The organism is Streptomyces sp. B5E4 (genome assembly GCF_039871555.1).
Lineage (GTDB): Bacteria > Actinomycetota > Actinomycetes > Streptomycetales > Streptomycetaceae > Streptomyces.
In genome coordinates this window covers 114,545-210,491 of sequence record NZ_JBDPMI010000013.1, presented here as the reverse complement: position 1 = coordinate 210,491, position 95,947 = coordinate 114,545, and the positions used below count along the sequence as shown (strand labels likewise).

Below are 95,947 nucleotides of genomic sequence, written 5' to 3'. Positions count from 1 at the left end.
CTCGACCTTCGCCGGCACCAGCTCCAGGCCCAACCGGGCAGCCAGGTCCCTCGCCCGCAGCCCCTGGCCGCCGCTGCCGGCCTCCAGCACGGCCAGCAGCCTGCGGTACTCAGGAGCAAGCACCTCACCCGTCACACCCTCGCGCCACTGGGGGACCACCGCACCGGCCACGGGCTCCTTCACCTCAACCGGAACCCGGGCCGGCCCGACCGGCTCCTGCAGCACAGCACCCGCAGCCAGGACCTCGGCCAGCTCCGCGAGCGCGACGACCCGCCGGCCCAGCACAGCCTCCGCCTCCACCAGCTCGACCCGAACCCGGTCCGCCTCGGCACGCAGCTCCTCCACCCGCACCCGCGCAGCCGACTCCCGAGCCTCCAACAACCCCATCACCGACGGCACCCGCATACCTCCCCGACGAAACAACACGACGTGCCGTCCCTGCCGCAGAACCACCGACATCATGCCTGAACAGCGAAACCGCAACGATCACATTCGGAAAGACAACGGCTTCTTAGAGGGGTGCGTGCGTGCTGAATGACGGGTGGCCGATACCTGCATGCCGATCGCCGAGGTCCTGCTGCTCGCCGCCGACGGACACGGCGAACTCCTCGACCAGGCCAACCGCTTGGCCATCGCCACCTGCGTCGAAACCCGGCGCAGTGGCATGATCCGCAGCGAGATCGCCGCACACTCCCTGCGCAGCCGGATCCTGCTCCGCCAGGGCAACACCGCCGCCGCCCAGGAGCAGGCAAGCCAGGCCGTACGCATCCTTGACGAGGTTGGGGACATGCCCGCCCTGCGCACCGAACAGATCCTGTACCACTCTGCCGTGGTACGGACCGCCGGAGGCGCACCGGAAGAAGCACACGCACTCCTGGCCCGGGCCCGGCACGAAGTCGCCCGCAAGGCCGACCTGATCACCGATGACTCGCTGCGCGACCGCTTCCTCACCCACGTCCCCCTCAACACTGCCATCCGCGAGGGCGAAGGGATCGACCAGTGACCGGGGTGGACAGCCTCCGAAGGTGCATGGCAGCGGGTGGCAGACTGGGGCCGTCATGCTGACGATCACCAAGGAGTTCCACTTCTCGGCCAGCCACGTCCTGGACCGGCTGCCGAGCTGGCACCCCTGCGCCCGCATGCACGGCCACAACTACATCGTTGTGCTGGAGCTGTCCGCCCATCGTGAGGACCTCACCGAGGCGGGGTTCGTCCGTGATTACCGTGAACTCGATGCCTTCAAGAAATGGATGGACGATAACCTCGACCACCGTCACCTCAATGAGGCGATGGGGGGGGGGTGTTCACCGTCGGCAGAGAATCTGGCCGCGTGGATCTTCGACCTCTGGATCGAGCGATTCCCTGAACTGAAGGCGGTCAGGGTATCCGAGACGCCCAAGACCTGGGCCGAATACCGGCCAGAGCGGTGAAATGAAGAACGGGGTTTCTACGCACAGTCCTGCGTCCCGGGCCGCCGCGGGACGACTCTGACTTGGTCGGCGTCGATCCGCAATGGCTCCCGGGTCGGGTGGTTCCACAACACTACTTGACCGTCGGAAACACCAAACGAGATGTACGGTTCTTCGGGTCGCAGGGTTTCCCCCTCCTCAGTCAGTTTGCCTGCCGGAACGGTGGGCACAACACATTCCCATTCGGGGCTGATGCCGAAATAGGGAGGCGGTTCGGTACCCCGAGCGGCGGCCTTTTTCAACCTGTCGGCTGCTGCTTCCGGTGATTTCAGTGTCGTCGATGCGGCCGAGGTCAGGGCCGATACGAGAATGAGAGTGGCGAACACGCCGGCTGCCACGCTGCGAGGGCGGATGAGATGGAAGTACCGCAGGATGCCCCAGCCGGCGGCGATGAACAGGATGGCTCCGAAGGACAGCCAGAGAAGCTTCACGGCAGCGGCAAGCTGCCAGATGCTACTGACGGCCGTCTCGGTCGGAGTCAGACCGAGTTCGTCGGCGTAGACGTCGTGCAGCAACCGGTCGGTGAGCGGCAGCGCGGCCACCACCAGGGTGGCGATCACAGGCAGCACGCTGGCGATCAGCACCTGCCACTTCCATCGGCGTCCGAGGAGCACAAGACCGACTGTGGAGTAGGCAATGACGGCCATCACGACCGCCTGCATGGTCGTTATGCCAGTGATCCATCCTGGTATGCCCAGCGCGATGACCACCGCGCCCGCGGTCATCGCCAGAGAGACCGTCGCTGATCGGAGCCAGGTGCTTGCCGTCGGCAGTGTGAATGCGTTCCACCAGGCCACACACGTGCAGGCAAGGGCTGCAAGCCAACAGACAGCGGCCCCCACAGGGGCAGCCCTCAGTGCGAGGTCTACCAGGATGATCACGGCGAACCATGACCCCAGGATGCGGGCCAGCGCTCGGTTGAGTGCCCTTTCTCCGTGCTGCACGGTCCCCGGACGTCCTCGGCCGTCCAATGGCCGAACATCGATGTCGTGGCGTGCGGCCATACCCCGGGCGAGTTCAAGGGCAGCGGTCTTGCTGCCGTGGACCCTCAGTCGTACGTCGAAGAACCCCATCCGCATCGCCATACCGGAGAGGACCTTGCGCAGCCACCAGATGGGTTGGGACCAGGCGTGTGCATGCGGAGGGGGAATGGCCCAATCCCGGAAATCTGTCGTGTGTGCCTGCCATTCGGGCAGCATCGCCCGGTCGGCTTCCTCATGCCGGAACACCCGATCGTAGATGATGGTCTGTGATGCCTTGGCCAGGTGGGCGATAGCCCAGGATGCTTCGCGGTCCGCACGCCACTGCGAACCCGTGACCGGTACGTCGACCCATAGAAACCGTGAGTCCACAGAATCGGCGCCCAGGGCACGTTGGGCTGTTCGGCGTTCTCTCGGTGTCGGCGCTTGGTAGGCCCACCCCCGGTCATTGAGTTGCTGTTCGGCCTTCGCCCACTTGCCTGGACCGCCCTGGATCTCCACCAGGACGGACCGAACACGGTCGGGAACCACCGGGGTCATCGCCAGCCTTTCTCTTGAACCATGCGAATGCGGATTTCCGTCACAACGATGGCTGACAAGCGAACCCCAACTCATCGGCGCGGACTGCCTCGACGACCGTCGTAACTGCCTCCGCCGTGCCGGTGGTGCTCGCGGAGCGCAGATGCGGAGCACTCGACGGCGTTGCGGGCCAGGGATCCTGCCCCCTGGCCTTTCGCCAAGCACGCCCGCCAGCCGGCGCATACGTGGTCGTAGGGTCCCGACCGGATGCGCACCTCTACGCCAATTGTCCGGCAGCCGGCGACGGCGACGCAGCAGATCGCGGCCTCACTGCGGGAAGGTGCGAGTGGCCTGTCGGGGATGTTGCCAACCGTCCTATGATCGTTACTCCGTGTGAGAGAGGGTGGTTGCATGGTGGCTGGCGGGTCGGCGACGCGGCGGGCGCAGGAGGCGCGTCGGCAGGAGGCCATGCTGCGTGCGCAGTGGCGGGCGGCCCGGGAGGAGGCGCGCCGCTGGGAGGCCGCAAGCGAGGGGGAGCGCTTGGTTGCCGCCCAGTTGCTGGTGCTCACCGAGTGGGGATGGCGCCTACTGGTCGACCGCAGGTGGCCGGGGACCCGTGCGGCCAACGTCGACATGCTGCTGGTGGGGCCCGGGGGCGTGTTCGTGGTCGACGTAAAGAACTGGCGGTCGGCCCCGGAGGTCGTGGACGGCAGGTCGCTGCGCGCCGGGGGCGAGTCGCGTGACAGCCATGCGGCCAAGCTCTTGGCCGTCACGAGAGCGGCGGAGGGGGCCGTGGCGTCCCTGGGGTTGTCGCCGGTGGCCGTGCAGCCGCTCATGGTGTTCGCGGGGCAGCGCGTGAACGTGGAACTCGGCAGGATCAGGCTGCTGGGGGAGCACGAGGTCGGACCGTGGCTGATGGCCGAACGCGACAGGTTACGGAAGGAGTCCGTACGGGCCATAGGCGATCACCTGGAGCGGGTCTTCCCCGAGTATGAGGATTCCGCCGTCCCTGGGACAACGACGGAACGGTCAGCGGCCGGGGAGGAGCCGTCGCAGGGCTTGTTCGACATTGACGGGCTCCGCGAGGCGGTACTGAACGATGCTCGTCAGGCGCCGATCGAGCAGTGGATGACCTTCCTCCACCCCGACCAGGTCAGCCTGGTACGCCGGAATTGGGCCGGGCCGGCCCGGATCAGCGGGCCGGCCGGCACGGGCAAGACCGTCGTCGGGTTGCACCGCGCGGCGTACCTCGCCCAGCGCACGGCGGGGCGCGTCCTCTACGTCACCTTCGCCAACAACCTCCCCCGGGTGCAGGCAACTTTCCTCGCGTCCATGGCGCCGGCCGTCGTGGATCGGGTGGAGTTCCGCAGCCTGCACTTCTGGGCCCAGGAGTATCTGCAGAGTCGCGGCATACAGACCCGGCTGCACGGCGGTAAGGCCGAGACAGCCTTCAGCCTCGCCTGGAAAGACGTCGGCCGCGACAGCTGCCTCGCCGAGATCGACCCCGGGCACGGCTACTGGCGCGAGGAAATCGCGTACGTCATCAAGGGGAGGGGCATCACCACCTTCGACCAGTACGCCCTGCTGCCCCGCAAGCGCCGCCGTGCCAGCCTGCGCCGCCACCATCGGCAGGCCGTGTGGACCCTCTACGAGGCGTACGAGTCCATCCGCGCCGAGCGCGGCGTGGACGACTTCGACGACGTACTGGCACGCGCACTTGCCGAGGCGCGCAGCACGGAACGGTCCCCGTACGACGCGGTGATCGTCGACGAGGTCCAGGACCTCACCCTCGTCGGGCTGCGCCTGCTGCACACCCTGGCCGGTGACCGGCCCAACGGCCTCCTGCTGATCGGCGACGGCCAGCAGGCCGTCTACCCGGGCGGCTTCCGCCTCTCCGAGGCCGGAATCGACATCCGCGGGGATCGTGGGCAGGTGCTGCACACCAACTACCGCAACAGCAAGCAGATCCTGGAGGCTGCCCTCGCCGTCGTCGCGGACGACTCGTTCGAGGACATCGACGGACTCCATACCAGTGGACGCCGGCAGGTCGACCTCACGTACCACGACGGCAGCGTGGCCAGGGTGTCGAAGCCGAGTCCGGCCGAGCACGACCAGGCGCTCCTCGCCGCGTTACGCGCGTTGCCGCCAACCGCCCGCGCCGACTCCGCGGTGCTCTGCCCCTCCATCAAGGCCATCGCGCACTACCAGCGACTCCTCACCCAAGCCGGCATACCGGTCTGCCTGCTGGAGCACTACGACGGACGCCCCGCCGAGGGCGTCAAACTGGGCAGCTACCGCCGGGCGAAGGGCCTGGAGTTCAAGCAGGTGTTCCTCCCGCAATACGACGCGCACGTGTCCGCAGATGCCGGGGCGGGTGATCCGGAAACGCCGGAGACCACACGCGAGCGGCACGAGCTGGCGCGCAGCCAGCTCTTCGTTGCCATGACCCGAGCCCGCGACCGGCTCTGGCTCGGCAGCGTAGACCCGACGTCCCGTTAGTCAGTGTTGTCAGCCGACGCGGCTACCTGGAGGCGACGCAGGCGTTCGCTGGTGCGATGCCGGAGGCGCCGGCGGTGGCGATCGGGATGATGAACAGCGCGGGCCCACGTCGAGATCCGGGCCCAACATCATGGCGATGTTGTCCGTGAGGGATGGGCTGCAGTGCCGAACGTCATCAGCGCTCAGGTTGTGCAGATCGGCAGGAGCGGCTGCTTTTAGCCACGTTGCAAGTCACGAGTCCGTCAAGCTCGTGGTTGGGCGAGCCCTTGGCGCGTCGAGGCAAGGACGGCCTGCGGCAGCCTCGGAAGGTGATCAGTCGTGCACCCTCTCGACTGCGGAGACGCTCTGTCGATAGGCCGTGATGGTTTCTATGGTGGAGGAATGGCGAACGGTGTGTGGCATACCGGCTACGGGATAGAGATCAATCTTTCGCTACCGGATCTTGGGTACCCGGGATGTCCGGGACTCATGGAAGAGATCAGAGCCAGCGTCGCCGACCGTGATCCGCAGTTGCTGGAATGCCTTGCGCACCATGAGGGCAGGGAATGCCAATCGGAGAGAGGCGGGAAGTCGCCCTGGATGTTCATTCGCCAAGGGCGTGTCGGAGGGCGGCGCCCGCTCGTTGCCTCTCATCTCCCGGTCACGCACAAGGCGACTCCTGCTGAGAGCGCGCAGCACAAGGCGACCAAGGAACGGGTCGTCGAAACAGCACGGCGATTCGGGCTGGACGCGGAGTCCGAGGTCCCCGTCTCGGGCCGTCGGACTATCTCTGACGCTGTCGTCACAGGGCCAGGCGGACTTCAGATCGGATGGGAGATCCAATATCACCACCTCAGCCCCAGCACGGTGCACCGTCGCTCCACCATCGTCGTCGACCACGGCCTTACACCTCTGTGGGTTGCGAAGGACCGTACGGCATCACTGATCGACCGCGCACCATGGGTGCGAGTCGATGACATGCCGTGGAAGGACATCTCAGGCGGCAAGGAGATGGTCATCCGAGGTGGCTATCGCCACTTGGAGGTATGGAAATGTGTACCCAGTAGCGACCGCCACTGTCTCCAGGATAGCGGCGGCCACTGCGGTGCGATTCACGCGGACTGGTTCGTCCCGGCGTTGTGCGTGCCTATCAAGGATCCGGTTCGGATCGAGGACCTCGTCTTGCGGAGCGCCATCGGTGACAGTGTCCCGGTCTACGTCCCCAACCGCGGGGTTTACCGGGGTAACGGACGGGCGGGTCGTCACATGTGGGTCTCGGCTAGAGACCGGGCCCTGTGGGACGAGCTGGTGGGGGAGCGGTCTCTTCCGCCAGCGCCTCCAGCGAAGGAAGCGGACGATGGCATCACCTTCGCCGAGCAGGAGATCGACCGGACCTGTCGTGCCGGTGAGGAAGGCTGGCACGTCAGTGACGCCAGGCCCTTCCGTGATCTCGATCAGCCAACGGGCGGCGTCACGCTTCCGGCCATGCCTTCACCACGGCCCCGGGACGCGTTACGGATCACACCTGTAGAACGGATAGCCGCTTCCGCTGCCTTGCGATGCCAGCCGTGGGAGTTGGGACGATGCGCGGGCTGCGACCAGCTGATGGTCAGGTACCGGCCGAACTCTGCCATGTACTGCACTGTGTGCCGCGCCGTCCTCAACAGCCGGTAGCTACGTGAGGAGGCAGCCGTGGGCTGGTTCATGCCGGACCCCTGCTCCCGGGGCGCGGGCCGGTCAGGACTGCTCGGAGGCGACCTTCCGCAGCCAGCGGCGGGTCTGGCGCCGGTTGGTCAGCAGCACCACGTCGGCTCGGCCGGCGGCGTACTCTTCGATCTTCGCCATCACCCGGGGCCGCATCTTGCGGCGGTATGTGGCGACGTACTTGATCACGCCCCAGTGGATGCGGTTGTGCACGCCGTTGCCCTTGTGCCCGGCGCCATGCCGGATCTGCCGGGAGAAGATCCCGTACAGGGCCGCCACGGTCGACACGTCCATCAGAACCACCGTGTCGCAGGCTTCGAGCCGCACCGGCAGCGTCGAGTTGTAGTTGCCGTCGATCACCCACTGCGGCTGCGCCACCAGCTCGCGCTGCAACTCGGCGAACTTGTCCATGGGCAGCGCGTTCCACTCGTCGTCGTAGAACGCGGCGTCCAGGTGCGTCACCGGGGCATCGAGGATCCTGCCCACCTCGCGGGCCACGTGGGATTTGCCGCTGCCTCCGCAGCCGACGACGGCGACCTTCTTCACGGCACTCCAGCGTAGAGAGGTTCGGGTTGGCGGGGGGCGTCCCCCGGACACGTTCGACTGATCCAGGCGACAGGGCCTGTCGAGCCGACCTCATCGGATAGCTCCCTGCTCGGTCGCCGTGGGCTGGGCGAGCCCGTGTCGAGGGGGCCACTGATGTCCTGGGCGAGACCGGTGGCGGCGGCGCCGGATGGACGCATGGATACGGTCGACGGTACTCGGCCGCGGAGAGCCACCGGCCCGAGCGTGCACCACCTGGAGCACTCGACACCTTCGGGGCGAGAGCGCAAGCTGTTGTTTCTGGTGGCGGCTGGGGGGCGTATTCTGCGGCGGGTGATTGATGCCGTTGTTCCGGAAGAAGCCGGGGACGATGCCCTGGCGAGGGATCTTCCGGTGATTCTCGATGCATTCGATCTTGGCGTGCTCGCCGAGTCGCCCCATTACCTGGCTGACGGCTTGATGAATCGCAACTGGCGCGTGAGCACTAGCCAGGGCTGCTTCGCGGTGAAGCTGATCGTCGATGTGCCCCTGGAAGTTGCAGGCAGGAACCTGGGCGCGCTGTCCGCTCTCGCCTCCGCCGGCCTCCCGGTGTGCACCCCGCTGGCAACAAGCGGCGGCAACGCCGTGGCGGAGGTTGACGGCCGAGGCTACTGCATCATTGAGTGGGTTGATGGTGATCACGTCCGCGGCAACGACTTGGATCTTGACCGGGCTGCGCTTCTCGGCGAGCAGCTCGGGCAGATTCACCGGGTCTTGGATCGCCACCCGCCTGGGCCGGTACCGCTGGCCCCGCCCCCGGCGGGAGCCACCCCAGCGGAGAAGGCCATGATGGCTGCCGATGGCTATCTCGACATGATCGACAGTCTGAGGGCGCCTGCGGCGTTCGACCGCGCGGCTGCCGATTCGTTGGAGCAGCGGAAAGAGCTGCTGGCGAAGTACGCAGATCAATCTCCTCGGGGTGAGGTCCCCGCAGGCCCGTGGGGGTGGACGCACGGAGACTTTCAGTACCGCAACATTCTGTGGCGGGAGAGTCGGGTGGTCGCAGTATTGGACTGGGACCGACTGCGCGTCCGCCCGTACGCCGAGGAGGTAGTGCGCACCGCTCAGGTGCAGTTCGGCGTGGAGGGCCGTTTCGATCTCGATCGGGTGCGGGCATTTGTGGCCGGCTACCGCCGGGTCATTGATCTCCGGGCCGATGATCTGGCCGATGGTGTGCATCGGCTGTGGTGGAAGCGGATGACCGATTTCTGGCAGCTGAGCTTCCACTACAAGCGTGGCGATCACGGCTGTGATGATCTTTTTCTCGCTGACGAAGCCCTGCTGCACTGGTGGACGGACCGGCTAGACGAGGTCCAGGACGCTATGGCGGGATAATCCCGGAGGCCGCGAGTTCCGGTAGGAGGGGGCGGGTGAAGGCAGCCGCGTGCTCCCGCCCTCGTCGGCCCAGCAGTGGGCTGTGCGGGGCTTCGATCGCGGCGGCCCAGGTTGCCGCGTCGCTGTGCACCGGGAAGGTTGTGCCTCCCTCTCCGATGGCTTCGGGGATGCCGCCGCGGTCGGTACCCAGGCTGGGGATCTGATGCAGGGCAGCCTCGATGATGACGCGGGGGAAGGCGTCCTCGACCACGGAGGGCACCAGGAGCAGCCGATGATCGGCGTAGACCGCGCTCATGTCGTAGACGCGGGACAGGTAGGTGACGTTCGGGTAGGCCGCGAACTCCGCCGCGGTGTCCCACCAGCCCTCGACGAGGGTGAACTTCTGCCGGGGCAGGAGCTTGATCACTTGATGGAGCAGGGCAGCGCCCTTGGCCGGCACCGGGTTGACCATGAGGACGCCCGTCCCGCTGGGAGCGGTGACCGGAGGAGGCGCGAAGGGCGGATAGATCAGCACCAAGCACGTCCCCGAAAGGGCGCGGGCGCGGGACAGGACAAAACGGGACACGGCCATAGCGGCGTGTGGGCGGCCGTGGAGGACCTTCTGACTGGTCGGCGAGACCGAGTGGAGCCAGGCCGCCACTATCGTGTGGTGGCGGGCCTGGGCGGTGAGGTCGGCGGCCCCTTCCTGGGACGTGAGCATCAGGTCAGGTGATGGTTCGGTAAGGGCTGTGGTGAGGGCGGAGCGCAGACGGTCCTGGGTGACGGCGCGGCAGTGCACGCCGTTCCAGGTGTACCGGATCTCATGTTGCCGGGCTTCGTACGGCACGTCGTGGACTGCAAGATGGCGGCGCAGTGCCGGCAGTTGAGTTTCCCGGTTCCAGGGCGCCTCGTGCGATCCGAGGTACGTCACCTGCCAGCCGGCGGCAGCGAATTCCTCGGCAAGCAGCTGTTGGGAGACCTCCGCGCCGCCGATCAACAGCGGTGGCGGGGTACGACGCCAAACGAACAGAACGCTCGGCACGCGCTCACCTGGCCTCGTCGTCGGCCAGGTGAGCCCGTATCTCCTGGGAGATGTGCTCCGCGGGGCGCTCGGCGGACAGAACCGTGATCTGTCCGGTGATCGGTGGTTCAGGCTTGTCGAAGAAATAGGAGCGGGTCTGGGCGAGGAACTCGGGTTCGTGCAGGAAGTACGCGGACGTGGACTTTTCGTGGTCGGTGGATCGGCGCCGGCGGAGTGTGGCGTCGGATACGTCCAGGTAGATGGTGTGGTCGGGACGCAGGTGAGGTAGCTCTTCCAGGCGCTGGCGCACCTGATGATGCGCACCGAAGTCGTAGAGCCGGTCCAGGGCGTAGGCGTGTGCCATGAGGGTGTCGACGGAGCGGTCCAGGATCACGAGGCGGCCTGGGTGCTCCGCTGCCGCGGCGACGCGGTCGGCCTCTGCGGACATGAACGTCTCGAAGGCGGCGAGCTGTTCGGCTGCCGACCTGGTCCTGGCCGGGGGGATCGGGTGCGTGGGACGCAGGTGGCGGACGTAGCAGCCGAAGAAGATCGCCTGGCCTGCGATCTCGGGGATCTCGCGCAGGAGCCGGATCGCCGTGGTCTTTCCCGCGTACGAGGGTCCTTCGAGGCTGAGGATCGTCACGGCGTCTCCAGGTAGTGGGAGCGCTCGGCATACGCGGGGGTGCCGCGCGGAGGATCTAGGAGATCGGCGGCGATGGTCCAGGCGTGGCGGAGGGGCCGGTACATCTTGGCCGGCGGGTGCATCTGGGAGCCGTGCAGGCACAGGAGCGTGAGCTTGTCCAAGAGCACGTTGGTGATGTCGGCAAGCCGAGGGCACAGGCTGGAACCGGTGCGGGTACGGAAGAGATGTTGGTCGCAGCCGGACAGTGCGTAGGTGGGCCAGAAGGCGAGATCCTCGAAGAACCAGCGGCAGCCCAGACGGCACGCGGCCTCGTGGACCAGGAGGTGATCGGGGTGACGTGTCACGCCTGCCGGCGCCAGCAGCTCCGCGTCCGGGTTCTCGTCGAGGAGCGCCCGTAGTTCTTCTGTGATCGTGCTGAGCCGCCGCGGGGCGTAGGCCCGGTATGGCTTCGCTGCGTCCTCGTGGCCTAGGAGTATCTGTCGTGCTGCGAAGGGACGTAAGGCTTCGGCGCCTTCGCGTGCGCGCAGCGCGGACACGACCTCGGCATCCGAGTACGCGGCCTCCAGCGCAGGGTGGACACTTGTGGAACGGGAGAAGATCGTGATCACGGTCAGCGGCCGTGGTCGGGCAAGGAACAAGCCGGATGCTGAGAGGGCGAAGTCGTCGTGGTGCGGTTCGAGAACCACTACCGGGCGCCCGATGGGTTGGCGTTGCTCGATGACGTAGTGGGTGCCGCTGTGCGGCGCTGTCACGGTCAGCAGCGGCGCCGTTCCCTGACGGGCGGCCAGCTCGTCCTGCCACGTGCGGTGGGCGGCGATCAGGTCGTCGGGGAAGGTGTAAATGCCCGAGGCGTCCGGTACCGGCAGCGATGGCACGGTGAGGTCCTTCCGGATGGTCAGCGGACGGTGGACTGGTACCAGTGCCGCCAGAACGCGGACGAGGTGGGCTTCAGACGTGCGGTGAGGGGGTTCTGCCACCACACCATCCGCCAGGTGGGCCACTCGTCGTAGCGGCGCGTGGAGGGCTCGACGTGCAGGTCGTCGACGAGGGCGACGGGGCGTCGGAGCAGGTCGCCGAGCTGGCGCAGCCGAGCGAAGAACTCCACGTCCTCACTCATGAACCAGTCCGTGCGGTAGCCGCCGAGCTGGTGGAAGGCTTCAGCGGTGCAGAACTGGTCCACGCCTTGTGCCCCGCGGTGCCGACGCCGGTAGCTGTCCCAGTACCAGCACAGAATCCGAGCGCCGAGCCTCATGGGGGCATAGTGCGGTGGGATCGCGCCGCCGACGTGCTGGCCGGATTCGAGCACACGCACGACAGCGGGGACGGCCTCGACGGGAATGGTGACGTCGGCGTCGATGAAGAACAGATAGCGGCCCTGGGCAGCATCGGCCCCCGTGTTGCGGACCTTGCCGATGTTTCGTGTCTGCTCGTGAACGACGCGGGCGCCGAGGTCCTTCGCAACCTCGGCTGTGGCGTCGGTGCTGGCGTTGTCGACGACGATGATCTCGCCTTGTTGCCCGGACATCTCCTGCCACCGCTTCAGAGACTCCAAGACTGTGGGCAGGTGACGGGGCAGGTAAGCGGCCTCGTTGAACGCCGGGACCACGATGGACAGAACGGGAGTGCTCACCGCCTGCTCCCTTCTTCGTTGAGGGCGGGCTGCCGGAATGGGTGCGGCATACGTTCGGTCGCGCGCCGCAGATGCATCCCCCACCGAGCGCGCGGGGCCTCGTCGCCGTCGCGCCTGGCAGTCACCCAGCAGCGCGTCGTGTGGAAGACGACGGCAGCGTCCACAACCTGCGCGTTCAGCGGATGGCCGTAGGCTGCCGTGACCGTCTCGCGTTCGTCTGGCTCGACAGCCCTGGCCAGGGTCAGCGTCTGGGCTACGTCGAACTCCCGGATACACGGGGCGGTGTGCACGAAGTCGATCACGTGACCTTGACCGACACCCTGCTGGGACGCGGAGAGGATGACGTTCTGACTGTGCAGGTCCCCGTGCCCCAAGACAGAGCCGGTGGTGCCGGCGAAAGCCGTAGCCAGCACTTGCAGCGCGGGGTCGATCCGGTGCATCAGCGCGCTCGGGCAGCGTTCGGCAAGCCAGGAGACGTGGTCGGCCAACGGCCGTGCCGATACCTGTGCCCGCCTGGTGGGAATCTGGTGAAAGCGACGCAGCAGCTTTCCTAAGTGATCAAGCTCCTGCCGGCGGGAGATGCCGCCTGTCCTGACAGCGGCATCCAACGTCAGTTCACCAAGATCCGAAGTGACCAGCGCGGTTGCCGAATGCCCGGGGACCCGCCCCGCCCCCAGCACGGTGGGAACGGCTACCAGGCCGGCAGCGGCGTCGATCACCCGAGCCTCCGTCATCGCGTTCCGGCGTGCGGTGCCCGCGAACACCTTCACGACCACCTGCCGACCGTCAGCGAGCACTACCCGGTAAACGGTCGAACGCGTCCCCAGCTTCAGCCTTCGTGAGACCGCCGCACCGACCCCCAGTAGCTCCGCGCATGCGCGCGCGACCACGGGCTCCACACCTGATGCCGTCATCGCCGACTCCCATCGGCGACGGCCTCGATGCCCAGCTCACCCATGCGGTTCAGGTGGCGGACCGTGGCGTGCAAATGCGACCGGTAGTCCCGCACGTCTTCCGTCTCCGGGCAGTTGCGGAGCCAGGGCTTCTCCCGCCCGACGAAGTGGACGAGCGCCGCGTCAGGATCGGAGCGAATCGGTCGCCTCACCACGCGCCGTACCCAGTCGCCACGCTCCCCGAAACGGCCCAGCTCAAAACGGTTGAAGGAAGGCGCAACCGCGTGCACTTTCCGGGAAGACAACAGCCAAAGGTTCAAGGCGTCCTGGTCGTTGTGCAGGATATGCCGACGCCCTCGAAGCAGCGTCTCCTCGACCCCCCTACGGAGCGGAGACAGCATCGCGGCCGGCACCCACAGCACACCGGCGTTGAAGTACGCGCAGTCCCCCAGGTGCGGCCATCGCTGTGCCACCCCGGGCAGCCCGTGCCCCGTCCCGCCGACCCGCGGGTTGAACTCATCCTGTACAGCACCGACACGGCCAGGCCCCAGGCTGTTGAACGGACTCGACAGATCCCCACGCACCAGCACGTCTGAGTCCATGTAGACCAGGTAAGGACGGGCCACAAACGCGGGAGTGAACTGGAACCGGAGATAGGTGGCGATGCTGATGTACTCGTTGTCCGCCATGTATGAAGAAGCCGAGGGCGCACGCCACCGCAGGCTGAACGAGCCGAAGCCGAGCTGTCGAGCAAACTGCGCCATGGTCGCGGCATGTGCGGACGACAGGTCCAGGGTCAGTACACGTAGCGCAACTTCTTTGCGGTCCCTCGGCGCCAGGTTATCGGCTACAGATGACACCGCTGCAAGCGCGGGGAGCAGGTATCGCTCATCGAGGCATAAGCCGATCGCATACACCAGGCCCTCCACGTGACGTAGTTGCACAACGGGCGACAGCTTGGGTACATGGAGGCGGAACTTCCGCTCCTGTAAACACTCTGTGATCGGAGCTCATCGAGCGCTACCTCCGGAATCGTGAGGTTGAGGGGCGGCGTCAGGCGGCTCTGTGTCGCTGACGCAGCGAGCCGAGGGGGCAGCCGACAGCACGTAGTGGGTGCTGCCATCGCAGATCACGAAGGCATACGTCTCGCTGCGCCGCGAGAGCCCGTCCGTGCTCTCGCCCATCGGCTAACCAGGTGCGCACCGGTCGGGCCGCCGCAGGGTCCAGTTGGTCTGCCACATGCTGGGCACGCCACAGAAGCCAGATGAGCACGAGCCACGGCGAGCGAGCGGCTTCCCCGCCGAGCCGGTACACCGCCTGCCTATCCGTGGCGTAGGCGACGCAGTCCGCGCGGTACCCGGTATCGACGGAGGTCGTGGGGAATGGGGCGACGACATCAGTGATCATGTGTCTTCCCCCGTGTCGCACTGTGGGGCGAGGGGGAATGCGCACCACACGACCTTGCCGAGGCTGCGGCGGGGGGACGTTCCCCAGCGGGCGGCGAACACTTCGACCAGGCGCAGACCGCGGCCGGTCGGGTCGGTGGGGGCAGCCTCGCGCAGCTTGGGCAGGGCGGGGTTGCTGTCGTGTACCTCCACGAGCAGCTCGGCGTCGGTCAGCGACAAACACAGCATGAACAAGCGGCCCGGCGTTTTGCCGTGTTGCAGTGCGTTGGTGCACAGCTCGGAGACGCACAGGCGGACGACATCGACGTCAACTACGGCTGCCCACTCGCTGAGGACTTGGGTGGTGAGGACGCGGGCCCGGGGGATCGAAGATGCGGTGTTAGGGAACAACTTCGCGCGCGTACGCCTCGACGTCGAGGTCGAAGAGGCGTGGGTGGGCGCGTTGTCCATAGCGGTCACCGCCACCTCCTGGGCACAGCCCGATGCGGGCGCAGCTCGACGTCGGGCTCGCGGCCTGGAGTGGGGCGGAACTTGCGGAGTCCGCGCGCGGTGCGGGTCATTCGCGTACCTCCCAGTGCAGCATCGCGAGGTGCTCCCGGATCTGCTCACCGAGCTTTTCCTGTTGGTCAAGCAGGTCACCGGTATCGGCTGGTGCCGCTGGCGACTGTTCGGCCCGTTCCTGCTCGGCAGACATGAGGTGCCCTCCTTCCGGGATCGTCCACAGGGCGCGTCCTCAAGATTGGCTCTGCGTTGTGGCCTGGCCACGGACCGCGACCGGATTCTCAGCCTGTCGAGCATGGGACTCGATATGCAAGACTTCATGCCGAGACAACTCAACTCAGGGTCCAAACTGGTGACTTGTCTTGCACGACGGAGGATCAGGGTCTTTCATGCCGAGCAACCAAGTCCTTCATACTGGGGACAGAGAAGGGGCGGAGGATGACGGAAGGACCGACCGGATCAACCGTGCCGCGGCGACAGCTCGGGCGGCACCTGCGTGACCTGCGGAATAAGGCGCGCCTCACCGTCCGGGCCGCCGCGAAGAAGCTGGAGTGGTCCGAGGCGAAGATGTGGCGCATCGAAACCGGGCAGACCCCGATGCGCAGCCTCGACGTCCAGGCCATGTGCACCGTCTATGGCGCGCAGGCCGACCTGACCGAGGCGCTCATGGGGCTGGCCAAGGAAACCAAGGCACGCGGCTGGTGGCACGCGCATGGTGACGTGATCCCGGAGTGGTTCGACCTCTACATCGGCCTCGAAGAGGCCGCCACGAGCCTCACCTCGTACGAGAGCGACCTCATCCCGGGCCTGCTGCAGGTTGAGGGCTACGCGCGGGCTGTCACGCACACACACGTCCCATGGATCGCCCAAGATGACCTGGAACGCAAGGTCCGCTTGCGCATCGAGAGGCAAGCACTGATCACGCGGGCGACCGATCCACCCACCTTGCGGGTTGCACTCAGCGAGGGAGCGCTGCGCCGGCCGATCGGGAGCAGCGAGGTCATGGCGCAGCAGCTCGCACACCTCGTGTACGTATCCGAGCTGCCGAACGTGACGCTGCACGTGGTCCCCTTCGCTGCTGGTATGCACTCAGGGGTCGTCACTGGCCCCTTCGTCATCCTGCGCTTCCCCCGCAACGGTGACGGGAGCGAGACCGAACCGCCTACGGTCTACGCGGACGGGTATACGGGGGGCCTGTACCTGGACAAGCCGAACGAGGTCGAGCGGTATGACACGGCTTTCCAGGGGATTTGGGAAGCATCGCTCGATGAACAGGCGTCGCGGCGTCTGATCGCTGACGTGGCAGGGAGACATGAACAGGGTTGATCAAGGCACCGTCAGGTGGCTCAAGTCGAGCCACAGCAACGGCGAAGGCAACTGCGTTGAGGTCGCGTTCCTTGGAGACACAGTCGCCGTACGGGACAGCAAACATCGGGGCGCTGGACCGGTTCTGACCAGCACGGTTGGGGAGTGGGCCGCGTTCATCGCAGGTGTGGCCGCCGGAGAGTTCGGCGAGGTGTAGCGACTGTTACAGCACCCGAGCACCCACGAGCGCCCTCCCGCGCGCTACGGGGTTGCCGGGGCCCATCGGGGAGATGGGGCCGCCCGCTGGAGAGGGCTCAGCGGTGCCGCTTAGGGGCCTGAGTCGGCGAGGCGGCCGGTGGCGCGACGGGTCCGCGGGGGCTGCGTGCTGCGATGACATCGGCGTGCTTGCTCGGGGTGTGGTGCAGGCGCCAAAGGAGGACTTCGGCAGGGTGGGTAGCGGTGTGGAGTTCCCGCTGTCCGGCGGCCTCGGCGAGTGTGTCCTTCACGGGTGTGCCGGCGGCTTCGGTGCTGGTGAGGGTGGCTGTGAGGGCGGGCCAGGCTGGATCGGCGAGGATGCGTTCGGCGTGTTCGGGTAGCACGTGGCGGATGAGGTCGGCGTAGCCGTGTTGGATGTCGGGGCGGGGCGCGTGGGTGGCGAGTTGGGCCAGGGCGGGGGCGGCGGTGTGCTGGTAGGCCGTCTGCAGGTGGGTCAGTGTCGTCTGGGCGGCGGCGGCTTGCTGGGCGTGGCCCCTGGCTTGGTGGAAGCGGTGGGCGGCGATGGCTACCAGCGTCAGGGTGATCAGTAGGTCCGCGATGAGGGCTGTGTCCGCAGGCTGTCCGGCGGTGCGCAGGAGTCGCTTCGCCGAGGTGCGCAGGGCGGCGGCTTGTGCGTGTTCGAAGCGGATGCGGGAGCGGGTGGCTCGTTCGAAGTGTTGAGCGGCGGTGAAGATCTCGACGCGGGTGGGGCCGGTGGTGACGGTGGGCAGGATGTCCAGCAGGTCGCCGACGGCCGCGAGCTGCGCCTGACCGAGGGCCGGGTCGTCGCCGTGGAGACTGGTGTGGGCGGCCCGGACGGCGCGGGTCGTGTGGCGCCATCGCTCGCTTGCGCGGCCTGCCCGGGGCAGGCTTCGCGTGTCGGGTGCGGTGTCGTGGGCGGCGATGCGTTCGCGGATCTTGGGCCAGGTCAGGTCCTTGGCGAGGGTTCCGCCGGCGAACCACACTGGCTCGCCGTCCTTGTTGCGGTTGTCGGCGGTGGCGACCTTGAGGCCGATGATGTCGCCGGACGGGGCGATGCGTCTGTTGACCAGCACGTGTGATGACGCGAGCTTGGTGAAGAAGTCTGCTTCGGAGGTGGCGTGGGCGGCGGCGGTGCGCACGATGGCGCGCAGCTCGTCGCGTGTGGTGATGGTTTTCCCCTGGCGGTCGGCTTTGTGGCGTTCGGCGCTGGTGGCGCGTTTGGCGGCGGTGCCGTCGCCGGCGTTGACTCGGGTGAGGCCGTAGTCGGTCTCGATGCGCCGGCACTCGGTTTGGGCGCGTTTGCCGGAGCGGTGGTGGTCGGGGCGGCGGCCGTCCTCGCGTACCAGGGTGGCGATGATGTGGATGTGGTCGTCGGCGTGGCGTACGGCGGCCCAGCGGCAGCCGGCCCCGTCGCCTTCGGGGGCGATGCCGGTAGCGGTGACGATGCGGCGGGCGATCTGCGCCCACTGGGTGTCGGTGAGGATGCGGTCGCTCTTCGCGGCTCTGACGGAGCAGTGCCAGACGTGCTTGGCCGGGCGTTGGTCGGCTTCCAGCAGGTGCAGCGGCTGGTCGAGCAGGTCGCGTAGGTCGGCGCGGGTGGCTGTCGGGTCGCGGCCGGGGTCGGGGGCGGTGTCGTCGTGGGAGGCGACGAGGTGGGGGTCGATGTGTGCTTCGGCCTTGCCAGGGCCGTAGAGGTAGTGCAGCAGGCCGAGGGTGGAGGAGCCCTGCTTGTGGACCTTCGGGATCATCGGCCCTCCGGACGCTGGGGGTTCATCAGCGCGATGAACTGGCCGGTGGCGTTCTTCAGCGCCTCGGCGGCTTGCTGGACCGATGCGACGGCGGTGTCGAGCTGGGCGGGTCGCTCGCCGGTGTGGAGGGCCTTGACGGCTTGGTTGAGGAGGTTTCCGTTGGCGCGCAGGGTGCGGTGCGCGGCGAACAGCTCCGCCAGCGTCTCCCGGTTGGACGCGATCAGCGCGGCTGTGCGCTCGGGGTCGGCGGCAGCGGCGAGCGTGGCACGGGCCATGTAGGTGGCCCGGGTGACCTCGGCCGCTGTCGCACCGGCGTCGATGGCGGCCAGCTCGCGTGGGCTCAGCCGCACGCTGACCGCCGTACGCTGCCTGCGATTACGGGAACGCTGCCGTACCCGCCGCCGACTGGCGACCCGCTGATCCGGCTCGGGTCCGCCCTCGGACCCGGCCCCTTCCCCCGGCGCCCCCTGGCGGCGGACAGCCTCCGCCACCCCCGGGGCGGAAGCCGGTTGGGACACTCCCCCGCCGGGGGAGTGTCCCAACCTCCAACTTGCTCCGCTGATTCGGTCGGGAGGGAGGCGTCGCCAACGCCCGTGGTGCGGCCCATCTTCGGCGGAGGTGAGGGTTGCGATGGTTTGAGGCTCGGGTTCGTGTTCGGGCATGGAGGGGCTCCTGTGGGCAGGGGTGGGCGCGGAGCTGAGGTTGTAGTGGGGCCGGTCCTGGATGGTGGGCGGACCATGTTGAGGTCGACCTCAACATGGGTGTGAGCGTGGGCGCTCGATTGCTCGTGGCTGCGGTAGAGATCGGGCGGCCAGCGGAAGTCATCGCGGCGCTTGCGCGCTGGTTAGGGGCTTCTGGTACGGCTGGCCGGAAGGGGTGTCGGCTTCCGCACGCAGGGTCTTCATGATCTTGGTGAGGCGTTCTCCGCTGATGGTGAGCCCTTGGTTGCGGATGGCGGTTTCGATCGCCGTGCGGGAGGTCTCGCCGTGGGTTTCGACGGCCTGGCGGGCGATGGCGAGCAGCTCGTCGAGTTCGGCGCCCGGTGGGCGCCCTGTGCGGCGCTGTACGGGCTGGTCAGGGGTGGCGTGGGGCGGCTGGGCCATCTCGTCGGTATCGGCCGTTGTCGGGCCGTCGTTGGTTTCGCCCGCATGATCGGGAGTGGGCGGATCTGGTTGCACGGCCGGGAGGTGGGTGGCGGGTGTTCCGTTGGCGCCAGCGGAACTCCCCTTCTCCGCGGCCGGGGTTTCGGTCGTTCTGACGGTGTTGGTTATGGGTTCGGTGGTGGTGTGCGGATGTCGATGGGCGGGTGGGTGGTCGGGTGTGCTGGTGTGGCCGTGGCGGGCGATGAGGATGTGGAGGTGGACTGCTCCGGCGAGGGCGAGTGGGGCGATGGTGGACAGGACGGCGACGGTGGTGTCGCCGAGGTGTAGTCCGGTTGTGGTGGTGGGGAGTTGGTTGAGGCGGATGGCGTGCAGGGCGTTGGCCCAGATGCTGGCTGCGGTGGCGATGGCGAAGAGGGCGCCGACGTAGAGGCGGGCGCGTAGGGGTGCGGCGCGTAGGACGAGGAGGCCGCGGACGCCGTAGGCGATGAAGCCGTCGATGACGAGGGGGAAGAGGTAGGTCAGGGGCCAGCGGATGTGGATGGCGATGGCCATCTGCTGCAGGGCGTCGTAGGACAGGGCGCAGCCGGCGGCGCCGAGGAGGGTGATGGCGGCGCGGTCCCAGCCGGTGGCGGCCCGCCGCTCGGGCAGCGGCGTGGCGGGTATCGGGGCAGGCGTGGGCATGATGCGGGGTCTCCGTTTCCCCCGGCGGCGGGCGCTCGTCGTTGGCGCTGGTCGCCGGGGCGGCAGGTGCGGGGGAGGGCTTCGGCGCGGTGCCGGTTAGGCGGCGGGGTGGCGTCGGCGGTCCGGGCCGGTGAGAGTGAGCTGGCGGGTCATCTGCGCCAGCCGGGAGGTGACGCGGTCGCCGAGCTTGGTGCGCAGCTCGCGGATGGGCAGGTTGGTGGTGACCACGGTGGGTCTGAGGTACTCGTACCGGTGGTTGATCAGCCGGTAGACCAGTTCCTCGGTCCACTCCGAACTCTTCGCCGCGCCGAGGTCGTCGAGCAGAAGCAGCGGGCAGCGGGCCAGCGTCTGCATCTCGCGTTCGGGGTCGTGGCCGGTCCGGGGGCGCAGTTGCGCGTACAGGTCGGCTTCGGTGGTGGCCTGCCAGCGCAGGCGCATGCCAGCGGCGAGCAGGGCGCGGATCGCGCCGTACGCCTGGTGCGTCTTGCCCACCCCGGTCGGCCCGGCCAGCAGCAGCGAGCTGCCGGTGGCCGGGCCCGGTGCCCCACCGGGGCCTGGGCGGCCGGAGCGGGTGAGGTCGTCGACCCAGGCGGTGATGTCGGGGTGGTCGGTGATGGCGCGGCGGTAGCGGGGCGGGATGCGCTGCTCGGCCAGCTCCAGCGCCGCGATCGGCTCCGGACGGCCGTGCTCGGGTACCGCGTCGGCGGGGATGCCGCGGGTGGAGAGGATGCTGGTGAGACGCTCGGCGATCCGGTCGCCGACCACGGTGGCCACGGGCTGCGGCTCGGGCACCCTCAAAGCTCCTCGGCGTAGGCGGCGTCCGGATCAGCCGGGTTGGTCCACGCCCGGCGCGGCTGGCGCCCGTGTGTGTCTCCGGCTGGGTTCATGGCTTCGTTCACCAGCGAAGGAAGCACGCTGGGATGCATCGGCTTCGCCGCGAACCGCTCAAGCCCGACTCGGACGTGCTCGGCGGACACTCCCTCGCCGAGGAGCTGCTTGACCTCGCGGCCGAGGTGGTCGAGGACCCGCTTCGGCGGGCGGCTCGCGCAGGCCGCGACGTAACCGCCTATGAGCTTCCCGACCGCGCTGGTCTCAGGTGCGGGCGCGCTTGCGCGCCCCCCAACGGGGGATCCATGATCCACGGTCCTAGGTCCAAGATCCGGACCGTGAGCGCTCACCGCGCCCTCACCGACTCCTCCGTGTCGGCGCCGTGACGCCTCACTGCGCCCTCCGTGAGGCGTCACGGCGCCCTCGGTACGGGGAGCAGGAACCGGTGCCTGCGACGAAGGGACCGGAGCCGGTGACGGCGGTGTCGTGCCCGGCTGGTGTTTCGGGCAGGCGGGTACGCGTGAGCCGCTGGGCCGGTTGATCTTCTGGTGGCGGTGCCAGGAGACGACGTGCAAGTACGTCTTGCCATCGCCTGCGGTGTAGCGGCAGATCAGGTCGGCGTCGGCGAGCTGCGTGAGGTCCTCTTCGACGTCGAGGGGGGTGTGCTCGGGCCGTAGCGGCCACAACTGGCCCGCGATGATCGCCGGGTGGTCCCGGAGTCGGCCGTGGTCGTCGGCCTGGGTCAGCAGGCCGAAGAACGTGCGCTCTGCGGTCAGCGACACCGAAGCGAGCGATTCGGAGGTGAATGCCTCCGGTTTGATGGTGCGGATGCGTGCCATGCCTCACCACCCGCCAAGGGATGCGAGGCGGGCAGGGCAGACCGTACACTCGGTCACGGAAACTCCTCACCCGGCAGGCTTCGGGGCGGCAACCCCAGGCCAGAGCCGGTAGGTCGTTCAGGGATGGGCGGTCGTCGAGGTTTCTGCTTCGAACCCCCGGTGTTGGTAGCGCCGGGGGTTTCGTCATGCGTCGGGCATGATCCATTGTGGCACACCTCTGCGGATTGCAGCAAGTGTTATGCGGACCGCAGGACGCATGCTATGGTAGATCCACCCCTGCAAACCGCAGGACGGCCACTGCATACGGAAGGAGGTCTGGTGGTCGAAGCCGATGCCGACGACAGCGACATGCCGGGTCCGGAGGACGACGAAGACGGGCCGGCGCTGCGCGGCGAGGAGAACGTCGCCGTGCGCGTCCGCCTGGAGCGCGAGGCCCGCGGCTGGAGCACCAACGCCGTCTCCGACCGCATGAACGACGCCGGCTACGAGATGAACCCCTCCGCCGTCTGGCGCATCGAGAACGGCAAACGCCGCGTCAACGTCAACGAGGCCATCGGCCTGGCGGAGATCTTCGGCATCTCCCTGGAAAACCTCGTCGGCCCGCCGAAGCTGGCCGCCCACACCCGTGCCATGGAGCTGATCGAAGAGGTCCGCCGCAAGATGCGCGACAGCCACAAGGCCAGCCTCGCCTTCGCCCAGGCCCGCGACGCCTTCGACAATTACCTCGACAACCACCCCGAGATCAGCGACGAAGCCGAAGCCGTCATCGCCCGCACCCTCGCCGAGGAAACCGCCAACCTCCCCCAACCCTTCGAAGTCCGCCGCAACGACCCAGCCCCGGACACCGACTCCGACGACGAAGCCGACACCTGAGACCTCCCGGTCCCGGGCGCTACCAACGCCCGTGCCGCGAGCCGCAACACCCAACCGCCCATCCCTGAACCACCCATCACCGGTGCCCGGGTTGCCGCCCACCACCGGACACGTGAGGAGCCCTGGTGCCCGACAAATCCCTGCCCCTTGCCCAAGTAGCCCGCATCCTCGGCGTCGACGTAGAAGCGCTGGAACGCCTGGTCGCCGACCGTGAGGAGCAGGGCGACCCGACGCTGGTCGCCCTCACCGTCGAGGAAGCCGCCCGCCGCATCGGCATCGGGCGCACCAAGATGTACGAGTACGTCTCCTCCGGAGCGGTCCACTCCGTCCTCATCGGCAGACTCCGCCGCATCCCGGCCGAGGCCCTGGACGAGTTCCTCGCCAAGCGCCGCAGCGCCGACGACTTCACCACCGCGGCCTGAGGGGAGCGAACATGACAGAGCGCCGCAGATCCCGCCAGCCCAACGGAGCCTCCTCCATCTACCAAGGCAAGGACGGCCGCTGGCACGGCTACGTCACCGTCGGCGTAAAGGACGACGGCCGGCCCGACCGGCGCCACGTCACCGCCAAGACCCGTGCCCTGGTCACGAAGAAGGTCCGTGACCTGGAGCGGGAGCGCGACGCAGGTACCGTCCGGAAGGCCGGAAAGTCGTGGACAATCCAGAGCTGGCTACAGCACTGGATCCGCGAGATCGCGCCGCTGAGCGTTAGCGAGAACACCTTGAGCAGCTACGAGGTCGCGGTGCGCGTCCACCTCGTCCCCGGCCTCGGCGCGCACCGGCTGACACGGCTGCAGCCGGAGCACCTGGAGCGCTTCTACCAGAGGATGCAGGCCAACGGCAGCAAGCCGGCCACCGCCCACCAGGCCCATCGCACCATGCGTGTTGCCCTCGGTGAAGCGGTACGTCGCGGCCACCTGACGGTCAACGTGGCGAAGGTCGCCAAGGCTCCGCGTCTCGAAGAGGAGGAGATCGAACCGTACTCAGTCGAAGAGGTCCAGCGCCTCTTGCTCGCGGCCGAGAAGCAGCGTCCCACCGCTCGCTGGGTCATCGCCCTGGCCCTCGGACTGCGTCAGGGCGAAGTGCTGGGCCTGCGGTGGGCGGACGTCGATCTGGACGCTCAGATCCTCCGCGTGCGGCGCGGACGCCTGCGGCCGAAGTACGCCCACGGCTGCGGCGACACCTGCGGACGCAAGCCCGGCTACTGCCCTGATCGGCGGCAGGTCCGCCGCGAGACGAAGGACACCAAGTCCCGCGCGGGCAAGCGAATCGTTGGGCTGCCCGACGAACTGGTGAAGCTGCTGCGGCAGCACCGGCAGGAGCAGACCGAGGAGCGGACGGTCGCCCGGCAACTGTGGGTAGAGAAAGGCTACGTCTTCACCACCCCCACCGGGGAGCCGCTCAACCCCAACACCGACTACCACCATTGGAAGGAACTCCTGGCCGAGGCAGGAGTGCGCGACGCACGGCTGCACGACGCGCGCCACGCCGCCGCGACCGTGCTCTTGCTGCTCGGCGTTCACGAGCGGGTCGTGATGGCGATCATGGGCTGGTCATCTTCTGCGATGCCCAAGCGCTACCAGCACGTCACCGACCCGCTCCTGCGTGAGGCCGCCCACAAGGTCGGCGGACTGCTGTGGACGAAGCCGGACAGTGCCGCGATCGGGGACACCGAGCGAGCGCCTGACCGGGGCGCTCACGGCGCCACCTGAGGGGCGACTGCAACCAAAACTGCAACCAGCGCCCTCTACGGCCACGACGAGGCCCCGCAGCGGCATGTCGCTGCGGGGCCTCGTTTTGCCTGGTCAGGCGGGGTGCGGAGGATACGAGATTCGAACTCGTGAGGGTGTGAACCCAACACGCTTTCCAAGCGTGCGCCCTAGGCCTCTAGGCGAATCCTCCGCGGGCAACAGTACAAGACGGGGCGGGGTGGTCGCGAACTCGTTCGTTGGGGGTGGGATCGGTTAAGGTGGACCTGCCCCTCACGCGGCGCTATCTCGCTGAACTCCCCCAGGGCCGGAAGGCAGCAAGGGTAGGTGGGCTCTGGCGGGTGCGTGGGGGGCACCTTGCTGTCCGGGGCGGGGCGCGGGGGTTTCGTGGGTGGGCGCCGTTGTCGGCGGGCACCGATATCGTCGTAGTCGTGTCGCAGCTCGCTCTCTACCGCCGCTACCGACCCGAGACCTTCGGCGAGGTCATCGGGCAGGACCACGTGACCGGCCCGCTGCAGCAGGCGCTGCGGAACGGGCGGGTCAACCACGCGTATCTGTTCAGCGGGCCACGCGGCTGCGGGAAGACGACCAGCGCGCGCATCCTCGCCCGGTGTCTCAACTGCGAGCGCGGGCCGACGCCGGAGCCGTGCGGGGAGTGCCAATCGTGCCGGGACCTCGCGCGGAACGGGCCGGGGTCGATCGACGTCATCGAGATCGACGCCGCGTCGCACGGCGGTGTGGACGACGCGCGTGACCTGCGCGAGAAGGCGTTCTTCGGGCCTGCCGCCAGCCGGTACAAGATCTATATCGTCGACGAGGCGCACATGGTCACCTCCGCGGGGTTCAACGCCCTGCTGAAGGTGGTCGAGGAGCCGCCCGAGCACCTGAAGTTCATCTTCGCCACGACCGAGCCGGAGAAGGTCATCGGGACCATCCGGTCCCGGACCCACCACTATCCCTTCCGCCTCGTCCCGCCCGGCACCCTGCGCGACTATCTCGCCGATGTCTGCCGCGTCGAGTCGATCCCCGTCGAGGACGCGGTGCTGCCCCTGGTCGTACGGGCCGGGGCCGGCTCCGTGCGGGACTCGATGTCCGTCATGGACCAACTGCTCGCCGGTGCCGGTGAGCAGGGTGTGACGTACGCCATGGCCACCGCCCTCCTCGGGTATACGGACGACACCCTGCTCGACTCCGTCGTCGACGCCTTCGCGGCGGGCGACGGGGCGGCGGCGTTCGCGGTCGTGGAGCAGGTGATCGAGGGCGGGCACGATCCGCGGCGGTTCGTCACCGACCTGCTGGAGCGGCTGCGGGACCTCGTGATCCTCGCCGCCGTGCCGGACGCGGGCGACAAGGGGCTGATCGACGTTCCGGCGGACGTGCTGGAGCGGATGCGGCGCCAGGCCGACACCTTCGGCGCGGCCGAGCTGAGCCGCGCGGCCGACCTCGTGAACGAGGGGCTGACCGAGATGCGCGGCGCCACCGCGCCCCGGCTGCAGCTCGAACTGATCTGCGCGCGCGTGCTGCTCCCCGGCGCGTACGGGGACGAGCGCTCGGTGATGGCCCGGCTGGACCGCCTGGAGCGCAACGCCGCCACGGGGCCGCCCACGGTGGGGTACGTACCGGGGCCGGACGCCCACCGGCCTCCTGGCAGGGGCGGGGGCGGTCAGGGTGCCGGCGGTGGCGGTGTCGCCGGCGGTGGCGGTGTCGCCGATGGTGCCGGTGGTGACGCCGGTAGCGGGGGTGCCGGGGCGGCCCGTGCGGCCCTTGCCGGGCAGGGTGGTCCGGCTCCTGCCGGTGGCGGGTCATCCTCTGCTGCGTCTGATGCCGGTAGGGATGTTTCCGGGCCCCCTGCGGCCGCTGCTGTCGATTCCGGGCCCCCGGGCTCCGGTGGCGGTGACGGGCCGGCCCGTCGGCCCGGGGCCTGGCCCGGGAGCGGGGGCTCGGCGGCGTCCGGCGCGGCGTCCGGGGGCGCAGTACCTGCTTCGGCGCCCGCACCTGCACCTGCACCCGGGCCTGCGGCAGCACCCGCACCCGCCCCCGTGGCGGCGCAGGCTCCTGCGGCTACGGCTCAGGGCGTGCCCGCGCAGCAGGGCGGTGGGGTGGCGGGTGCCGCTTCGGTGCGGCAGATGTGGCCCGACATCCTTGAGGCCGTCAAGCACCGGCGGCGCTTCACCTGGATTCTGCTGAGCCAGAACGCCCAGGTCACCGGGTTCGACGGCGGGACTCTCCAGATCGGCTTCAGCAACGTCGGAGCGCGGGACAGCTTCGTCAACGGCGGCAGCGACGAGGTGCTGCGCGAGGCGCTGGCCGAGCGGTTCGACGTGCAGTGGAAGGTCGAGGCCATCGTGGACCCGACCGGCGGCTCCGGCGGTGGGCCCGGCGGCGGGGGTTCCGGCGGCGGGCCCGGCGGCCCGGGGCCCGGAGGCGGTGGCGGGTTCGGTGGTGGCGGCGGTGGCGGCGCCGGGTTGCGGCAGTCCGTACAGACCTCGCCCGCGCCCTCCGTACCGGCGCCTGCTCCCCCCCAGCAGCCCCGGCCCGCGGCCTCCGGTCCCGGCGGGCCGCGCCCGCCCGATCCCGGGCCGCCCCCCGATCCGGGACCGCCTCCGCCGCCCCTGGAGGACGACATTCCCGACGAGGACGACCCCGACCTCGTCGACACCGCTCTGTCCGGCCACGACCTCATCGTCCGTGAGCTGGGCGCCACCGTCATAGAGGAGATCCGCCACGACTAGGCGCCCCGCCCGCATACTCCGCAAGGATGACGACGGCGGGAGGAGCGGCGACTCCTCGCGGGGCAACCCAAGTGCCGCGCGTCCTCCCTGCGATGGACGGCAGCGCGGCGGCTGAGAACGTAGGCTCGGCTGGACCGGCCGGACACCCGGGCCGGCGACCTCGACGCAGACGCGGACAGACGCAGAACAGAACCAGAACAGACGAAGACAGAAGCAGACGAAGACCCAGCCGCAGAGAACTACTGCAGTAGCGCGACAAGGAGCGAGCGACGTGATGCCTGGTGGTGGCCAGCCCGACATGCAGCAGTTGCTGCAGCAGGCCCAGAAGATGCAGCAGGAGCTCGCCTCCGTCCAGCAGGAGCTGGCCGAGACGCCGGTCGAGGGGACCGCGGGCGGCGGGCTGGTGAAGGCCACGGTGACCGGCTCCGGTGAGCTGACCGGTCTGGTGATCGACCCGCGCGCCGTCGACGCCGAGGACACCGAGACGCTGGCCGACCTCGTCGTGGCCGCCGTACGGGACGCGAACAACGCCGCGCAGCAGCTTCAGCAGGAGCGCCTCGGCCCGCTCGCGCAGGGGCTCGGCGGGATGCCGGGGCTGCCCTTCTGACCCCTCGTTCCGTCGTTCCGGCGGGTTCGTTCCCGGCCGTCCGGATCTGCCGGGTTCCGGAACCGGAGGCCCCGCCCCGAAGCAGGTTGAACCCGGCGGTAGCGGCTAGCTTGGTGCAGGAGAGCGGACACGAGAGAGGCGTTGCGTGTACGAAGGCGTGGTCCAGGATCTGATCGACGAGTTGGGCAGGCTGCCCGGCGTCGGTCCCAAGAGCGCGCAGCGCATCGCCTTCCACATCCTGCAGGCCGAGCCGGCCGACGTCCGCCGGCTGGCGCATGCGCTGACCGAGGTGAAGGAGAAGGTCCGGTTCTGCGCGGTCTGCGGGAACGTCGCGCAGGAGGAGCACTGCCGGATCTGCGCCGATCCGCGGCGCGACCCCGCCGTCCTGTGCGTGGTCGAGGAGCCCAAGGACGTCGTGGCCATCGAACGGACCCGTGAGTTCCGCGGGCGGTACCACGTGCTCGGCGGCGCGATCAGCCCCATCGAGGGCGTCGGCCCGGACGACCTGCGCATCCGGGAGCTGCTCGCCCGGCTCGCGGACGGCGCCGTCACGGAGCTGATCCTCGCCACCGACCCCAACCTCGAAGGCGAGGCCACGGCCACGTATCTGGCCCGCATGGTCAAGGCCATGGGTCTGAAGGTGACCCGGCTGGCAAGCGGCCTGCCCGTCGGCGGCGATCTGGAGTACGCGGACGAGGTCACCCTCGGCCGTGCCTTCGAAGGCAGGCGGTTGCTCGATGTCTGAAACGGAACCACGTGCCCGCCGGCTGGATCCCGGCGCAGCGCCCAGCAGCCCGGCAGGCCGCCGCACGCGCCCTGCCGGTGCGCGGGGCGCCGACAGAGGAGGTCTGCTCGATGTCTGACGCCACCACGCACCAGGCGACGCAGGACCCGGACAGCTTCGCGGTCCAGATCGCCGACTCGATCGAGAGCTTCATCGTCGCGGTCACCGAGGTCGCCAAGGGCGACGAGCCGAACAGCGCGGTGCCCTTCCTGCTGCTGGAGGTCTCGCAGCTGCTGCTGGCCGGCGGCCGGCTGGGCGCGCACGAGGACTTCGTGCCGGACGAGCGGTACGAGCCGGACACCGGCCCCGAGCCGGACGTGGACGAGCTGCGCGAGCGGTTCGCCGAGCTGCTGGACCCGGTGGACGTCTACTCCGAGGTCTTCGACCCGTACGTGCCGCGCAGCACCCCCGTCGCCAGCCGGATCTCCGACGACCTCGCCGACGTGATCACCGACCTGCGGCACGGCCGCGCGCACTACGCGGCGGGGCGGGTCAACGAGGCGCTGTGGTGGTGGCAGTTCTCGTACCTGTCCAACTGGGGGCCGACCGCGAGCGCCTGCCTGCGCGCGCTGCAGTCGCTGGTGGCGCACGTACGGCTGGACACGCCCCTGGGGGAGCTGGACGGGCTCGACACCGACAGCGATGCCGCGGTGGACGACGGGCGGCTGGAGGAAGAGGCGGGCCGCGTGATGGCGGCGGAGATCGCGGAGCCGCTGGGGCTGCGGCGTACCTGAGCCGGGGGCGCGGCGTGCGGGCCGGGGCGCGCGGCGTGGTGCGTACGCCGTGCGTACGTGCCGAGTGCCGGGTGTGCGCGCTGTGTTCGCCTCCCTCGGTCCCGCCCGGATTGCGGGGCTCCGGATGTGAGCTGCCTTACGTTTCCGTGTGCCCGCGGTGGTCCCGGGCAGGTACGTCTCCGAGCCGGCCCGCCCTGTGCGTACCCGTCGGCTCGGTAGACTGAGCCGACCGAAACACCATTGCGAGGAGCGCACGTGGGCCTTGTCGTGCAGAAGTACGGCGGCTCTTCCGTCGCCGACGCCGAGGGCATCAAGCGCGTCGCCAAGCGGATCGTCGAGACCAAGAAGGCCGGCCACCAGGTCGTCGTCGTGGTGTCCGCGATGGGCGACACGACGGACGAGCTGATCGATCTCGCCGAGCAGGTCTCGCCGATCCCGACCGGGCGCGAGCTCGACATGCTGCTCACCGCGGGCGAGCGGATCTCCATGGCTCTGCTGGCGATGGCGATCAAGAAGCTCGGTCACGAGGCGCTGTCGTTCACCGGCAGCCAGGCGGGTGTGATCACCGACGAAGTGCACAACAAGGCGCGGATCATCGACGTCACGCCCGGCCGGATCCAGGAGGCGGTCGACAAGGGCGCCATCGCGATCGTCGCCGGCTTCCAGGGCGTTTCGCAGGACAGCAAGGACATCACGACGCTCGGCCGCGGCGGCTCGGACACCACGGCGGTGGCGCTGGCGGTGGCGCTGGAGGCGGAGGTCTGCGAGATCTACACCGACGTGGACGGCGTGTTCACCGCCGATCCGCGGGTGGTGAAGAAGGCCCGTAAGATCGACCGGATCCCGTACGAGGACATGCTCGAACTGGCCACCAGCGGATCGAAGGTCCTGCTGCACCGCTGCGTCGAGTACGCCCGCCGGTACAACATGCCCATTCATGTCCGCTCCTCGTTCTCGGGGCATCCGGGCACCTGGGTAGGCAATATCTCCGAGGGAGCAGAAGGCATGGAGCACGCGATCATCTCCGGAGTCGCGCACGACGTCTCCGAGGCGAAGATCACGGTGGTCGGGGTCCCGGACAAGCCGGGCGAGGCCGCCGCCATCTTCCGGGCGATTGCGGACGCCGAAATCAACATCGACATGGTGGTGCAGAACGTCTCGGCCGCCGCCACCGGCCTGACCGACATCTCCTTCACCCTGCCCAAGACCGACGGCCACCGTGCGATGGAGCTGCTGACCAAGGCGCAGCCGTCGATCGGCTTCGAGTCGCTGCGCTACGACGACCAGGTCGGCAAGATCTCCCTGGTCGGCGCCGGGATGCGCTCGCACCCGGGCGTGACGGCCACGTTCTTCGAGGCGCTGTCCAACGCCGGCGTCAACATCGAGCTGATCTCCACCTCGGAGATCCGTATCTCGGTGGTGACCCGCGAGGACGTGGTCAAGGACGCGGTGCGCGCCGTGCACACGGCGTTCGGCCTCGACAGCGAGAGCGACGAGGCGGTCGTCTACGGCGGCACGGGCCGCTGAACCAGTTGTCATCGATCTGTTGGTCCATACCGCTTGCGCCGAACACCCTTCCCATCCGACGATTTCGGTTCGCGCCGTCTGCAACCGCGGCGGCGCCGCGAAGCGTCTCTGTCCCTGCCCGCATTGGCCGGCTGCACGGGTAGCGAGGGAGTGGGCATGGCAGTACGCGCGGTAACACCACCGTCGTTGCCGCCGTGCGCGTACAACCTTGACGGGGGTCGGAGTGTCAAACAGGCGTGGCAGAGGCACTCAGCATTGCGACCCTTCCGGCCGGCCCCGCGCTGCGCCCCGGTTCCTCCGCGGCGTCCCGGGGGCTGCCGGTGATCGCGCCGTGGTCTGCGCGGCCCGCCGCGAAGAAGTCCGCGGCGGACGCTGACGACGCCATGGCGGAGGGCACCAGCGTCGACCACCTCACCGAGACGTACCAGACCCACTACAGGTCGCTGCTCGGTCTCGCCGCGCTCCTGCTCGACGACCTCGCCTCCTGCGAGGACGTGGTGCAGGAGGCCTTCATCCGCGTCCACTCGGCGCGCAAGCGGGTCAAGGACCCGGACAAGACCCTCGCCTATCTGCGGCAGACGGTCGTCAACCTGTCACGTTCCGCGCTCCGTCGGCGCATCACCGGGCTGAAGCTGCTCTCCAAGCCCATGCCCGACATGGCCAGCGCGGAAGAGGGTGCGTACGAACAGTTGGAGCGCGACCAATTGATCCAGGCGATGCGCGGGCTGCAGCGCCGGCAGCGCGAGGTGCTCGTGCTGCGTTACTTCGCGGACATGACCGAAGCTCAGGCGGCCGAGGCGCTGGGCATCTCGCTCGGCTCCGTCAAGGCGTACGGCTCCCGGGGCATCGCCGCACTGCGAACAGCCATGGGAGCGCAGGCATGAGCGAGCGTTTCTACGGATCGGGGCCGCCATGGGAGCGGGGCTCCGAGGAATCCGGCGGGTCGGGCTCCAGCGGGCCCGGATCCGGGCGCGGACGTGGGGCAGTGGATGTGGCGGAGACGGCGGAACTGCCGGAGTTGCCGGATGTGCCGGCGGGTTCGGACGAGGTGACGGCGCCGCTGCCCGAGGCGGCGGTGCCGGAGGCGCCGGGGCGTGGGGCCGCGGAGCCGGACGACGGGGCGAAGGTGCGGGGCGCGGCGGCCAGGTCGAAGGAGGCCGGCGCGGGCTCGGACGAGCCGGGTGCTGTGCCGCACGGTGCTTCCGGGCCGGGCGGCGCTGCCGGGTCCGGGGCTTCTGCCGGGTCGGGTGGTGCTGCCGGGTCGGGCGGTGCTGCCGGGTCCGGCGGTGCGGAGGGGCCGGAGGGCCCCGGTGGCCCGGACGGTCGTCCTGAGCCGGCCGGGCTCGACGGCTCGCACGGTGCGGGTGGCGCGGCCGGCTTCGGTGGTGCGAGCGGTCCCGGCGGGGCCGGGACCCCGCGGTGGCCCGGTGGCTACGGCGGCGGGGGCGGCGGCGACGACGCGGGCGGCGAGGACGAGCTGCGGCTGCTGCTGCACTCCGCGGTCGACGGTCTGGAGCCGGCGCCGGGCACGCTGCAGTACCTGCAGCGGGCGGTGCCCGCGCGGCGTACGCGCCGCCGCCAGCTGGTCGCGGTCGCCGCGGTCGCGGTGGTCGCCTTGGCCGTCTCCGTGCCGGCGCTGATGAACGTCGCCGGCTCGACCAGCGAGAAGAACCCGCGCCAGGACATCGCCAACAGCCAGCTTCCCGGCGCCGGGCAGCAGGGCGGCGGCGGCGCCGTCGAGGGCAACGACTCGGACGCCACCGCCGGCACCACGGAGCCGAGCGACAAGGAAAAGAAGACCGAGAGCCCCGGGCACGAAGAGAACACCGCCGCCCCGACCGGCGGCTCCGAGGGCACGACCGACCCGGAGCCGTGCGCGCCGACGCAGGTCAGCGAGCCGGTCGCGGCGAGCGGCACGCCGGACGAGGTGGGCCGGGTCACCGGGTCCTTCACCGTCACCAACGTCTCCACCACCGCCTGCGTGGTCGAGTCGTCCGACGGCGTCCAGGTGGGCGGCACGTTCGGCGCGGCGAGCGCCAGCGCGGTCGACACCCGGACGCACACCGTCGGCGACGCCGCCACGGACCTGCTGCCGTCGCCGGCGGCGACCGGCGCCCTGGTGCTCGCGCCCAGCGAGTCGTACGTGGTGGAGTTCGCCTGGGTGCCGGAGACCAGCAGCGACGGCGGCTGCACCACCACCGCCACCACGCCGACGCCGGACCCCACCGACGACACCCAGTCGTCCCCGGACGAGACGCAGTCCGAGACCGACCAGGGGACCGAGACCGGCGGCGACACCGGCGGTACCGGCGAGCCGGGCGAAGGCGACGGCACCACCGACGGCTCCGTCACCCTGACCCACTCGCCGGAGGCCGACTCCTCCGCCGTGGCCAGCGTCACGGTCCAGAACGCCTGCGCCGGCACCGTCTACTACACCGAACCGCTCCCGGGCGCCTGACCCGGCCCGCGTTCGCGGCCCCCTGGGCGGACGGCCGCGGGGGAGGCCGTACCGTGGAGGCGTGTACCGGTTCCTGCTGACGCCCCGGTGGTGGGTCGTCAACGTCCTCGCCGCACTCGCCATCCCCGTCTGCCTGGTCATGGGCAGCTGGCAGATGAGCCGCTTCGAGACGCGCGTGGACACCCACCAGGAACAGCAGGAGCGGCAGGACCGCGCCGCCGACGGCATCGACGGCCGGCCGATGGGCGAGCTGCTGCCCGTGACCCAGGAGACGACCGGCGACGCGGCCACCGTCACCGGGCGCTACGGCCCCCAACTCCTCGTCCCCGACCGCACCCTCGACGGTAAGACCGGCTTCTACGTGCTCACCCTCCTGCGCACCGACGCCCCCGTGGGCGGCGACGGCGACGCCGGATCCCGTACCTCCGTTCCCGTCCTGCGCGGCTGGCTGCCCGGCGAGGCCGACCCGGCGAAGGCCCCCGAGTCGCCCGCCGGCGAGGTCACCGTCACCGGCGCCCTGCAGGCGTCCGAGCACCAGGGCTCCCCCGGCGTGCATACCGAGGGCGGGCTGCCCCGCGGCCAGGTCGGCATGATCAGCGCCGCGGCGCTGGTCAACGTGGTCGACGAGCAGGTCTCCACAGCCTGGGTCACGCTCTTCGAGGCAGACGGCGGGATGCAGCCCGTTCCCGCCGAGGTCCCGCAGGGCAGCGGGCTCGACCTCAAGGCGTTCCAGAACCTCGGCTACACGGCCCAGTGGTTCGTCTTCGCCGGCTTCGTGATCTTCATGTGGTACCGGCTCTTCCGCCGCGAGGCGGAGGTCGCCCGCGACACGGCCCTCGGCCTCACCTCCCCCGATCCTGACGAGAGCGGTCCCGGGGCTCCGGATCCGGCTGCTGCGGCCGCGGAGCCAGGTCCGGAAGCAGATGACGGCGAACGAAGTCGAGCTCCAGCCTCAACTGCTTGATCCGCTCGTCCACGACCAGCGAGCCGTGCCCCGCGTCGTAGCGGTACACCTCGTGCGGATGCCCGCGCTCCGTCAGCCGCCCGATGTAGTTCTCCACCTGCCGGATCGGGCACCGCGGATCGTTGACCCCCGCGGAGACGAAGACCGGCGCCCGTACGTCGTCCACGTACGTCAGCGGTGACGACGCGGCGTAGCGCTCGGGGACGTCCTCCGGCGAGCCGCCCATCAGCGTGCGGTCCAGCGCCTTCAGGGCCTCCATCTCGTCCTCGTACGCCGCCACGTAGTCCGCTACGGGCACCGCCGCCAGGCCCAGCGCCCAGACGTCCGGCTGCGTGCCGAGGGCGAGGAGCGCCAGATAACCGCCCCACGAGCCGCCGCCGACGACCAGCCGCTCGGGATCCGCGAGACCGGAGGCGACGGCCCACTCCCGCACGGCCGCGATGTCCTCCAGCTCGATGAGGCCCACCCGGTGCTTCAGGGCGTCGGTCCACTCCCGGCCGTAGCCGGTGGAGCCGCGGTAGTTGACGCGGACGACGGCGAAGCCGTGATCGACCCAGGCCGCCGGGCCGGCCGCGAAGGTGTCGCTGTCCTGCCACGTCGGGCCCCCGTGCACGTCGAACAGGCAGGGGAACGGGCCTTCACCGGCCGGCCGCTGGACCAGCGCGTGGATACGCCCGCCGGGCCCGTCGACCCAGGCGTCCTCCACCGGCACCGAGCCCGGCGCCGGCGGGCCCGGCGGCTGCAGCACCACGGCCCCCTCGGCGGAGCGCACCTGCGGCGGCTCGGCGCCCGACGACCAGTGGAACTCCACCGTGCCGTCCGGCCGCGCCGTCGCCCCCGAGATCGTCCCCGGCGGGGTCTCGACCCGGGTCAGGGCGCCGGAGTCGGCGCCCTCCAGCCCGTACCGCCACAGCTCGCTGCGCGCCTGGTACGTATGCAGCACGAGCAGCGCGCTGCCGTCGGGATACCACTCCGCCGACACGTCCCCCGGCAGGTCGAGCTCCAGCTCCCGGGCCTGCCCCGTGACCGGGTCCCAGATCATCGGCTCCCAGCGGCCGCGCCGCTGGTGCCCGACGAGCAGCCGCGGGTCGCCCGCCACCGGTGCGAAGCCCAGCACCTCCAGGCCCAGTTCCTCCCGGCCGCCCTTGGTGTCGTCCAGCTCGGCGACCATCGGGTCCCCGCCGGGGGCGCCGGCGAGCCGCAGCACCCGCAGGGCGGCGTGCATCGCGTCGCCGTGCTCGGTGTGCTCGATGGCGAGCAGCCTGCCGTCGTGCGAGAGGTCGCCGACGCCGGCGGACTCCCGGTGCCGGTAGATCTCGCTGGGCTCGCCGCCGGGCCGGACGAGGTGGATCGTCGTCCCCGTCTCCTCCGTGGACCGGCCGACCACCGCCGAGCCGTCCCGCCCGAGCGCGAGGCCCGCCGAGTACGCCGCCGGCAGCCCCGGCGCCGCCGCCCGGTCCTGCCCCGGGGCGGCTCCCGCGAACGGCTGCCGCCGCCACACCCCGAACTCGTCTCCGTCGGTGTCGCAGAACCACCACACCCACTCGCCGTCCGGCGTCAGCGCGCCGTCCGTCGTGCCGTTCGGCCGGTCGGTGACCTGGCGGATGCCGCCCGTGCGGCGGTCCCAGGCGTACAGCTCGAACGTGCCCGTCACGTTCGACACGTACAGCGCGCGGTCCGGCGCGTCCTCCGCCCATCCGGGCAGGCTGATCCGCGGCGCCCGGAACCGCCGCTCCCACGCGGGGGTCGCGCCCGCCTGCCCGCTCGGGAGGGCGCCTGTCTCGCCTCCGCCTGCCTCTGCGCCGCCGGTCCCGTCCGCGCCGTTTCCGTGGCGCCCGCCGTCTCCGTAGCCCTCGCCGCCGACGCTCGCGTCGTCACCGGCACGTCCCGCCTTGCCCCCGTCGATCTCGCTCATGCCGACATTCTGCGTCCTCGCCCCGGCCCGGCGGCGATCGCAGCGCCAATCTGTGGATTACTCCCCAGTTGTGGATAAACCCCCGCCGCCGCGGACCGCGTGCCCGCCGTGCCACCCGCCACCCGGCAGCCGCGAGTCCTACGCCCGCCCGCCCGACACCGCGTACTCGAACAGCGCCTTGTTGCTGTTCCGTTTACGGATCACCTCCACCTCGACCCCCGCGAAGCCCACCTCGCGGAGCAGCGCCGCGTACCACTCCTGTGCCGGCACCTGGTTCCCGTAGAAGGTCGAGTTGCCGATCACGTAGACCACCCGCCCACCGCCCCGCACGTTCTTGTACGCCGCCCGGAAGTGCCCCCACATGTCGTGCACGTACTTGCCCACGTAGTTGGCCAGCAGCGGCCCGTTCCGCCCGCCGTCCCGGCGGATCGCCGCCTGCGTCCGTGCCAGCTCGCCCGCGACCGGCTCCGGCACCCCCTCGGCGTCGGGCCCCGGCGGGCGCCAGGCCCGTACGCGCGAGGTGGCCGCGCCCCAGGTGCCGCCGATCGCCTGCCAGTCCAGCCGGCCCGCGTCCTCCGCCCGCCGCAGATGCCGCATCCAGTACATGTACGGGCGCAGCTCGCGGATATACGACATGCGGTTCACGTACGGCGGCGAGGTCAGCAGCAGGTCGCAGGGCGTGAGCCGGCCGGCGGCGGGCTGCATGTCGCGGGAGTCGCCGTACAGGACGCGCGCCGTGCCGGGCAGCGGGACCGCGGCGTTCGCGAGCGTGGTGCCGGCCTCGCGGCGGAACGCCTCCAGCACGGCCCGCGCGGCGTCGAGGTCGAGCGACTGGGGGGTGTCGGCGCCGTCCTCCTCTTCCTCCTTGAAGGACATGCTCTGGTGGTTGAACGCCGCGTTGCTCGACGCGATCAGCGTCCGGCAGAAGGCCACGTCCAGCAGGTCCCGTCCGCCCGGCGGCAGCGCGCCCGCCGCGACGTCCAGCGCCCGCCGCACCGCCTTCAGCGCGTCCAGCGCGCTTCGCGCCCACCAGCGCCCGATGTTGTGCAGCTCCGGCTGCCACAGCTCGCCGGCCTCCGGCAGCAACTCCTCGGCGCGGTGCACCAGCGGCGCGAGCGCCCGCCGGGTCTCGCGCAGGTGATCCGGCTCGTACGCGGCCGTCTTCATCTTCCCCAGCCAGATCAGGAACGGGTTCACGTCCAGCGACTGCCCGGTCAGCCCGTGCTCGGCGGCGGCGAGCGGGGTGGTGCCGGTGCCGGAGAAGGGGTCGGTGACGACGGAGCCGGGTGGCATCTCGGCGGCGTAGCGGCGCACGAGGCTCACGGAGTAGGCGGGGGTCAGCCGGAGCCACCCGTGGCGGCCGGCGCCCGCGTTGGCGCGGTAGGTGAGGTGTGCGTTCTGACGCGTGTCCGACCGCATGCTCTCGCTCTCGCCGATGGGGGTGGGGGGTAGCGTGGATCGTAGTAGGCGGCGGCACGTCACCCGTCCGGAACCGGCAAGTCTGGTCGTACGGAACGAAAGCGCACTGCCGTACGACGCGCGCCGTGCGCAGAGGCCGCCCCCTCGCCGTACGCGAGAGAGCGGCCTGTCGCCTTCTGGCGGTGTTTCCCGTGAAACCTCCGCCGCCGGCCCGATGTCAGCCGCGCGCCGTCGCCTCCGCGTACCGCGCCGAGACGTCGTCCCAGTTCACGAGGTCCCACAGCTTCTGGACGTAGTCGGGGCGGACGTTCTTGTACTGCAGGTAGTACGCGTGCTCCCAGGCGTCGAAGACCAGCAGAGGGGTGCTGCCCTGGCCCACGTTGCCATGGTGGTCGTAGATCTGTTCGACGATCAGGCGCTTGCCCAGCGGCTCCCACGCCAGCACGCCCCAGCCCGAGCCCTGCACCGAGGCGGTGGCCGCGCTCAGTTGCTTCCGGAACGTCTCGAAACCGCCCAGGTGCTCGTCGATGGCGTCGCCGAGGGCGCCGTCGGGGCGGTCGCCGCCGTCCGGGGAGAGGTTCTCCCAGAAGATCGTGTGCAGTACGTGCCCGGAGAGGTTGAAGGCGTAGGTCTTCTCCAGCCCGACCAGGTTGCCGAACTGCTCCTTGTCGCGCGCCTCGGCGAGCTGCTCCAGCGTGTCGTTGGCGCCCTTGACGTAGGCGGCGTGGTGCTTGGCGTGGTGCAGTTCGAGGATCTGCCCGGTGATCGCGGGCTCCAGTGCGGCGTAGTCGTAGGGCAGATCCGGTAGCGCGTACGTGCTCATCAGGCGCTGCTCCTTTCGTGGGACATCCGTCCTCGATCACCCTACGCGCTTATTGCACAGGGGTTGCAACAACTTCCTGCGTGCATCAAGCTGGTTCCGTCGGGCGGGGCCCGGCGGTAGGCGATCGTCTTCCCGCCGGTGCGCTCCGGCTACCTGTGCGCCGGGCCCCGCCCGTCACGTGCCCGTTCCTTCCCGGTGCGATCTCCCGGTACGGGGCTCGCAAGCGCTTGTCGGCGCCTTCCCCATCTGCTTGACTCCGGCTGCCAGTGCCCGATCGCACCGGGGGAGGACCCCATGGAGTTCACCCGCAGACGCCTGCTGTCCACCCTGCCCGCCGCCAGCCTGCTGGCGGTCCTCCCGGCCCGTCCGGGCCTCGCCGCCGGGAACGCCCAGGCCGCAGATCCCGCCCTCCTCCTCGCGAACACCCGCGCCGTCTTCGCCGGCACCCCCGAGATCAACGCCCGCCCCGAAGCCGCCGCCAAGGTCGCCGCCCTCCACGCCACCGCCCGCGCCAACCTCGCCGCGATGGCCGACACCGCCACCGCCACCGGCGAGTTGTTCGCCGGCGTCCCCCTCGGCGCCAGCGACGTCAACCTCGCGACCTCGTACCGCATGCTCTACGAGATCGCCCTCGCCACCCGCGCCCCCGGCGGCGGCCTCCACGGCGACGCCGCGGCCCAGCGCCGCGCCGTCGACGGCCTGGTGTGGCTGCACGAGCGCTACTACGGCGACCAGTCCCGCGGCTACTACGGCAACTGGCACAACTGGGAGATCGCGATCTCCACCCACGTCGGCAAGACGTTCGCGCTCCTCGCCGACGTCCCCGGCGCCGTCTCCGCGGGGCTGCTCACGACGTACGTCGCCTCCATGGACGCCTACCTCCGCAACGGCAAGGACGGCGACGTCGACCTCGACTCCCGCTTCCACACCGGCGCCAACCTCGCCGACATCACGACCAACCGCCTCATCCAGGGCGCCCTGCTCGCCGCCGCCCAGGAGCCCGGCGGCGAGGCGCGCGTCGCCAAGGCGCTCGAAGACCAGCTCACCGTCTTCGCCACCATCGACCCCTACGACATCCGCCACGGCAACACCGACGGCTACTACGCCGACGGCTCGTTCATCCAGCACCACTCCGTCGCGTACACCGGCTCGTACGGCAAGGGGCTGCTCACGCGCGTCGTCCAGACGCTCAAGATCCTCGACGGCACGGGCTTCGCGAACACCGACGCGCTCGTGCCCGTCGTGCAGCGCTGGGTGCGCGACGGCTTCGCGCCGCTGATCTTCGAGGGCTGGATGATGGAGATAGTCAAGGGCCGCGCCGTCGTCCGTACGACCTCCGGCTACACCGACGTCGCCGCCGTCGTCGAGGCCGTCGTCGACCTCGCCGACTACGCGGCCGGGGCCGAGGCCGCCGCGCTCAAGAGCTACGTCAAGCACATCCGCGCCACCTCGCGCGCCGCCCTCGACCCCGCCGGGTTCGTCTCCCCCGTCAGCGTCGTGCGCTACGCCGACATCGTCGGCGACGACGCCGTCCCGCCCGCCGACCTCAACCCGGCCGCGCGCAGCGTCGCGTACAACGCCATGGACAAGCACGTCCACCGCCGCCCCGGCTTCGCGTTCGCGCTCGCGCGCAGCTCGGATCGCATCAGCAAGTACGAGTACATGAGCGGCGAGAACCTGATGCCCTGGTTCCAGGGCGACGGCGCGTACTACCTGTACCTCTCCGGGCAGGACCAGACGCGCGCGTACGGCGTCGACTACTACACGGTGGTCTCCCCCTACGGACTCGCCGGCGCCACCGCGCCCGTCGAGCGGCGCGGCACCGTACCGGAGCTGTACGACGGCAAGCTCTGGTACGACAACCCGGGCCACCCGCTGAACTTCACCTCGTCCTCCGAGTCGCAGAACACCTACGTCTACTTCCCGCGTGGCACCAACCGCCACTCCGGCGGCGCCGTCCTCGGCGCGTACGGGGCGTCCGCGATGGTCCAGTCCGACGACGTCGCGTACGCCGAACGCGACCGTCTCCCGGACGACTTCGTCGTCTACCGCAACGCGACCGCCACCAAGTCGTGGTTCATGCTCGACGACGAGATCGTCGTCCTCGCCGCCGGTGTCGGCGACCCCGCCGGCCGCACAGTAACTACTACCGTCGACGCGCGCACCGCGGACCCCTCCGCCGCCGTCACCGTCACCGGCGCGCGCCGCGACGGCGGTGCCTGGGAGGGGCCGGGCACGGCGCAACTGAGCTGGCTGCGCTACGCGGACGCCGCGGAGGGCACGGCCGTCGGGTACGTCTTCCTGGACGCGCCCCGTGTGCGGGTCGGCCTGGAGGACGTCACGCGCAGCCGCCGCGTCGTACGTACCGCCAACCCGGACACGGCGGTGACGCGCACCGTGTTCAGCGCCACCGTCGACCACGAGCCGCGGCACGGGCTGGCGCGCCTGGCGTACGCCCTGGTGCCGCACGCCTCCGCCGCGCAGTTGGACACGTACCGCCGCCGCGGCCCGCTCACCGTGACCGCCAACTCCCCGCGCCTGCAGGCGGTCCGCCACTCCGCCCTCCGCCTGACCGCCGCCAACGCCTTCACTCCGGGACGGCACGACACCGCGGGGCTCAGTATCGACGGGCCGGCCTCGGTGCTCGTGCGGACCGGGGACGACGGGCACGTGGGCGTGGCCGTCGCGGACCCGACGATGGACCGCGACACGGTCACCGTGGTGCTGCGCGGGCAGCCGCTGCGCAAGGCGGCGGGGGACGACGGGGTCCGGGTCAGCCGGGTGCCCGGCGGGACGAAGCTGGTGGTGGACACGCATCACGCGTACGGCAGGAGCCTGACGGTGAGCCTGGAGAAGTAGGCGGAAGGTCGTCCGGTTCGGGGGCATGTGCACGGGGGGCGGCGGGTCTACGCTGTGGTCACAGGGGCTCGGGCCTGGGGCGGCCGGCCGGACGGGGGAGGACGAGTGTCCGAGTTGTTCTTACGTGGCCTGAGCCGGTGGCAGGCGGACACGCAGCGCGAGGCCGTGGCGGACGTCTACGTCGCGTCGTACAACGGCGCGGTCGGCGGGGCGGCGCCGGAACGGGAGGGCTTCCTGCGCCGCCTCGAGGACCACGTGCAGCGGCCGGGCTTCGAGATGGTGCTGGCCGGGGGCGATCGCCCGGTGGGCTGCGCGTACGGGTTCCGGGCGGACCGCTCCGGCGAGTGGTGGCCGGACTTCCCGGAGGGGCCGCCGCTGGCGCTGGCGGAAGTCACCTCGTCCGCCCGGGCGTTCGTGGTGGCGGAGCTGATGGTGGTCCCGGACCAGCGCCGCCGGCACATCGCCACGCGGCTGCAGCAGCACCTGCTGGCCCGCTGGGCGCCGTCCCCCGCGGTGGCGCTGCTGCCGCAGGACAACGCGGCGGCGCATGCGGCGTACCACACCTGGGGCTGGACGAGATCCGGCAGCCTGCACCCGGTGCCGCCGACGCCGCCGCTGGATCTCTGGACGCACAGGTAAGTCGTACGGGGCCGGTCGTCAAGGGCGCATCAGGCTTCGGGGCGGGGCGCGTCAAGCGCGTATCAGGGCGCGGATCGGGGTGCGCGCCGCGGGCATAGCGTTCACGACGTGGACGGCATCCATGACGTCGACCGACGTTCATGACGTTCACGACCTGGAACGACGTGCCCGCGAGGAGGGCCACCATGAGCGAATGCCGTGCAGACGAGGACCCCGACCCCGCCGAACCCGGCCCGGCGGCCAGGGCCGTGCTCTACGTGCCCGTGCTCTACGTGCCCGTGCAGCCGGCGCCGGGCGGCTTGACGACCCGCTTCTTCCGCACCCCGCTCGGCGAACGCACCGCGGTCGCCTTCACCAGCCGCGCGAAGCTCGCCGCGGCGCTGGGCACGGGGCAGCCCGTGATCCGGCTGTCCGTGGGCGCGCTGCGGGCGCTGGCGGCGCCGCTGGGCGTGGGGCGGCTGACGGTCGACCCGCGTCTGGTCGCCCCGGCCCCGGCCTCCTCGCGGACGCCGTCGCCGGCGTCCCCTTTCCTGCCTGCCGCCGCCGCGGCCGACTCCCTGGCTGGCTGAGGGGTACGCGATGTCCGTTGCCACGCCGCACCCGGGCGTAGTCGAACCGTCTCCTTCGCCCTCGCTCGCCGTCTGGCCCGCCTCCGCGCGCGAGGCGCCCGGCGGCGACGTCACCCTCGGCGGGGTCTCCCTCGCCGAGGTCGCCGACCGTTTCGGCACCCCCGTCTACGTACTCGACGAGCAGGAGGTACGCGCCCGCTGCCGCCGCTACGCCGACGCCTTCGCGGGCGGCGAAGTGCTCTACGCCGCCAAGGCGTTCCTCTGCCGCGCCATGGCCCGGTGGGTGCAGGAGGAGGGGCTCGGCCTCGACGTGTGCTCCGCCGGCGAGCTGGAGCTGGCCGTGACCACCGGCTTCCCGCCCGAGCGGATCGTGCTGCACGGCAACGCCAAGAGCCCGCACGACCTGCGGACCGCACTGCGGCTGCGGGTCGGCCGGATCGTCATCGACAGCGCCTCGGAGATCGCGCGGATCGCGGTCGCGGTGCCGCCGGGGGAGCGGCAGCGGGTGATGGTCCGGGTGGTGCCCGGGATCTCCGCGGGCGGGCACAGCGCGATACGTACGGGCACGGGGGACCAGAAGTTCGGCCTGTCCGTCACGGACGGCTCCGCGGCGTACGCCATCGGGCGGGTCCTCGGCCAGCCGGGGCTTGAACTCGTCGGCCTGCACTGCCACATCGGCTCCCAGATCGCGACGGTCAAGCCCTATCTGGCGGCCGTGCGGCGGCTCGTCGGGCTGCTGGCGCGCGTGCGCGACCAGCACGGCGTCACCCTGCCGCAGTTGGACATCGGCGGCGGGCACGCCGTCGCGTACCGACCGGGCGAGCCGGCGCTCGACCCGGCGGTACTGGCCGCGCGGGTGCGTACGGAGCTGGCGGAGGGGTGCGCGGGCGCGGGCCTGCCGGTGCCGCGGCTGGTGGTCGAGCCGGGGCGGGCGGTGGCGGGGCCCGCGGCGGTGGCGCTGTACCGGGTGCTGTCCGTGAAGCACACCGAGGGGCGGGTGTTCGTGGCGGTCGACGGCGGGATGGGCGACAACCCGCGCGTGCCGCTGTACGGGGGGCGCTACGAACCCCGCCTCGTCGGCCGCGCCACCGCCGCACCGCCCCGCCGTGTGACGGCCGCGGGACGCCACTGCGAAGCCGGCGACCTGCTGGCGGAGAACGTCCCCCTCCCGTCCGACGTCCACCCCGGCGACCTGCTCGCGCTCCCGGTCTCCGGCGCGTACCAGGTCTCGCTGGCCTCGGGCTACAACCTCGTCGGCCGCCCCCCGGTGGCGGCGGTACGGGACGGCCGCGCGCGGCTGCTGGTCCGCCGCGAGACCCTGGAGGACTACCGCAGCCGCGACGTGGGCCTGGGACTGCCCGGCGGCGCCCCGGCGCTACGCCGGGGCGCCGCCGAAGCCGATCTCGTTGCCGTCGGGGTCGCGGTACAGCGCCTTGCGCACGCCGTTGCCGTACGTCTCCCGCCGTACCGGCTCCAGCCCGCGCGCGGCTATCGCGGCCACCCGGTCGTCGAAGTCGCCGACGAAGACGGTGGTCAGCGCATGCCCGGCGTGCTCCGGGCGGTGCTCGACGGCCAGCGAGCGGTGCTCCGCCAGCTCCCACACCACCTCCTCCGGGGACGCCACGAAGGTCGGCGGCGTCCCGAGCAGCCGCTCGTACCAGGTCAGCGCGGCGGCGAAGTCCCGTACGGGGATGCAGGCGAAAAGGTCGACGCTCATGCCGGCCATCGTAGGGACCACCACTGACACCGCCGCGGGAACGCCGGGCGTGCAGCGTCACCGCGGTGGGTGCCCGGCCCGGGCGGGCTTCCTACGCTGGCCGGACGAGCGACTCCCGCGGGCCCCGGACGGCGCGGCTGGCACCTGATCTTCGCCATCAACGTGCCGCTGGCCGCCGCCTGCCTGCTGCTCGGCCTGCGGCTGCCCAGGGGCGGCGCCATGCCGTCCGGTGCGGGGGCCGACGTGGCCGGCATGGTGCTGTTCGCCGGGTCGCTGACCGCGTTCATGCTGTTCCTGATGGACCCGGAGTGGCGAACAAAGTGCGGGTGGGACAGAAGTGACTACGCTCAGTCGCGTGCCGGGTACTCACGCCGCCGTGCTGCCGCGACTCTGCCGCGCCGTGATCGCTCTTCTCGCGGGGCTGGCGATCGTCGTGCTGGCCCCGGTGTTCGCGTGCGTGGACGTCGGTACGCCGCATCACGAGGGCGGCGAGAGCCTGCGGGGCAGCGCGCTCGCCGTGGCGCTGACGCCGGTGGCGTACGCGGAGGTGACGCGGGAGCACGCGGCCCGCCACGGCGCCGAGCGGGCGGACCGCAGGGCCGGTGATCGTGTGGACGGCCGCGCCGGCGGCCCCGACGGCACCGTCGCCGGCCGGATGGTGGACCACCTCGACGACCACGCCGGCCACGCCGACTGCACCGAGCCGTGCTGCGAGCCCGCCGCCGCCCTTCCGCACGCCGTAATACGGGACGATCCCGCCGGCTCCGCCGCCCACCCCGCCCCGGCCGTCCCCGTCCCCGCCGCCGGCGTGCTCCGGGCCGCCGGCGAGGCCCGCGCCGCCCCGCCGGCCGCCGGTGGCCTCCCCGCGGCCCGCCCCGGGGCCGCCCTCCTCCGCCTGGTCTGCGTCAGCCGTACGTGACGGCCCCCGCGCGCCGCCGCGCGCCCGGCACCCCCCACGTACGCACGCGAAACACCCGGCCCCGTACCCACGCGGCCGCGGAAGGACCACCCATGCACTCCACTCTGCGCACCGTCTCGCCCGGCGACCTCCGCGGCTTCGCCGCCGCCCACCACCTCCCCGCCCCCGCCGACGGCGCCCGCAGCACCCCCGCGGGGCTCGTCGGCAACACGCCCGTCCTGTGGATCGGCGAGCCCTTCAGCCCGGCAGGACACGGCTTCTGGGCCAAGCTGGAGGGCGCCAACCCCGGCGGGCTCAAGGACCGTTCCGCGCTGCACATGGTCGCCGCCGCGCGCCGCCGCGGCGAACTGGCGCCCGGCGCTCCCGTCATCGAGTCGACCAGCGGCACCCTCGGCCTCGGCCTCGCGCTCGCCGGGATCACCTTCGGCCACCCGGTGACGCTCGTGACCGACCCCGGGCTCGAACCGCTCATGCGCCATCAGCTCGCCGCGTACGGGGCGCGCGTCGAGGTCGTACGCGCCCCGCATTCCGCCGGCGGCTGGCAGCAGGCCCGCCGCGACCGGGTCGCGGAACTGCTGGCCGCCCGACCCGGCGCCTGGTGCCCGGACCAGTACCACAACCCCGACAACCCCGCCGCGTACGACGCCCTCGCCCTCGAACTCGCCGTCCAGCTCGGCCGGGTGGACATCCTCGTCACCGCGGTCGGCACCGGCGGTCACTCCGCGGGCGTCGCCCGCGCGCTGCGGGCGTTCTCGCCGGGGATGCGGCTCGTCGGGGTGGACTCCGTGCGCTCCACGGTCTTCGGGCAGCCGGCGGGCGAGCGGCTGATGCGCGGGCTCGGCAGCAGCATCCATCCGCGCAACGTCGACCACGCGGCGTTCGACGAGTGCCACTGGGTCGCGGCGCACGAGGCGGTGTGGGCGGCCCGGCGGCTGGTGCGGCACCACTACGCGGGGGGCGGCTGGAGCGTCGGCGCGGTGGCGCTGGTCGCGGGGTGGCTGGCGCGTACGGAGGGGCCCTCGGTCCGTATCGCGGCCGTCTTCCCCGACGGCGTGCAGCGGTACTGGAACACCGTCTTCAGCGACGACCACTGCCGCGCGCACGACCTGCTCGACCGCCCGCCGGCCGCGGACCCCGACGAGATCGGGCACCCGGGGGAGCGGACCGTCGAGCGGTGGACGCGCTGCGCCGACGTCACGGCGGTGCCGGCGGGGGTGCCGGCCCGATGAGGGACCTGGTGCGGGAGTTCCGCTCGTACGGCGGCGGGGTCCGGCTGCTGATGGTGCAGCAGTTCACCATCAACACCGCCTTCTACATGCTGATGCCCTACCTTGCCGCGCACCTCGCCGACGGGCTGGGCATGGCGGCCTGGGCCGTGGGCCTGGTCCTGGGCGTGCGGAACTTCTCCCAGCAGGGGATGTTCCTGGTCGGCGGCACGCTGGCGGACCGGCTGGGGTGCAAGCGCATGATCGTCGCGGGGTGCGTGCTGCGGACGGCGGGGTTCGGGCTGCTGGGCTTCGTGCAGTCGCTGCCGGCGCTGGTCGCGGCGTCGGCGCTGACGGGCTTCGCGGGGGCGCTGTTCAACCCGGCGGTGCGGACCTGCCTCGCGCAGGCCGTGGGGGAGAAGCGGCGCGTGGAAGCGTTCGCGCTGTTCAACGTCTTCTATCAGACGGGGATGTTCGTCGGCCCGCTCGTCGGACTGGCGCTGCTGGCCGCCGACTTCGGGCTGGTGTGCACGGTCGCGGCGCTGCTGTTCCTGGGGCTGACCGTGGTGCAGGTGATGGCGCAGCCCGAGGGGGATGCGGTACGGGCCGAGCGCCCGGGGGCGCGCGGGGTGCTGGCCGACTGGCGCACGGTCGTCTCCAACCGCCCCTTCATGCTCTTCTCCGCCGCCATGATCGGCTCGTACGTCCTGTCCTTCCAGGTGTATCTGGCGCTCCCCCTCCAGGCCCACCGCGCCTTCCCGGCCGCCGGCGACGGCGTGACCACCGTGCTCTTCGCCGTCTCGGCGGGCGTGGCGGCCGCGGGCCAACTGCGCGTCACGGGCTGGGTGAAGAAACGCTGGCCGGCGCAGCGTGCCCTGGTGTACGGCATCGCCCTGATGGGCGTCGCCTTTCTGCCGCTGCTGCTCACCGGCGCCCCACCGGGCGGCGGCGGGGCGGTGGCAGCGGCGGCGGCGCTGACCCCCCTGCTGCTCACCGCGGCCCTGCTGGCGCTGGGTACGGCCCTGGCGTACCCCTTCGAGATGGACACGGTGGTGTCGCTCTCCGGCGGCCGTCTCGTCGCCACGCACTACGGCCTCTACCACACGGTGTCCGGCCTCGGCATCACGCTGGGCAACCTGGCGACGGGCGCGCTGTGGGACGCGACGGAGGAGTACCCGCGGCTGCCGTGGCTGGCGCTGACCGCGACGGGCGCTGCCTGCGCGGGCGCGCTGGCCGCACTGGCCCGCGGCGGGCGGCTGCGCGCGGTGCGACCGGAGCCGGCGTCCGCCTGACCCGGGGGTCCGACGGGGGCGCCGGCGTGAGCGCACCGCGCGCGTGGGCGCCCCTAACGGACGCTGACGAACACCGGGTTGGAGTAGAACCACAGGTCCTCCCACGGGCTCTCCAGCCCGTCCGCCACGGGCTCCGCCTCGTCCGTGCTCGTACCGCGTACGCGCGCGTACATGTCGCCGTCCACGTCCCGCAGGGTGTGCCGGATGACGTAGTCCTTGCCCTGGCGCCGCCAGTCGTTCGGGCCGAAGCGGGCGACGACCTCGGTGGTCGGGTTGGTGTCGGCGTCGCGGTCGGCGCTCGGGCCCGTGATGCTGCCGGTGATGAGGTCGACACGGCGGACCTCGGGGCGGTCGCCGTTGCCGTTCTTGCCGTCCAGCGGGCGGAAGCGGATCTCGATCTCGACGTCCGTGCCGTTCCGGCCGCTGACGGTGAGCGTCTCGCCCATGGCCGCGCCGCGGCCGCGGTTGCCCGCCGTAAGGTCCAGCGACGTGATGAGGTCGCCGGTGCCCACCCAGACGCGGCCGTTGCGCAGGCCGTCCATGACGTCCGCGTAGTCCTGCCGCGCCATGACGTAGGTCTTGCTGTACTCGCCCGGCCAGAAGTCCGAGCCGCCGCGCGTCCAGTGCACGTGCGAGTCCGACGTCGCGGTGATCCACCAGCGCCGGCCCTCGCCCAGCAGCGCGTCCCACAGGCCGCCGAGGCGCGCGGTCATCTGGTCGAAGCCGCCGTACGTGGGGTGGTTGCCGTAGCCGCCGCGGGCACCGCCGACGAGGGGTCCCGCCTGGTGGCCGGGGGCGCCCTCGAAGCCGACGTAGACGTTCGGGGCGACGTCGTTGCCGTTGCGGAACTCGCGCGGGGTGTCCTGGCCGTAGACGCCGAGGCCGGGCGCGGACCGGGAGGCGTGGTGGGCGATCACCAGCGGCTTGCGGTCCATGGTGGTCGCGGCCTTGAGGAACTCGATCATCTTGGCCTCGGTGTCGCGGCCGGGGTCCGCGGGGAACGGGTCGAGCTTGGCGAACCGGCGCTCCAGCTCGTACAACTGCTGCGCCTCCTCGCGGTGGTGCGGGATCATCAGGGTGTGGTGGTCCAGCGCGGGCGCGTCGAACTCCATGCCCCAGAACTGCAGCACCTCGGGGACGAGGACGCGCGAGCGCAGCAGGTCGGGGTAGGCCAGCTCCAGGTTGACCTTCGAGTGGGTCGGGCCGCCGTGGTCGGTGCACATCACCCAGGACAGGCCGAAGTGCTTGGCCATGATGGCGTTGGTGACGATGGGGTACACCGCGTCGGCGCCCTTGTGGAACGTGGGCGGGTTGGTCGACGTGTCGAACCGGCCGCTGTACTCGGAGTGCACGTGGTGGTCCCCGGCCCGCCAGGCACGCCGCCCGTCGTTCCCGCTCCCGCCCCGGTCCCCCTGCGCGTCGTCGGCGACCGCCTCGCCGCTCACGACGAGCGGGCCGGCCGCCGCAAGCGTCGCCCCCACGCCGGCGTACCGGACGAGGCGGCGCCGTGAGATCCCCGTGCGCTCGGGGTCCTCGGCGCCTTCGATGTGTCCGTCGTTCATGATGCGGGCCTCTCCTTCACGTTGCGGGGGGCGACCAGCGAGTTTCGACGGCGGAACGGAACGGGGCGTGAACGGCGCTGCCGGGGGCGGGAAACAACAGATCACGCGGGCAGCGGGCGGGCGGTACGCGCACGTCCCGGGGTCGTACGGCGTCAGCCGCCGCCGTACGGGCCGCGCGGAACCTCAGGCCGCCGCCGGCTCCGCTCCCGCGCTCACGCCCGCCAGCCGCCTCTCCAGCGGCCGTATCGCCACGCTCGCGACCAGTGCCAGCAGACCCACCACCACCCACGGCAGTACCCGCTCCACGCCGTACAGGAGCCCGAAGAGGCCCGGTGTGACCATGTCCGCCGTCGCGAACGAGTACTGGAACGCCGCCAGGTACGTCCCCCGCGCCCCCTCCGGTGCCGCGTCCGCGGAGAGCGAGTTGGAGGCAGGCCCGTGCAGCATCTCCGCGGCCGCCCAGAGCAGCATCACCATCGCCAGATAGCCGACCAGCACCGGGCCGTGCGGCAGCAGCACCGCGAGCGCGACGCCCCCGCACCACCCCGCCCACGCCACTCCGCCCCAGGCCATCGCGCCACCGCGGGAGGTGCGTCGGCGGATGCGGCGGGTGACCGCGGCCGTGGAAGTGGCGACGACGGCAGTGGTGAGGGTCAGAAGGGCGCCGACCGCCCAGCCGGGCGCGTCCAGCCCGCGGACGACGTAGACGGGGGTGGCGACGGCCAGGAGGACGGTGCAGATGTTGAACAGTACGTTGACGGCGATCAGCAGCAGATAGGCGCGGTTGCGCAGCAGGTGCCGTACACCGTCGGCGGGCTTCCCGGGGACGTCGCCGGCGGCCGGCCGCGGGCGGCTTCTGACGAAGAAGGTGACGGCACCGGCGGCGAGGACGAAGGACAGCGCGTTCGCCAGGATCATCCCCCGGTACGCGTTCCGCGAGGCGAGCCCCAGCAGCACCCCGGCGAGCACCGTCCCGGCACCGGTCCCGGCCGCGCGGATCATCGCGGTGCGGGCGAACCACTGGTCCCGGGCGCGGTCGTCGGCCTGCTCGGCGATGAGAGCGAAGACCGACGACCAGTACACGCGCAGCCCGGCCGCCTCGACCAGCGCCGCGGCGAACAGCGACGCCGGCCCGTCCACCGCCAGATACAGCAGGAACCCGCCGGCCTGCAGCAGTTGACCCGCGATCACCACGGGCCGCGGGCCGACGCGGTCGACGACCCGCCCGACGAGCAGCGGAAGCAGCTGCGTGCAAAACGTTGTAACTCCGGCGCCCGGGGGGAAGTCAATAGGCCCCCGTCCGGGTTCGTACGAGAGCGAAGGGGGGACGAATGGCGTGCGCCTCTTCTCTCATCGAATCGAGAAGAGGCGCACGCCATCAGGTGCGGGAACCGGGAGGTGTCACGTGCACAGGGACATGCACCGGTGCAGGAGCGGCTCCAGCTTCAGCGACGCCCCCTCCCGCTCGAAGACCTGGAGGGCGTCCAGGCACGCGTACACCCAGTCGGCGTCTTCCTCGTCCCCCAACTCGAGAGCGATGGCCATGATGATGTCGTCCGCATCTGCGGAGCCTTCGCCGAACTCCTTCCCGACTGCCCGGTACCCCGTCAGGAGCTTCGGATCCGCGAAGACTCCGGTCGCCTGCGCGAAGTCCCGGGCGGCGGAACGATCCGCGGTCAACTCCGCCATCTTCTGCAACGCGTCCTCCGCACCGTCGAGTTCGCGGTGCAGGTTGTATGCGCGTTCGACGAGATACGGCCATCCGCCGGTCAGTTCGTAGAGGCGGTCGAGACGCCCGTTCGTGGTGAACAGCTCGGTCCGCTGAGCCCAGTCCTGAAGGCTCCGGCGGTCGTAGCGACGGAGCACCACGGGCAGCGCCGAGGTCTCTTCCGTTTCCAGGAGCAGCGAACGCCAGAGGTCGAGCTGCCGGGTGTCCGTGACGATCACCACTGAGCGGGTGACCCCGGGCGCGAAGGGCAGCGCACTGTCGGCCAGGGTGACCGCTTCCCGCCAGGTCTCCTGCTTCACATTCTCGGCGTACGGGGTGAAGTCACTGATGACCACGCGGCGTTCGCCTGGCCGGCCACCGGTGAGCTCCTGCTTGAAGACGCTGGGCCTGCCGACCGGCGGCAGCTTCCAGCCGGAGATGCGGCTGGTCACCGTGCGCAGGGTGTTGCCCACTTCGGTGACACCGGTGGCCGGTGTACCCAGTACCACCCGGGTGCGGTTGGCGCGGTCACCGAGGAGGTCGTCCAGCTGAGTGATGGTGAGCGGTGCCGGACGCTTGTCGGGCAGCTCCGGCCGTCCTTCCAGGACGATGCTCTCACCGAGCTGGTAATCCTGGTGGGCGCGCTCGAGCCGGGCCTCCACCTCGTGCGAGGTGCCGATCATGCGCAGGGCGTTCGGGCCGCGCAGGTGCCAGCCCTGGCCGTCGTGGTTGGGAGCCAGGACACCCAGCCCCACCATCTCCGACAGGTAGGCGCGGAATCCCTCGGTGTCGAGGTTCTCGAAGCCCTCTGACCAGTAGAACTGGCATTCATCGCGGAGTTCGGCATCGCTGAGCCTCCCTTCGAGCCCGTAGTGACGGGCGTGGTGGGCGAGTACGTTGGCGATCACGTCGTACCGGTGGTCCAGGCTCAACGTGTCCTTGAACGCTGCCGAGATCCCGCCGCGGAGATCGGTGTCCGATTCGACGGCCTCGACGTCGGCTTCCTCGATCGTGTACGGCGGCCCTTCGGCAGGGCGCCGCTGGCGCTTGCGCTGCATGACCTGTACCAACCGGTGACCGAACATCTGGAGCAGGAACGGCTGGTAGGAGCAGTACCCCAGGACCCGGTTCGTCACGTCCACGTCGACGAACTCGAAGCCGAGGGCACGCATCGGATGCACCAGCAGGTCCGCGGCGAACTGCGGAGCGAGCGGGCCGATGACCGTCGGCGTTTGTGCGAGGTGTCCGAACGGCCCGTTGCTGGCGAGCTTGGAGAACCGTTGCACGGAGTGCAGCCCGGCGAACACGACCTTGACCCGGTCCTTCGTCTCCGAGCCGAGTCCCTTGAGCTTCTTGGTCTGCTCGAATCGCGGAGCGTCCGCCTCGAAGAACAGGTCGCACTCGTCGAGCAGGATCAGCAGGCGACGCATGGGGTCTTCGTCGAGCCAACGCCGCAGCTCCCTGCGGACGTACTCCCAGCGGCCCCCCGACGGTGCCTTGCGCCCTCGTGCACGGGGCAGAACGTCGACGGCGACCAACTCCCGCTCCAGGACGTTCCAGAGCGTTTCGGGGCCGAGCGCACTGCCCTTGCCGATGTTCACCTGATCCAGGTTCACGTACACGGTCTGGCGGAAGCCGGGGTACTGCTCGGTGAACCTGTCCCCGGCGTCGCTCAGGAGCGCCGACTTCCCCAGCCCTCGCCCGCCGAAGATGACTTGGGTGCCCTGAGGGTCGAGGATGCTCTTGCGTTCCGCGTCGCGTCCGTAGAACATCTCCCCGCCGATCCGGCCACGCTTCTCCAGGATGTACGGATTGACGCCGGAGAACGGCAGCAGGGTCTGAGTGGCGTAGCTCACCTGCCGGTTCCCGCGGGCCGCGAGGTACGCGAGGGCCGCGTCGTCGACGACGAGCAGCGGCCGCTGCCGGTCGCTGCCGACCGCAAGCTCCACCCGGTTCTTCGTGCTCAGAGTGCCGAAGTAGAGCACCAGCAGTCCGGATCCGCTCGGGTCCCGAGAGGCAAGGCTCATCACCACCTCTGCCGGCGGGCGGCCCCACACCAGCAGAAGACGGAGCCGGCCGCCCTGCTCCCTGATCTTCGAGCCGAAGTCCGGAACAGCGGCGCGGCCGTTGATCTGCACGTCGGTGGCTTCAAGGAAGCGGTGCTCACGACGCTGATGCGACAACTCGTCCAGACGACGCAGGCCCTTGGTGGTGTCGTAGCCGAGCAGTTTCAGCGCGGGCAGCAACTTCGCGTTGGTGAAGTTGGGCCTGTCCTTCGGTTCGAGGGCGCCCACTTCCCGCCAGTTGTCGAGCGCCGTTGCGGCCAACTCGGCCTCGTCGCCGGAGAGGTGCTGGAAGTCGAGCACGGGTGCGTCCGGGTGCCTGCCGCCGGACCGCACCAGACTGATGAGCTCGCCGTCGATTCCCCGGGGCAGCTTTTCCGGCACCTCCGGGAAGAACTTGCCGAGGTGGGTCTCGCCGTTGTCGATCTCCGGCATCGACTCCCCGATCTCCATGAAGTAGACCAGGTCGGCCGCCGTCGGCAGTTTGCCGGTGTCCAGGTGCCGCAGCACCTGGTCCCGTTCGGCCTGTGTGACGTCATTAAGCACGTCGAGCCGGGCCCGGATCCGGCCGGCCGCCTCCTCCCGGTACGCCGGGAGGCTGGTACGTACGCCCTGCAGAGTCGCGCGGACCTCGCTCAGGTCAACCCGCTCCATGTCCTCCAGACCCGTGCGAGCGCCCTCCAGCAACTCCTGCATGCGCAGGTCCTGGTCGTCCGTCACGGCTCCGTCCGCCTGGGCCTGGCGGAGTTCGGCGAGGAGCTCTTTGCGGTTCGCGTCGAGTTCTTGCCGCCTGCTGGTCTTGAGCGCCTCGATCTCGGTGAGCTTCTGAGGGCCGAAGGACACGCCGTCCCAAGCAGGCAGATCTCCGCGGTCGGCGAGTTCCACGATCAGGCAGGCCGCATGGAATGCGTCGTGGTCGAGGCGTTCTCGCAGCGCCTCGACCCAAGGACGTCCGACGGCGGCCAGCAGTCGGTCCACGGAGGGACGTTCGGCGACGGTGTTGCAGACCTTCAGCAGTTCCGCGTCCAGGACGTCGGCGGGGTCGCCGCGGCGGACGGTGCGAGCCTGCCCGGCCTTGCCTTCCAAGAGAGAGAAGAGCTCGGACAGGGAGTCGTACGCGGCGTGGGCAGCGGCCGTGGCCATGACCTCAGGGCGCCGTGTCAGACGTTCCAGGTCCCCCAGGACCGCGTCCTTGTGAGCGAGCAGCGAGCGGCGGAGGGACGAAACTTCCTTCGTCACCCTGTCCGTGTCCGACCGGCCGCTCTTGCGCGCGTCCTCGACGGCGATGCACCACTCCTTGGCCAGCGCCACCGTATCCTCGACGAGACGTACGAGGTCCTGCCGCCCAGCGCCCTGGAGTGCCTTCCTGCTGGACGAGCGGTACTTGCGGTCCATACGGTCGATCTCGGTGTTGACCTCGGGGAGCTTCGTAAGCCGTTCGGCCTCCTCGCGGACCGACGGCAGCATGTCACGGTCGTCGTTGATCACCCGGCTGAGCATCGAGCCCAGCAGCCCATCGTCCGGCCGCAGCCATCGCTTGCCGATTTCCGTCGCGCGGGCGAACCGGAGGCGCGGTGGCGAGTCGATGTATGCGCGGCACTGCTCGTGGATCTGCCGCAGCCGGGCTTCGGTCCCCGATGCGTCGGCGATCACAGCCAACGGGGAGGCAACCATCAACGCGCCGCTCAGCGCGCGGTCGGCCACCTGCGTCGTGACCTCTCCGAGCACGTGGGGGAGCCGGGGTGCCAGAGTCTTCAACTGAGCCCCGGCCATGTGGTCTCCGGTGATCAGCGCCACCCGCAGGAGGGCGGGGACCAACAACAGGTCGGTGCCTTCTGGATCATGGTCGGCCGAGCCACTCTGGTTCCGGAGCAGATCTTCCACCAACCGCACGCTGGGACTCGTAGCGGAGGTGAGCAGCGCCGCCGCCCCGGCCAGCCGGAGGGCCGCCGCCTGCGGCTCCGGGTGGCCAGCGGCCTTCGCCACATGGTGGGCCAGGCCGAAACGTCGCTCTCTGATGAGGCGTGCGAGGGCCTGCTCGATCTTTGTCGGCCCCTCCGAGTCGGCCGCTTCGCGGGTTGCGCTGCTCACGGCCGCCGGACCCGGTGCGACGAGGGGCGCGTTCCCCTGGCCGGTGGTGTCTGCGGTCCCGGTCGTGGCGCCCGGGGACGGTACGGTCGACTCTCCGTCTGTTACGGGCGTCGTCTCCGTCCCGTCCGGAGGCTGCTCAGCCTCGGCCTCCGCCCCCGCCGGGTCGATCACTTCGGGGACCGGTGGGTTTGCAACGTTCTCGTCGCTGTCGGGAAGACCCTGACCTGAGGGCGCCGCAGCCTCCTGTGCCGCGGCTGAGGGCGAACCGGTGTCCGAGTCTGCCGCGGTTCCGGTCTGCTCCCCGAGGGTGAGGTCGTGTGCCATGACCGAGGCCGCGGCACACGAGGGAAGGGCGCGTACCACCTGTGCCTGAAGTGCCACGATGGTGTGTGGATCGGCGTCCGTGCGCTGTCCCAGCCGGACGAGTTCGGCCATGGCGAACAGGGCCGAGCCTTTCTCGCGCTGTCCCTCGTCCCACCCCGAAATATCAAGAAGTTCCTGTGCACTGGTACGAACAGCCTCCGCGGGTGCGGCGGCAGGACTCCCCGGTCGGCAGCCGATCGACAGCAACTCCTGCAGCGCCTCACGCACCGCAGAGTCCTGCCGGCGTTGGGCGGTGAACGACTCCGTCGCGCGTCGCATGTCGTCCAGCCGCATCGGGCCCGGTTCGATACCGGCCTTGTCGAGCGCGGTTCTCGCGTGGCGAAACGCCGCGGGGAGGTCGGCCAGGTGCTCCACATGTTCTTCCACCGGAGGGCGACCGTCGTCGACAGCCTCCTGTACCGAAGCCATCGACCGGCGTGCCTGCTCGACGGCGAAAGCAAGGGTGCGGCAGACCTCTTCCGGGCCCTCGGGACCGACGACTTCGGCGTTCCGGGCACCTTCTGAGGTCGGCTCGACGGCGTCATCGCCCGCGGATGAACGGTGCGCGGCATCGTCGTCGGCTGCCACGCGACCGGATCCGGACCTCGTGCCTCCGTCGGGCATGAAGTCCGCATGAGCCTCGACGACTGCCGCCGCGGCTGCGCGTACGGCATCGAGCTGTTGTGCGTGACCTGTGTCCTCGTCGGTGCCGAACCACGCGTGTTCGGCCGCCCAGACGAGGAGGAAGGCGTCGGCGACCGAGGAGTTGCACCAGGCGAAGACAGTCGCGCGCAGCAGGGCTCTGTCCCAACGGGCAACGGCGTCGGTGGCCTCGTCGCCACTCTCGAAAACGGCGGCAGACACATGGCTCAGCACGGTGGCGGTGAGCATTCGGAGACTGCAGACACAGCCGTTCTTACGTGCAGCCCGGCGCAGTCTGGCCAGGATGTCGTCACAGAGCGCAGGGCCCGCCTTGCGCGGCGCGGCCATGCGGATACCGAGACGCCTCAGCAGCAGTCGTCGCCGAGGAGCGGGAAGCGAGCTGAAGGCCAACTCGACCACGTCGGCCGACAGTTCTGCCAGCGCCTTTTCCGCGGGGCGGTCGAGTTGGTTCAGCGAGGCGGCGAGTTCGCCGAGGCTCTCGGCAGACGCACCTGGCGGAGACAACGGTGGCCCCGTGATGACGTAGTACCGATCGTGCATATGCGTGTGCTCCATTTCTCTGGCTTCCGACGGGGCGTCCGGGACGGGGCGAAGCGCAACGGGTCGGCGATCGTCATTGACCGCGGGTGTATTGCGTGACGAACGTGTATCCGTCCGGCAATTCCCATCCGTCTGCTTTGCCTAGAAGCCTGCAGTGCTCCCGGAACGCCTCTTTCTGGGTATCGCTGGGTGAACAGCCGGGCAGTAGCCGTCGCAAGTGTCCGGGCACGTACTGCACGCCGCGCATGTTCTCTTGAGGGTCGTTCGTCCCCCACGGCCGCGGGACGCGGACCACCGGAGGGCGGTATCCGATGAGTGGGATGGCGGGTTCAGCCGGGCGTGCCGGGTAGTGGGGCTGTCCTGCCGGGTCACGGCTCCCGAGGGCGGGTTCGAGAACTTTCCGGTCCAGCAGCGCGGCTACGGCCGATTCGAGGGCCGCCGATTGCGAGCGAGCCGGTTCGACTCCGCCGTACACGGCGCGGGGTAGGAAGTCACGGTCGAGGAGGGCGTGCCCGTCCGAGGTCAGCAGCCCGCAGCGCCGCACTGTGCGCATCACCAGTGCCCGCGGTGCGAGGCCCGCGGCTGTGTTTCCGTGACGATCGCTTCCCGGTGCATCTTCGCGGGTGAGGACCCGGGCGTCGTAGCAGTGTCCGAGCACGCGGTCTCCGAACCGGACGGGTCCTTGGAGCGGTACCGTCGCGGCGCGGAGGGTGTGGCTGCCCCGGGACCAGTGGAACTGGAGTATCAATCCCGGAAAGAAATCGATGGGCCAGGTCACGCCGACGAGACGTGGGAAGCGGCCGGTAACCTCGGCGAAGGTCTTCTGGGCCTTGCCGGCTTCGCCGGACTGTGGACCGCGGTGCTCGATGGCGAGCCATACCACCTCGCGCCGGCCGTTGGACGGGCGTAACTCCTCGGCCACAAGGGGGTGAAGCGGTACGTACCCTTCAGCGAGATGTGCCAGCCGCAACGGTTGACGGTAAACAACAACGGCTTCCGTGGCCCGCAGGAGTTCGACGGGTCCGAGATCCGCGTCGTCCGTCAGCGGGTCGTCTACGGGTGCGGCTTCGGCCCCCCTGGGAGAAGGAGTTGTGGTGTCTGTCAGGGAGGAAGCCCATCCGCGGCCTGCAGGAGTCAGAGGGTCTATTGAGGCTTCCGAGTCGCCCGGATACTGGGAACTCCAGATCCCCCCACCTTCTAGAAAGTCATCCAACTGCACTCGCGTGCCGTTCGCGAGCAGGCCGTTGTCGCTGTCCCGTCGAATGACGTCGGCGAGCGTTGCGTTCGCTCTGCACACCGCCGTTGGGTAACCAACGCCAACAAGAGTCTCTGCTGCTCCGGGAAATGAGCGGAGACGGGGGCCGAGAGCTGTGTAAATGACGACCGGGGACTTCGTTGCGTGGCGCCGTCTGGACTGTTGGGCTCCGTGCTCCAAGGAGGATACGAGTGCCCTCATGTCATCGCCACCAAGCGGTCCGGTATCTCGCCAACCTGCCGCCAGAGACTCCCGCGTCATAGCATAAGGACCCCACATTCGGAGCAGGTCACTGGAGAGGAGCACATGTCGCACTGTGTTGAGAAGACGGAGCAGCCCGGGTAGGAGGATCGTGTCGTCTGTGCCGCCGACCAATTCGGTGAGGGACACGGATACGAAAGGGCTCAGGAGTTGGGAACGCCCCGCGGTCAGCAGGTAGTGCGCGTAGGTCGTCAGGTCGTCCTGTGCGGCGGCTTCCGCAGAGTGGTAGACGGCGTCGACGAGGATGTGTCCGTCCGCGTTGATCCAGCGCTGGCGGCTGCGAAGCCGGTGGAGCTGCGCAGGCGACAGCGACAGTCCCGGGCCGAAGGCATTCAGGTCGGGAACCAAGAGCTCACGGCGATTCGTCGCCCCAGGGCCTCCCGGGGTGCCGGGCCCTTCGGCGCCCACGGGCGAACCGGACACCCAGGCAGGCGTGTTGCCAAGACTGTCCACCTCGGGGTGGGCGCCCTCCTTGTAACAGATCTCGGCGTAGAGCGGCTGCGATCCGGTGGTCACGCACACCATGGCGCCCACGGGCAACGGTGGAGTGCACTCGCCGAACGTAACTGACGGAAAGTCGTCGAGGCGGAGTGGGCTACGCCCGTAACCTTCATTGGCGAAGTGAAAGCCGAAGTAGGCGGCGTTGAAGGCGACCGATACGTGCTGGGGCATCTTCCGGGCGGCGGCGACGGCTTCCAAATATCGAAGCAATCGCTGTCGCTCTTGTTCCGGCACTGTCTCGTAGCCCACAGTCATGGCCGGAGTGAGCAGTGGGAGCCCATCGTACGGATCAACTGCCCGCGGCGGGCTATCGCGTACGGTTTCTGCGCTGGAATGAATGAATGATGACGGGCGAGATGATCCCGTCAACCCTTCGTTGAGGTGTCCATGCACCCCTCCGGCTGTTCGTGATCCATGTGCTTCATGAGGCATAACACCCCTCCCCTGCGAGCTGCCTGCGCCCGCGCGCCACGGTGTTGCCACGCAGGGTATGCCTCCTCTCAGTCCTGCCGCCATGTTTTCGCCAACCTGATCGTTGCGCGAGGCGACGCGCACGCCGTCGGCTGACAGGTCTAGAACGGTGCAAACGCTTTCGATCCGCCACTCTGCGCCAGCGAAGAGATCTCAGGTGACGAGAACAGTGCGCTATCCATCTCTTGACAGGGCTGTCTGTTCCTCCTCTCGCTTGCTTGAGCCCTGTCTTGCAGTCAGTTCGGACGGCGCTCCGACCTCGCTCGTCATTTCCTTCCGGTAGCTCGTCTCTGCTGCTCAGAAGTGCGGCCCTAGATGATTCTCGGGCTGCTTCGAGATCCACGAGGTGGGAGGGATGTGTGAGTTACCGACGACGCCGGGCAAGGAATGAGGGTGAATTCAGGCCAGCGACGTCACGGGCGCGGTACGGACTGACCAAGCCCTGTCCTCGTCGGGCGGACCACGGTGATCCACCTTGCCGCGTGGGTTCCGTGCCCGGTTAGCGTGTGCCGTATGGCAGTCATGGACGCGCTCGACCGCTTCAACCGGCGGCACCCCTGGAGCCACAACGACCACTACGGCCCGTGGATCGCCCGGCGCGTCGCCGAGGCGGGGGCGCGGGACGTGCTGGACGTCGGGTGCGGGGCGGGGAATCTGGTGGCGCTGCTGCGGCGGCGCGAAGGTGCCGTGACGGGTCTCGAACCAGATGCCGCGCTCGCCGCCGTCGCGGCGCGGCGGTTCGACGGCGATCCCGGGGTCACCGTCGTACGGACCGGCTTCGCCGGCCGCGAGCCGGGGCGGCGCTGGGACGCCGTCACGCTCGTCGCCGTACTGCACCACATGCCGCTGGTGCCCACGCTGCGCGAACTGCGCGACTGCCTCGCGCCGGGCGGGCGGCTGGTCGTCGTCGGATGCTTCCGCGAGGCCGGCGCCGCCGACCTCGCCGCCGCCCTGCCGGCCGCGGTCGCGAACCCGCTCGTCGGGCTGGCCAAGCACCCCGCGCGCGCGGAGACCGTTCCCGTGCACATGACCGCGCCCACCGCCGATCCGCGGGAGACGCTGGCCGAGATCCGGGCCGCCGCGGCGGCGGAGCTGCCGGGCGCACGGATACGCCGGCGGCTGTTCTGGCGCTACAGCCTCGTCTACGACGCCCCGGCCTGAGGGCCCGCCCACTCCGCCCAGCCCGCCGTCGCCGCCGCGCGGTCCTCCCACTGACGTACGCCAGGACCGCCGGGCTCCCACCGCTCGCAGAACCGCCGCATCTCCGCGCACTTCGCCAGCATCGCCGCCCGGCGCACCGGCCACGGCGGCACCTCCCCGCCGTACGCGCGGAAGAAGCCGCCGAGTGCGCGGCGGTGCCCGGGGTGATGGGTCCGCACGATCCACTCGCACCACGCCAGGTCCTCCACCGCGGCACCGCGGCGGGCGAACTCCCAGTCCACCACCGCCGTCACCGCGCAGGTCCGCGGGTCGAGCAGCAGGTTGTTGGGTCCGAAGTCGCCGTGGACGAGGACGGTGCCCGCGGCCGGCTCGCCCTCCGGCAGCACCTCCGGCGCGACCCCGTGGATCCGCCGCAGCACCTCCCCGCACGCCACCAGCACGGCCGCGGCCTGCCCGCCGTCCAGCAACTCCTGGCCCGGCACGCCCGCCACGTAGCCGAGCGTCAGGGCGTCCGCCGATTCCGCCCGTACCGGCGGCACGGGCAGCAGGTCGCGCAGCCCGGTGAGCAGCGCCCGCTCGCGGTGCAGCCGGAGTGCGGCGTCCGGTCCCTCGTACGTCTTCCGCACGACCGTGCCGTCGCCGAGGGTGCGGTTGGTGTAACCGTGCTTCATCGGGCGCATCGCCCGATCATGCCCCGTCGGTCCCGGTGGCCGCGCGGCGATAATCGCTTGCGTGTCCGGTCGCCGAACAGCATCGTGTGTACGGTGAGTGACGACGAAGCACCCCAGCGGTGGACCGAGGCCAGCGTCTACCCCGACATGTGGGCGGACCCCGACAAGGACCCCCGCAACAACGACTCCAGCCCCGACGGCGAGTTGGCCACGTTGCAGGACTTCCTGGTCAACTACCGGCTCACGCTGCGGATGAAGTGCGACGGGCTGACCGCGGAGCAGTTGGCGCGCCGTTCCGTACCGCCGTCGACCATGTCGCTGCTCGGGCTCATACGTCACCTCGCCGAGGTCGAGCGGGACTGGCGCAACTGGGTCGTGCCGGAGAACCCCGCCCCCAAGATCTACGGCGAGCGCGACGCCGACTTCCACGGCGCCGCCGCCGACCAGGCGCTCGTGGACGCCGCCTTCGCCGACCTCGCCCGCGAGCAGGCGGAGTGCGACGCGGTCCTGGCCGCGTACACCGACCTGGGCGCCCGGCTGCCCAAGGACGGCACGTCGCTGCGCGAGCTGTGGGTGCACCGCGTGGAGGAGTACGCGCGGCACTGCGGCCACGCGGACCTGCTGCGCGAGTGCGTCGACGGCCGGGTGGGGCAGTAGCGTCGCGCAGTAACTGAAGTGGCGTAGCCGGGGCGAGGCAACCCGGCGCGGACCCCATCGCGTTCGACGAGTGTGCGACGTGAAGTGGGGACCGGATGGCAGGCGCAGGATGCTGAGACGGGGCGCGGCCCAGCCGCCGGGATTCGAGGAGTTCGTGGCGGCCCGGGGGCCGCGGCTGCTCCGCGTGGCCTGGCTGCTCACCGGGGACGCCCAGCTCGCCGAGGACCTGCTGCAGACCGTGCTGGCCAAGGTGTGGCCGAAGTGGGAGCAGATAGCGGACGGCAGCCCCGAAGCGTACGTCCGTACCGCCATGGTGCACACCAACATCTCCTGGTGGCGCCGCCACTGGTGGGGCGAGGTGCCGCACGGCGAGCTGCCCGACACGGCGGCCCCGGCGGACGAGTTCGCGCAGGTGGACCTGGAGCAGTCGCTCGCCTCCGCGATACGGCGCCTGCCGCCGCGGCAGCGCGCGGTGGTCGTCCTGCGCTACTTCGAGGACCTGAGCGTCCAGGACACCGCGGCGACGCTCGGCTGCGCGACGGGCACCGTCAAGAGCCAGTCCGCCAAGGCGCTGCGCACGCTGCGCGGACTGCTGCCCGAGGCCGAGCTGGTGGAGGGCGGTGAGTCCGGTGGCCGGGAACGCGGCTGAGACGGCGGGGCCGGGCGAGCCGGCCGCGTCGGCCGAGGTCATGGAGTCCGCCGAAGAAGAGCGCGCGCTGCGCGCACTGCTGGAGCGGGCCGTCCCGCGGCCGGCCGCGCCCGCCGAGCGGATGGAGCGGATACGGGGCCGGGCACTGCGGCGCCGCCGCCGGCGGTGCGCGGTGTGGGGTGCGACCGCGACGGCCGCGGCCGTCGGCGTCCTGCTGCCGCAGGTGCTCCCCGCCACCGACGCCCCGGCCCGCCCCGCCTCTCCCGCCGCGGGCGCCGGGACGCCGGAACAGCGGGACGCCGAGACCCGGTTGACCGAGCTGTCCGACCTCACGCTGAAGGTGCCCGAGGGCTGGAGCAGCCGCACGGTGCGTACGGACTCCCCGAGGGGCGAGTACGTCGGCTACGTCGCGAGCCTGTCCCTCAGCCCCTCCCCCGAACCCTGCCCCACCGGCGCGGACGGCACCTGCACCACCCCGCCGCGTGAACTGCCCCGTCGCGGCACACTGATCACGCTGCAACTGCTCTACGGGCCGAAGAAGGCGGACCCCGCCCTGCGGGCCCGCGAGGTCGGCAAGGCGTGCGTCGTCGCCGGCGGCACCGAGGAACTCTGGGCCGTACGCAGCCCGGCGGGCGCGGCGGAGGGAGTCCAGGTGCTGGCCACGGTATGCCTGGCAACCCCGGCGACGGGGGACGTCGCCGAGGCCAGCACCGTACTCGGCTCGATGCGCTTCGACCCCGCCGAGCAACCCCGCCGACCGAAGCGGACGGACCGCTGATGCTGCCTCGACGCCGGATGTTGTACGCGACCGGTCTCTCCCTGCTCGCGGCGACGGGCTGCACGGACGGGGCCCCGCCCCGTACGGACGCGGACTCGCCCCGTACGGACGACAAGCCGCCGCCCGCCCCCGCGCCGACCCGCTCGCGCGTCGCGGCAGCGCCCGCGCGACTGCCGCGGGACATACCGGGGCTGGGCCCGCGCACCCGCGCCCGCGTCCCCGCCGGTGCCCGCCAGGCCCTCGTCGTCACCGGCACCTCCCGCCGTTCTTCCGACTCCACCGCCGTGCTCTACGAACGCGGCCCCGACGGCTGGCGTACCGGCCCGGCCTGGCCCGCCCACAACGCCCTCCGCGGCTGGACCCACCACCACATCGCCGGCGACCTCCGCACCCCGACCGGCGTCTACGGCCTCACCGACGCCGGCGGCCTCGACCCCGACCCGGGCACGAAGCTCCCGTACGACCACGGCCCCGCCTTCACCGCCACCGGCCGCGGCTACGAGGGCGAACCGCTCGCAGGCTCCTTCGACTACGTCGTGGCGATCAACTACAACCGCAAGCCCGGCACCACCCCGCTCGACTGGACCCGCCCGCTGGGCGACGGCCGCGGCGGCGGCATCTGGGTCCACGTCGACCACGGCGGCCCGACGAGCGGCTGCGTATCCCTGGCCAAACCCCACATGCGCACCCTGCTACGGAGCCTGGACCCGCGGAAGCACCCGGTGGCGGTGATGGGCCCGGAGAACTGGCTGGCCGGTTAGGAGCGTTCCGAAAGATCCAAGCCGGACTGGCTGAGATTGGTCAGAATGCCCGTCCGGCCAACTTCGGCTGCGAAGCAAGAGAACCAGCCATATCTGTCCCTTCTGTTTACCGGGGCACCGCTCGGCGGCAGCATGGGCGGGCACGTGAACGGCGCGCTGCGCCGCGGAGTGAGACCGCCGGGAGTGCTGGTGAATCACGAGTGGCCGCCGTCCACCTTTCTCGGCAGGTTGCGCAGCGCGACGCGTGAAGAACTCCTCGCACAGGGCACCTTGATCACCTATCCGGAGCACCGCGAGCTGCTACGCCAAGGCGAAGACAGTCGGCATGTCCTGTTGATCACGAGTGGCGTCGTGAAGGTCGTCGCCAGCGCAGAGAGCGGCTACGAGATGCTGCTCGCCATCCGTCTGGCGGGTGACCTGGTCGGTGAGATGGCCGCGTTCGAGGAGCGCCCCAGGTCCGGCAAGGTGGTTGGGTGCAGCACGGTGACGGCGCGGATCATGCAGGTGGGGGCGCTGGAGACGTTCCTTACCCGGCACCCGGACGCCATGCGTGCCATCCTCCACATGTTGTGTGCCCGGCTGCGCTGGGCGAACCGGCGCCGGGTGGATTTCCAGGCGTACAAGGCGCTGACCCGGCTGGCCCGGATGCTGGCCGAGTTGACCCTGGCGTACGGCCAGCCCGAGCTCGACGGTGGCAAGCGGTGTGATCTCCCCGTGACGCTCACCCAGGCGGAACTGGCGTCCCTGGCCGGTGTGAAGCTCCGCACAGCGGAAAGCTGTCTGGCCCAACTGCATGACATGGGGCTGGTGGAACGCAGCTACAGGAACATAACCATCTGTGACGTTCCGAAGTTGATGGAATTCGCCGAACTTCTTGCCGAGAACCCGTACTGATACGGAATCACTCCACGCGTGCGCTCCTAGCCTGCTCGGGCAGCACTTCGTGGGCAGTGTCGCCCATTGCTTGCCAGAGAGGAAATGATCGGGTGATCGAGTGGTCCGGGTTCCGTCCCTGCACGTGCATAGCCGTGGACGCGCAGTCCTACGGCAGTAACAACGACCGTAGCCAGTCCGAGATCCAGCACGACCTGCCGCGGCTCCTCGGCCGTGCCGCAGCCGGCGCAGGCCTGGACCGTGCGAACTGGCAGATCCAGCGAAAGGGCGATGAGCAGCTCGCTGTGCGCCCCGTGGACGGCTCCGAGCCCCGCCTGGTCGACGATTACATCCGCCATCTCGTCTCCGCTCTGCGCGAGTACAACGGCCGACGAGTGCCCGAGGAGCGGATGAGGCTGCGTGCGGCCATCCACCAGGGACCGGTGGAACTGGCCGACAACGGCTTCGCGGGCACGGCCGTGGTGGCCACGGCGCGCCTGCTGAACTCCGCCCCGCTCTACGACGCGTTGGCGGCCCACTCCGACGCCGACCTCGTGCTGCTTGTGTCCGACGACGTCTTCCGCGCCACGGTGGCCGGCGGTCACACGACCCTGTCGCCAACTGACTTCACCCGCCACAGCGTCAGGGTCAAGGAATACGAGGCCACCGCCTGGCTGTACGTACCCGGGACCGCGGAGCCGGGGGGGCCCGCGGCGGACCGGTCGCAACCGGCCGCCGCGGGCAATCCCCGCCCGGGAACGGGAACGGGTGGCGAGTACCGCGCCGACAAGATCAACGTCAGCAACTTCGCCGGCCCCGTGGACGCCCGGAACTCCGTCTTCGGTTTCGGGAGCACCGGTGGCTGACGCTGCGGACCCTGATGCGGGGACGGCCGTACCGCCCGCCTCCGTAGCGGAGGGCACAGGGTCGTCCACGTCGGACCGACCACCCGCTTCGGATGTGCCGCCCCCGCAGGATGCCTTCGGCGAACTGCCGGATTCCGGGACGGAAGCCCCCGGCCCGGACGCCGGGCCGGAAGCGATCCCCGAGCCACGGCCCGCCGAGCGGGACGAGCGGGAAGAGGACGGCCAGGGCTACGACGATCTGCGCCGCGTCCACCAGATCGTCAACAACAACTTCCATGCCGGCGTCGACGCTGCGGGGGCGGCGTTCGGCTTCGGTGCCGCTTCGTCGCCCGGACTTGCACCCGGGAACATCGAGCCCGAAGAGGCGGACCGGGCCCTGAGGTTCCATCTCCCGCCGCAGCCGTGCTTCGACGAGGCGCTGGTCAAGCTGCGCGAGGACGCGCTCGTCGTGCTCATCGGTCCGGACGACTGCGGCCGGGGCACAGGCGCCTTCGCCCTGCTGCGGAGCATCCTGGGCAAGGACGCCAGGCTACGTAGTCTGTCGCCCGCCAACGCCCTGGCAGACCTGGCCGCTTCGCGGGATCTCAAGCAGGGGCAGGGCTACGTCATCCTCGACTACGTCGGCGAGTTGCACGTAGAGGCAGTGCAGGCTTACGCGATCAGCCGGCTGAGCCAGGAACTGCGTCGCAAGGGGTCGTACCTGGTAATCACGGCCGGGGACTCGACCCGCCGACGGCTGGCCCTGCGCGATCACTGTGTGCCGTGGGGCGCCCCGGAGCCCCTCGAACTCTTCGGACACTGCCGGGCGATGCTGCCCCCGGCCGTTGTCGAGCCGGCCACCGAGGAGGAGTTGCTGGCGCGTATCGCAGAGCAACGGCGGCCGGCGGACGTCGCCGCCGCGGCCTTCACCCTGTCCCGGGAAGGTGCGGCGGCGGCGCTGGAGACCCTGCGGGACCGGCACCGGGAGCAGGTCGACGAATGGTTTCGCAAGCGGCCGCCCGCGGGAGATCTGCTTCCGCTCGCGGCACTGGCCTTCCTGGAAGGACTCCCGGAGCGCACCTTCGAGGCCCACTACGCGGACCTAGCCGCCCTCGTACGTGCCTGGGAACAGAGCGGTGAGGCGCCCGTCGCGGAGCCGGACGCACCGACCGCGACGTCGCTGGGCGGAACAGTGGCCGATCAGTCCCGGGCCCGTTGGCGGGAGTTGGCGGCGGGGCTCGTAACGACTGCAGACCGGCCCGCGCCGAGCGGTGACGCCGACCGCAGCGAACGGTGTCTGGTCTTCGCCTCGCCGCGTATCCGCGAACTGGTCATCGCGAAGCTAGACGAACTGTACGGCTACCCGCTCTGGTATCCGCTGCGGCGCTGGCTGAGCGAGCTGGCTCTGGTCGGCGACCTGGAGACTCGGACGGAGCTGGCCAGGGGCGTCGCGCTCCTGGCGCGTTACGCGCTGGTCGAGGTTGACGAGAACCTGCTGACGGTGTGGTCCGAGGGCCTCATCAACCAGAGGGTGGCGGCCGCGCTGACGCTCCAGTTCATGTGCGACATCGAGCGTCTCGCTCCGCAGGCATTCAAGATCGCCGTGCGCTGGGCGGACAACAGCGGACCCAGGCGGGCGGCGACGGCGGCGATGGCGCTGACCGGCCCTCTGGGCTCGCTCTACCGTCTGGATACGCTCAAATGGCTGTGGTTCCTGATACACCGAGGCGAGAGGATCGCGTTCTCGGCTCGGTGTTCCTTTGTCCTGCTGCTGCAGACGAGTGAAGAGGAGCCCGAGCGCGCTCTGCTCATCCTTCGGTACGTACGGACTATGGTCCTGCACGCGACACCGGGTTCCCGGGAACGCGCGATCGCACTGGCCGTAGCCGTCCAACTGCTGGAAGCGACCCGGCTGGAGGCCCCGGAACCCGTCACCGCGGTGCTGCTGCGCTCCGTACCGGACAGTCCCCGCCACCTCGGGGCTCTGTGGGCGGAGGTTCTGCACAGCAGGAACCGCAGCCGCGCGATCAGCGCACTGTGCCGCACGATGGTGCAGTTGCGGGACGACTCGTCCGTCACCGGCGCCGTGCGCGAACTCGGCGAAGCCATGCGGTCCGCCATGACCCCGCGGCAGTGGGCGGCTCTGCGCCACCACCTGTCCCTCGTGCTGAAGCACCCCGACTACGCGATCCCCGGTGCCCGCAGGCTGGCCCAGATCCTCGTCGGATCGATGCGTGGCCGGTTGTCGGCGGACCCGCGGCCCCGCCACACCCTTGTCGACCCCATCACTCCCTTCTCGTCCGTTCAAGGAGGCACAAGCAAGTGAACTACCCGGTCATAGCGGAGCACATCCTGGCCACGGTGCAGAGCGGCTGGTGGTCCCGGCGCCGCCGCCGCGAGGACGTGCCGCCGCTGCCGCCCGGCGCGGTGTACGTCTTCAGGGTCGGCGGGAACTACCGCACGTTCCCCGACGGGATGGTGTTCGACCCCTCCCACCCCGACGTGCTCGACGCGTCCTCGGTCAGCCTGGTCGACTGCCGGGCGAGGCTGGTCAACGTCGAGCGCCAGCTGCCGTCGTTGAGCGAGGCGGACAACTTCACCCTGCGGGCGTCCTTCACCTGCCAGGTCACCGACGCGACGGTCATCGCGCAGCGGGGCACCCTCGACGTCACCGATGCACTGCGTGCGTACCTGATGGGCGACAGCGACCTGCCCCGGGTGAGCGCCGGCCACCGTGTGGAGGAGGTCAACGCGGTACGCGCCGAGGCAGGCCACCGGATGGCCGCGTACAGCGCAATCGTGCCCCCGCGGGTCGCGGGCATGAGCGTCGAGTTCGTCAGTGCCGAGGTGCACGCATCGGACGACCTGCGTGACTGGGAGCAGAAGCTGCGCGACGAGCGTCGCGCCCAGGAACTCCAGCGCGGCCAGCGCGACTTCGAAACCCAGGACGCTCTGCGGATCGCCGACCTGCTCTCCCAGGGCTCCGACCACGCCGACGCCTTCGGTATCGCACGGCAGGAGATCGGCGTCACCGACGCGGCGGCGCGCATCCATCGCAACAGCTCGGAGGAGACGGCCCGTCGCCATGCGGCCGAGACGTCCGAGCGGACCCATGCGCAGGCGCGGGAGACCGCGGAGGCGCAGATGCGCCGCGAGATGGTGCTGACGCTGCTACGCCAGATGGGCAACAGCGAATACGTCGACTACCACCAGGTCCTGGAGCAGGTCCTCCGTGACACGGGAGGCCAGGCTGCCCCGGGCATCGGGGGCCCCGCGGATCCCTCCCGCATGGTCGAGCAGGGAAGGTCGTCCGAGCACAAGGCAACCGGCCGGAGCAGTGCGTACGACCCGCAGGGTGGCTTCGTCGGGGACGAGGACGATCTCGTTGACTGACTCTCTTACGACCCCGGTGAGCGCCTCCACCGACGCTGCAGAGGAACGGGGCTCCGGCGACGAGGCGGCATTCCGTGGCCGCGTCGGACGGGCCACGGCACACACCAAGGAGGCCGAGCCCCGTACGGGTGCCGGCGGCGCCCCGCCCCCCGGGCGGACCGTCCGCCGTCCCCCCGACCTCGAGGTCGCACGACGGCTGCGGATGCTGACCGGCGTCGACGAGGAACTGCTGGCCAGGGTCAAGTTCGAGCGGAGCAAGTACACCGCCCTGGGCGGGGTGGTACTCGGCACGTCCGTCATCGCGGCGTTCTCCATGTGGAACTTCGCGACGGAGGCTCTCGGCAGGGTCTCCGCCCTGGCCCTGATCCCGACGCTCATCTGGATGCTGTTCGTCCTCAACCTCGACCGCTGGCTGGTCACCCCCCAGCCGAACGCCCGGCGCCGGGTCGGGCCTCTCATCACCCGACTGCTGATTGCCCTGCTACTCGGCGTGGTGATCGCCGAGCCGCTGGTGCTGCGCATCTTCCAGACGGCCATAGAGGAGCGCGTTGCGGATGAACGTACGGACGCCATCGACGAGTTGCGTACGAAGTTGGTCGCCTGCAATCCCGTACCGTCCACGACGAAGGAGGCCGCCACTCCGAAGGGCTGTGACAGCAGGTCAGTCCTCTCCTTCGCGGGGACGCCCGGCGAGCAGGCCGACCATCTGGCCGCCCTGCGCTCGGACGCCGCCGCCCTCCAGAAGCGGGTGGACCGGGACACCGCCAGGCTGGAGGCCATCGACTCCGAGGTGCGGAACGAGTGCCGCCGGCTGGTCCGCATGGCGGACACCGGGCTGTACCAGCGCACGTCGGAATGCCTGCGATTGCGGGAGAAGGCACAGGACTACCGGACTACCCACCGCACCGACGAGAACGAGACACGCCTGGCCGAGATGAACAGCAGCATCTCGCGGATCGAGGCCGATCTGACCACGTCCCGTGGCAACTTCCTCCAGGCCAGGGACACGGAGATCGATCGAAGGCTGGAGGACGAACGTGCCAAGCAGAAGGAGATCGGTGTCCTGGAACGGATCCGGGCGCTCGACGAGCTGGCGGCCGGGAACCCTGTGCTGTTCGTCGGCATCTGGCTGGTCCGCCTGCTGTTCGTATTCCTCGATATGCTGCCTGTGCTCGTGAAGTACCTGAGCGGCGACAGCTCGTATGACCGGATGCTGACCAGCGCGAGCAACAGTGCGGTCAAGATTCACGGTGAGCAAGTCCGGCTGGCCGAGCGCCGGGCGATGGCCGACCTGGAGATCGCCCAGGACACCATCGAGCAGGAAGTGCGGCGCCACCGCGCGGAGTCGGAGGCCGCGTCCCGCGAACACGCGGCGGCGATGAACATCCGGGTCCGGCAGGCAGTCAGCGCGCTGGAGGACGAAATCCGTCGCTCGGCGAAGGTCTGACGCATCCGCAGCACCGGGACCACAGCACCACGGCCGCTCCGCCCGCCGGGGCGGCCGCCGCCCGCCCCGAGGGGAAGGGAGGAGCCATGTCCCCGTCCAGTGGTGATGCAGACTCGGCCCCGGACACCGACACCGGTGCGGAACTCGCCCGGCTCATGCTGTCGGAGACCCGCGAAGAGCTGGTACGCGCCGACAACAAGGCCGGTCTCATGCTGGCGTCCCTGGGGGCAGCCCTGACCGCACTCCTCGGCGCCGTCGGCAGCGGCACCATCGCCCCGCGGCAGTACCCGGTCGTCCCGCAGCTCCTGCTCTGGCTGGGCTGCGCCGCCTGCGTACCGGCACTTGTCCTGCTGGGACTCGCCATCACGCCGCGGCTCGGAGACCCCCGGTCTTCTCGCGCCCACTACTTCGGCGACGCCAGGCTGGCGATGTCAGTCGTGCACTTGGAACGTATGGTCCGCCGCACCGATGCCATGACCCGGGACCTGGGCCAGTTGGCGGTCCTGTCCCGGACCGCCTGGACCAAGTACCGCTGTATACGTCACGCGCTGGTCTGGGGCACGGTCTTCGTCGTGCTCGTGCTGCTGGGGATAGTGACGGGAGGGGGATGAGCAGACGGCTATCGTGTGCTGACGGGCAGTGAGTGACCGATGGGGGCGGGAGGGGTGTGTGATGACGGATCCGGTGTCGTTGGCCGCGATCTCCGGGGTGCTCGGCGCGATCGGCATGGGGATGGCCAACGAGGTGGGCCGGGCGGCGTGGGAGACCACCGGGGCGCTGGTGCGCAGGGCCGCCGGGCGGGAGGTGCGGGCGCCCGGGCGGGCCGCGGAGGTGGAGCGGGTGGCCGCGCTGCTGCGGGAGGGGGCCGCGCGCGATCCCGAACTCGCCCGGATGTGGGAGCGGTTCGCCGCGACCCTGCCGACCGGCTCCGGCCCCGGTTCCGCGGGCACGCCCCGGCTGCCCGCCGCGACGCGGCACTTCACCGACCGCCGCCCCGCGTTACGGTTGCTCGACCGCGAGGCGGACCGGACGTTCGACGGTCGGCCGCGGGTGGCGCTGCTGCACGGCCCCGAGGGCATCGGGACCACCGCCACGGCGCTGTACTGGGGCAGCAGGCGCGCCGAGGACTTCCCCGACGGGCAGGTGCACGTCGGCCTGCACGGCTGGTCGTCGCAGAGCGCCCTCGGCCCCGCCGTGGTCGCCGGCCTCCTGCTGCGCGAGCTGGGACTGCCGGCGGAGGAGACGCCGCACGCCGCGGACGGGCGGCTGGACCTGTGGCGGCGGCTCGTCGCCGGGCTGCGGCTGCTGGTCGTCCTCGACCACGCGTACTCCGCGGCCCAGGTGCGCCCGCTGCTGACCTCCGCGCCCGGGGTGTTCACACTCGTGACGGCCCGTCATCCGCTGCCGGGACTGGACGCCGTGCCCGTGGCGCTGGGGCCGCTGGCGGCGAAGGACGCCCGGCGCCTGCTCACGCACTTCGCCGGGCCGGAAGCCGTGGCCGCGGCGCCGGACACGGCGAAGGACCTGCTGGTGCGCTGCGCGGGGTCGCCGTACGCGCTGCGTACGGCCGCACCGCTGCTGTCGGTGCACGGCGATACGGCGCGGGGTGCCGCGGAGGCGGCCGGGCCCGTCGCCGCCCTGACCGAGTCCGCCTACCGCGCGCTCGCCGCGGACGCCGCCCGGCTGTACCGGCTGCTGGCGTTACGGGACTGGCCCCACGTCGACGCCAGGACCGCCGCCTGGGCGACGCAGCCGGCCCCGGCCCCCGACCCGGCCCCGTCGCCGGACCGTGACCCCGACACGGCGCAAGCCGCGGCCCTCCTCGGCCTCCTCGCCGACCGCGGTCTGCTGGAGCCCGCCGGCACCGAGCGCTACCGCTTCCGTCCCGCCGTACGCCGCCACGCCGAGTTGCTCGCCCGGCACGAGGACGGCCCGCACGCCTGCGCCGAGTCGCTCGCCCGTGTCGTACGCGGCTATGCCGGCCTCGCCGAGGACGCCGCTCACCAGGCGCTGCCGGAGAGTTGGCGCGTACCGGCGCCGTCGAGGCCCGGTCCGCCGCTGGGCAAGGCCGAGGCCCTCGGCATCCTGGTGGGGGAGGCGGCGAACGTCTTCGAGGCCGTGCAGGCCGCCGCCGACGCCGGCGAGAGGGCCGCGGCCGTACGCCTCGCGCGCGCCCTCTGGCCGCTGCAACTCAAGGCCGGCCGGCACGCGGAGGCCGTTCCCGCGCTCCGCACGGCCCTGCGCCTCCCCGCGCCGGAGAGCGAGCCGCGCGCCACCGGCCTCCGCGACCGCGCGGCCCTCCGCTTCCAACTGGCCATGAGCCTGATGGAGCTGGGCGAACACGCCGAGGCCGAGACCGAGTTCCGGGCCGCCGCCGAGGACGAGCGGACGGCGGGCCACATACGCGGGCACGCCTCCGCGGTCGAGGCACTGGGCCTGCTGCGGCTGCGGCAGTGGGCGGGCCGTGAGGCGCTGGCCCTCTTCGACCGGGCGGACACGCTGTACGGGACCATCGCCCCCGGCGAGGAAGGCCATGCCGACCTGCGCCGTGCCCGGCCGCTGCTCGTGCGCCACCGCGGGCGCGCGCTGCGCGTCGACGGCCGCTTCGAGGAGGCGATAGCCCTGCTGCGTACGGCCGTCGGATCCTTCGAGGAGATCGGCGACGACTACAACCGCGCCCGCGCCCTGACGGACCTCGCCGAGACCCACGTGCTCGCCGCCGCGCCCGCGGCGGCCCTGCCGCTGATCGACGAGGCCGTCGCCCTGCTCGACGCGCAGCTGGCCGAGCACCCGCTGGCCTACGCGCGTTCCGTACGGGCGCGTTGCCTCACCCCCTGAGCGGGGCGACGGTCACGCGGTGCTCGCGCGCGCCTGTACGAACCAGCAGGCCGTGCTCCGCGAGGGCGGCCGTGCTCCGGCCCGTTGCCAGCCAGGCGTGCAGGGCGGAGGCGTACGCCGCGGGGTCGGCGTCGGCCGCCCCGGGGACGGCGGTGAGTGCGAGCGCGTCGCCGGCGCGGGTGCGGACGGTGCAGTCGCCGGGTCCCGTGACGTACGCGGCGAGGGCGCAGTGCGCGTACCGCCGCAGGGTCTCCGCGCACCAGGCGGCGGGCGAGCCGAAGCGCGGGTCGTCGGGGGCGCCGTGGCGAAGGATCACGTCGGCCAGGTCGAGGCGGCCGGGGTCGCGGGTGTCCTCGGGCACGGCGGTGTGCACGGCGGTGTGCGCCGCGCCGTCGCCGCCGGGCTCGTACGCGGGATCGGCCCAGCGGCGCAGCACGACCGCGCCCGCACCCGCCCCGGCGGGCAGCCGGGTGAGCACCCGCATCGGTGCGGTGCGGTGGACCGGTTCGTACGCGGGCAGCGGCAGCGGTTCCAGCAGCGCGGGCCGCTCGGGCTCGGGCAGCTCCATCAGCCCGTAGAACAACTCCCGCAGGCGGCCTGCCGACTCCCCCGGCACCGACGAGGTGAACCGTGCGGGACCGGGCTGCGGCCGGTGGCCGGCGATCAGCGCGTCGACCTGCGCGGGCAGCGGCGCGAACGGGTCCAGCCGCGGCGAGTCGGCGAGGAAACCGGCCAGCGGCGCCCGGGGGTCGACGTGTTCGAGGGGCGCGGCCGCCAGCACCACGGGCACGCCGAGGGCCGCGGCGTAGTACGTGACGGCCCCGTGGTCGCCGACGACCGCGTCCGCCGCGAGCAGCGCCTGCCGCCAGGCGCCCAGCGGATCGACGAGCGCCAGCCCGCCGCGCCGGGCACCGTCGAGCCAGGACCGCACCTGCCCGGGGCCGTGCCCCTGCCAGATGTTGGGGTGCAGGACGACCGCCACCCGGTACTCGTCGGCGGCCAACTCGCCCGTCAGCCGCGGCAGCAGGGCCGGCAGCACGTCACCCGCGCCGCCGTCGCCGAACAGCCCCTCGGGGTTCCACGTGGCGGACACCACGACGAGCCGCTGCCCGTCGCGTACGCCCAACGCCCGCCGGAACCGGTCCCGGTGCCCGCGGGCGGCGAGCATCCGGTCGAAGCACGGATCCCCGGCCAGCACCGCGGCCCCGGCCGCCTCGGGGCACGACTGCCGCAGGCGCTCCGCCTGCTCGGGGTGCGAGAGCACGAACGCGTCGGCCACTGGCCGTCCGTCCTCAAGCAGCCACTCCGGCGCCAGCCCGAAGACGGGAGCCCGGCGTCCGGCGTCCGGCGACCGGCGACCGGCGACCGGCGACCGGCGACCTGAGCCTCTTAGTGTATCCAACGCCATGCGAAAGAACTGCCAATTTGCCGTGCAATGCGGCTATTTGACCACCCAGGCTTGCGGAGACGGCCAGGTCGACGGGCGTACGGACCGCCTGCTCCCACGGCAGCACCGGCACCCCCACCGCCGCCAGCAGCTCGCCGACGCCGCCCTGGAACGGCGAAGAACCCGTGCACGTCGCCAGCATCTGCACCCGCAGGTCGTCGTCGAAGAGCGGCATCACGTCAAGCAGCCGGGTGGCCGACGTGACGTTGTGCACGACGAACAGCACCCGCCGGCACCGCCCCCGGGAAGCCCACCGCCGAGCCCCTTCCCCCACCGGAACCCGTACCCAGCCCTCCCGCGCCTCCGCCATCCAGCCCCCCACGGCCTCACCGCCACCCCGGCGTGAACACGCCACCCTAGACGCTGCGGTGCGGCACCGGCAGACGACGGCCGGCCTGCTGAGGGGGTGGCGGAGTCTGTTCTCACCGCGCCGGGCAAGGCGCGGCCGTCAGCGGCGGGTGTGGCCGAACAGGGCCATGGCCTCGTCGAGCCGGACGCGGGCCCAGTCGTACTGCTTGCTGTCGGTGTGGCCGCGGTAGACCGTCTCGATGACCATGATCAGCATCAGATGGAGGCAGTACAGGCGGCGGCGCATCTGCTGCGTCGGGGTCAGCTCCGGGTGGCCGTAGCCGCGCATGAACGGCACCGGGTGGCCGAAGGCCGCCATCTGGGTGCCCGCGAAGCCGGACTCGATCAACGGGTCGCCGAAGAAGGCCCGCTCGTGGTCGATGACCCCGATGATCTCGCCGTCGCGCACCATGACGTTCCCGGCCCACAGATCCCACTCCACGAGACGCGGCTCGGTCACCTCGTCGAGGCTGCCGGCGTGGGCGTCCACGACCGTACGCACAGTGTCGTAGCCCCAGCCGAGGTCGACGCCGCGTCGCTCGCCGTCGGCGAGCACGTCCTCGACCATGCCGGTGAACACCCGCCGCCAGCTCGGATCACCGGGCCCGGCGAGCGGCCCGAAGGCGTCTCCGCGCAGCGAGTTGATCTCCCGGTTGGCCGCGCCGACCTGCTCCATGAGCGAGTCCCGTGCGGCGGCGGGGAGTTCCTTCGCGATGACGCCGAGGTTGTCGCCGTCGATGTACGGCATGAAGAAGTACTCGGCGTCGCACAGCTCGCGGCTCCGGTCGGCGAAGTCCACGGCGGGAACGGGCACGGAGGTGCGCGTACGCAGCAGCTCCAGCATGCGCAGCTCGACGGACATGGCGCCCCGCTCGTACGTCATGACCTCCACGTGCGGCGACGGCGCGATCTTCACCACGACCTCGGCCCCGTCACGCAACCGGATGCGGTACGCGACGTTGAACCACCCGTGCCCCAACTCGACGGCCCACCCGCCCCCCACGGGCACCCGGCCGGCCCCGTACGCACGCTCGACCATGGCGCGCAGAGCGTCGAGTGACTGCCTGTTCTTGGTGATGCTCTCCACACCCGTTCCCTTCGCCGACTCCGCCTCGGAGAGAGGTCGATCGGGCGTCACACGTCGGCGTGCTCGGAAGACAACCGGCCGGCGCGGAGACCGTCGGCATGCGGCCAGATGGCCAAGGAGAGCGAGGCGAGGTACGTGCCCCGCGTGCGGATTCGACGCTCGTCCCAGGTGGTGGCCCAGTCGCTGATGTCGGCGTTCGGTGGCGCACTGAGCAGGGTGCCGTGTGTCAGGCGTAGCAGGCTGTGCTTTCCGAGCCATTGTCGCTTGTTCTCCCAGGCCATGTTGCCCAAGGTGGGATTCAAGCGGGCGGTGACAAGGGTCAGGTTGCCCAGTGCGTGGACCAGTTCGTCGCGGTCGGCTCCTTCGGACGGATCGTTTTCAAGGGGCGGCCAGTTGTCGCGCCAGCTCTGCGGCATGACGTGCTCGATGGTCAACTTCGCACCCGCCTGCTCGCCGACCGGGACGGTCAGCTGTTCGGTGTGGTCAGTGCGCAGCTCGTCCTCCAGCGCTTCCAGGAGGACGCGTACGCTGCGGCGGACCAGGCGGGAGTAGAGGGGGTCCTGTTCCAACGAGGCACGGAACTCGTGGTCGCTTGGCCAAAGACGGTGGTGGCCCTGCATTGCCGAGAGGGACCGGATGATCGCTTCGTCCGCACGGTCTGGTTGCCGGACTGCGGCCGTGACCAGATCACGGAAGACGTTGTTGTAGTCGCGAGTGCTGAGATTGAGCACCGCCCGGCGAACGAGATAGCTGTCGATGGCGCGGATCGCCCGTCGACGGCGCTCCAGTGACAGCACGGACTCGTCCAGGCCGTAGAGGAAGAGGAGCAGGGGCATCGGCGTGGAGGTCTGAAGTACCTTCATGCGATACAGGAACCGGCCCTCCGTACCGTGCAGCGGGTGGTCGTCGATGAGGTCGTAGATCTCGGCATATCGCGTCAGCTCAGCAAACACGTCTTCCGTGGGGACGGCGGTCGAGAGGAGCCAGCGCTCGAACTCCTTGAACAGGGCGGAGGCGGTGAACTCAAGCTGCGTGCGCATGGTGAGCCAGTACGTCAGGAACACGTCGAGGCGGCTTCGTGTAATTCGGCCGGTCGTCTGTTCCACGCGCCATTCGTCCTGGTCGAAGGGTGCCCAGTACGTCCTGTAGAGCCGGTCGACGTCTGCTCCGGCGTGTTCGGCGTTGCGGAACAGCAGGTTCTTGATCAGGTCTGCGTGCTCCAGCGGTGTACCGCGACTGTTCAGCGTTTCGAAGACGACCTGCGCGTCGTCGTGCTCTTCCAAGTCACGGGGAATAGTCCGGGTAGCGCGTTACGGCCGGGGCGACGGACCCGGCCACTCACTTCTTCCCCGAGCAGGGAGGCGAGACCCGCTTTTGCATTCGGGCCTCGGCGTCAGCAGCCACCCCTCGGCGCACAAGGATGCTCCGCAGCTCGCGGACGTTCCTTGCCCTGTTCGAGCCGTGTCGCGGAAGTGACCATATGGCCCATGTCGCCTCCCTGTTCCTTGCTGCCATGATCTGTCTGCCCGAGCGTGTGAGCGGCGACGCCTGCACCGCCCATCGCTCCTGGTCAGCGGTGCCCCGCGGGACCCGTCCCCGTTCCACGAGTGCACCGGGCGCGAGCGGTTGCGGCCGTGTGCGCGGGTGAGCGACCGTGATTCACCCGACGGCGGGCCAGTCACGGGCATCGGGTCACACCAAGAGTCTGTTGACGTCGCTAACGTAAAGTTGTTGCATGGTGACGGCTTCGCGTGTACGTTTCTGTGGACGTTCCCGTCTGTCACGATGGGCAGGCCCGTCATACGGGGACCAGCGGGACGGAGCCGTACGGGAGGCAGCGGCAATGAGTGGGGATTCCGGGACGGTTGCGGGGCGGTTCCGGCTGGTGGGCCACCTGGACTCGGGGAACATGGGCGAGGTTCACCGCGCCGAGGACCTGGCCGCGCCCGAGGGCTCGCCTGCACGTGTCGTCGCGCTCAAGCTCATCCGTCGTCGCCGCTCAGGCACGCTGGTGCAGACGCAGGCCGATCCGCACGCGGTGGCGAGATTTGCACGCGAGGTGCGCATCATGCGTCTGCTGAGCCACCCCAACCTGCCCCGCACCATCGACGGGGGAGTGGACGAGGCCAACGGCGATCTGCCCTTCCTCGCCATGGAGTTCCTGGACGGGTACCCGCTCGCTGATCTCATAGCGGAAGAGGGCCAGTTACCGGTCTCCTGGGTCGCCGCCATCGGGGCGCAGATAGCCGACGCCCTGGCAGCCGCGCATGCCGCCGAAGTGGTCCACCGGGACCTCAAGCCCCGCAACGTGATGCTCACCCGCGGCGGCGCGGTCAAGGTCCTCGACTTCGGGATCGGCCGCATCGTCGATGACCCCGACGGCACCAGGCTGACCAGCACGGGAGCGACGGTCGGCACGGCCCGCTACATGGCACCGGAACAGTTCGAGGCCAGCCTCGTCACCCAGGCCGCGGATCTGTACGCACTCGGGTGCGTGCTCCACGAGATGTTTCTGGGGAACCCGCCCTTCGTGGGCAACAGTGACTTCGACTTCCGGGACAAGCATCTCTACCAGGAGCCGACACCCGTGCGGCTGCTTCGCCGGGACGTGCCGGAGGCACTGGCCCGCCTGGTGGATCTCCTCCTCGCGAAGAAACCCGCCGACCGCCCGGCCGACGCCGTCGCCGTGCGGGAGACGTTGCTGCCCTTCGCGACGGAGGGCGTCTCGCTCCCCGTCTGGCAGGACTTCGACCCGGTGAAGTGGCTGGTGCGGCCGGCCGAGGACGCCGTCACGGAGAAGCCCTCCGGGACGACCACCCCCGAGCCCGCGAAGCGGCCTCTGTCAGGTTCCGCCATGGACGTCTTCGGTGTGCACGCGAAACTCATCGACGACTACCGCTCCTTCACCGAGGGCGGCACGGTGATCCGCGACGAACGCGTCAGGGACTTCGTGAAGAGAGACCTCGACGCCAAGTCGCAATGGCCCAACCCCTGGCTGTCGCTGAACCCCTTCTTCGCCTCCTCCGGAACCGTCGCCGAACTGGCCGCCCAGAACGTCCTGCACAGCGAGTGCGCGAAGATCTTCCAGGCAGGTAAGGCCGAGAACTCCACCGTGTGCGACGGCCGCCCGCTCACTCTGCACCGCCACCAGCGTGCGGCGATCGACGCGGCGGCGGCCGGCGTCTCCTATGTCCTGACCACAGGCACCGGTTCGGGGAAGTCCCTCGCCTATATGGTCCCGATCGTCGACCGCGTGCTCAGGGAACGGCAGGAGGCCGGGCCCGACGCCCCCGGGCGGGTGCGGGCCATCATCGTCTACCCGATGAACGCCCTCGCCAACAGCCAGCTCAAGGAGCTGGAGAAGTACCTGCGCAACGGTTACGGAGAGGGCAACGAGCCCGTCACCTTCGCCCGATACACCGGCCAGGAGGACGACGAGACCCGCCGCCGGATTCGCAGGAACCCGCCGGACATCCTGCTCACCAACTACGTGATGCTGGAACTGATGCTCACCCGGCCCGACGACCGCGACAGCCTCGTGGCCATGGCCGAGGGGCTCCGGTTTCTCGTCTTCGACGAACTGCACACCTACCGCGGCCGGCAGGGCGCGGACGTGGCCCTCCTCATCCGCCGGGTGCGCGACGCCTGCCGCGCCGACGACGTGCAGTGCATCGGCACCTCCGCGACGATGTCCACCGAAGGCAGCCTGGAGGACCAGAAGAACGTGGTGGCCGACATGGCCACCAAGCTCTTCGGTACGAAGGTCAGCCCCGACCACGTCGTCGGTGAGACCCTCGTCCGGGCCACCGGCGAGCCCCCTTCCGCCGTGCCGGCCGACCGCCTGGCGGGAGCCGCTGCCCCAAGCGCCTACGCCGACCTCGTGACCGATCCCCTCGCGCGCTGGATCGAGACGTACTTCGGCCTCGGGACCGACGACGCCACAGGGCAACTCGTACGGCAGAAGCCCGGAAGGATCGAGGACGCAGCCGCCGAGCTGGCACGGCAGAGCGGCGTCGGGGAGGAGCGGTGCGCGGACGCCTTGCGGGAAACGCTGGAAGCGGGCTCGCAGGCGTACCACCCGGTCACGGAACGCCCCCTGTTCGCTTTCCGGCTCCACCAGTTCCTGTCCAAGGGCGACACGGTCTACGTCACCCTGCAGAGCAAGGCCGACCGCCACGCCACCCGTGACTACCAGCAGGTGCGGCCCGGCACCGACGGGCATGTCCTGATGCCGCTCGCCTTCTGCCGCGAGTGCGGTCAGGAGTACCTCACCGTGTGGCGTACGGAGAGGGACGGAGAGATCCGCTACGAACCGCGCCGCGACACCGCTGCCACGGGGGGCCGGGCGGGCGACGGCTACCTCTACATCGATACCGACCGCTACCCGGACACCGCCCCCTGGCCCCACACCTCGGAGGAGGCCATCGCCGACCGGCGGCTCCCCGAGTCCTGGCTGGAGATCGACGACAAGGGCCAGGAGGTCGTCAAGAAGTCCTACCGGGACCGGCTGCCGCGAGCCTTCACCGTCGATCCGTACGGCAACGAGTCCAAGGGCGAGCTGCACGCGGCGTTCATCCCCGCTCCGTTCCTGTTCTGCCTGCACTGCTCGGTCGCCTACGAGCAGACCCGCGGCAAGGACTTCGCCAAGCTGGCCACCCTGGACCAGGAAGGCCGCTCCTCGGCGACCTCGCTGATATCCGCGTCCGTGGTGCGTTCCCTGGACAGCGTGCCGGAAGCGGCGCTCCCCAAGGAGGCCCGCAAACTCCTCACGTTCGTCGACAACCGTCAGGACGCCTCTCTCCAGGCCGGCCACTTCAACGACTTCGTTCAGGTCACCGAGTTACGCGGGGCGCTGTACCGGGCCGTCGTCGACGCAGGACCGGACGGTATCCAGCATGAGGAACTGACGTCCCGGGTCGCCAATGCCCTCGCCCTGGACCCCACCGTCTACACCGGCGAGAGCGATCTGCCACCGCGCCTGGCGGCTGCCGCGGCCAGGACCCTGCGGGACGTGATCGCCTTCCGGCTCTATCTCGACCTGGAACGCGGCTGGCGCGTCACCATGCCGAACCTGGAGCAGACGGGACTCCTGGAGATCGACTACGCCGACCTTCCGTGGCTCGCGGACCGGGAGGACCGCTGGGCGAAGGCTCACCCGTCGCTGCGCGACGCCGACGCCTCGCTGCGGGCCGAGATCATGAAGGTGCTGCTCGACGAGATGCGCCGATCCCTCGCCATCGACGTGCAGTACTTCCGCGACGACTTCGACTCGCTGCAGAGCGCCAGCGAGGAACGGCTCGTCGACCCCTGGCGGCTCACCAAGAGCGACAGCCCCAAGGTCGCCACCGCCTACCCCCGGCCCTCCAGGCCCGGCATGGACCGCACCGGTCTCTTCCTGTCCGCGCGCGGCAAGTACGGGAAGTACCTCCGCCGTACGCACCGGGGGTTCCGCGACGGCCTGGACCAGACCGAACTCCAGACCGTCATCGAGGATCTGCTCAAGGTCCTCAGGAACGCCGGACTCGTGACCGAGGTGTCCGTGGCACCGCAGCAGGCCCGGTACGTCCGCAGGCCGGCGGCGACCGCCACCGGCTACCGGGTGTCCGCCGCCGCCATCATCTGGCGGGCGGGCACCGGCGAGACCGGGGCCCACGACCCCCTCACCCGTACGTACGCGAGCGGCGACGGGCCGCGCGTCAACGCCTTCTTCCGCCGGCTCTACCGCGAGGCGGCAGACGGCCTCTCCGGCCTGCTCGCCCGCGAACACACCGCCCAGGTCGCCCCCGCCGACCGGCAGCAGCGGGAGGAGGACTTCGGCAAGGCAGATCTCAAGCTGCTCTACTGCTCCCCGACGATGGAGCTGGGGGTCGACATCTCCTCGCTCAACGCCGTCATGATGCGCAACGTCCCTCCCACCCCGGCCAACTACGCCCAGCGCAGCGGCCGTGCGGGGCGAAGCGGCCAGCCCGCCCTCGTCACCACGTACTGCGCCACCGGCAACAGCCACGACCAGTACTACTTCCGCCGTTCGCATCGGATGGTCGCCGGCGCCGTCGCCCCGCCGCGCCTGGACCTGGCCAACGAGGACCTGGTCCGCTCCCACCTCCAGGCCATCTGGCTCGCCGAGGCCGGCCTCACGCTGGGCCGCGCGATACCGCAGGTCCTCGACATCGCCCACCACGAGTCGTCCGGCAGTCCAGCCCCCGGACTCGACCTCCTCGACGACATCCGGACCGCCTCCCACGACCCCGGCGCGCAGACGCGCACCATCGCCGCCGCCCGGCGCGTCCTCGGCCCACTGCTGCCCCGGTTCGGAGAGACGACCTGGTGGGACCAGAGGTGGATCGAGGACGCCGTACGCAGGGCCCCGCGCGACTTCGACCGGGCCTTCGACCGCTGGCGCGACCTCTACCGCACGGCCCTGGTCGACCAGTACGTGCAGAACAAGAGAGTTCTCGACCACACGCTGACCGAGAAGAGCCGGCGCGATGCCTTCCGCCGCCGGACGCAGGCGGAGACGCAGCTCAATCTGCTCAAGAACGAGAGTGCGGACAACCGGTCCGTCCTGTCCGACTTCAATCCCTACCGCTACCTGGCGTCCGAGGGCTTCCTGCCCGGCTACTCCTTCCCCCGGCTGCCGCTCGCCGCCTACATTCCCACGCGCGGCGGTCGGCACGGCGACGGCGACTACCTCCAGCGGCCCCGCTTCCTCGCCATCCGCGAGTTCGGGCCCGGCGCGCTCATCTACCACGAGGGCGCCCGCTACCAGGTCACCCGCATTCAGCTCCCGCCGGACTCCACCGGCGACATCTCCACCAGCGAGGCCCGCCGCTGCGCCCACTGCGGGTACCTCGACGAACCCGGGCAGCGCCGGGACACGTGCGAGATGTGCCAGAAGCCGCTGGGCGCGCCCACCTACGGCCTCCTGCACCTGCACACCGTCTACACGCGGCACCGTGAGCGCATCTCCTCCGACGAGGAAGAGCGCCGCAGGGCCGGTTACCGGCTGGAGACGTCGTACCGCTTCCGGCACCACGGCACGCGCCGCGGACGCCAGGACGCCCGCCTCGCGGACTCCGCCGGTGCGCTCGCCACGCTCACCTACGGAGACTCCGCCACGGTCCGTATCACCAACGTCGGCAGACTGCGCGCCAAGGACAACGAGCCGCCCGGCTACTGGCTCGATCCGGCCGACGGACGCTGGATGAACGAGCGGGACGCCTCCGACGCCTCCGGCGACTCCAGCGAGATGCCCGTCGTCGACGCGGACGGCAAGGAGAAGCGCCGGAAGAAGCGGGTCATCCCGTTCGTCGAGGACCGCCGCAACATCCTCGTCGTCACCCTCGACGAGCCACTGCCGGAACCGGTCGCCCTGACGCTCATGTACGCCCTGGAGCGCGGCATCGAGACCGCCTTCGAGCTGGAGGACTCCGAGCTGACCAGCGAGTTGCTGCCACCGGTCGACGGACCGCGCGACCGGCTGCTGTTCACCGAGGCCGCGGAGGGGGGCGCGGGCGTCCTGCGCCGCATCCAGGCCGAACCGGGAGCCCTCGCCAGGGCCGCCCGGCAGGCGCTGGCCGTCTGCCACTTCGACGAGCACGGCGAGGACGACGCGGGGCCGCAGTCCGACCGCCCCTGCGCCCGTGGCTGTTACGACTGCCTGCTCACGTACGGCAACCAGCTCCACCACGGCGCGATCAACCGTCACGACGTCACCGACGTGTTGCTGCGGCTCGCGTCGGCCGTGGCCACGCGTGAGAAGCGCGGTGAGACCAGCACGGAACAGCACCTCAGGCTCATGACCGCCGCCGCCACCGCTTCAGCCCCGGCCGCCGCAAGCGGTCCGGCCGAAACCACCGCACCGGTCGAGGCGGAGTTCCTGGACTGGCTCAGGGACCATGGCCTCCGCCTGCCCGACGAGGCGGGGGTCACCGTCTCCGGGGCCGATGCCCGCCCCGACTTCGTCTACCGGATGCCGGGCGTCAACCTCGCGGTCTTCGTGGGCGGCGAGGACGGCCCGGGGCGGGACGAGGACGCCGAGGACCGGCTGGACGTCGCCGGCTGGGACGTCATCCGCTTCCCCAAGGGCGGCGACTGGGAAGCCATCGCCGCCGAACACGCCCACTACTTCGGCCCCGGCCCGTCGCGATGACGACCCACCCGCCCCGCTTACCCCGCCCGGTCACCGAACCGGCCGACACGGCTACGAGGAAGTCCCGATGACGCGCACCTACACCCCCGGCTCCCTGGTCACCGCCCGCGGCCGGGAGTGGGTCGTCCTCCCCGACAGCGAGCCCGACCTGCTCGTGCTGCGTCCCCTGGGCGGTTCCGACGACGACATCTCAGCCGTCTTCCCCGCGTTCGAGAAGGTGCGGGACGCACAGTTCGCGCCCCCGTCGCCCGCCGACCTGGGCGACCAGCGGGCGGCCGGGCTGCTGCGCTCCGCCCTGCGGATCGGCTTCCGCTCCGGCGCCGGCCCCTTCCGCTCCCTCGCGGGCATCGCGGTCGAACCGCGCGCGTACCAACTGGTACCCCTGCTGATGGCGTTGCGCCAGCAGACCGTACGCATGCTGATCTCCGACGACGTCGGTATCGGCAAGACCGTCGAGGCGGGCCTGATCGCGAAGGAGTTCCTGTCCCAGGGCGAGGCCAGAGGGCTGGCCGTGCTCTGTTCGCCCGCGTTGGCCGAGCAGTGGCAGGAGGAGCTGCGCACCAAGTTCGGCATCGACGCCGAACTCGTCCTCGCCTCCACGGTGTCGCGCCTGGAACGCGGCCTGGACCTCGGCCAGTCCCTCTTCGACCGGTACCCGCACGTCATCGTCTCCACCGACTACATCAAGTCGACCCGGCACCGCGACGATTTCGTACGCCGCTGCCCCGACTTCGTCATCGTCGACGAGGCCCACACGTGTGTGGCCGCCGACGACACCGTCTCCACGCAGAACCAGCTCCGCTACGAGCTGCTGCGGCGCATCGCAGAGGACACGCAGCGGCACCTGCTGCTGGTCACCGCGACCCCGCACAGCGGCAAGGAGTCCGGTTTCCGCAACCTCCTCGGCCTGGTCCTGCCCGAACTCGCCGACGTGGACTTGGAGACGGACCGCGGACGGCGGCTCCTCGCCCGGCACTTCGTGCAGCGCAAGCGCGCCGACGTACGCCAGTACCTCACCAAGGAGAGCGGGCTGGCCGACGACAGCCTCGCCGAGAAGACCGCGTTCCCCTCCGACCGCGAGTCCAAGGACGAGAAGTACAAGCTGTCGCCCGGCTACCGGGCGCTGCTCGACGACGCCATCGCGTACGCCGGCGAGCGCGTCCGGGCGGCCGGTGAGCAGAGCCGGCGCGAGGCCCGTATCGCCTGGTGGTCGGCGATCGCCCTCCTGCGCTCCCTGGTCTCCTCGCCCCGGGCCGCCGCCCAGACCCTCTCGACCCGGTCGGCCGCGGCCGTCGCCGCCAGCGCCGAGGAAGCCGACCGGCTCGCCGCCCCGCTGACCCGCGACTCCGCCGACGGCGACGCCCTGGAAGGACTCGACGCCGCGCCCGGCGCGGAGACGGAGGACGCCGGCGCCCGGCTGGCCGACCTCGCCGAACGGGCCGCCGCACTGGAGGGCCCGGAGACCGACCTCAAGCTCGCCGCCCTCATCCGGCACCTCAAGGCCCTCCTCAAGGACGGCTACCACCCGATCGTCTTCTGCCGGTACATCCCCACCGCCGAGTACGTGGCCGCGCATCTGGAGAAGAAGCTCGGTTCCAGGACGGTCGTCAAGTCCGTCACCGGCACCCTCTCCCCGCAGCAGCGCCTCGGCCGTATCGAGGAGCTGGCCGCCCTCGCCGGAGAGGACCCCGCCGCCCGCCGGGTACTCGTCGCCACCGACTGCCTCTCTGAGGGCGTGAACCTCCAGCACCACTTCGACGCCGTCGTCCACTACGACCTCGCCTGGAACCCCACCCGCCACGACCAGCGCGAGGGCCGCGTGGACCGGTACGGGCAGAAACGCGACAAGGTCCGCGTCATCACGCTCTACGGCATCGACAACGGCATCGACGGCAAAGTCCTCGAAGTCCTCATCGCCAAGCATCGCCAGATACGCAAGGACCTCGGTATCTCGGTCTCCGTCCCCGACGAGGCGTCCTCCGGCGTCACCGACGCGATCGTCGAATGGCTCCTCCTGCGCGGCCGTGAACCCCAGCAGGAAGGCCTGTTCGGCGTCGAGGCGCTGAAGACCGTGGACGCCAGGGCCGCCGAGCTGGAGAGCCGGTGGAACTCGGCCGCCGAACGCGAGACGACCTCCCGTTCCCGCTTCGCCCAGCGCGCCATCCATCCCGAGGAAGTCGCCCGGGAGGTCGCCGCCATCCGCGACACCCTGGGCCGCGCGGACGAGGTCGAGGGCTTCGTGCGCCATGCGCTGGCGGCGCTCGAAGCGCACGTCGTCGAGGCCGGCGACGGTACCGGAGACTTCACCGCGGAGGTCAGCGGCGTCCCCGCCGGGCTGCGCGACGCCCTCGCCCCCGTGGCGGGTGCCGAAGCCGTCGAGTCCGGGCGCCCCATCCCGTTCCGTACCACGGCGGCCGTGGCCCGGGGCGAAGCCGCCCTGGTCCGTACGGACCCCGTGGTCGGCGCCCTCGCGGCCCACGTCCTCAACACCGCCCTGGACGCGGAAGCACCGGGCCGCCGCCCGGCCCGCCGCTGCGGAGTGGTCTCCACGGCCGCCGTGTCCGTCCGCACCACCCTTCTCCTGGTCCGCTACCGCTTCCACCTCACCCTCCCCTCCAGGCGAGGGACGCGCAGGATCGTCGCCGAGGACGCCCGCCTCCTCGCCTACGAGGGATCGGTGAAGAATCCGGTCTGGCTCCCCGAGGACAGGGCGCTCGCCCTCCTGAGCGCGGAGGCCGCCGAGAGCACCGACGACTACTTCCAGACCCGGACCATGAGCCGCACACTCGGGCAGTTAGACGCCGTCCAGGACCACGTGGCGGACTACGGCGACCTGCTCGCCGGAGAACTCCACGAGTCGCACCGCCGGGTCCGGCGCGCGTCCGACGAGATCGTGCAGGGCCTGAAGGTGACGGCCCAGCAGCCCGCCGACATCCTCGGCGTCTACGTCTACCTGCCCCCGATCGCCGAGAGCGGAGGGACCGCCTGATGTCCGTCACCACACGCAACCAGGTCTTCTCCGCCGTCCACACCGTCGGCGGCCTGCTCCCCGCGGACATGCTCGTCCGTATCTCGGAGAGCAAGGAGGGCAGGGACGTCCCGGGCTCCGGCCCGGCGGACTACCACGTCATCGGCCCCCGCCGGTCCGTACGGGACGAGGCAGAGCGCCACTGGGATTACCTCAAGGGGGTCTGGCTCGAACTCCGCGAGAAGCTGCCCGTCAGCGCCGAGGCCGACCTGCCCGCGGACCCGACCGGACACGCGATCGGCCAGTGGCTCGAACCGCTCTTCAACGAATTAGGCTTCGGCCGCCTCACGACGGTCGCCCCGGGCGAGTACCGGGCCGACGGCGACCCCGACCGCGTCTTCCCCCTCAGCCACCGCTGGCACCACGTGCCCGTCCACATGGCCGCCTGGAACGCGGTGCTCGACAAGCGGCCCGGCGGCGTCGGCACCGTACCCCCGCACTCCCTCGTCCAGGAATGTCTGAACCGTCGGGAAGCCCACCTGTGGGGCGTGCTCACCAACGGCCGGCAGGTGCGCCTGCTGCGCGACTCCAACGCCCTGGCCACCGCCTCGTACGTCGAGTTCGACCTCGAAGCGATCTTCGACGGCGAACTCTTCAGCGAGTTCGTCCTGCTCTACCGGCTGCTGCACGTCTCCCGCTTCGAGACCGGCGAGGCGGGGGCCCCGTCTGCCTGCTGGCTGGAGAAGTGGCGTACGGAGGCGATCGCCTCCGGCACCCGCGCGCTCGACCACCACCGCGACGGCGTCCAGCGGGCCCTCACCACCCTCGGCACCGGCTTCCTGCGCCACCCCGGCAACACGGCGCTCCGCGAGAACCTCGACGTCGACCGCTTCCACGCGGCTTTGCTGCGCCTCGCCTACCGGATGATCTTCCTCTTCGTCGCCGAGGACCGCGACGCCTTGCTCGACCCCGGCGCGAGCGAGGAGACCCGCAAGCGGTACGCCGCCTACTTCAGCTCCGCACGGCTGCGCCGCCTCGCCCTGCGCCGCCAGGGCACCGCGCACGCCGACCAGTACGCCGCGCTGCGCATCGTCCTGGACGCGCTGGGCCGCGAGGACGGCCGGCCCGAGCTGGGCCTGCCCGGCCTCGGCGGCCTCTTCGACGACACCGCCGCCGACGCCCCGCTGCGCGACTGCGCGCTGTCCAACGCCTCCCTGCTGGAGGCGGTGCGCCACCTCTCGCGCGTACGGGACGAGAAGACGGCGCGCTGGCGGCCGGTGGACTACCGCAACATGGGCTCGGAGGAACTCGGCTCCATCTACGAGTCCCTGCTCGAACTCGTCCCCAAGCACAGCGCCGCCGAGCGCACCTTCGAACTGGTCAACCGGCTGGGGAACGACCGCAAGAAGACCGGCTCCTACTACACCCCGGCCTCCCTCATCGAGACCCTGCTCGACTCCACCCTCGACCCGGTCATCGACGACGCCCAGAAGCGCGGCGAGCAGGCCGCCGCGGCGGCGGGAGAAGCGGACCCGTCGGAGGCGGTCGTCGGTGAGCTGCTGTCGCTGACGGTCTGCGACCCGGCGTGCGGGTCGGGCCACTTCCTGGTGGCGGCAGCCCGCCGGATCGCCAAGCGGGTGGCGGCGGTACGGGAGAGCAACCCCGAGCCGACGCCGGTCGCCGTCCGCAGAGCACTCCACGAGGTGGTCGCCCGGTGCGTGTACGGGGTGGACCTCAACCCGATGGCGGTGGAACTGGCGAAGGTGTCGCTGTGGCTGGAGGCGCTGGAGCCGGGAAAGGCGCTGGGCTTCCTGGACGCGCACATCAAGCACGGGAACGGGCTGGTGGGCGCGACGCCGGCGTTGATGCTGGACGGCATCCCGAGCAAGGCGTTCAAGGCGGTCGAGGGCGACGACACGAAGTACGCGAAGGCCCTGGAGAAGCAGAACGACGGCGAACGCCGGGGCCAGAGCGTGCTGTTCGAGGTGGTCGCGGAGCCGAAGGTCTCCAACACCGTCTTCGGGTCGGGCCTGCGCCGGATCACCGAGGCCCCGTCCGACGAACTACGCGAGGTGCGCGCCCAGCAGGCGGCGTATGAGGACTTGCGGGAGCAGACGGAGTACGTCCACGCCCGGCATCTGGCGGACGCCTGGTGCGCCGCGTTCATGTGGCGGAAGGCGAAGGACGCCCCGCCGCCGGTGACCCACGAGGTCTTCCGGGCGCTTGGTGACCCGGAGGGCAGCTCGGCCTCGGCGGCGACGCACGAGGAGATCGACCGGCTGCGGGACCTGTACCGGTTCTTCCACTGGCACCTGGAGTTCCCGGAGGTGTTCACGGTCCCGGAGGCCCCGGATGCGAGGGCGGGGTCGGGGGCTGGTGCGGCGGTGGACCCGGCAACGGGGTGGTCGGGCGGGTTCTCGTGTGTGGTGGGCAACCCGCCGTGGGACAAGGTCGACTTCGAGGACAAGAAGTACTTCAGCGTGATCGAACCGTCGATCGCGGCGATCGCGGGCACGGCCCGGCGGACGCGCATCGCGGAGTGGGAGGTCGAGAACGAGAAGGCCGGGAACCCGGAGGCGGGGAAGCGGTACCGGCAGGCGCGGCGGATGGTGAAGTCGACGTTCTTGTTTGCGGGAGCGTCGGGGGCGTTCTCGCTGTGCGGGAAGGGTTTGACGATCAAGGGGGTCAACTCCCTCCAGACCGACCAACTGTTCGCGGAGCGCTTCGCGACGATCGCAGCCCCCAGGAGCCGCTTCGGGTGCATCCTGCCGACGGCGATCGCGACGGGGGCGGGGGCGCAGTACCTGTTCAGCGACTTCACCCGGCGCGGCGCGGTGGCGGCGCTGTACGACTTCGAGAACCGGAAGCAGCTCTTCGTGGGAGTGGACTCCCGCTACAAGTTCTGTCTGCTCTCGCTGGTCGGCCGGGAACTGCGGGAGCCTGCGGCCCGCTTCGCGTTCTTCCTGGAGGACCCGACGGATCTGGACGACGCGGAACGGGTGTTCGCGCTCAGCCCGGAGGAGATCGCTCTCATTAATCCGAACACGGGGACGTTGCCGATCTTCCGGACACGGCGGGATGCCGACCTGACAGCGGCAATCTACCGCCGTATTCCGGTGCTGTGGAATGAGGCGGAGAGAGGAGGGAATCCGTGGGGTGTCGCCTTTAGGAGGCTCTTCGACATGACTGACGACTCCGACCTTTTCCATACACGGGAGAAATTAGAGGCAGAAGGCTGGGAGTTGAGCGGAAATGTGTTCGCCCGTGACGGAGAGAGAATGCTTCCCCTATACGAGGCGAAGATGGTCGATTTCTTCAACCACCGCGCGGCCGATGTAGTTACAAGCGCGACAGCAGTTAATAGGAAGAATCAGCCGAGATATCTGAGGTCGGATGAGCTTCAGGATGCAACGCGAGCCGCCCTGCCCTTGCACTGGATCGCTCAGCAAGGTTCTATCGCAACCCGCAGGAACGGTAAAGACGTAAAAATTCCTGGTGTTGAGCTGCGTTTGGAAGAGTTGAAATGGGGCCTTGACTGGCTATGTGGATGGTGCGATGTTACAGCCTCGACGAATGAGCGCACGGCGATTCCAGCAATCTTGCCGCGTGTGGCGGTCGGACACACCTACCCTTTAATGTTTCCCTCGACCTCGCCACGTCTTACGGCGGCTCTCATCAGTGTCCAAAGCTCAATGGTTTTCGACTTCGTTAGCCGACAAAAGGTGAGCGGCGCTCACTTGGCACTCATGACCTGGAAGCAGCTACCCGTTCCTCGCCCGGCGACGCTGTCCCCGCACACACCGTTCACCACCCCACGACTCTTGGAGCTTGTCTACACGGCATTCGACATGGCTCCTCTCGCCCGTGACCTCGGGGATACAAACGGGCCGTTCCGCTGGGACGAGATCCGTCGCGCTCAGATCCGCGCCGAACTCGATGCGTACTTCTTCCACCTCTATGGAATCTGCCGCCACGACGCAGACTACATTCTGGAGTCATTCCAGTCGACCACCGGTGGCCTCAAGAACAACGAGATCGCCAAGTACGGCCACTACCGCACCAAGGCGCTCGTACTCACCGAATTCGACCGCATGGCCACCGCCGGCGTAAGCTTTGCCACGCCCCTCGTAGACGGCGAGAACTACACCTCCACCCTCTCCCCGCCCCCCGGCCACGGCCCGCGCCACCCCGACGAACCAGAGACTGCCTGACGCAGAGGGCCGGGGGCGGGCCACGTGATACGCGTGTCGGCCCCGGATGGCTACAACAGGTGGTCTGCCTTGCCTGCTTTGATGTCCTGGATCAGCGTGCGCAGTGCTTCGTGGGTGTCTGTGAGGTAGGTGTCCTCGCGGCCCGCCACGGCTATGTAGGCGTTGCCGTCAGAGTCGGTCCCGATGCGGAAGCAGTTGTTTCCCTCTCCGCAGAAGGGAGCTTCCCACTTGATGTCTGTCACGGTCGAATCCTTACAGGTCGTTGAGGATAGCGTGGATGAAGTCTCTCGACGTATCGGTCGGAAGGCTCATCTGGTCCATCCATTCCAAGTGGGCCCGGTACTTGGAGAGTTGCAGGTCAGCATGCATGAACTCGGGGCTATGGGCTGAGTCGAGTTGTGCCGTGTCGAGTTGCGGTACCGGTCCCTCCGCGTACAGCAGGGCGTGCCCGGCTCCGGGGAAACTCCCCAGCTCGACGGGAACGACACGCACGACGACGTTTCGTCGCTCGGTCCATTCGAGCAGTGCGCGAAGCTGGCCCCTGCTTGTGTCCCGTCCTCCGAAAAGCATGCGCAGTGCGGCCTCATGCACATATCCCACGTAGGGCACCGGTTCGTTGCGGTCCAGAACGCGCTGTCGATCCATGCGATGAGCGACGCGCAGCTCAACTTCGAGGCGTGACAGAGCGGGGAGAACCGCCGCGAAGACGCTCCGCGCGTAGTCCTCAGTCTGGAGCAGGCCAGGCACGTGGACGGTCTGGATGGTTTGGATACGAGCCGCGTGCCACTCCAGCTCGACGATGTCCAGAAGGCCGGGCGAGATCCTTCCCCTGTACTCGTCCCACCAGCGGTCCGGGGAAGGCTGGGTCATGTCCGTGAGTGCGGACAGGTACCGCTCGTCTGCACACGCGCAGTGCGTCGCCAGCGTACGCAGCCGGTCCGGACTGATGTTGCGGATGCCCGACTCGATGTTCGAGATCTTGCCCCGGTCGACTCCCAGCAGTCCCGCGACGTACTCGGCGGTGAGGCCCGCCTCTGTGCGCATCTTCTTGATCTCCGCGCCAAGTCTGCGCTGTCGCTGCGTAGGTGTGGTGCGTGGCGCCATCGATCGCCTTCCTCTTCAGGGGCGTGAACCAGTCTGCCGGGTGCGGCCAGCCTAATCCATTGGGGGTTAAGTTCTATCCAGGAGGGTGGCACGTGCACCCCCTCTTCCCCTACTGTAAGTCACGCGACGCTCACGCAAGGCGCATGAGAAGAGCATCGCGCGAGCCTGCCCGCATCCTCCTGCCCTGGGAGGGGTGTGCACGCGCCAGGGAGACGAGCCACTGCCTCGCCGCGTCGCCGAGCTGATCCGTGCCGCACCGGCCCTGCCCCGACAACTCGCCCGTGTCGCCAACGACACGGCCCACTCCCAGTGTTCACGCCGCCGAACGGAGTCGTCATGCCCGAAAATGCACCGCTGATCCCCGCAACGCCCGAACCCGCCCCCATCGCAGCACCGACCCCCCGCCGCGCTCCCGCAGGTCGTCCCGGTCGCCAACTGGCCCCGAACGGGGGGCGGTCCAGGCTGCCCGCGTACACCCTCGGCTCGCCGTACGCGCTCCAGTCCACGCCGGCGATCACTCACTGCCCGCCGCCTCCCCCGGACCTCGGGGAACCTTCCGCCTCCCACTTCGCCTACGGGTTGACGCTTCCCTCGGCCACCGGGACGCCGGTGATCGCGCACGACTCGGCGGGGGCCGTCCTCGACGTGCACGGTGTCGAGGACGAACTGATCGAGCCGGTACTCAGCCTCGTCCACGAACTCGCCGTGCACGCCTGCCGCTTCACCGGCGCGGGAGAGATGGTCCACCTCGTGCTCCGTCGCTCCGGCGATGTGCTCCAGGTGGCGGCGTATGACACGCACACCCCGCACCTCAACTCCCGTCTCGCCGGTCAGTGTGCGGAACGCCGCCGGGTCTCTCTCGCCACCGTTCGTGAACTCACGGAAGCCGGCGGCGGGGAGTGGGGGTTCGCCGCCTCACATCCGCCCGCCGCGGGTGTGTGCACCTGGGCGACGATCGCGCACGGCGTACAGGACGCGTCGGGTGCGTCGGGCGCGGCGGACGCCGTGCATGGCGAGGTCGCCTGATCGGACGCGAGGCGAACCCTGGTCAGTTGACGTCCGGGCGGGGGGCGCGGCAGCCGTGCCGAACGAAAGGCGGAGAGTAGTACACACGGTCGGATTCGCGGCTTCAAAAAGTCTGTTGACGTCGCCAACGTGCTTACGCCATGATGGCGTTGTGAACGGCTCGGCCTTCTGCCGCGCCCCCGGCCCGCCCTTTGCGAGGACCACCGCCATGACTGAAGAGACTCCGCTGCGCAGCCTGATCGCTGCGCGCATCGATGCCGCCGAAGGTTCCGGACTGGCCCCGGACGCCGCCGCGCTGCTGCGTGACGTGCTTCCGGAGCCGGTTCCGGAGCAGGCCGGGCACGCAGGGCCCGTGTACCTGCGCTCCGTCACCGCGGCGGGCTGGCGGGGTGTGGGCGCCGAGGTCACGCTCGACCTCCCGCCCGGCCCCGGGCTGACGGTGATCGCGGGGCGCAACGGCACCGGGAAGTCGAGCTTCGCGGAGGCCGCCGAGATGGCGCTCACGGGCAGCAACGCCCGGTGGGACGGCCCTAATGGCGGCAAGGCCCGCCCGGTGGTGTGGCGGCAGGGGTGGCGCAACCTGCACGAGTCCGCGGCCCCGCGGGTCTCCGTGACCGTCACCCTGGGCGGCACCGGCGCACCGGTCACCGTCCACCGGACCTGGTACGGGGAGGAGGTGAAGGACGCGCGCACGACGGTGGTGCGGGAGGACGGCACGGAGCTGAAGCTTGAGGAGTGCTTCGAACCTGCGATGCTCGACCTCTACCGCCCGTTCCTGCCGTACAGCGAGCTGGGCTCGATGGTGGACGGGCCGCTGAGCGAGCTCTACCGGAAGATCTCCGCGTTCATCGGGCTCGGCCGGCTCGGTGAGATGGACGCCCGGCTCGCGGCCCTGCTCAAGGAGCACAAGGATGCCGAGGCGCTGCCCGGTCCGCTGCGGACCGCGGCCGTCGAGGCGCTGACCGGTCTCGACGACCCGCGTGCCGACGTGGCCAGGCGGGCGCTCGACGGGAGTACGCCGGACGTCGCCGCCGTACGGGACCTGCTCGACCGGGACGCGGTTCCGGACAAGGGCGAGCACGAGCGCCTCCGGGTCCTCGCCGCCCTGTCCGGTCCCGACGAAGCGGAGGTCCGGGGCGCGCTGGCGCGGCTGCGGGAGGCGGCTGCCGCGGTCGAGGACGTACGGCACTCCGACGCCGAGGACGCGCGCCGGCTGGCCGCACTGCTGGAGAGCGCGCTCGAACACCGCCGTCGTTCCGAAAGCTTCGGGCCCGACTGCCCTGTCTGCGGCACCGCGGGCCGTCTGGACGAGGAGTGGGCCGAGGCGGCGCGGGACGAGATCGAGCGGCTCCAGTGGGAGGCGGCCGGGGCCGAAGAAGCGCGCCGGGTCCTCAACGGTGCTCGGCGCGCTGTTCACGACCTGGTCCAGCCGGTGCCCGACCTGCTGCGCTCCGAGGAATCGGAACTGGCGCGGCTGTGGCGCGAGTGGACGCTCTGCCGGAGCCTCACCGACCCCGCCGAACTGGCGGACCGGGTCGGGCACCTCGGGCCGGCGCTGAGCGCGGCCTGCCGGCAGGTCGGAGCCGAAGCCGCTCGCAGGCTCGCCGACCGCGACGCCACCTGGCGGCCCGCGGCCGTGCGGCTCGCGGAGTGGGTGACGGCGGCGGAGGCGGCGCAGGAGGCGACCGGCCGGCGCAAGGTGGCCCACGCGGCCCGGACGTGGTTCAGGAAGCTGACGGACGAGCTGAGGAACGAGCGGATGAGCCGCTTCGGTGACCGCGCCCAGGGCGTGTGGACGAAGCTCTGCGAGAGCAGCAGTGTGTCGCTCGGCCGTGTCGACCTGACGGGCACGGCCCAGCGGGGAAGCGTGCAGCTCGACGTCTCCGTAGACGACCAGGAGGCACCCGCGTACAGCGTGATGAGCCAGGGCGAACTGCACTCGCTGGCACTGTCGTTGTTCATCCCGCGCGCCACGCACGAGGGCAGCCCGTTCGGCTTCCTCGTCATCGACGACCCGGTGCAGTCGATGGACACGCAGAAGGTGGAGGGGCTGGCCACCGTCCTGAGTGAGTGCGCCCGCCACCGCCAGGTGGTCGTCTTCACCCACGACACCCGGCTGGAACAGGCCCTCACGCACCTCGGCATCGAGGCGACGATCCGCCACATCTCCCGCGAGGAGAACTCGCAGGTGACCATCGAGGAGCGGAGCGATCCCGTCGCGCAGGCACTCGACGAGGCCAGGGCGGTCTCCCTCGATCCGTCGCTGCCGCAGTCCGTGGCCGACCGGGTGGTCCCGACGATGTGCCGCGCCGCCCTGGAGGCCGCCTGCGTGGAAGCCGCCCGCCGCACCCTGCGGGATGAACGCGGACACCTCTTGGGCCTGACGGAGTTCGAAAGGCAGGTTTCCGCGCTGGTGCGGACGAAGGAG

General features: G+C 70.5%; 71 protein-coding genes, 1 tRNA gene, 1 other RNA gene and 2 pseudogenes (1 of these 75 only partly in view). 42 read left to right on the top strand and 33 right to left on the bottom strand.

Annotated features, from left to right (window positions below):
* Positions 1 to 387: hypothetical protein (locus ABGA99_RS19285; RefSeq protein WP_347583052.1), on the bottom strand; the 387-nt coding region annotated here is incomplete at its 3' end.
* 169 nt (positions 388 to 556) lie between these two features.
* Between ABGA99_RS19285 and ABGA99_RS19280 the strand changes: the two genes are divergently transcribed.
* Positions 557 to 1,003, top strand: a complete 447-nt coding sequence (locus ABGA99_RS19280; RefSeq protein ID WP_347578455.1) for a hypothetical protein — start codon at positions 557 to 559, stop codon at positions 1,001 to 1,003.
* Positions 1,004 to 1,058: 55 nt separating this feature from the next.
* On the top strand, positions 1,059 to 1,430 hold the full coding sequence (locus ABGA99_RS19275) for a 6-carboxytetrahydropterin synthase (protein ID WP_347583051.1): 372 nt from the start codon (positions 1,059 to 1,061) through the stop codon (positions 1,428 to 1,430).
* Positions 1,431 to 1,447: 17 nt separating this feature from the next.
* On the opposite strand, the gene ABGA99_RS19270 is transcribed toward ABGA99_RS19275, so the two are convergent.
* Positions 1,448 to 2,950, bottom strand: a complete 1,503-nt coding sequence (locus ABGA99_RS19270) for a hypothetical protein (RefSeq protein WP_347578456.1) — start codon at positions 2,948 to 2,950, stop codon at positions 1,448 to 1,450.
* Positions 2,951 to 3,436: 486 nt separating this feature from the next.
* Here ABGA99_RS19270 and ABGA99_RS19265 point away from each other — a divergent pair, with 486 nt between their 5' ends.
* Positions 3,437 to 5,467, top strand: coding sequence for a UvrD-helicase domain-containing protein (locus ABGA99_RS19265; RefSeq protein ID WP_347583050.1), 2,031 nt, complete (start codon positions 3,437 to 3,439; stop codon positions 5,465 to 5,467).
* Positions 5,468 to 6,900: 1,433 nt separating this feature from the next.
* On the opposite strand, the gene ABGA99_RS19260 is transcribed toward ABGA99_RS19265, so the two are convergent.
* Both ABGA99_RS19260 and ABGA99_RS19255 read right to left on the bottom strand, forming a co-directional pair.
* Entirely contained in the window at positions 6,901 to 7,080 is a 180-nt protein-coding gene (locus ABGA99_RS19260; protein ID WP_347578458.1) for a hypothetical protein, read from the bottom strand.
* A gap of 103 nt (positions 7,081 to 7,183) precedes the next feature.
* A complete protein-coding gene (locus ABGA99_RS19255; RefSeq protein ID WP_347578459.1) occupies positions 7,184 to 7,696 on the bottom strand; it encodes a topology modulation protein in 513 nt (170 codons plus the stop codon).
* A 195-nt stretch (positions 7,697 to 7,891) separates the two neighbouring features.
* On the opposite strand from ABGA99_RS19255, the gene ABGA99_RS19250 reads away from it, so the two are divergent.
* On the top strand, positions 7,892 to 9,067 hold the full coding sequence (locus ABGA99_RS19250; RefSeq protein ID WP_347578460.1) for a phosphotransferase: 1,176 nt from the start codon (positions 7,892 to 7,894) through the stop codon (positions 9,065 to 9,067).
* On the opposite strand, the gene ABGA99_RS19245 is transcribed toward ABGA99_RS19250, so the two are convergent.
* The 8 genes from ABGA99_RS19245 to ABGA99_RS19210 form a co-directional block, all read right to left on the bottom strand.
* Positions 9,054 to 10,088 (bottom strand): glycosyltransferase, encoded by a 1,035-nt coding sequence (locus ABGA99_RS19245; protein WP_347578461.1) that lies wholly within the window; start codon positions 10,086 to 10,088, stop codon positions 9,054 to 9,056. The two genes, ABGA99_RS19250 and ABGA99_RS19245, sit on opposite strands and share 14 nt — an antisense overlap.
* A 4-nt stretch (positions 10,089 to 10,092) precedes the next feature.
* Positions 10,093 to 10,710, bottom strand: a complete 618-nt coding sequence (locus ABGA99_RS19240; RefSeq protein ID WP_347578462.1) for a hypothetical protein — start codon at positions 10,708 to 10,710, stop codon at positions 10,093 to 10,095.
* Positions 10,707 to 11,585, bottom strand: coding sequence for a PIG-L family deacetylase (locus tag ABGA99_RS19235; RefSeq protein ID WP_347578463.1), 879 nt, complete (start codon positions 11,583 to 11,585; stop codon positions 10,707 to 10,709). Before ABGA99_RS19235 ends, ABGA99_RS19240 begins: the two co-directional genes overlap by 4 nt.
* Before the next feature lie 20 nt (positions 11,586 to 11,605).
* Positions 11,606 to 12,340, bottom strand: a complete 735-nt coding sequence (locus ABGA99_RS19230) for a glycosyltransferase (RefSeq protein ID WP_347578464.1) — start codon at positions 12,338 to 12,340, stop codon at positions 11,606 to 11,608.
* Positions 12,337 to 13,254, bottom strand: a complete 918-nt coding sequence (locus ABGA99_RS19225) for an aminoglycoside phosphotransferase family protein (protein ID WP_347578465.1) — start codon at positions 13,252 to 13,254, stop codon at positions 12,337 to 12,339. Before ABGA99_RS19225 ends, ABGA99_RS19230 begins: the two co-directional genes overlap by 4 nt.
* Entirely contained in the window at positions 13,251 to 14,150 is a 900-nt protein-coding gene (locus ABGA99_RS19220; RefSeq protein WP_347578466.1) for a glycosyltransferase, read from the bottom strand. The genes ABGA99_RS19225 and ABGA99_RS19220 overlap by 4 nt, the downstream gene beginning before the upstream one ends.
* 486 nt (positions 14,151 to 14,636) lie before the next feature.
* Positions 14,637 to 15,089, bottom strand: a complete 453-nt coding sequence (locus ABGA99_RS19215) for an ATP-binding protein (protein ID WP_347578621.1) — start codon at positions 15,087 to 15,089, stop codon at positions 14,637 to 14,639.
* Positions 15,090 to 15,195: 106 nt separating this feature from the next.
* Positions 15,196 to 15,333 (bottom strand): hypothetical protein, encoded by a 138-nt coding sequence (locus ABGA99_RS19210; RefSeq protein WP_347578467.1) that lies wholly within the window; start codon positions 15,331 to 15,333, stop codon positions 15,196 to 15,198.
* A gap of 245 nt (positions 15,334 to 15,578) precedes the next feature.
* On the opposite strand from ABGA99_RS19210, the gene ABGA99_RS19205 reads away from it, so the two are divergent.
* Positions 15,579 to 16,466 (top strand): helix-turn-helix transcriptional regulator, encoded by an 888-nt coding sequence (locus ABGA99_RS19205; protein ID WP_347578468.1) that lies wholly within the window; start codon positions 15,579 to 15,581, stop codon positions 16,464 to 16,466.
* A complete protein-coding gene (locus tag ABGA99_RS19200; RefSeq protein WP_347578469.1) occupies positions 16,453 to 16,662 on the top strand; it encodes a DUF397 domain-containing protein in 210 nt (69 codons plus the stop codon). Before ABGA99_RS19205 ends, ABGA99_RS19200 begins: the two co-directional genes overlap by 14 nt.
* A gap of 97 nt (positions 16,663 to 16,759) precedes the next feature.
* Here ABGA99_RS19200 and ABGA99_RS19195 read toward each other — a convergent pair whose 3' ends face one another.
* The 5 genes from ABGA99_RS19195 to ABGA99_RS19175 all read right to left on the bottom strand — a co-directional run bounded on the left by ABGA99_RS19195 (position 16,760) and on the right by ABGA99_RS19175 (position 21,881).
* The gene (locus ABGA99_RS19195; protein WP_347578470.1) at positions 16,760 to 18,430 is read right to left on the bottom strand and encodes a relaxase/mobilization nuclease domain-containing protein; all 1,671 of its coding nucleotides are present in this window, start codon (positions 18,428 to 18,430) and stop codon (positions 16,760 to 16,762) included.
* Positions 18,427 to 18,780, bottom strand: a complete 354-nt coding sequence (locus ABGA99_RS19190) for a mobilization protein (RefSeq protein ID WP_347578471.1) — start codon at positions 18,778 to 18,780, stop codon at positions 18,427 to 18,429. The genes ABGA99_RS19195 and ABGA99_RS19190 overlap by 4 nt, the downstream gene beginning before the upstream one ends.
* Before the next feature lie 471 nt (positions 18,781 to 19,251).
* The gene (locus ABGA99_RS19185; protein ID WP_347578472.1) at positions 19,252 to 20,214 is read right to left on the bottom strand and encodes a DUF2637 domain-containing protein; all 963 of its coding nucleotides are present in this window, start codon (positions 20,212 to 20,214) and stop codon (positions 19,252 to 19,254) included.
* Between the two features lie 96 nt (positions 20,215 to 20,310).
* Complete coding sequence (locus ABGA99_RS19180) at positions 20,311 to 21,006, bottom strand: ATP-binding protein (RefSeq protein ID WP_347583049.1); 696 nt, start codon at positions 21,004 to 21,006, stop codon at positions 20,311 to 20,313.
* A 2-nt stretch (positions 21,007 to 21,008) separates the two neighbouring features.
* Positions 21,009 to 21,881: a hypothetical protein gene (locus tag ABGA99_RS19175; protein WP_347578474.1), complete on the bottom strand. Its 873-nt coding sequence runs from the start codon at positions 21,879 to 21,881 to the stop codon at positions 21,009 to 21,011.
* 348 nt (positions 21,882 to 22,229) lie between these two features.
* Here ABGA99_RS19175 and ABGA99_RS19170 point away from each other — a divergent pair, with 348 nt between their 5' ends.
* The 3 genes from ABGA99_RS19170 to ABGA99_RS19160 all read left to right on the top strand — a co-directional run bounded on the left by ABGA99_RS19170 (position 22,230) and on the right by ABGA99_RS19160 (position 24,465).
* Entirely contained in the window at positions 22,230 to 22,754 is a 525-nt protein-coding gene (locus ABGA99_RS19170) for a helix-turn-helix transcriptional regulator (protein WP_347578622.1), read from the top strand.
* Between the two features lie 125 nt (positions 22,755 to 22,879).
* A complete protein-coding gene (locus ABGA99_RS19165; protein WP_347578475.1) occupies positions 22,880 to 23,176 on the top strand; it encodes a helix-turn-helix domain-containing protein in 297 nt (98 codons plus the stop codon).
* Between the two features lie 11 nt (positions 23,177 to 23,187).
* A complete protein-coding gene (locus ABGA99_RS19160) occupies positions 23,188 to 24,465 on the top strand; it encodes a tyrosine-type recombinase/integrase (protein ID WP_347578476.1) in 1,278 nt (425 codons plus the stop codon).
* A gap of 105 nt (positions 24,466 to 24,570) precedes the next feature.
* Here the strand turns inward: ABGA99_RS19160 and ABGA99_RS19155 are convergent.
* A tRNA-Ser gene (locus ABGA99_RS19155) sits at positions 24,571 to 24,655 on the bottom strand.
* A 71-nt stretch (positions 24,656 to 24,726) separates the two neighbouring features.
* Between ABGA99_RS19155 and ffs the strand changes: the two genes are divergently transcribed.
* The 9 genes and pseudogenes from ffs to ABGA99_RS19110 all read left to right on the top strand — a co-directional run.
* An RNA gene (gene ffs, locus ABGA99_RS19150) (signal recognition particle sRNA small type) lies at positions 24,727 to 24,823 on the top strand.
* A 70-nt stretch (positions 24,824 to 24,893) separates the two neighbouring features.
* On the top strand, positions 24,894 to 27,194 hold the full coding sequence (locus tag ABGA99_RS19145; protein WP_347578477.1) for a DNA polymerase III subunit gamma and tau: 2,301 nt from the start codon (positions 24,894 to 24,896) through the stop codon (positions 27,192 to 27,194).
* Positions 27,195 to 27,465: 271 nt separating this feature from the next.
* Entirely contained in the window at positions 27,466 to 27,801 is a 336-nt protein-coding gene (locus tag ABGA99_RS19140) for a YbaB/EbfC family nucleoid-associated protein (protein ID WP_347578478.1), read from the top strand.
* 145 nt (positions 27,802 to 27,946) lie between these two features.
* The gene (gene recR, locus ABGA99_RS19135; protein ID WP_047016582.1) at positions 27,947 to 28,546 is read left to right on the top strand and encodes a recombination mediator RecR; all 600 of its coding nucleotides are present in this window, start codon (positions 27,947 to 27,949) and stop codon (positions 28,544 to 28,546) included.
* Between the two features lie 110 nt (positions 28,547 to 28,656).
* A complete protein-coding gene (locus ABGA99_RS19130; protein WP_347578479.1) occupies positions 28,657 to 29,319 on the top strand; it encodes a DUF5063 domain-containing protein in 663 nt (220 codons plus the stop codon).
* Positions 29,320 to 29,574: 255 nt separating this feature from the next.
* Positions 29,575 to 30,846, top strand: a complete 1,272-nt coding sequence (locus ABGA99_RS19125) for an aspartate kinase (RefSeq protein WP_347578480.1) — start codon at positions 29,575 to 29,577, stop codon at positions 30,844 to 30,846.
* 254 nt (positions 30,847 to 31,100) lie between these two features.
* A complete protein-coding gene (locus tag ABGA99_RS19120; protein ID WP_347578623.1) occupies positions 31,101 to 31,730 on the top strand; it encodes a SigE family RNA polymerase sigma factor in 630 nt (209 codons plus the stop codon).
* Positions 31,731 to 31,831: 101 nt separating this feature from the next.
* Complete coding sequence (locus ABGA99_RS19115) at positions 31,832 to 33,304, top strand: hypothetical protein (protein WP_347583048.1); 1,473 nt, start codon at positions 31,832 to 31,834, stop codon at positions 33,302 to 33,304.
* A gap of 61 nt (positions 33,305 to 33,365) precedes the next feature.
* Positions 33,366 to 34,160 (top strand): annotated as a pseudogene (locus tag ABGA99_RS19110) (SURF1 family protein); the annotation flags it as partial.
* On the opposite strand, the gene ABGA99_RS19105 reads toward ABGA99_RS19110, so the two are convergent.
* The 3 genes from ABGA99_RS19105 to ABGA99_RS19095 all read right to left on the bottom strand — a co-directional run bounded on the left by ABGA99_RS19105 (position 34,147) and on the right by ABGA99_RS19095 (position 38,425).
* Entirely contained in the window at positions 34,147 to 36,183 is a 2,037-nt protein-coding gene (locus tag ABGA99_RS19105; RefSeq protein ID WP_347583047.1) for a prolyl oligopeptidase family serine peptidase, read from the bottom strand. The pseudogene ABGA99_RS19110 and the gene ABGA99_RS19105 overlap by 14 nt on opposite strands.
* A gap of 138 nt (positions 36,184 to 36,321) precedes the next feature.
* On the bottom strand, positions 36,322 to 37,602 hold the full coding sequence (locus ABGA99_RS19100; RefSeq protein WP_347583046.1) for a DNA methyltransferase: 1,281 nt from the start codon (positions 37,600 to 37,602) through the stop codon (positions 36,322 to 36,324).
* A 217-nt stretch (positions 37,603 to 37,819) separates the two neighbouring features.
* Positions 37,820 to 38,425, bottom strand: coding sequence for a superoxide dismutase (locus ABGA99_RS19095; protein WP_347583045.1), 606 nt, complete (start codon positions 38,423 to 38,425; stop codon positions 37,820 to 37,822).
* A 294-nt stretch (positions 38,426 to 38,719) separates the two neighbouring features.
* Here ABGA99_RS19095 and ABGA99_RS19090 point away from each other — a divergent pair, with 294 nt between their 5' ends.
* The 4 genes and pseudogenes from ABGA99_RS19090 to lysA all read left to right on the top strand — a co-directional run.
* Positions 38,720 to 41,284: a polysaccharide lyase family 8 super-sandwich domain-containing protein gene (locus ABGA99_RS19090; protein ID WP_347583044.1), complete on the top strand. Its 2,565-nt coding sequence runs from the start codon at positions 38,720 to 38,722 to the stop codon at positions 41,282 to 41,284.
* Between the two features lie 105 nt (positions 41,285 to 41,389).
* On the top strand, positions 41,390 to 41,923 hold the full coding sequence (locus ABGA99_RS19085) for a GNAT family N-acetyltransferase (RefSeq protein ID WP_347578486.1): 534 nt from the start codon (positions 41,390 to 41,392) through the stop codon (positions 41,921 to 41,923).
* Between the two features lie 185 nt (positions 41,924 to 42,108).
* Positions 42,109 to 42,492: an SAV_915 family protein gene (locus ABGA99_RS19080; RefSeq protein ID WP_347583043.1), complete on the top strand. Its 384-nt coding sequence runs from the start codon at positions 42,109 to 42,111 to the stop codon at positions 42,490 to 42,492.
* Between the two features lie 10 nt (positions 42,493 to 42,502).
* Positions 42,503 to 43,843 (top strand): annotated as a pseudogene (gene lysA / locus ABGA99_RS19075) (diaminopimelate decarboxylase); the annotation flags it as partial.
* A gap of 24 nt (positions 43,844 to 43,867) precedes the next feature.
* Here lysA and ABGA99_RS19070 read toward each other — a convergent pair.
* Positions 43,868 to 44,209, bottom strand: a complete 342-nt coding sequence (locus ABGA99_RS19070; RefSeq protein WP_347578489.1) for a VOC family protein — start codon at positions 44,207 to 44,209, stop codon at positions 43,868 to 43,870.
* A 355-nt stretch (positions 44,210 to 44,564) separates the two neighbouring features.
* Here ABGA99_RS19070 and ABGA99_RS19065 point away from each other — a divergent pair, with 355 nt between their 5' ends.
* The 3 genes from ABGA99_RS19065 to ABGA99_RS19055 all read left to right on the top strand — a co-directional run bounded on the left by ABGA99_RS19065 (position 44,565) and on the right by ABGA99_RS19055 (position 47,625).
* On the top strand, positions 44,565 to 45,128 hold the full coding sequence (locus tag ABGA99_RS19065) for a hypothetical protein (RefSeq protein WP_347583042.1): 564 nt from the start codon (positions 44,565 to 44,567) through the stop codon (positions 45,126 to 45,128).
* Positions 45,129 to 45,220: 92 nt separating this feature from the next.
* The gene (locus ABGA99_RS19060) at positions 45,221 to 46,357 is read left to right on the top strand and encodes a PLP-dependent cysteine synthase family protein (protein ID WP_347583041.1); all 1,137 of its coding nucleotides are present in this window, start codon (positions 45,221 to 45,223) and stop codon (positions 46,355 to 46,357) included.
* Positions 46,354 to 47,625, top strand: coding sequence for an MFS transporter (locus tag ABGA99_RS19055; protein WP_347583040.1), 1,272 nt, complete (start codon positions 46,354 to 46,356; stop codon positions 47,623 to 47,625). The genes ABGA99_RS19060 and ABGA99_RS19055 overlap by 4 nt, the downstream gene beginning before the upstream one ends.
* A 53-nt stretch (positions 47,626 to 47,678) precedes the next feature.
* Here the strand turns inward: ABGA99_RS19055 and ABGA99_RS19050 are convergent, their stop codons facing one another.
* The 4 genes from ABGA99_RS19050 to ABGA99_RS19035 form a co-directional block, all read right to left on the bottom strand.
* Complete coding sequence (locus tag ABGA99_RS19050) at positions 47,679 to 49,187, bottom strand: phosphoesterase (RefSeq protein WP_347583039.1); 1,509 nt, start codon at positions 49,185 to 49,187, stop codon at positions 47,679 to 47,681.
* Between the two features lie 183 nt (positions 49,188 to 49,370).
* Positions 49,371 to 50,432, bottom strand: a complete 1,062-nt coding sequence (locus ABGA99_RS19045; protein WP_347583053.1) for an MFS transporter — start codon at positions 50,430 to 50,432, stop codon at positions 49,371 to 49,373.
* A gap of 156 nt (positions 50,433 to 50,588) precedes the next feature.
* Positions 50,589 to 56,615: a hypothetical protein gene (locus tag ABGA99_RS19040; RefSeq protein WP_347583038.1), complete on the bottom strand. Its 6,027-nt coding sequence runs from the start codon at positions 56,613 to 56,615 to the stop codon at positions 50,589 to 50,591.
* A gap of 73 nt (positions 56,616 to 56,688) precedes the next feature.
* A complete protein-coding gene (locus tag ABGA99_RS19035; protein ID WP_347583037.1) occupies positions 56,689 to 58,887 on the bottom strand; it encodes a hypothetical protein in 2,199 nt (732 codons plus the stop codon).
* Positions 58,888 to 59,616: 729 nt separating this feature from the next.
* Here ABGA99_RS19035 and ABGA99_RS19030 point away from each other — a divergent pair.
* Positions 59,617 to 60,264 (top strand): class I SAM-dependent methyltransferase, encoded by a 648-nt coding sequence (locus ABGA99_RS19030; RefSeq protein ID WP_347578495.1) that lies wholly within the window; start codon positions 59,617 to 59,619, stop codon positions 60,262 to 60,264.
* Here ABGA99_RS19030 and ABGA99_RS19025 read toward each other — a convergent pair.
* Positions 60,246 to 60,944, bottom strand: coding sequence for a phosphotransferase (locus ABGA99_RS19025; protein ID WP_347578496.1), 699 nt, complete (start codon positions 60,942 to 60,944; stop codon positions 60,246 to 60,248). The genes ABGA99_RS19030 and ABGA99_RS19025 overlap by 19 nt on opposite strands.
* 84 nt (positions 60,945 to 61,028) lie before the next feature.
* Here ABGA99_RS19025 and ABGA99_RS19020 point away from each other — a divergent pair, with 84 nt between their 5' ends.
* The 11 genes from ABGA99_RS19020 (at position 61,029) to ABGA99_RS18970 (ending at position 73,176) form a co-directional block, all read left to right on the top strand.
* Positions 61,029 to 61,592, top strand: coding sequence for a DinB family protein (locus ABGA99_RS19020; RefSeq protein ID WP_347578497.1), 564 nt, complete (start codon positions 61,029 to 61,031; stop codon positions 61,590 to 61,592).
* 109 nt (positions 61,593 to 61,701) lie between these two features.
* Positions 61,702 to 62,241: a SigE family RNA polymerase sigma factor gene (locus tag ABGA99_RS19015; RefSeq protein WP_347578498.1), complete on the top strand. Its 540-nt coding sequence runs from the start codon at positions 61,702 to 61,704 to the stop codon at positions 62,239 to 62,241.
* Positions 62,222 to 63,019 (top strand): hypothetical protein, encoded by a 798-nt coding sequence (locus ABGA99_RS19010; protein WP_347578499.1) that lies wholly within the window; start codon positions 62,222 to 62,224, stop codon positions 63,017 to 63,019. Before ABGA99_RS19015 ends, ABGA99_RS19010 begins: the two co-directional genes overlap by 20 nt.
* The gene (locus ABGA99_RS19005) at positions 63,019 to 63,780 is read left to right on the top strand and encodes a L,D-transpeptidase family protein (RefSeq protein ID WP_347578500.1); all 762 of its coding nucleotides are present in this window, start codon (positions 63,019 to 63,021) and stop codon (positions 63,778 to 63,780) included. Before ABGA99_RS19010 ends, ABGA99_RS19005 begins: the two co-directional genes overlap by 1 nt.
* 45 nt (positions 63,781 to 63,825) lie before the next feature.
* Positions 63,826 to 64,674 carry a Crp/Fnr family transcriptional regulator gene (locus tag ABGA99_RS19000; RefSeq protein WP_347578501.1) on the top strand — a complete coding sequence of 283 codons (849 nt, stop codon included), beginning with the start codon at positions 63,826 to 63,828 and terminating at the stop codon, positions 64,672 to 64,674.
* Positions 64,675 to 64,766: 92 nt separating this feature from the next.
* Positions 64,767 to 65,519 carry a hypothetical protein gene (locus ABGA99_RS18995; RefSeq protein ID WP_347578502.1) on the top strand — a complete coding sequence of 251 codons (753 nt, stop codon included), beginning with the start codon at positions 64,767 to 64,769 and terminating at the stop codon, positions 65,517 to 65,519.
* Between the two features lie 94 nt (positions 65,520 to 65,613).
* The gene (locus tag ABGA99_RS18990) at positions 65,614 to 67,824 is read left to right on the top strand and encodes a hypothetical protein (protein ID WP_347578503.1); all 2,211 of its coding nucleotides are present in this window, start codon (positions 65,614 to 65,616) and stop codon (positions 67,822 to 67,824) included.
* Positions 67,821 to 68,891, top strand: coding sequence for a hypothetical protein (locus ABGA99_RS18985; RefSeq protein WP_347578504.1), 1,071 nt, complete (start codon positions 67,821 to 67,823; stop codon positions 68,889 to 68,891). The genes ABGA99_RS18990 and ABGA99_RS18985 overlap by 4 nt, the downstream gene beginning before the upstream one ends.
* Positions 68,884 to 70,338 (top strand): DUF4407 domain-containing protein, encoded by a 1,455-nt coding sequence (locus ABGA99_RS18980; RefSeq protein ID WP_347578505.1) that lies wholly within the window; start codon positions 68,884 to 68,886, stop codon positions 70,336 to 70,338. The genes ABGA99_RS18985 and ABGA99_RS18980 overlap by 8 nt, the downstream gene beginning before the upstream one ends.
* 86 nt (positions 70,339 to 70,424) lie before the next feature.
* A complete protein-coding gene (locus ABGA99_RS18975) occupies positions 70,425 to 70,949 on the top strand; it encodes a Pycsar system effector family protein (RefSeq protein ID WP_347578506.1) in 525 nt (174 codons plus the stop codon).
* A 61-nt stretch (positions 70,950 to 71,010) separates the two neighbouring features.
* A complete protein-coding gene (locus tag ABGA99_RS18970; RefSeq protein WP_347583036.1) occupies positions 71,011 to 73,176 on the top strand; it encodes a tetratricopeptide repeat protein in 2,166 nt (721 codons plus the stop codon).
* Here ABGA99_RS18970 and ABGA99_RS18965 read toward each other — a convergent pair.
* The 4 genes from ABGA99_RS18965 to ABGA99_RS18950 all read right to left on the bottom strand — a co-directional run bounded on the left by ABGA99_RS18965 (position 73,166) and on the right by ABGA99_RS18950 (position 77,341).
* Positions 73,166 to 74,455 carry a hypothetical protein gene (locus ABGA99_RS18965; RefSeq protein WP_347583035.1) on the bottom strand — a complete coding sequence of 430 codons (1,290 nt, stop codon included), beginning with the start codon at positions 74,453 to 74,455 and terminating at the stop codon, positions 73,166 to 73,168. The genes ABGA99_RS18970 and ABGA99_RS18965 overlap by 11 nt on opposite strands.
* A 13-nt stretch (positions 74,456 to 74,468) precedes the next feature.
* A complete protein-coding gene (locus ABGA99_RS18960; RefSeq protein WP_047016565.1) occupies positions 74,469 to 74,849 on the bottom strand; it encodes a hypothetical protein in 381 nt (126 codons plus the stop codon).
* A 222-nt stretch (positions 74,850 to 75,071) separates the two neighbouring features.
* Positions 75,072 to 76,058 carry an aminoglycoside phosphotransferase family protein gene (locus ABGA99_RS18955; RefSeq protein ID WP_347578509.1) on the bottom strand — a complete coding sequence of 329 codons (987 nt, stop codon included), beginning with the start codon at positions 76,056 to 76,058 and terminating at the stop codon, positions 75,072 to 75,074.
* A 47-nt stretch (positions 76,059 to 76,105) separates the two neighbouring features.
* Positions 76,106 to 77,341 (bottom strand): HNH endonuclease family protein, encoded by a 1,236-nt coding sequence (locus ABGA99_RS18950; protein WP_347578510.1) that lies wholly within the window; start codon positions 77,339 to 77,341, stop codon positions 76,106 to 76,108.
* 560 nt (positions 77,342 to 77,901) lie between these two features.
* Here ABGA99_RS18950 and ABGA99_RS18945 point away from each other — a divergent pair.
* From ABGA99_RS18945 to ABGA99_RS18935, 3 genes are all read left to right on the top strand, one after another.
* Positions 77,902 to 84,210, top strand: a complete 6,309-nt coding sequence (locus tag ABGA99_RS18945) for a protein kinase (RefSeq protein WP_347578511.1) — start codon at positions 77,902 to 77,904, stop codon at positions 84,208 to 84,210.
* A gap of 67 nt (positions 84,211 to 84,277) precedes the next feature.
* Positions 84,278 to 87,199 carry a DEAD/DEAH box helicase gene (locus tag ABGA99_RS18940; RefSeq protein WP_347578512.1) on the top strand — a complete coding sequence of 974 codons (2,922 nt, stop codon included), beginning with the start codon at positions 84,278 to 84,280 and terminating at the stop codon, positions 87,197 to 87,199.
* The gene (locus tag ABGA99_RS18935) at positions 87,199 to 91,389 is read left to right on the top strand and encodes a DNA methyltransferase (protein ID WP_347578513.1); all 4,191 of its coding nucleotides are present in this window, start codon (positions 87,199 to 87,201) and stop codon (positions 91,387 to 91,389) included. Before ABGA99_RS18940 ends, ABGA99_RS18935 begins: the two co-directional genes overlap by 1 nt.
* Positions 91,390 to 91,439: 50 nt before the next feature.
* Here ABGA99_RS18935 and ABGA99_RS18930 read toward each other — a convergent pair whose 3' ends face one another.
* The gene (locus tag ABGA99_RS18930; RefSeq protein ID WP_347578514.1) at positions 91,440 to 91,631 is read right to left on the bottom strand and encodes a hypothetical protein; all 192 of its coding nucleotides are present in this window, start codon (positions 91,629 to 91,631) and stop codon (positions 91,440 to 91,442) included.
* A 10-nt stretch (positions 91,632 to 91,641) separates the two neighbouring features.
* Complete coding sequence (locus ABGA99_RS18925; RefSeq protein WP_347578515.1) at positions 91,642 to 92,493, bottom strand: helix-turn-helix transcriptional regulator; 852 nt, start codon at positions 92,491 to 92,493, stop codon at positions 91,642 to 91,644.
* Positions 92,494 to 93,072: 579 nt separating this feature from the next.
* Between ABGA99_RS18925 and ABGA99_RS18920 the strand changes: the two genes are divergently transcribed.
* Positions 93,073 to 93,519 carry an ATP-binding protein gene (locus ABGA99_RS18920; protein ID WP_347578516.1) on the top strand — a complete coding sequence of 149 codons (447 nt, stop codon included), beginning with the start codon at positions 93,073 to 93,075 and terminating at the stop codon, positions 93,517 to 93,519.
* A 208-nt stretch (positions 93,520 to 93,727) separates the two neighbouring features.
* Positions 93,728 to 95,947, top strand: partial view of an AAA family ATPase gene (locus ABGA99_RS18915; protein ID WP_347578517.1) — the 5' portion only. 225 nt of this gene lie beyond the right edge of the window; the window shows 2,220 of its 2,445 coding nt (coding positions 1–2,220); its start codon is at positions 93,728 to 93,730; its stop codon lies beyond the right edge, outside the window.

Bases quoted from the DNA above. Each gene is read 5' to 3' on its own strand.
- ABGA99_RS18925 (WP_347578515.1), bottom strand. From the start codon at position 92,493: ATGGCGCCACGCACCACACCTACGCAGCGACAGCGCAGACTTGGCGCG.
- ABGA99_RS19095 (WP_347583045.1), bottom strand. From the start codon at position 38,425: ATGAGCACGTACGCGCTACCGGATCTGCCCTACGACTACGCCGCACTG.
- ABGA99_RS19070 (WP_347578489.1), bottom strand. From the start codon at position 44,209: ATGAGCGTCGACCTTTTCGCCTGCATCCCCGTACGGGACTTCGCCGCC.
- ABGA99_RS19260 (WP_347578458.1), bottom strand. From the start codon at position 7,080: ATGGCAGAGTTCGGCCGGTACCTGACCATCAGCTGGTCGCAGCCCGCG.
- ABGA99_RS18940 (WP_347578512.1), top strand. From the start codon at position 84,278: ATGACGCGCACCTACACCCCCGGCTCCCTGGTCACCGCCCGCGGCCGG.
- ABGA99_RS19170 (WP_347578622.1), top strand. From the start codon at position 22,230: ATGCCGGGTCCGGAGGACGACGAAGACGGGCCGGCGCTGCGCGGCGAG.
- ABGA99_RS19205 (WP_347578468.1), top strand. From the start codon at position 15,579: ATGACGGAAGGACCGACCGGATCAACCGTGCCGCGGCGACAGCTCGGG.
- ABGA99_RS19160 (WP_347578476.1), top strand. From the start codon at position 23,188: ATGACAGAGCGCCGCAGATCCCGCCAGCCCAACGGAGCCTCCTCCATC.
- ABGA99_RS19040 (WP_347583038.1), bottom strand. From the start codon at position 56,615: ATGCACGATCGGTACTACGTCATCACGGGGCCACCGTTGTCTCCGCCA.
- ABGA99_RS19265 (WP_347583050.1), top strand. From the start codon at position 3,437: ATGCTGCGTGCGCAGTGGCGGGCGGCCCGGGAGGAGGCGCGCCGCTGG.
- ABGA99_RS19280 (WP_347578455.1), top strand. From the start codon at position 557: ATGCCGATCGCCGAGGTCCTGCTGCTCGCCGCCGACGGACACGGCGAA.
- ABGA99_RS19185 (WP_347578472.1), bottom strand. From the start codon at position 20,214: ATGCCCACGCCTGCCCCGATACCCGCCACGCCGCTGCCCGAGCGGCGG.
- ABGA99_RS19215 (WP_347578621.1), bottom strand. From the start codon at position 15,089: ATGGACAACGCGCCCACCCACGCCTCTTCGACCTCGACGTCGAGGCGT.
- ABGA99_RS19210 (WP_347578467.1), bottom strand. From the start codon at position 15,333: ATGTCTGCCGAGCAGGAACGGGCCGAACAGTCGCCAGCGGCACCAGCC.
- ABGA99_RS19000 (WP_347578501.1), top strand. From the start codon at position 63,826: ATGCCCGTCCGGCCAACTTCGGCTGCGAAGCAAGAGAACCAGCCATAT.
- ABGA99_RS19275 (WP_347583051.1), top strand. From the start codon at position 1,059: ATGCTGACGATCACCAAGGAGTTCCACTTCTCGGCCAGCCACGTCCTG.
- ABGA99_RS19035 (WP_347583037.1), bottom strand. From the start codon at position 58,887: ATGACTGTGGGCTACGAGACAGTGCCGGAACAAGAGCGACAGCGATTG.
- ABGA99_RS19200 (WP_347578469.1), top strand. From the start codon at position 16,453: ATGAACAGGGTTGATCAAGGCACCGTCAGGTGGCTCAAGTCGAGCCAC.
- ABGA99_RS19055 (WP_347583040.1), top strand. From the start codon at position 46,354: ATGAGGGACCTGGTGCGGGAGTTCCGCTCGTACGGCGGCGGGGTCCGG.
- ABGA99_RS19090 (WP_347583044.1), top strand. From the start codon at position 38,720: ATGGAGTTCACCCGCAGACGCCTGCTGTCCACCCTGCCCGCCGCCAGC.
- ABGA99_RS19130 (WP_347578479.1), top strand. From the start codon at position 28,657: ATGTCTGACGCCACCACGCACCAGGCGACGCAGGACCCGGACAGCTTC.
- ABGA99_RS19015 (WP_347578498.1), top strand. From the start codon at position 61,702: ATGCTGAGACGGGGCGCGGCCCAGCCGCCGGGATTCGAGGAGTTCGTG.
- ABGA99_RS18970 (WP_347583036.1), top strand. From the start codon at position 71,011: ATGACGGATCCGGTGTCGTTGGCCGCGATCTCCGGGGTGCTCGGCGCG.
- ABGA99_RS18945 (WP_347578511.1), top strand. From the start codon at position 77,902: ATGAGTGGGGATTCCGGGACGGTTGCGGGGCGGTTCCGGCTGGTGGGC.
- ABGA99_RS18975 (WP_347578506.1), top strand. From the start codon at position 70,425: ATGTCCCCGTCCAGTGGTGATGCAGACTCGGCCCCGGACACCGACACC.
- ABGA99_RS19250 (WP_347578460.1), top strand. From the start codon at position 7,892: ATGGATACGGTCGACGGTACTCGGCCGCGGAGAGCCACCGGCCCGAGC.
- ABGA99_RS19005 (WP_347578500.1), top strand. From the start codon at position 63,019: ATGCTGCCTCGACGCCGGATGTTGTACGCGACCGGTCTCTCCCTGCTC.
- ABGA99_RS19195 (WP_347578470.1), bottom strand. From the start codon at position 18,430: ATGATCCCGAAGGTCCACAAGCAGGGCTCCTCCACCCTCGGCCTGCTG.
- ABGA99_RS19105 (WP_347583047.1), bottom strand. From the start codon at position 36,183: ATGAGCGAGATCGACGGGGGCAAGGCGGGACGTGCCGGTGACGACGCG.
- ABGA99_RS18935 (WP_347578513.1), top strand. From the start codon at position 87,199: ATGTCCGTCACCACACGCAACCAGGTCTTCTCCGCCGTCCACACCGTC.
- ABGA99_RS19050 (WP_347583039.1), bottom strand. From the start codon at position 49,187: ATGAACGACGGACACATCGAAGGCGCCGAGGACCCCGAGCGCACGGGG.
- ABGA99_RS19060 (WP_347583041.1), top strand. From the start codon at position 45,221: ATGCACTCCACTCTGCGCACCGTCTCGCCCGGCGACCTCCGCGGCTTC.
- ABGA99_RS19030 (WP_347578495.1), top strand. From the start codon at position 59,617: ATGGCAGTCATGGACGCGCTCGACCGCTTCAACCGGCGGCACCCCTGG.
- ABGA99_RS19225 (WP_347578465.1), bottom strand. From the start codon at position 13,254: ATGACGGCATCAGGTGTGGAGCCCGTGGTCGCGCGCGCATGCGCGGAG.
- ABGA99_RS19025 (WP_347578496.1), bottom strand. From the start codon at position 60,944: ATGCGCCCGATGAAGCACGGTTACACCAACCGCACCCTCGGCGACGGC.
- ABGA99_RS19175 (WP_347578474.1), bottom strand. From the start codon at position 21,881: ATGGCACGCATCCGCACCATCAAACCGGAGGCATTCACCTCCGAATCG.
- ABGA99_RS19080 (WP_347583043.1), top strand. From the start codon at position 42,109: ATGAGCGAATGCCGTGCAGACGAGGACCCCGACCCCGCCGAACCCGGC.
- ABGA99_RS19100 (WP_347583046.1), bottom strand. From the start codon at position 37,602: ATGCGGTCGGACACGCGTCAGAACGCACACCTCACCTACCGCGCCAAC.